The 115,343-nt window shown below is 52.4% G+C and carries 86 protein-coding genes, 1 tRNA gene and 1 pseudogene (1 of these 88 running past the window's edge); 38 read left to right on the forward strand and 50 right to left on the reverse strand.

Going from position 1 to position 115,343, the window contains the following annotated elements; all coding sequences use genetic code 11:
- Positions 1-960 (forward strand): glycoside hydrolase family 38 C-terminal domain-containing protein (locus HW115_RS14995; RefSeq protein ID WP_178933767.1); only part of this gene is annotated, 960 nt, incomplete at its 5' end.
- 864 nt (positions 961-1,824) lie between these two features.
- Here the strand turns inward: HW115_RS14995 and HW115_RS15000 are convergent.
- The 8 genes from HW115_RS15000 to HW115_RS15035 form a co-directional block, all read right to left on the reverse strand.
- Positions 1,825-2,475: a PEP-CTERM sorting domain-containing protein gene (locus tag HW115_RS15000; protein ID WP_178933768.1), complete on the reverse strand. Its 651-nt coding sequence runs from the start codon at positions 2,473-2,475 to the stop codon at positions 1,825-1,827.
- 147 nt (positions 2,476-2,622) lie between these two features.
- On the reverse strand, positions 2,623-4,617 hold the full coding sequence (locus HW115_RS15005) for a glycoside hydrolase family 20 protein (protein ID WP_178933769.1): 1,995 nt from the start codon (positions 4,615-4,617) through the stop codon (positions 2,623-2,625).
- 173 nt (positions 4,618-4,790) lie between these two features.
- Positions 4,791-9,200: a family 20 glycosylhydrolase gene (locus HW115_RS15010; protein ID WP_178933770.1), complete on the reverse strand. Its 4,410-nt coding sequence runs from the start codon at positions 9,198-9,200 to the stop codon at positions 4,791-4,793.
- A 252-nt stretch (positions 9,201-9,452) separates the two neighbouring features.
- Entirely contained in the window at positions 9,453-10,436 is a 984-nt protein-coding gene (gene nadA, locus HW115_RS15015; protein WP_484549412.1) for a quinolinate synthase NadA, read from the reverse strand.
- A gap of 80 nt (positions 10,437-10,516) precedes the next feature.
- A complete protein-coding gene (locus HW115_RS15020; RefSeq protein ID WP_319609352.1) occupies positions 10,517-11,290 on the reverse strand; it encodes a bactofilin family protein in 774 nt (257 codons plus the stop codon).
- A 78-nt stretch (positions 11,291-11,368) separates the two neighbouring features.
- Positions 11,369-12,196: a tetratricopeptide repeat protein gene (locus HW115_RS15025; protein ID WP_178933772.1), complete on the reverse strand. Its 828-nt coding sequence runs from the start codon at positions 12,194-12,196 to the stop codon at positions 11,369-11,371.
- A 106-nt stretch (positions 12,197-12,302) separates the two neighbouring features.
- Positions 12,303-13,340, reverse strand: a complete 1,038-nt coding sequence (locus HW115_RS15030; protein WP_178933773.1) for an Mrp/NBP35 family ATP-binding protein — start codon at positions 13,338-13,340, stop codon at positions 12,303-12,305.
- Between the two features lie 36 nt (positions 13,341-13,376).
- Complete coding sequence (locus tag HW115_RS15035) at positions 13,377-14,102, reverse strand: zinc ribbon domain-containing protein (protein ID WP_178933774.1); 726 nt, start codon at positions 14,100-14,102, stop codon at positions 13,377-13,379.
- 141 nt (positions 14,103-14,243) lie between these two features.
- On the opposite strand from HW115_RS15035, the gene HW115_RS15040 reads away from it, so the two are divergent.
- Together HW115_RS15040 and HW115_RS15045 are read left to right on the forward strand one after the other, a co-directional pair.
- Entirely contained in the window at positions 14,244-15,833 is a 1,590-nt protein-coding gene (locus HW115_RS15040) for a zinc ribbon domain-containing protein (protein WP_178933775.1), read from the forward strand.
- A gap of 52 nt (positions 15,834-15,885) precedes the next feature.
- Positions 15,886-15,971 (forward strand) — tRNA-Leu (locus HW115_RS15045).
- A 422-nt stretch (positions 15,972-16,393) separates the two neighbouring features.
- Here the strand turns inward: HW115_RS15045 and HW115_RS15050 are convergent.
- Positions 16,394-17,023 (reverse strand): hypothetical protein, encoded by a 630-nt coding sequence (locus HW115_RS15050; protein ID WP_178933776.1) that lies wholly within the window; start codon positions 17,021-17,023, stop codon positions 16,394-16,396.
- Between HW115_RS15050 and HW115_RS15055 the strand changes: the two genes are divergently transcribed.
- The 8 genes and pseudogenes from HW115_RS15055 to HW115_RS15090 all read left to right on the forward strand — a co-directional run bounded on the left by HW115_RS15055 (position 17,022) and on the right by HW115_RS15090 (position 26,745).
- Positions 17,022-17,336, forward strand: coding sequence for a hypothetical protein (locus HW115_RS15055; protein ID WP_178933777.1), 315 nt, complete (start codon positions 17,022-17,024; stop codon positions 17,334-17,336). The genes HW115_RS15050 and HW115_RS15055 overlap by 2 nt on opposite strands.
- A 1,484-nt stretch (positions 17,337-18,820) precedes the next feature.
- Complete coding sequence (locus HW115_RS15060) at positions 18,821-19,381, forward strand: sigma-70 family RNA polymerase sigma factor (RefSeq protein WP_178933778.1); 561 nt, start codon at positions 18,821-18,823, stop codon at positions 19,379-19,381.
- Positions 19,378-20,427 carry a hypothetical protein gene (locus HW115_RS15065; protein WP_178933779.1) on the forward strand — a complete coding sequence of 350 codons (1,050 nt, stop codon included), beginning with the start codon at positions 19,378-19,380 and terminating at the stop codon, positions 20,425-20,427. Before HW115_RS15060 ends, HW115_RS15065 begins: the two co-directional genes overlap by 4 nt.
- On the forward strand, positions 20,427-21,854 hold the full coding sequence (locus HW115_RS15070; protein ID WP_178933780.1) for a sulfatase: 1,428 nt from the start codon (positions 20,427-20,429) through the stop codon (positions 21,852-21,854). Before HW115_RS15065 ends, HW115_RS15070 begins: the two co-directional genes overlap by 1 nt.
- A gap of 2 nt (positions 21,855-21,856) precedes the next feature.
- A pseudogene (locus tag HW115_RS20200) lies at positions 21,857-22,510 on the forward strand (hypothetical protein); the annotation flags it as partial.
- A gap of 306 nt (positions 22,511-22,816) precedes the next feature.
- Positions 22,817-23,863, forward strand: a complete 1,047-nt coding sequence (locus HW115_RS20205) for a YHYH protein (protein WP_425498143.1) — start codon at positions 22,817-22,819, stop codon at positions 23,861-23,863.
- A 54-nt stretch (positions 23,864-23,917) separates the two neighbouring features.
- Positions 23,918-25,369, forward strand: coding sequence for a sulfatase (locus HW115_RS15085; protein ID WP_178933781.1), 1,452 nt, complete (start codon positions 23,918-23,920; stop codon positions 25,367-25,369).
- Between the two features lie 2 nt (positions 25,370-25,371).
- A complete protein-coding gene (locus HW115_RS15090) occupies positions 25,372-26,745 on the forward strand; it encodes a hypothetical protein (protein WP_178933782.1) in 1,374 nt (457 codons plus the stop codon).
- On the opposite strand, the gene HW115_RS15095 is transcribed toward HW115_RS15090, so the two are convergent.
- On the reverse strand, positions 26,746-26,988 hold the full coding sequence (locus HW115_RS15095) for a hypothetical protein (RefSeq protein ID WP_178933783.1): 243 nt from the start codon (positions 26,986-26,988) through the stop codon (positions 26,746-26,748).
- 423 nt (positions 26,989-27,411) lie between these two features.
- On the opposite strand from HW115_RS15095, the gene HW115_RS15100 reads away from it, so the two are divergent.
- Both HW115_RS15100 and HW115_RS15110 read left to right on the forward strand, forming a co-directional pair.
- A complete protein-coding gene (locus HW115_RS15100; RefSeq protein WP_178933784.1) occupies positions 27,412-27,747 on the forward strand; it encodes a sigma factor in 336 nt (111 codons plus the stop codon).
- A 721-nt stretch (positions 27,748-28,468) separates the two neighbouring features.
- Positions 28,469-28,651, forward strand: coding sequence for a hypothetical protein (locus HW115_RS15110; RefSeq protein WP_178933786.1), 183 nt, complete (start codon positions 28,469-28,471; stop codon positions 28,649-28,651).
- Positions 28,652-29,067: 416 nt separating this feature from the next.
- Here the strand turns inward: HW115_RS15110 and HW115_RS15115 are convergent, their stop codons facing one another.
- Positions 29,068-29,256, reverse strand: coding sequence for a hypothetical protein (locus HW115_RS15115; RefSeq protein WP_178933787.1), 189 nt, complete (start codon positions 29,254-29,256; stop codon positions 29,068-29,070).
- Between the two features lie 137 nt (positions 29,257-29,393).
- Between HW115_RS15115 and HW115_RS15120 the strand changes: the two genes are divergently transcribed.
- Both HW115_RS15120 and HW115_RS15125 read left to right on the forward strand, forming a co-directional pair.
- Positions 29,394-31,049, forward strand: a complete 1,656-nt coding sequence (locus HW115_RS15120; protein ID WP_178933788.1) for an ABC1 kinase family protein — start codon at positions 29,394-29,396, stop codon at positions 31,047-31,049.
- Between the two features lie 15 nt (positions 31,050-31,064).
- The gene (locus HW115_RS15125; protein ID WP_178933789.1) at positions 31,065-32,132 is read left to right on the forward strand and encodes an AI-2E family transporter; all 1,068 of its coding nucleotides are present in this window, start codon (positions 31,065-31,067) and stop codon (positions 32,130-32,132) included.
- A gap of 303 nt (positions 32,133-32,435) precedes the next feature.
- Here the strand turns inward: HW115_RS15125 and HW115_RS15130 are convergent, their stop codons facing one another.
- On the reverse strand, positions 32,436-33,176 hold the full coding sequence (locus tag HW115_RS15130) for a DUF932 domain-containing protein (protein ID WP_319609358.1): 741 nt from the start codon (positions 33,174-33,176) through the stop codon (positions 32,436-32,438).
- Between the two features lie 148 nt (positions 33,177-33,324).
- Here HW115_RS15130 and HW115_RS15135 point away from each other — a divergent pair, with 148 nt between their 5' ends.
- The gene (locus HW115_RS15135) at positions 33,325-34,422 is read left to right on the forward strand and encodes a sialate O-acetylesterase (RefSeq protein ID WP_178933790.1); all 1,098 of its coding nucleotides are present in this window, start codon (positions 33,325-33,327) and stop codon (positions 34,420-34,422) included.
- Positions 34,423-34,491: 69 nt separating this feature from the next.
- Here the strand turns inward: HW115_RS15135 and HW115_RS15140 are convergent, their stop codons facing one another.
- The 3 genes from HW115_RS15140 to HW115_RS15150 form a co-directional block, all read right to left on the reverse strand.
- The gene (locus tag HW115_RS15140) at positions 34,492-35,361 is read right to left on the reverse strand and encodes a fructosamine kinase family protein (protein WP_178933791.1); all 870 of its coding nucleotides are present in this window, start codon (positions 35,359-35,361) and stop codon (positions 34,492-34,494) included.
- Positions 35,362-35,383: 22 nt separating this feature from the next.
- The gene (locus HW115_RS15145; protein WP_178933792.1) at positions 35,384-35,926 is read right to left on the reverse strand and encodes a TFIIB-type zinc ribbon-containing protein; all 543 of its coding nucleotides are present in this window, start codon (positions 35,924-35,926) and stop codon (positions 35,384-35,386) included.
- 98 nt (positions 35,927-36,024) lie between these two features.
- Positions 36,025-36,528 (reverse strand): hypothetical protein, encoded by a 504-nt coding sequence (locus HW115_RS15150; RefSeq protein WP_178933793.1) that lies wholly within the window; start codon positions 36,526-36,528, stop codon positions 36,025-36,027.
- Positions 36,529-36,705: 177 nt separating this feature from the next.
- Between HW115_RS15150 and HW115_RS15155 the strand changes: the two genes are divergently transcribed.
- Positions 36,706-37,608 carry a ThuA domain-containing protein gene (locus tag HW115_RS15155; protein ID WP_227021573.1) on the forward strand — a complete coding sequence of 301 codons (903 nt, stop codon included), beginning with the start codon at positions 36,706-36,708 and terminating at the stop codon, positions 37,606-37,608.
- Between the two features lie 34 nt (positions 37,609-37,642).
- Entirely contained in the window at positions 37,643-38,632 is a 990-nt protein-coding gene (locus tag HW115_RS15160; protein ID WP_178933795.1) for a bile acid:sodium symporter family protein, read from the forward strand.
- Positions 38,633-38,657: 25 nt separating this feature from the next.
- On the opposite strand, the gene HW115_RS15165 is transcribed toward HW115_RS15160, so the two are convergent.
- From HW115_RS15165 to HW115_RS15220, 12 genes are all read right to left on the reverse strand, one after another.
- On the reverse strand, positions 38,658-39,722 hold the full coding sequence (locus HW115_RS15165) for a 3-deoxy-7-phosphoheptulonate synthase (protein ID WP_178933796.1): 1,065 nt from the start codon (positions 39,720-39,722) through the stop codon (positions 38,658-38,660).
- Positions 39,723-39,885: 163 nt separating this feature from the next.
- Complete coding sequence (locus HW115_RS15170) at positions 39,886-40,683, reverse strand: outer membrane beta-barrel protein (RefSeq protein WP_178933797.1); 798 nt, start codon at positions 40,681-40,683, stop codon at positions 39,886-39,888.
- Positions 40,684-40,889: 206 nt separating this feature from the next.
- Entirely contained in the window at positions 40,890-41,903 is a 1,014-nt protein-coding gene (locus tag HW115_RS15175) for a hypothetical protein (protein WP_178933798.1), read from the reverse strand.
- Positions 41,904-41,952: 49 nt separating this feature from the next.
- Positions 41,953-42,945: an HAD family hydrolase gene (locus tag HW115_RS15180; RefSeq protein WP_178933799.1), complete on the reverse strand. Its 993-nt coding sequence runs from the start codon at positions 42,943-42,945 to the stop codon at positions 41,953-41,955.
- 132 nt (positions 42,946-43,077) lie between these two features.
- A complete protein-coding gene (locus HW115_RS15185) occupies positions 43,078-44,646 on the reverse strand; it encodes an arylsulfatase (protein ID WP_178933800.1) in 1,569 nt (522 codons plus the stop codon).
- A 131-nt stretch (positions 44,647-44,777) separates the two neighbouring features.
- Positions 44,778-45,416 (reverse strand): response regulator, encoded by a 639-nt coding sequence (locus tag HW115_RS15190; protein WP_178933801.1) that lies wholly within the window; start codon positions 45,414-45,416, stop codon positions 44,778-44,780.
- Positions 45,413-46,981, reverse strand: coding sequence for a PAS domain-containing protein (locus tag HW115_RS15195; protein WP_178933802.1), 1,569 nt, complete (start codon positions 46,979-46,981; stop codon positions 45,413-45,415). Before HW115_RS15195 ends, HW115_RS15190 begins: the two co-directional genes overlap by 4 nt.
- Positions 46,982-47,007: 26 nt before the next feature.
- The gene (locus HW115_RS15200; RefSeq protein ID WP_178933803.1) at positions 47,008-47,349 is read right to left on the reverse strand and encodes a potassium channel family protein; all 342 of its coding nucleotides are present in this window, start codon (positions 47,347-47,349) and stop codon (positions 47,008-47,010) included.
- An 89-nt stretch (positions 47,350-47,438) separates the two neighbouring features.
- Complete coding sequence (locus tag HW115_RS15205; protein WP_178933804.1) at positions 47,439-49,112, reverse strand: aspartate:alanine exchanger family transporter; 1,674 nt, start codon at positions 49,110-49,112, stop codon at positions 47,439-47,441.
- A gap of 65 nt (positions 49,113-49,177) precedes the next feature.
- Complete coding sequence (locus HW115_RS15210) at positions 49,178-52,315, reverse strand: efflux RND transporter permease subunit (RefSeq protein WP_178933805.1); 3,138 nt, start codon at positions 52,313-52,315, stop codon at positions 49,178-49,180.
- A gap of 27 nt (positions 52,316-52,342) precedes the next feature.
- On the reverse strand, positions 52,343-53,401 hold the full coding sequence (locus HW115_RS15215) for an efflux RND transporter periplasmic adaptor subunit (protein WP_178933806.1): 1,059 nt from the start codon (positions 53,399-53,401) through the stop codon (positions 52,343-52,345).
- Positions 53,402-53,648: 247 nt separating this feature from the next.
- Positions 53,649-55,478: an esterase/lipase family protein gene (locus HW115_RS15220; protein ID WP_178933807.1), complete on the reverse strand. Its 1,830-nt coding sequence runs from the start codon at positions 55,476-55,478 to the stop codon at positions 53,649-53,651.
- Between the two features lie 496 nt (positions 55,479-55,974).
- Between HW115_RS15220 and HW115_RS15225 the strand changes: the two genes are divergently transcribed.
- Both HW115_RS15225 and HW115_RS15230 read left to right on the forward strand, forming a co-directional pair.
- On the forward strand, positions 55,975-57,456 hold the full coding sequence (locus HW115_RS15225) for a sulfatase family protein (protein ID WP_178933808.1): 1,482 nt from the start codon (positions 55,975-55,977) through the stop codon (positions 57,454-57,456).
- A 366-nt stretch (positions 57,457-57,822) separates the two neighbouring features.
- On the forward strand, positions 57,823-58,656 hold the full coding sequence (locus HW115_RS15230) for a hypothetical protein (protein ID WP_178933809.1): 834 nt from the start codon (positions 57,823-57,825) through the stop codon (positions 58,654-58,656).
- 257 nt (positions 58,657-58,913) lie between these two features.
- Here the strand turns inward: HW115_RS15230 and HW115_RS15235 are convergent, their stop codons facing one another.
- Together HW115_RS15235 and HW115_RS15240 are read right to left on the reverse strand one after the other, a co-directional pair.
- Positions 58,914-60,899: a Sip1-related alpha-galactosidase gene (locus HW115_RS15235; protein WP_178933810.1), complete on the reverse strand. Its 1,986-nt coding sequence runs from the start codon at positions 60,897-60,899 to the stop codon at positions 58,914-58,916.
- 191 nt (positions 60,900-61,090) lie between these two features.
- Complete coding sequence (locus HW115_RS15240) at positions 61,091-61,876, reverse strand: outer membrane protein (RefSeq protein WP_178933811.1); 786 nt, start codon at positions 61,874-61,876, stop codon at positions 61,091-61,093.
- Positions 61,877-62,151: 275 nt separating this feature from the next.
- Between HW115_RS15240 and HW115_RS15245 the strand changes: the two genes are divergently transcribed.
- Positions 62,152-63,843 (forward strand): sulfatase-like hydrolase/transferase, encoded by a 1,692-nt coding sequence (locus HW115_RS15245; RefSeq protein ID WP_227021565.1) that lies wholly within the window; start codon positions 62,152-62,154, stop codon positions 63,841-63,843.
- 35 nt (positions 63,844-63,878) lie between these two features.
- Positions 63,879-64,538 carry a DUF3313 domain-containing protein gene (locus HW115_RS15250; RefSeq protein ID WP_178933812.1) on the forward strand — a complete coding sequence of 220 codons (660 nt, stop codon included), beginning with the start codon at positions 63,879-63,881 and terminating at the stop codon, positions 64,536-64,538.
- A gap of 794 nt (positions 64,539-65,332) precedes the next feature.
- Here HW115_RS15250 and HW115_RS15255 read toward each other — a convergent pair.
- Positions 65,333-66,508, reverse strand: a complete 1,176-nt coding sequence (locus tag HW115_RS15255) for a DNA-binding transcriptional regulator (protein ID WP_227021566.1) — start codon at positions 66,506-66,508, stop codon at positions 65,333-65,335.
- 120 nt (positions 66,509-66,628) lie between these two features.
- Here HW115_RS15255 and HW115_RS15260 point away from each other — a divergent pair, with 120 nt between their 5' ends.
- The gene (locus tag HW115_RS15260; protein ID WP_178933814.1) at positions 66,629-67,291 is read left to right on the forward strand and encodes a PEP-CTERM sorting domain-containing protein; all 663 of its coding nucleotides are present in this window, start codon (positions 66,629-66,631) and stop codon (positions 67,289-67,291) included.
- 360 nt (positions 67,292-67,651) lie between these two features.
- Positions 67,652-70,690, forward strand: coding sequence for a LamG-like jellyroll fold domain-containing protein (locus tag HW115_RS15265; RefSeq protein ID WP_343219708.1), 3,039 nt, complete (start codon positions 67,652-67,654; stop codon positions 70,688-70,690).
- Between the two features lie 44 nt (positions 70,691-70,734).
- Here HW115_RS15265 and HW115_RS15270 read toward each other — a convergent pair whose 3' ends face one another.
- From HW115_RS15270 to HW115_RS15285, 4 genes are all read right to left on the reverse strand, one after another.
- The gene (locus HW115_RS15270; RefSeq protein WP_178933816.1) at positions 70,735-71,457 is read right to left on the reverse strand and encodes a metallophosphoesterase family protein; all 723 of its coding nucleotides are present in this window, start codon (positions 71,455-71,457) and stop codon (positions 70,735-70,737) included.
- Positions 71,458-71,615: 158 nt separating this feature from the next.
- The gene (locus tag HW115_RS15275) at positions 71,616-72,521 is read right to left on the reverse strand and encodes a hypothetical protein (RefSeq protein ID WP_178933817.1); all 906 of its coding nucleotides are present in this window, start codon (positions 72,519-72,521) and stop codon (positions 71,616-71,618) included.
- 15 nt (positions 72,522-72,536) lie between these two features.
- Positions 72,537-73,448: an ABC transporter permease gene (locus HW115_RS15280; RefSeq protein ID WP_178933818.1), complete on the reverse strand. Its 912-nt coding sequence runs from the start codon at positions 73,446-73,448 to the stop codon at positions 72,537-72,539.
- The gene (locus HW115_RS15285) at positions 73,441-74,349 is read right to left on the reverse strand and encodes an ABC transporter ATP-binding protein (protein WP_178933819.1); all 909 of its coding nucleotides are present in this window, start codon (positions 74,347-74,349) and stop codon (positions 73,441-73,443) included. The genes HW115_RS15280 and HW115_RS15285 overlap by 8 nt, the downstream gene beginning before the upstream one ends.
- 198 nt (positions 74,350-74,547) lie before the next feature.
- On the opposite strand from HW115_RS15285, the gene HW115_RS15290 reads away from it, so the two are divergent.
- Positions 74,548-75,360, forward strand: a complete 813-nt coding sequence (locus HW115_RS15290; RefSeq protein WP_227021567.1) for an outer membrane protein OmpK — start codon at positions 74,548-74,550, stop codon at positions 75,358-75,360.
- Positions 75,361-75,645: 285 nt separating this feature from the next.
- On the opposite strand, the gene mfd is transcribed toward HW115_RS15290, so the two are convergent.
- From mfd to HW115_RS15330, 8 genes are all read right to left on the reverse strand, one after another.
- A complete protein-coding gene (gene mfd, locus HW115_RS15295; protein ID WP_319609362.1) occupies positions 75,646-78,843 on the reverse strand; it encodes a transcription-repair coupling factor in 3,198 nt (1,065 codons plus the stop codon).
- A gap of 43 nt (positions 78,844-78,886) precedes the next feature.
- Entirely contained in the window at positions 78,887-80,269 is a 1,383-nt protein-coding gene (locus HW115_RS15300; RefSeq protein WP_178933820.1) for a MipA/OmpV family protein, read from the reverse strand.
- 49 nt (positions 80,270-80,318) lie between these two features.
- A complete protein-coding gene (locus HW115_RS15305) occupies positions 80,319-81,554 on the reverse strand; it encodes a BaiN/RdsA family NAD(P)/FAD-dependent oxidoreductase (protein WP_178933821.1) in 1,236 nt (411 codons plus the stop codon).
- Positions 81,555-81,559: 5 nt separating this feature from the next.
- Positions 81,560-83,458, reverse strand: coding sequence for a 1-deoxy-D-xylulose-5-phosphate synthase (gene dxs / locus HW115_RS15310; protein WP_178933822.1), 1,899 nt, complete (start codon positions 83,456-83,458; stop codon positions 81,560-81,562).
- Positions 83,433-83,726, reverse strand: a complete 294-nt coding sequence (xseB, locus tag HW115_RS15315) for an exodeoxyribonuclease VII small subunit (RefSeq protein WP_178933823.1) — start codon at positions 83,724-83,726, stop codon at positions 83,433-83,435. Before xseB ends, dxs begins: the two co-directional genes overlap by 26 nt.
- An 18-nt stretch (positions 83,727-83,744) precedes the next feature.
- The gene (locus HW115_RS15320; protein WP_178933824.1) at positions 83,745-85,559 is read right to left on the reverse strand and encodes an ArnT family glycosyltransferase; all 1,815 of its coding nucleotides are present in this window, start codon (positions 85,557-85,559) and stop codon (positions 83,745-83,747) included.
- Positions 85,560-85,652: 93 nt separating this feature from the next.
- Positions 85,653-87,068 carry a sigma-54-dependent transcriptional regulator gene (locus HW115_RS15325; protein WP_178933825.1) on the reverse strand — a complete coding sequence of 472 codons (1,416 nt, stop codon included), beginning with the start codon at positions 87,066-87,068 and terminating at the stop codon, positions 85,653-85,655.
- Complete coding sequence (locus tag HW115_RS15330; protein ID WP_178933826.1) at positions 87,065-88,264, reverse strand: sensor histidine kinase; 1,200 nt, start codon at positions 88,262-88,264, stop codon at positions 87,065-87,067. Before HW115_RS15330 ends, HW115_RS15325 begins: the two co-directional genes overlap by 4 nt.
- Positions 88,265-88,366: 102 nt before the next feature.
- On the opposite strand from HW115_RS15330, the gene cutA reads away from it, so the two are divergent.
- From cutA to HW115_RS15370, 8 genes are all read left to right on the forward strand, one after another.
- Complete coding sequence (gene cutA, locus HW115_RS15335; protein ID WP_227021568.1) at positions 88,367-88,675, forward strand: divalent-cation tolerance protein CutA; 309 nt, start codon at positions 88,367-88,369, stop codon at positions 88,673-88,675.
- Between the two features lie 349 nt (positions 88,676-89,024).
- Complete coding sequence (locus tag HW115_RS15340; RefSeq protein WP_178933828.1) at positions 89,025-92,600, forward strand: DEAD/DEAH box helicase; 3,576 nt, start codon at positions 89,025-89,027, stop codon at positions 92,598-92,600.
- 39 nt (positions 92,601-92,639) lie between these two features.
- Positions 92,640-93,038 carry a VanZ family protein gene (locus HW115_RS15345; RefSeq protein ID WP_178933829.1) on the forward strand — a complete coding sequence of 133 codons (399 nt, stop codon included), beginning with the start codon at positions 92,640-92,642 and terminating at the stop codon, positions 93,036-93,038.
- Positions 93,039-93,069: 31 nt separating this feature from the next.
- Positions 93,070-93,312, forward strand: coding sequence for a DUF1232 domain-containing protein (locus HW115_RS15350; protein ID WP_178933830.1), 243 nt, complete (start codon positions 93,070-93,072; stop codon positions 93,310-93,312).
- A gap of 260 nt (positions 93,313-93,572) precedes the next feature.
- Positions 93,573-94,025: an ExbD/TolR family protein gene (locus HW115_RS15355; RefSeq protein ID WP_178933831.1), complete on the forward strand. Its 453-nt coding sequence runs from the start codon at positions 93,573-93,575 to the stop codon at positions 94,023-94,025.
- Positions 94,026-94,160: 135 nt separating this feature from the next.
- Complete coding sequence (locus HW115_RS15360) at positions 94,161-94,871, forward strand: type II secretion system protein (protein WP_178933832.1); 711 nt, start codon at positions 94,161-94,163, stop codon at positions 94,869-94,871.
- 66 nt (positions 94,872-94,937) lie between these two features.
- Positions 94,938-95,732, forward strand: a complete 795-nt coding sequence (locus HW115_RS15365; RefSeq protein ID WP_178933833.1) for a type IV pilus modification PilV family protein — start codon at positions 94,938-94,940, stop codon at positions 95,730-95,732.
- A gap of 39 nt (positions 95,733-95,771) precedes the next feature.
- On the forward strand, positions 95,772-96,674 hold the full coding sequence (locus HW115_RS15370) for a PulJ/GspJ family protein (RefSeq protein WP_178933834.1): 903 nt from the start codon (positions 95,772-95,774) through the stop codon (positions 96,672-96,674).
- Positions 96,675-96,862: 188 nt separating this feature from the next.
- On the opposite strand, the gene HW115_RS15375 is transcribed toward HW115_RS15370, so the two are convergent.
- On the reverse strand, positions 96,863-98,467 hold the full coding sequence (locus HW115_RS15375; protein ID WP_178933835.1) for a S8 family peptidase: 1,605 nt from the start codon (positions 98,465-98,467) through the stop codon (positions 96,863-96,865).
- A 174-nt stretch (positions 98,468-98,641) separates the two neighbouring features.
- On the opposite strand from HW115_RS15375, the gene fmt reads away from it, so the two are divergent.
- Positions 98,642-99,613: a methionyl-tRNA formyltransferase gene (gene fmt / locus HW115_RS15380; RefSeq protein WP_227021569.1), complete on the forward strand. Its 972-nt coding sequence runs from the start codon at positions 98,642-98,644 to the stop codon at positions 99,611-99,613.
- 703 nt (positions 99,614-100,316) lie between these two features.
- Here fmt and HW115_RS15385 read toward each other — a convergent pair.
- Positions 100,317-101,054 (reverse strand): hypothetical protein, encoded by a 738-nt coding sequence (locus HW115_RS15385; RefSeq protein WP_178933836.1) that lies wholly within the window; start codon positions 101,052-101,054, stop codon positions 100,317-100,319.
- 359 nt (positions 101,055-101,413) lie between these two features.
- Positions 101,414-102,505, reverse strand: a complete 1,092-nt coding sequence (locus tag HW115_RS15390; RefSeq protein ID WP_178933837.1) for a coiled-coil domain-containing protein — start codon at positions 102,503-102,505, stop codon at positions 101,414-101,416.
- 150 nt (positions 102,506-102,655) lie between these two features.
- Here HW115_RS15390 and HW115_RS15395 point away from each other — a divergent pair, with 150 nt between their 5' ends.
- Entirely contained in the window at positions 102,656-105,019 is a 2,364-nt protein-coding gene (locus HW115_RS15395; protein ID WP_178933838.1) for an SLC13 family permease, read from the forward strand.
- A 225-nt stretch (positions 105,020-105,244) separates the two neighbouring features.
- Positions 105,245-108,319, forward strand: a complete 3,075-nt coding sequence (ppdK, locus tag HW115_RS15400; RefSeq protein WP_178933839.1) for a pyruvate, phosphate dikinase — start codon at positions 105,245-105,247, stop codon at positions 108,317-108,319.
- A 138-nt stretch (positions 108,320-108,457) separates the two neighbouring features.
- Here the strand turns inward: ppdK and HW115_RS15405 are convergent, their stop codons facing one another.
- Entirely contained in the window at positions 108,458-109,786 is a 1,329-nt protein-coding gene (locus tag HW115_RS15405; RefSeq protein WP_178933840.1) for an alpha/beta hydrolase family protein, read from the reverse strand.
- A gap of 230 nt (positions 109,787-110,016) precedes the next feature.
- Between HW115_RS15405 and HW115_RS15410 the strand changes: the two genes are divergently transcribed.
- Entirely contained in the window at positions 110,017-110,982 is a 966-nt protein-coding gene (locus HW115_RS15410) for an AEC family transporter (protein ID WP_178933841.1), read from the forward strand.
- 52 nt (positions 110,983-111,034) lie between these two features.
- Here HW115_RS15410 and HW115_RS15415 read toward each other — a convergent pair whose 3' ends face one another.
- The 3 genes from HW115_RS15415 to HW115_RS15425 all read right to left on the reverse strand — a co-directional run bounded on the left by HW115_RS15415 (position 111,035) and on the right by HW115_RS15425 (position 114,314).
- Complete coding sequence (locus HW115_RS15415; RefSeq protein ID WP_178933842.1) at positions 111,035-111,244, reverse strand: LapA family protein; 210 nt, start codon at positions 111,242-111,244, stop codon at positions 111,035-111,037.
- Positions 111,245-111,314: 70 nt separating this feature from the next.
- The gene (locus tag HW115_RS15420; RefSeq protein WP_178933843.1) at positions 111,315-112,874 is read right to left on the reverse strand and encodes a sulfatase family protein; all 1,560 of its coding nucleotides are present in this window, start codon (positions 112,872-112,874) and stop codon (positions 111,315-111,317) included.
- A 24-nt stretch (positions 112,875-112,898) separates the two neighbouring features.
- Positions 112,899-114,314 carry a sulfatase gene (locus tag HW115_RS15425; RefSeq protein ID WP_178933844.1) on the reverse strand — a complete coding sequence of 472 codons (1,416 nt, stop codon included), beginning with the start codon at positions 114,312-114,314 and terminating at the stop codon, positions 112,899-112,901.
- Between the two features lie 104 nt (positions 114,315-114,418).
- On the opposite strand from HW115_RS15425, the gene HW115_RS15430 reads away from it, so the two are divergent.
- Positions 114,419-114,718, forward strand: coding sequence for a Dabb family protein (locus tag HW115_RS15430; protein ID WP_178933845.1), 300 nt, complete (start codon positions 114,419-114,421; stop codon positions 114,716-114,718).
- A gap of 18 nt (positions 114,719-114,736) precedes the next feature.
- Here HW115_RS15430 and HW115_RS15435 read toward each other — a convergent pair whose 3' ends face one another.
- On the reverse strand, positions 114,737-115,343 hold the 3' portion of the coding sequence (locus tag HW115_RS15435; RefSeq protein WP_319609371.1) for a L,D-transpeptidase family protein. Its footprint extends 200 nt past the window's final position; the window shows 607 of its 807 coding nt (coding positions 201-807); its start codon lies off the right edge, out of view; it ends in the stop codon at positions 114,737-114,739.

The following is a 115,343-nucleotide window of genomic DNA, read 5'->3' on the forward strand; positions in this document are numbered from 1 at the left end:
CGTCAGGTCATTGCCGATGGCGGGCAGGGGAACCTGCTGCAGATTCACAAGGATTACCCGAACCGTTGGAACGCCTGGGACGTGGATGTATTTTACAAAGATCAGGTGGAAAACCTGGATGGACCGGCGGAGGTGGAAGTTCTCGAAGACGGACCACTTCGTTCGGTGTTGCGCGTGACCCGTAAGTTCGGCCACTCCTGCATGGTGCAGCGCATCGTGCTGAATGCCGGCAGCCGTCGCCTCGACTTCCATTGCGAAGCCGACTGGCAGGAACACGACCGCCTGCTCAAGGTGGCCTTCCCGGTGGGTGTCAGCAGCCTGCGGGCGAGCTACGAAATCCAGTATGGCCACGTCGAACGCTCGACCCACGACAATACCAGTTGGGACGTTGCCAAGTTCGAGGTGCCGGTGCACAAGTGGGCGGACCTTTCCGAGGGCGATTACGGAGTGGCGATGATCAACGACTGCAAGTATGCGGCAGATATCAGCGGAAATGTGATGCGCCTGACTCTGCTCAAGGCCGCGAATGCGCCTGACCCGACAGCTGACCGCGGCAAGCACAGCTTCAGTTATGCCATCCTGCCTCACGCGGGAAGCTTGCAGGAAGGAGGCGTGATCGAAGAAGCCTATGCCTTCAACGTGCCGATGCTGGCGGTGGATGCCGCGGCATCATCCGGGGAGCTTCCCACGGAGAAATCCTTCATCAGTGTGGATCGTCCGGGAGTGATTCTCGAGGCGGTGAAACCGGCCGAGAAATCGGATGCGGCCGTGGTGCGCTTCTACGAAGCCTACAACACCCGCGGACCGGTGACGTTGAGCACGGATGTGCTGGAGGGCAAGGTAGGCGAGGTTGATTTGTTGGAAAATGCTTACACGGGTGAAAGCCCGGTGGAGGTGTCTGACGGGGATGTGACCTTGCAGGTTAAGCCGTTTGAGATCCGCACACTGGCGTGGAAATAACACCGGTCGGCCGAACGGCTGAAACCGGTAACGGGTATTTGATAAGCTGCATCTGCTTCCTGAGGTGCAGCTTTTTTGATGTGGGGTGGGGTGTGTTAGAATTTATGTGTGGTGGGAGTCGGGGGGGGAGCGATTTCTAATCGGTCGGCTGGTAGGGTGTGTGTGCTTGGGATGTGTTTTCCCAAAGCTTGCCGACAGGTTGGGAAACCTGTCCTACTGCGGGCGTGCACAGAGGTGCACGGCTTGGCTGGGTGATGTGTGAGGGGGGTGGTTTTTTGTGTGGTGGGAGCCGGGGAAGAGTAGGACCGATTTCTAATCGGTCGGCTGGTAGGGGATGTGCGCTTGGGATGTGTTTTTCCAAAGCTTGTCGACAGGTTGGGAAACCTGTCCTACTGCGGGTGTGCGCAGAGGTGGGCGGCTTGGCTGGGTGATGTGTGAGGGGGTGGTTTTTTGTGTGGTGGGAGCCGGGGAAGAGTAGGACCGATTTTTAATCGGTCGGCTGGTAGGGTGTGTGTGCTTGGGATGTGTTTTCCAAAGCTTGTCGACAGGTTGGGAAACCTGTCCTACTGCGGGTGTGCGCAGAGGTGGGCGGCTTGGCTGGGTGATGTGTGAGGGGGTGGTTTTTTGTGTGGTGGGAGCCGGGGAAGAGTAGGACCGATTTCTAATCGGTCGGCTGGTAGGGGAGGTGTGCTTGGGATGTGTTTTCCCAAAGCTTGCCGACAGGTTGGGAAACCTGTCCTACTGCGGGTGCAAGTTATGCAGCGTAGCGTGGGTATAAGAAAAACCCCCATTCGATGCGAATGGGGGCTTGGAAAAATAGAGGGGTCGCTAACCCGTAATGTAGGCGGTGTTTCGCGGGGGGGATTACTTCCGTCTCCTAAGGATAAGGGCTAAACCCCCCAGCCCAAGAAGTGCACTTGAACTCGGTTCGGGGATGGTGGTGACGTCTAATTGGAGATCCGCCAGTTGTAGTCCCCTGTCTGAACCTCCTCCACTTTCGTAGAAGCGAAGTTCAATAGTGTCGCCGGCATCCGCAGCGATGAAGTCGAGGTTTTCGTTGTTAGCTGCCATTGTGTAGTTAGGATGGTTTACGGCTGCTTTTGCTCGCAGTGTTCGTGCATCTGTGATGTTGACGATCTCAAGGTCTCCTTCAAAGCCTCCGCTGCTTCCTCCTCCTATGCGTTGACCTGCTAGGAAGGTGAAGGTTCCGTCTTGGGTATCATCGAGGAGGGCGGGTAAGGTGATGCTGATGGTGACGGTGTTGGTTGTTGCTGCAGCAAGGACTTCGAGACCTCCCATGGGTGATGGCGGAACTCCGGAGTTGATACCCCTCACCGCGAATCCTCCATTTGCGTAGGCTTCAAAGGCTGCGGGATCGGTCTGAGACCACGTTGCTGTGGCGGTGTTGGCAGGAGCATTGCCATTGGTGAATTCTTCGTCAAGTAGAGTAACCACAGCAGCTTGGCTGGTGTAAGCCGCAGTCAAGGATGTGAGGAGTAAAATAGTGCCTTTCATGTGATTTTGGTGGTTAGATTATATGTGAATGATCGACACTAGAGGTAGTGGGGTAGAGTGTCAATGCAAAAAAATATGCAAGAGAGCGCAGAGAAGCCGTCACCGGAGGTCCGGTAGCGGCTTTAAAGGGTAAGGTGTTAGATTTGTCTATTTGCTGATTTCAACCTCGCGGATGATCAGCCAAGTTCCTTGGTTGCCAGTTGCTTTAATCCGGAGTGCGGTGCTTCCCTTGGGCAGGGTTCCGTTGAACATGCCACCTTTGAAAGCACCGAGGGATTTCCATTCGTTGTTTGAGCCCTTGGCTTCCAGTTCCCCATTTTCGAGGTGGTCCTTGCCTCCGTCGGTCTCACCGGTAAGCACTTTGACCTTGGCCGTGCTGCTGGTGGCTTTCGGGAAAGTCACGGTGAAATGATCTCCTTTTTTGGGTGGTTTGGACGACCAGAATCGAGTTTTCAGGTTGCCGTCGATGGCAAAGATTTTGTCGTTGCCGCCATGCGTTGGTAGTGAGGTTTCAGCCTTCATACCGTTTTTTGCTTTGATGACAGGAGGATTGAAGACATCAAAGGCATTGACGCCGGCTTTTTTGTAGCGGGCCATCATTGGCTTGAGTCGCTTCATGAAGTCTTCAAAGTTACGACTTTCCTGTGGGGACCAGGCAACCTCGGCGAGGGCCGCAATCCGGGGGAAGGCACGGTATTCAACTTTGTCCCAGGTCTTCATGTATTCGGTCCAGAGTTGGGCCTGGCATCCGAGCACGTGTTTGGCTTTTTCCTTGCCTTGGAACTCTTTGGGGATCGGGTTAAAGGAATAGACGCTTTCGATGGTGCGGTGTCCGCCGATGGCTTCGTATTCCGGTCCTTGGCTGAGAATGGCGGCGGGAGTGTGCTGGTAGTGGTCGAAGTAGGTGTGGGACCCCGGGGCCATGACGACATCGTGACCTTCGTTGATCGAGGCGACAGCGTGTCCCCATCCACGCCAGAGCATCATGGTGGCATTCGGTGAAAGCCCCCCTTCGCGGATCTCATCCCAGCCGATCAGTTTGCGGCCTTTGTTTTCGAGCATTTTTTCAACGCGCTTGATGAAATAAGATTGGAGTTCGTGTTCATCCTTGAGTCCTTCACGCTTGATCACCGACTGGGCAAACTTGGATTGTTTCCACTGCCCTTTGGGGGCTTCATCACCGCCGATGTGGATGTAGGATGAAGGAAAGAGTTCGCAGATTTCGGTCAGGACGTCATCGACCCACTGGAAGGTTTCTTCCTTGGGGGCCAGCACGTAGGGGTGAACTCCCCAGTGGCACTTGACTTCCGGGTTGTAGTTCGGGATGTCGTCGTTTCCAAGCTCGGGGTAGGCGGCGATGGCGGCAGCCATGTGGCCCGGCATGTCGATTTCAGGTACAATCGTGATGTGTCGTTGCTTGGCGTAAGCCACGATTTCCTTGATTTGTTCCTGGGTGTAGAACCCGCCGTAGCGTTTGCCGTCGGACCCTCCACGGTTACCGTAGGGAGGCGTTGACGCCCGGTAGGCACCGACGGTCGTGAGTTTTGGGTATTTCTTAATTTCTACCCGCCACCCCTGGTCTTCGGTGAGGTGCCAGTGGAAGGTGTTCAGCTTGTGGATGGCGAGCCAGTCGATGAATTTTTTGATATCTTCGGGAGCAAACATGTGGCGGCCGACGTCGAGGTGCATGCCGCGCCAACCGAAGCGGGGTTGGTCGGAGATGTTGCAACCGGGCACGGTCTTGTCCTCGTTGATGATCTGTAACAGCGATTGGACACCATAGAAGGCTCCCGCGGCATCGTTGCCTGTGATCTTGATCTGCTTGGGTGTGACGGTAAGTTGGTAGCCTTCTTTTGGTTCCTTTTTGTCGGAAAGGTCCAAGTAGATCTCGGATGGGAGCATGATCTTCAGCTCTTCCTTGACCAGTTTGGGTTTGGCTCCGGTGGTTTTTTTCAGAGCGGACGCGAGGAGTTCAGCCTCGCCGGAGAGTTTCGCGTCGTAGCGAATGGCGGTTTCTTTGCTGATGGCAAAACTAGCGTCAGTGACCTTACTTTGAACGGGTTTGGGAATAATCGGCAGTTCCTGGGCATAGGCGCAGGTGCTGATGGCTGTGCCGAGTATTACAGCTTGGATAGTATTCATAATGGTATCGAGATCGTGGGTGATCTGCAGAGCATTTTCAACTGGAGCCGCAGATGTGCAAGCGAGAATACCTTGTCTCTTTCAGAAACAGGTCGTGAGGCTGAGTCCCTGATTTTTTGTTCGGTCATTCGGGGGGGACTGCCGAGCGCCTTCCTCTGAAATCGAGGGTCCAATCAATGAATGACGGGGTCCTGAACCTTTAGCCAAGTGTTATTTTCTTTGCCCGTGGCTTTGATGCGAACGGCTTTGATGGGGTAGCTGAGTTTGCCGGTGGCTTTACCTTGTTTGAACTGAGAGAGCAGGACAAAGCTTTTGCCGTCTTTGGATATTTCCATCTGGCCACTTTTTAACCTGTCGCTGCTAGGATCATCCGGGGCACCGGTGGTGATGGTGATGGATCTGGCATCCACCGGACGCTGGAATGTCCAGGTGATGTGGTCGCCGTCTTTGGGGGCTCCTCGGCTCCAGAAGAAAGTTGAGTGTTTCCAGTCGGTGGTCATTTCCGGGGTGTGGGCACCGTAGGGCGTGAGGCTTGTAGTTACCTTGGTTGCGGGGCGTCGTGCTGATTTGTCGGCAAACGGGTCCACGGCCTTGACTGTTTGTTTGGTGCGGTTGGATCCGGTGTCTGGAGCGCACTGTTTCGAGTATTGGTCCAATGGCAGGGCCGGGTTGAGCTGAACGGTGGCAGAGCTATCACCCCAGAGTTGTTTGACATGGATGCGGAGCGTGATTTTCCCTTTCACGCTGGGCAACTTCAGAAGATACAGGCTGCTGGCATTGTGAAAAACCGAAGATTCGTAATCGTGCCAATCTTGGCCGGTGACTTTACCGTCATGGAGGAGTTCCATTCCGGTGAGTAAAAACTGACCTTCTCCGGGACCTTGACCGACAAAAATCTCTTGGAGTCCGGCTTGTGGGACTTTGCCACTGAGGTCGTATTGCATGATGCCCTTGTTCTTTTGAATATCGCCTGCATTCCAAGCTCCCACATTGATGGCGAGTGATTCCGGTTCCCAGAAGTAGGCGATGTCCATTGCCTCAAAGCGTTGACGCATCGGAGTGAGTCGGGCCAAGAAATGGTCCCAGTCCTTTTGTTCCGGCGCGGACCAGAGGGTTTCTCCGATCGCCCATGCGCGTGGGAACATCATGATGAACATGTGGTCGGCGCTTTTGATGCGCTCGGACCAGAGGCAGGCTTCACCACCGAGGATGTGATGTCGTTTATCCGCAGGGATAGCGGGCAGTCCAACGTTAAAATAGTAGCAGTGGTTGAGATAGGATGCATTGGCGCTGTAGGCAAAGGGGTTTTTCTTCGATCGGGTATTCGGGTGATCGAAATAAATTTGAGGTGTCGGGCTGAAGACCACATCGTGGCCGGCCTTGGCGGCGGCAATACCTGGGCGCATGCCTTTCCAGGAGAGAATCGTGAGATCCGGGTCAACCTTGGAGCTGAGAGCTTCGTTCCAGGCGAAGGGTTTGCGATGGTGCTTTTTGACAATCGCGCAGCACTTGTTGATAAAATAGGTGTAGAGCTCGTGTGTGCTGTGGAGCTTTTCACGTTTCATCAACTCCAGGCACTCGGGGTGGTTTTTCCAATTGCCGGTTCCTACCTCGTCGGCTCCGATGTGAATGTTCGGGCTGTTGGGGAACTGTTTACAAACATCGGCGATGACATCGTTGATAAATTTGTAGGTGGCTTCGGCTCCCGGGTTCATGGTTCCAGTGATTTTTCCATCGGCTTTGCGGGTGGCAATTTCTGGATAGGCCCGGCAGGCTGCAGAACTGTGCCCGGGCATGTCGATTTCAGGCATGATGGTGATGCCTAGTTTCTCTGCGTGATCGACGACTTCACGGATATCCTGACGTGTGTAGGAGACGTCCGGATTTGAGGTGAGTTTCGGGTAACCCGCAATCGGGAGACGCCAGCCTTGGTCATCGGTGAGATGCCAGTGGAAGACATTGAATTTACAGGCTGCCATACCATCGAGCAGTTTGATGATGGTGTCTTTGTTCTGAAAGCGCCGTGAGACATCCAGCATCAAGGCGCGCCAGGCATATTCTGGTGCATCGTTGATGGTGAGGCAGGGGAGGGTGATGTCTTTAAGCGTGCCTTTGCCATAGACCGATGGTGGCATCAGCTGGAGTAAACTTTCGGTGCCGCGCACGATTCCTTCTGCGCTGGCAGCGGTGATGATGATCCCTTTGTCATGGATTTGCAAGGTGTAGGCTTCCGGGGATCCCTTGCTGGCTACGATCTTGAGTTGGATGGTGCCTTGTTGGTTCGTTTGAACCTTCCACCCCGTCCCCTTGGCGAGCCTCTGGATGAAGTGCTTGCCAACAAGTTCGGTTCCTTGACCGAGTGATACCGTCGTCTCACGAGTGAGTGTGAACTTGTTTTTTGCCAATTGAATGGATTTGGGCATCGGGATCAGGTTGGCTGATTCCGTGCTGATCTTTTTTGGCTTGGCTGGAAGTTGGGGAGGGATCGCTTTGTTGTAGATGACGGCGTTGTGGATGGCTCCGTGGAAGGTGGTTCCCCACTTGGCGTCCCCGACACTTTTCAGCGGGCAGACCGCTTGAAGGTTAACGCGCTTGACCAGTTTGCCATCGGCGTAAAGCTCGGTGTATCCTTTATACCCGACAAAGGTGAGTTTGACCCGCTTGCCGATAGGCACTTGATAGCCAAAATCGATGACGTTATGGGTCAGGCTCGTCATCGGCATGGCCGCGGCTGAGCGTCCGGCACGGACGATGCAAACCCCCTTGCTTATGTTGGTTGGCAGTTTGGTTTTTTTGTCGATTTTACTGTAGTAATTGTAATCGAGGAAGAGTGTCGCGAGTTTCGAGTCCATCAGGGTTTCTTGCCCTTGAAGGATGGTGGATCCTCCAATGTGACTGTCCGTGTAGCGGGTCAGGTCAAACGATGCGGTCCATGGGTAGCTGATGTGATCCGGGGAGCTTTCGATTTCCGGCTTGATCGAATTCCACTGCATCAACTTGGTTTCTTTATCGAGCTTCCAGACGATGCCATCGGAGTCGGCTTTGATATGGCGCTTGAGGAAGGTGGTTCCGGGGAAATGCCCCAGCATTGGGTTCTTTACATCGTGGCGACTTTTGCTGCCGGGAGTGAATTCAAAGGCATCGTTTCCTGGTAGGACTGCGGCAGCTCGTTGTTGGAATGCGGTAAAGTCTTTTGAGCCTTTGCGTCCCCAGAGCTTTTCAGCGAAGGTCAAAAGCGATGGCATGGTAAGGCGCGCGACCTCGTTGTTGTTAAACCCGGCAAATTGGTATCCACGGTCGTTCCAGATGTGGAATTTTCCTCCGAGGAGGTTCGGGCTGTCTTTGGGGATGATGCCACCTGGTTTCGAGCTAAAGTAATTGGGTGACCATTTTTGATAGACGTTGGCGTTATTGATGCCGTAGTAGGGAGCGCATGGTACGATGTAGGTCCAGCCGTGGTTGGAGTTGATGAAGGTATAGCCTTCCTTGACCTTGGCGGCGGCATCGGCGGTGACCCACATGTCGATGACGACATCTTTGTCGGGTTGGGTTGTGCCGGGCATGTGTTCGTAGCCGGACCAGATGCGGGTGACTTTACCTTTTTTCTTCAGGTAGCTATTGAAGTGGTTGATGTAGCCACGGAAGAGTTCTCCCATTTCCTCTTTTTCTTTTTTGGAAAGTCCGCCGAGGCGAAGTTCGTCGGTGCCGATGTGGATGTGTTCGGATTCAAAGACGTCACAAATTTCATCGAGCACCTTTTCCATGAATGGGATGGTGGCGGGGTTGGTCAGGTCGAGGTTCTGGCTTGCCAGCTTCGGGTGCTGGAGGTCCGGGCGGTAGTAGGTAAAGGCGGAGGCGTGCGCCGGGGCGTCGATTTCGGGCACGATGGTAATCCCCCTGGCTTTGGCGAATGCCTGCAAGGCTTTCATTTCCTCCTGGGTGTAGTGACCGTCCTGGTTCGCTAGCCCGGGAAGTGACTTCATCTCAAGCCGGAAGCCTGGAGCAAATCCGATCGAGTCGTTGAGGTGCAGGTGGAGTTGGTTCATTTTGACGTAGCTCATCGCCCTGATCCAGTCCTTCATTTGATCGAAGGGGACAAATTTGCGACCGACATCCCACATCAATGAGCGAACCCGGTAGTCTGGCTGGTCGGTGATGGTTCCTCTGGGTAGATCTCCCTGAGCCATAAGCTGCAAGAGGGAGCGCGAGGCATAGAACAGGCCGGCAGGAGTCGAAGCCTTGAGAACTGCATGCTCGCCCATTTCCAGTTTGTAGCCTTCTTCATGAGGGCACTCATCGGAAATTTTCAGAATAATGCTACCACCACGAGATGGTTTCCCCTTGCTGATGACAAAATCATCGCCCGTGACGTCTTTGATGTCTTGTTTGAGTTGGCTGGCCAGCTTTGTCGCGGCGGGCCCCTCGGCAATGATGGTTTTTGCGCTCAATCGGCATGAGCCTTCGGCCCCTTGCCACTGCTGCACGGCTGGAATGATTTTGGGTTCGGCATTTTTTGCGAGACCAGGGGAGGTGACCGTGGCCATTGCCAGAACGGCCAATGGGATTCTGAATATTCGTTTCATCTTATCTTTGGCTGGTGTTCAGATGTCTGCAATGGCTCTGGATGAGCACGGGCTATCGTGGCCCTGTTGCAAAACATGGACATCTCTGGGAACTGCCAGTGAATGAAGCGTGGGTATGTTGAGCTGTCCACACTGATGTCGTGCCGAGTAGCCGTAAACATTCAGATATGGATGATACCCATGTCGTAAAGGGCATGGGTCGCTGGGAGGCTTTGGCTCCCAACTGGTTTTTGGGAGAGAAAGGATGTGGGGCTAGCCTTTGCTCTGCTCAAGCATGCGTAGCAGCGGGGCTGTGGCCTTTTCCCGGATGTCAGCTGGCATATCGATTTGCGGTTGCAGGGATTGCAGGCAGTCGCGCAGTTTTTCCAGGGTGTTCATTTTCATGAAGTGGCAGTCGTTGCAGGCGCAGCGTTCGGTGGGGCCGGCAATGAGATTTTTCCCCGGAGCTTCCTTTTGCAGTCGGTGCAGCATGCCGCTTTCGGTGACGACGATGATGTTGTCGACCGGTGCGTTCTGGCAGTAGGGGATCATTTTTTCTGTCGAGCAGACTTCGTCGGCGAGCAGGCGTACGGCCGTGGTGCATTCCGGGTGGGCGACAACGAGAGCGTCCGGGTGTTCTTCTTTGATCTTGTTGATCGACTCCCGGGTGAAATCCATGTGGACGTGGCAGGATCCGTTCCAGAGGTCCATTTTGCGTCCGGTTTGTTCCATGACCCAGGCGCCGAGGTTGGCGTCGGGGACGAAGAGGATCGGGCGGTCTGCCGGGGCTTGCTCAACAATTCTGACGGCATTGCCGGAGGTGCAGATGACATCACAGAGTGCCTTCACCCCGGCCGAGCAGTTGATGTAGGCGATGACGTAGTAATTTTTGTCAGCGTGTTGCTTGAGGTAGGATTTGAGGTCTTCTGCCGGGCACGATGCTTCGAGTGAACATCCGGCATCGAGGTCGGGCAGGACGACTGTTTTCCCTGGATTGACGATTTTGGCGGTTTCCGCCATGAAGTGGACCCCGCAGAAAGCGATGACGTCGGCGTCTGCTTCCTGGGCACGGTAGGCGAGCCCGAGGGAGTCGCCGACATAATCCGCCAGATCCTGGATATCACCAGTCTGGTAGTTGTGGGCGAGGATGACGGCGTTGCGCTCTTTTTTCAAACGAAGGATCTCGTCTCGGAGGTCGAGGGATGTGCTTGGCATGGGGAAAGAGTCAGGAAGCTGGTGAAAAGAGTCAAGAAACAAGCTCGAGGCAGACAAAGAAAAACCCACCATCCGTCGAAACGGAGGTGGGTGGATTCAAAAGAGGTGATTTCAGTCGTCGCTTAGCGCTTGTTCATCGACTGAGGTCCTTTGCCCATGGGTTTTCCCATTGGCTTGCCCATCGGCTTTTGGTTGGAAGATTTTTGCTCGGCTGGCTTTTTCATTCCAGAGAGTTCCTGCTGCGCATGTTTGGGTAGTTTGGGGTCGCTGCCCTTTGCTGCTTGCTGGCCTTGTGGTGTTGTTGGAGCAGCGGCTGGCTTGCTTGGCTCGGATGGTTTTGCTGGAGCAGGGCTGCTGGTTGCAGGTTGACTGCTGGCCGGTGCTGCCTTTGGCTGTGCGGTTGGAGTTCCAACGGTTGATTTACCGACGAAGATGGCTCCGGGCTCGATGGAAAGGGAGGCGGCTTTGATGTCGCCGACAAGTTCGCAGTTGGCTTTCAGCTCAACGTTGTGGCTGACTTCGATGTTGCCGTAGACTTTTCCGTAGATGACCACCGAACGGGTGCTGATTTCTGCCTGAATCCGTGCGTTCTCTCCTACAGTGAGTGATCCATCGGATTTGATTTCACCTTCGATCTTGCCATCGACAACGAGGTCGTTGGAGAATTTGATGCTGCCTTTGATTTCAACATCCGAGCTGAGCACGTTACGTCCACTTGGGCTGGGTGCAGCTGAAGGAGCGGAAGTGGTGGCTGGGGCCGGCTTACTTGGTTGGGATGCCGGTGATGGAGCGCTGGCTGCCGGGGCGCTGGTCGGCGGTTCTGCTGCCGGGCGCGTTGGGGCTTGGATTGGCTCTGGATTCGGTTGGGCTCCTTTGACTCTTTTAAATACGGACACGATTCTTAAATAATATGGTTGTTACGATGGGTAGGTATCAAATCACCCTTCTTTCTCAAGGGGAATCTTTGAAAATTTTTACGGAGCTTCAGAGGCTTCGCTTTCAGTTTTCTGCTTTTCTGCGGGATTGTTTTGTTCTGCCTCGCCTGGAGTAGGTGTTGGCGTAGCTGTTGGTTCCACAGGAGGCGTCACTGGTGCCGGTGGGGCGGGTGTGACCGCGGGCGCTGGTGGTGCCGGTGGGGCGACTGGTGCCGGTGGGGCTGGCTGAATTTTGGTGGGAGGTTCAGCATTCACAAGTGCCAAGCGGGCTGCGGCGGCTTGGCTGAAGGTGTTGCCCTGGGCTCCTTCGTCTGCCTGTGCTTTTTTATACCAGGTGGAGGCCTCTTCTTTTTTGCCTGCGGCCTTGGCGATGTCGCCCAAGGTGATGCAGGCGAGAGGGGCGATGTAGCTGTCGCTCTCGTTTTCGGCAATTTCGGTGAGTAGGGTGCTGGCATCCTCCGTTTTACCTTCCTCGAGCATGCGCAGGGCCAGGCTGACCTGGGCACTTGCTTTGGCCGGGTGGTTCGGGTTGTTGTCGATGAATTCGTTCAGTGTCTGGATGGCGTCGGTTGGCGAGTCTTCTCCTTGCAAGTCGGCCAGTAGGGGGAGTGCCGTGGAAGCCGCTTTGCTTTCGGGCCATTGAGAAATGACTTTTTGGTAATCCTCGGCGGATTCTGCGGTCAGCAGGGCGGCTCCAGCCTCCTCAGCTTTTCCTTTGGCAATGCCGGAATAAATGACATAGGCGATCATACCGAGGGCGAGCAGAATAGCGGCGATGATCAGTTTTTTCTGGTGGGCGTCGAGAAATTGATCGAGCTTGCTTGGGCCGTGGTCGATTTCTGCGAAGGGTGTGGGTGATTCAGCCATAGAATAGGTAAGTTGGGCGGGCGTGATAGCGGAGGTCGGAGGGCTTGGCAAGGGAATAGCTTTTAGAATCGTTTTTTCCCTTGGTGCGGGTTGCAGGGGGGCTCGACTAACCGAGAAGCAGCACGGATTTGGCGATGTCGGCAAATGCGGCGCTTGTCGGATTGGCCGAGGGATCCGAGAGGGCGATGGGCTGGCCGCTGTCACCTTGTTGTCGGGTCGGAATATTGATCGGGATTTGACCTAGCAGCGGGACTTTGAGTTTTTCCGCTTCACGGGCTCCTCCTCCTTCGCCAAAGATCGGGTAGCGGGTGCCGTGGTCACATTCAAACCAGGCCATGTTCTCGATCAGTCCGAGGATGGGAACGTTGACCTTGTCGAACATCGAGACCGCCTTTCTTGCATCGATCAGGGCCACTTCCTGCGGAGTGGTGACGATGATGGCCCCGGTCAGGGCGATGGTCTGGACGATGGTTAGTTGAATGTCTCCGGTTCCGGGGGGCAGGTCGAGAATGAGGTAGTCGAGATCTCCCCAAAGGACGTGGGTGAGAAATTGCTGGGTGTAGCGGGTTGCCAGTGGTCCGCGGACGATGACCGGGGAGTCATCTTCCAGCAGGAAGCCCATGGACATCAGCTTGACGTCGTGGGCGGTGATGGGGATGATTTGGTTGTCCTCGGTTGCCAGGGGGCGTTCGTTTTTCCCAAACATCAGGGTGATCGACGGACCGCAGAGATCGCAATCGCAGAGTCCTACCTTGGCTCCGGTCTTGGAGAGGGCCACGGCAAGGTTGGAGGCCACGGTGGATTTACCGACGCCTCCTTTGCCTGAGGCCACGGCGATGATTTTTTTGACTCCCGGGATGTTGCTTTTTTCCTGTCCCTCGGCTGAACCCGCTTGGGTGCTGGGTTCTTGGACGTCGATTTCAATCTTGGCATGCTTGATTTCCGGAACCGGATCGAGCACCGCATGGCAGTTATTGAAAATTTGTTCTGGAACCGTGGGGTCCTTGGTTTGGATGCTGATCAGGACCGTGACAATACCGGCGTCGATTTGCACATCCTTGACCAGGCCGAAGGAGACGATGTCACGGCTGAAGCCGGGGTAGGGAACTTGTTTGAGAAGCTCAAGTATGGATTCAGGATTCATGAAGAATGAGGAGTTTAGAAAGTAGAAGAAGGGGGCTTAGTGCTCTTCGTGGGTTGTTTGGCTCGATAGGTAGAGAATGCGTCCGCAGTTCTCACATTGGGTGATTTCTTTTTCCGCCTGAACATTGATCATGGTAGCGGCTACGAGTTTCATATGGCAGCCTTGGCATTGTCCGCGCTCAGCTGAAACAATGGCATCACCACCTTTGGATTTCATCAGCCGTTCATAAAGGGAGAGTTGGTCTTCATCGACGGCCGAAGCCAGAGAGTCACGATCAGACTGCACTTCCGTTTTTTGTTGTTGGCACTCTGCAGCTTTTTTGTCGAGCAGTTCGATTTCTTCATCGACCATACCCTGGGTGATGTCGAGAGCGGCCTGGGCCTTGTTCCGTATTTCTTGTAAGCCGTCGGCCTTTTCCATCAGTTCGAGCTCGGTTGTTTCCAGCGCATCGATTTCTTCCGTGTAGCGGGTGATTTCATTTCCGAGAGCCGTAAACTCTTCGTTTTTCTTGGTTTCATACTGCTGGACTTTCAGTTTTGTGAGGGTGTCTTTCCGCACGCCGATATCCAGTTCGACATTTTTGATGGCGATTTCGTTTTCCTGAATGGCGGATTTTGCCTGGGCTACGGTGTCGAGGTCGTTAGCCAGCCGTTCCTTGGCTCGTTGCTGATCATTGGGGATGCGTTTCAGCTCGTTGGTGAGTTTGAGGATACGTTGGTCCCGATCCTGGAGGATGAGTAAGGATTCGATTTCAGAAAGCATGCATGGGTTCTACCCCCTGATTGGCCCTGGGGCAAGTGTAGCCTGTGTCGAGAAAGATGATTTTTCTTGGTAGCCAAAATTGGCGTCATCGGATAGGGTCTGGCTGTCGTTTGCGATGAGTCGACAAAGCCAAACCGAAAAATGATGAAAATTGAGTGTCCAGAGTGTAGTCAACGATTTGATGTGACGGATGAGTTTATGGGAAAGACCGTGGAGTGCGGGTCCTGTGATGGTCGTTTCAAGGTGGATGATGAAGTGTTGGTGAAGGAGAAACAAAAATTTTATCCAGGTGAGAAACGGGGAGCGCATCTTGAGCGGTTTGCCAGCGCCAAGGCGAGCGCGGTTTCGGCCGCCCCGGAGGCGGTGCAAGTGGGCTTTCAGCAGGCACACTATCAGCCGGACCCTCATGCAGAGCTCGTGGGGCCACCTCGTCCCAGACGTACGGTGGCTGCGGTCCTTGGTGGTAGCTTGATGGTTTTGATTCTGATTGTCTTTTTACTGGCAGGAGGAAAAGAGGGACCGATGAGGGATATGGAAACGCAGAATCGGTTTATTCTCTGCGGATTTACGGCACTATTGGGCTGTGGCTTGTTATTCTATGGCATGGTGAAGAACCGGATGATGGGCGGATTGCTGTGTTTGCTTCTCGGTGGGGGCTTGATGGCGATGCCTGTGCTGTTTCCTGGAAACCCAACCAGCGCATCGGATGATTATGTCCCCGACCTGGTGGCAGAAAAAGAAGCGGAGGATGAGGCTGTGGCAGCCGATGATGAGGCGGATTATATGGACGAAATTGGCTACGAGCCCGTAGCCGAGTCCTTGCGGGTAGCTCCAGCTCACAGCATTGTGGCTATTTATTTGCGTAATGCCAACAAGGGGGTGCGGGAAAAAATCTCTGATTACCTCTACGAGGAAACAGGCAAGCTTGCCCGTGGGATTTCTTATGACCGGGGAGATTTTCGCGACAGTGGATTGTATGGTCTGATTCTGCTTCAGCAACAGACCAAAAGCATCGATGAGGTTGCCGTGCTGTGCAGTAAGTTCGGACGGATCAATAAAATTTACAAGAACCTACGGGTCGTGGATGTGACGGTTTCCAATTCCAAAATTGTGAAGCTCGACCCTGAATCGTCTCTGGATCCGAGCAGTTCGACGTATTACCGCGAACAGCTCAAGGCACTGCGTGGATTTGACCCCGAGCAAATTAAAAAGGCGGTCGCTCGACTGGGCGGGGTGGAGCCTAAAGCCCACCGGGATGATATTTCCAAGGAATTGCTGCGCTTGCTGGCGGAGAAGAAGGACAAGGAGCTCCGACTGGCTCTTTTTAAGGCGATTTCTGTCTGGTCTCAGCCGGGAGATGGTGCGGGTGTCGTGGTTCTTGCCGCTGTGAATGATTTATACAAGGTCGGGGAGTCCAGTAAAATAGCCATGGAGTTCCTTATTGATCGTCAAGTGGATGGTTCCCAATTGGTTCTGATGGAGTTATGGAGCAAAGACCCCGTTGAGTGGTCTCCCTTGTTTTTGAAACTCGGTGAGGGTGCCCAGGTCTTGCTGCTCCCCTCGCTGAATCAAATGGATACCGTGCATGTGGTGGCCGCAGCCGATATTCTTGGTAAAGTCGGCTCCAAGGCCTGTGTTCCCGAGCTTGAAAAAGCGGCTGAGCAGCAGACTGAGGAATTAAGTAAAAATTCTCTGAAAGCTGCCATTGACGAAATTGAAAAGCGCTCCTAGTCTGCACGCCGTCTCCCGGGAAACCTCGGTGAGATAAGGATCATTTCCCAATGCCGCCGTGGCGGAATTGGTAGACGCGACGGATTTAAAATCCGTTGATTGGTAACAATCGTGCCGGTTCGATCCCGGCCGGCGGTATGGGGAATCTCTTATGGAATAAAGGCTGTATCCGATTTTGGTGCAGCCTTTTTTTTGGGGTGTGCGAGTGTATTCGCTTCTGTTTTCTCCGATTTGCAGGAAAAAAGTGAGATAAATCGGAGACTGATAGATTCGATTTTCGGACCTAACTGACCACACATGCTGGATGTGATGCATTTGATCGAGCCTTCTCGGCAAGTGTTGGCGAGAATTCCCGATTCCAGGCGAGTGCCTACAGTCGTCAGCTTCCATAGTCTACGCTATACAGCCGTGACCATGCTCCATGACGCAGGCATCCCGGCAAGTTACCGTGGAAGAGTGGGTCGGCCATGACAGTGTCGAGGTCCACAAGGCTTATATAAAGATTGGCTGTGAGTCGTATCAGATGCTCTGCCAGAACTGTAGAAGTCTGCGGCTTCCCTCTATTCCCTCTCTGCCATCTGAACCGATACTCGGCAGAAGAGGGCTTTGCGGCCGCTCTTGGGGACTTGGATGGTCTTGAGGGTGCCGTCACCTTCTACGGTGTAGTCAGCGGGACCTGACATGTCTGTGAGTGTCTCGGTGATGTGCAGGTAGTAGATGCGTCCAGGCTGAGATTGCCAGCGGACGGTCATGCTGCCTTGTGGGGCGTCTTCGGACTCCAAGGTTTCGATCTTAAAGACGGATGAGGCGTCCCGGGGATTGAGGCCTGCGATGTATTCAGCGAGGTTGTCCTGCCCGTCATTGTCTTGGTCCTGGCTTGCTGACATCGCTGTGTTGTTGCCGGTGTGTTTACGCTCCCACCAGTTGGGGATGCCATCAATGTCGGCATCGATAAACTCACCGCCGGTATCGAGCAGGAAGAAGTTACCCTCTGCATTGATTACAAAGACAAAGTCGGACTGGCCGGGGTGTAGACCTCTGCGGTATTCTTCGACGTTACTGTAGGCATCGCCATCTGGATTCCCGGCAGCGTCATTCGCTGTGCGGGTCAGGCCGTATTTGTCCTCCCACGAGTCAAGCATGCCATCCTCAAGGTGTGGGGCGGAGTGCCCCTGCTGTAAGGGCACCATGCGCCCCGTCCGCACCTTCCTCCGGCACGAGGAAATCCAATTCTTCCTCTGGCTCCACGGCCTCTGGGAAGGAATCATCCATCTTCCCCGGCCACCGCCGCCGCCCTTCGACATCGAAACCATGGAGCCCATCGAGCCACCTTGGCAAGCCATCAAGGAATGGATACCCGACGACGAACCTAATCTCACTTGGTTCAATCAGGAAAGGAAACCAGCAGGGGATGATTCCAGACAGTATGACCAAAGCCTCGCTTGGCAACCAACCGAAATACCTCTCGGCGATGGCCGCACCCTGGTTCTCGATCCCACATAAACTCCATTGACAATATTTCAAAAATCAACCCCCTATCTCCTCCTCGCATGATGCTCTCGACCACCTTCCTCAAAAAGCAAATTCCTAGCAGTCCTGTTATATTGCAACCAAGCCCAAGATCAAAAGAGTGGTCGAGCAGGTTGTGAGTGCTCTTGAGTATTGGCCTGAGTTTGCCGAAAAGGCCAAGGTTGCGGAACAGCAGGCCCTGCAGATTGACCGTGTCATAGATCATCAACTCTCATTGAAATGATGGGTGCTTGCGTTTTTTATCGCTGACCGCGAAATAGGTGAATGGCCGCGAAAAAGAACCGTAGAAACGGTTTTATACCATTTGAGCATTCAGATTGTCGGAATGACGCAAGTCTTTTGGATTCTGGCAAGGAACAAGGAGGAAGCATAGCGATCTATGCGATCGACGCGAAACGCCGCTAGTCTTCAAAAGACACAGCGGCCCGCATCGCTCCAGCTTCGCTGGCAAAATAACAAAACCTAATATTTCCTCATTCCGACAATATGTCTGGGCGACTGTCGGACTTAAGATTGAAGTTAGATTATCACCCTTAAACTAGACACTTAACGCATCCAGTGTGAGCTGTAGCTACTTCAAAAAAGAGGCTATCCCCTCTAGGCCGCTCATAAAAGCTAAAATTTTTAAGTCCGACAGCCCCTCTGGGAGAATGGTATTGCTAGCGCTTTGCACAAGCGCATGGCTTCAATTGTCTGGCACGGATCACCGATCACAGCACACTGATCACCCTCCACCAGAACGGACTTCGGCGATTTCGGTCGATGGATTGCATGGAATCAAGTGATTTCGTGAATATACTTATGAGGCTTTTGAACGAACGAAGTTAACGGCTCTGAATAGGTTTTTGTGAGGCTGGAATTATTTGAATACACCTATGAAGAAAAAACTCCAGCTCGCGGAGGGGGGATGGGTTTTGGTATTTTGATGGTCTTGAACGCAAAATGGGGGCTGGTGCTGAATTTGAGCCAAAAACAATGCCTGAAGTGTTTTTGTATTATGACGTTAATGCCATTGTCTGAATTTCTATTAATGCGCGGAACGAAGTGTTGAAGATTCACTGAGAGTATCAGCGTGTTTGTTAGTTGTTTTGGTTTGTTGCTACGGCCCGATTGCCTCGAATTGTTGGGCCTCAGCGGCCATGGTCCATTTTGCATCGATAGCGTGTGAATCAATGTGTTCTTTGATTTTTAAGATGTTGACGCGGAAAAACTCTTTGCTGCGGTTTCCCTTGTTGACCCGTCCAGCTTCGAAAAATTTGTGGAGGATTAATTCAAAACTCGGAGCTTCTTTAGTGCAGATCCTAGCTTGAACTCGTTTAGGCAAAGGTGAGTAGTATTGTACTTATTTAGTAACTTATTATGAAACGTTATATCGATTGATTTGTTTAAAATGATGATTTTTTATTTCAAAGGTTTGTTTTTTGCCTCCTTTTAACAATACAGTATGAATGGTAGATATGAGCGATACGTTACAGCGCAGCAATGAGGGCGAGCCACAGCTTGCCTTTACGCGGTTGTTGATTGCTAACGAACGTGCGCTATACGGATTTTTGCTCTCTCTTGTGCATGATCGGTCAGCTGCTGACGACCTGCTCCAAGAGTTGGCTGGACGCTTGTGGAGGAAATTTGATGAGTACGATAGCTCGCGACCTTTTATTGCTTGGGGGATTGGTTTTGCTCGTCTGCTTGCCTTTGAGTGGCGCCGTAAACAGCAGAAACTGCCAATCCCGATGGACGATGAAATTCTCAATTCGCTGGCCGACGCCTCGGCAGAACATGCTGAGCAGTATGACGAACGTAGGTCGTACTTGTTGAAATGTATGAAAGGTCTAACTGAACGGCAAAGACAAGCACTACACGCACATTATTTTGACGAGCAACCTGTGAAAAAGATCGCCCGTCTTTGGCAACGCACTGAAATGGCTGTGTATAAAATTCTTAAGCGTGCTCACAAGGCTATGTTTGATTGTATGCGTGAGTCCATGGCAAATACTCTGGGGAAGGGGGGCGACTCATGAGCGATGTCACGCCAGCTCAAGCAAAGGTCTTTGATGAAACAGTGTGTCGTGTTTTGTTAGGTGAGGCTGAATGTGGAGACAGCGAATCACTCTGTTGCATGATCGATGATTCGGAAGAATTGCGTCAGCGTTTTCTGGATCACGTAGCCATACAAAGTTTCTTAGTTGATGAGGGCAGGGCTGGAGGTTTTTCTGAGAACCCGAAGAGGTTATTTGAAGCTCTTGAGGAAACAGAGACTTTGCCCAAGGTAACACAGCTATTATCGCGTGGTCTTTCGCGCTGGATATCAGCCGTGGCGGCTGTTGTTGTGATTGGGCTTATTCTTGTTTTCACCGTGCAGCTGCCAAATCGTGTGAATGCAGCGTCTCAATCACTCGACCAGATTATCGCCGCTTTTGGACGCATGGATGATCGGGCTTATGTAATTCATGTAATCAATCAACACTCGTCAAAATCTAAAAGCCCTCACCGAGGAAGCCAAAAGAGAGGTGGGGCAGGACGTTATCCTCCACCCGTCTATTTGGATAAAGCACAACTCTTTTTGCGTGGGGGTCGGCAGTTTGTTCTGAAACAAGAGCTACCGAACGGTGAACACCGCATCATGGGCGGCGATGGTGAAATTAGCTGGAGTTTCCGTGGTGACGGACCTGTGCGTATGAGTCATGACCCACAACGCTTCCGAGGTGGTTTGCCAGGGAGACAGCAAGATCTGGCATTCCTCGACCTTCGCACACAATTGAGCAATCTCAAAGATCTCTATCAGATCGAAATCATTAAGTCTAACTCGCAAACAGAAGTCGGGCTACAAGGACTGCGTGGATATCGTAATTCACGTGAGCAAGGAGGACCGAAGATCATAGAGATATGGTTCGATCCTAGCAATGGTATGATCCACCGGATGGTGCTCGAAGGGCTTCCTCGCCGCAATGAGCATCCAGGAGCTCTCAAGCTTGAGTTGGTGTCATCAGAAAGCCTGCCGACAGACTTTTTTTCTCACAATGCTCATCATGAACCAGGGCGAAGAATCGAAGCCGATAAAAAATAATGAAACGCACACTCATAATCTCGTCAGCCGTAATGTTAGCTTTCATCACAGGTGGTCACGCAGCCCAGAAGCCAAATATCATTTTCATGCTCTCTGATGATCAAAGCTGGAACGGCCTATCTGTAGCGATGCATCCGGAGTTTTCTGGATCAAAGAGCTCGCATGTTCGCACGCCCAACCTCGAGAAGCTCGCTGCGTCTGGCCTGCGATTTAGCTCGGCCTACGCACCTGCTTCCGTTTGCTCTCCTACGCGAATCGCTTTGCAAACAGGAAAGAGTCCCGCGCAACTTGGCTGGACGAAGGCAGCTCCTACGATGACCGCTGCTGATGGGTATAAAATGATCCCGCCAACCAACATCCGCTCGATATCAAAAGATGAGGTTACTGTGGCGGAACTACTCAAAACGGCTGGATATGCTACTGCGCATTACGGTAAATGGCACATCAATGGTGGTGGGCCGGAAGCACATGGCTACGACGAAAGCGACGGCGAAACCAGCAACAAAGACGCAGCGCCGTTCAAAGATCCTAATCCGGTTGATATCTTTGGTATGGCGAGTCGCGCGCAAGCGTTCATGGCTAAAAACCATAAACTCGGGAAGCCGTTCTTTATCCAAATGTCGTTCCACGCATTGCATTACCCTGAGAATGCACGGGCTGAAACCTTAGCGAACGTCCGCAAACGTAATGTTGGAGGGAACGAAAAAAATGTCTTAAGAATCGCAATTGCCGAAGACCTCGATGCTGGAGTCGGAAAAGTGTTAGCCGCAATCGACAAACTTGGAATCGCTGACAACACCTATGTCATCTACATGTCCGACAATGGTGGTGGAGGGGGCGGAGGTATGCGAGATGGTCTCAGCGGTGGAAAGGGCTCCGTCTGGGAAGGTGGCATCCGTGTGCCCCTAATCATCGCAGGCCCTGGGATTAAAGGGGGGGGCTTCAATCATCAGCGCGTTATAGGCCAGGATTTTTTGCCGACCTTTTGTGAACTCGCTGGGGTCAAGGCCCCGATGCCAAAGGGTGTCGAGGGGGGGAGTTTTGTCCATTTACTGCATGGTGAGAGACATCCCGTAAAGCGTTTGCATGAAGAACTGGTTTTCCATTTTCCCCATTACCAAAGCTCTGACGGGCCGCATACCGCGCTGATCCTTGGTGACATAAAATTGATCAAGTTTTACGAAACCGGGGAGCTGAAACTTTTCGATCTATCGAAAGATCTCGCTGAAAAAGTCGAACTCTCAGAGAAACATCCTGAGCAAACTGAAGCACTCAACAAACGACTTAATAATTACCTGAGGGATGTCGGAGCCCGGCTACCTGTCCCCAATCCCAATTATGATCCATCCAAGCCACCTCAACCACCCAAGAAAGGTAAAAAGGGCAAGGGTAGCAACAAGAAAAAAAACCTCAGAGAGAAACAGTAACGATGAAAACAACCTACCCTTTCGCACTGCTCGCAGCTACATTTCTAACCCTCGTAGAAGCGCACGAACTCGGGCGACATCAAGGCAGTGGTTCACGAATCACGAAGCCGCGTATAGAGGACACGATCAAGGCCAGCGTTTATGCCGACAACTGGTTTAAACTCTATATTAACGGTGAACTCGTAGCGATGGATTCGATCAAGTTTATTCCGCACAATGTAGTAACGGTAGATATACTCCCAAGTTATCCAATGACCATCGCGGTGATGGCGAAGGATAATGCCGATGCAAAGACGGGAATGGAATATAACAATACCCAGATCGGCGACGGTGGTTTCATCCTCAAGCTTGGTGATGGAACCGTTACCTCAGCGAAGTGGAAGGCAAAAAAAATCTTCTGGGGGCCGATTAACGGTGATACGAAGAATCTGCGGGTTGAAAAAATTCCGGTGCCAGAACATTGGTATGCTGTTGATTTCGATGATTCAGACTGGAAAAATGCTAGCGAGTTCACGCAAGAGGACGTTGACCCTAAGAAACCTTTTTTTGAGTATGACTTTAAAGGTGCGAAGTTTATTTGGAGTGCTGATCTTAAACTAGATAACACCGTGATCTTCCGCCATCGCGTCGAGAAAGCTCCGGATGGCAAAACCAAGTCTTGGGATATGTCAGCCCCCCCCTATGCGAATCCATCTACTCTGAAAACAACGCTGATACCGAAGGCTCAGACCACGGTCAATTCAAAGGGCAATCCTGCTCAGGCGATACCTTTTCTGAAGTTCTCTGACTCAGTAAAGCTGCGCTGGGATGACGCGTATTTCTACGTTGAGTCTAATGGTATGCCCGATCACTCGATGATGGTGGGGATCACAGCATGGCAACAGCAGATACCTCTACCTCAACCCTACATGGGTGACAACGCATGGCGAATTCCTTTGCATCCTATCCCAGCAAGAACACCGATGTCTGCGAAGAAGAACTTCTTTCGTGGTGCCATCGCCGTTGCTGCGAATGGAGTACCTATTTTCAACCCTATCAAAAATGATGGACGTACAGATACATTTTTGGCAGGGGAGCTCGACAAGTGGGGAGGTCATTGCGGTCGTGCGGATGATTACCACTACCACATAGCTCCGGTTCATCTTCAGCAGAGACTCGGCAAGGACAAACCTCTTGCCTATGCTCTCGATGGCTACCCGATCTATGGATATGAAGAGCCTGATGGATCTCCGGTGACCGGCCTGGACGAGTTTAACGGTCATAAGGATACCGCGGGGAACTATCACTATCACGCGACCAAAAGCTACCCCTACGTCAATGGAGGTTTCTACGGCAAGGTGACCGAGCGGAACGGTCAGGTCGATCCTCAACCGCGAGCACATGGAATGCGCCCTGCGTTGACTCCTCTGCGTGGAGCAAAGATTACAAAATTTCATTCTGAAGGAAGTCACTATCACCTTCATTATGATCTTGGTGGGCAAAGTTATGCGCTTAACTACGAAGTGCAGGATGACCGATCAGTCACGATTGAGCGTGTCGACCCCAGTGGCATATCTACCACTGAAACTCACAGCGGCAAACGTCAGGGTGGTGGTCCGGGCGGCAAGCAAAAGGATCGTAAATCTTGGATCAGTGCCCACAAAGAAGAGTTGGATAGGAACTCCGATGGTGACGTGACGCTAGTTGAAATGATGAACGAGGCGAAAAAAGTATTCAGAAGCTACGACGCTAACAACGACGGGGAAATCTCTGCTGAAGAGTCAAAAGGCCCAGGAGTCAAAAGTGCCATGGGAGGATTTGTTCGTGGACACTTCGAGGAAATAGATCGTAATAGCTCCGGAGCAATCTCTGCGAGAGAGCTAGCAGATAACGCAAAAAAAATGTTCTCCAAGGCCGATGCCAACAGCAATGGAAAAATCGAAGGCGAAGAATACAACCGCTCCGCCGGTGGAGGTAAGCGGAAGGGAGAAAAGGGGGGTGATGGAAGAAATAAGCGTGCCCAAAAATAATCATGGAAGGGTTTGGTTATTAGCGTCTCGAGACAATACCTTTTGTAAACCGATATGAAAACACTCCACATTATTTTGATCTGCCTCTGCCTGCTAAATCCGTCAACTAGCTTAACGTTAGGGGCGACAGAAAAGCCTAACTTATTGGTCATTCTTATCGATGATATGGGTTGGAGAGATGTAGGGTTTGCAGGCAACAAGTTGATTGATACACCACACATCGATCGGCTGGCAAATGCGGGAACGGTGTTCACCCAAGCCTACTCAAGCGCTCCCAACTGTGCCCCCACTCGTGCCTGCCTGATTACCGGACAATATCCGCCCAGGCATCAAGTTTTTACCGTGGTGGATGATCGGCATAAACCCGGCTCGGCACACCATCGACTCATCGCAGTAACAAGCCAATCCGAACTCGCTACCGAGTCTGTGACTATCGCAGAAGTTCTGAAGGAGGGAGGTTATGCCACAGCAATGATTGGTATGTGGAATCTTGGACGCGGCCGTAGAGGTCCCTGCACTCCTACTGGTCAAGGTTTTGATGTCAGCAAACAGGCCAAGGAGCTAGGATTTGAAAAAGATGCCTATCACGACGGCTCAGGTCGGTATTTAGCAGACGCTTTTGCTGAGGAGGCAGTGCAATTCATTAGACACAATAAGAGTAAACCATGGTTTCTTTACTTCGCCCCACACTCGGTGCACGCCCCCTTCGATCCGCCTCCTGCTCTGCTGGCCAAGTATCAGAAAAAAGCGCTATCCAACCGCGATTTTGATGCCGCCCATGCTGCAAGCGTTGAAGCTCTTGATGTGGCAATCGGGCGGATTTTAACATCATTGAAACAGCTCAATCTTGAAAAAAATACCCTTGTTGTTTTTACGTCGGACAACGGCGGTACACGCCAGTATGTGGCTCCGCTCCGGGGTGGTAAAGGTACAGTTTATGAGGGGGGGATTAGAGTGCCGATGGTGGTGCGAGGGCCGGGTGTGAAGGCTGGCGTGAGTAGCGATACTCCGGTGCTTTCCATGGATATTTATCCAACCTTAGCCGGCATAGCCCAAGTTAAACTGCCTAAAATCCACGTCGTCGACGGTGAGGATTTATCACCTGTTTTATCGGGCGAGGGAGATCTGAAGCGTGATAGTGTCTACTGGCACTTTCCTAGCTATGTCGGTCGCAATGGCCCGGCCAGTGTAATTCGGCGAGGAGATTTCAAGCTGATCGAACATTTTGAATCCAAGAGTATCGAATTGTATAATTTGGTGAAAGATCCGAGTGAGGCTCGTGACTTGTCCAAAGATCAGAAAAAGGTAGCTGACGATCTTCTGGCCCGTTTGCACGCTTGGCAAAAGCAAACCAAAGCCCCGCGTCCTACCACCGCTAATCCAGCCTTCGATCCTAATGCTGAGCGTCCACGTGGACGGAATCAGAGAGGAAAAGGGAAAGGGCAGGGGGAACGTCAAAAACAAGGTCAAGATCGGAAAAAGAAAGCCAACAACAACACCAATTAACCATGAAAACACCACATTCAAACAACACAAAGATGAAGCATCTTTTCAGGCTGATGATGATCCCAGCGATTGGATCATGGGTAATCTCCACAACTTACAGTTATGCACAACAATCCGACGGCGAACCAGGCAAACGACCGCGTGCCGACCGGAATCAGAATGAAACTGGAAAAAAAGGAAGTAAAAGAGAAGGTAGAAAGGGTGGGGGGCGAAAAGGTCAGGGGAAGCAAAAATATTCCATTGAGCAAGCAGTGTCTGATCGTGCTCAACTTCATACGATTGCCTTCAGCGGAGTGGCATTTTTAACGGGGGACTTTGGTTCCTCAACATTCATTCCGCCCGGTAAGGTGTGTGATTATTTTGGTTTCCAATACATGCGCGATATTGACGTGGCTGAAAAAGGTCATAACCCGATGTTTTTAAATCGGGTGGCAGGAAACATTCTGCACATTCTGAATGACGATCAGAAACAAATGTTCTCAGATCTTGCCGAAGAACAGGCGGATCAGTTAGAAGGTCTTGCACGCATGCGTCTGCCACTGATCAAGGCTTTTCACACCGAGCGGGATAGCAAGTCTGCGGGGCTCAAAAAAGCGGCTGTCGTCAAGTGTGTGGGTGACATTTTTGAACGCGATGCCGAGCTGAGTATCCGCCGTGCCGAGGTCATGGCGAAGGTCTATCTTTCACTAGATGAAAAACAGAAAGCCTACCTAGCTAAGATGAAGTTTGGCGATTTCAACACCTGGCCAGCACTCGATGAACGTGATAAATTGAAGAAACGTGGCAGGGGTCGATCCAAGCTGTTTAACGTCGCCTACATGACCTATGCGAGCGAGTTCTTCAGCTGGACGGCAGGTAGCGTCAAGGCCGATACTTATTTCTGCCCGGAACGTCACGGCACCTACTTCGGGGGGTTCTACATGAAGGATATGCCGGCGATGGGAAAACGTGACTTCGATATCAGCACATCAGTAACAGGCGAAAGCGGACGTATCCTCGTTGAGGAACTGCTCACGCGGAAACAGGCCGCATCGATCACCGCAATCCCTGATATTCAGAGAAAATTATTAATGGAAACAATCGACATCCGACGCGCTTTTTCTATCGAGTTGAGAAAACTACTTGATGGTAAAAAGCCTGACCGGAAAAAGCTCCTAGCACTCGGCCGCCGCTACGGTGAGTTGGACGGAGAGATGTCATGGTTTTACACAATGGCTTTTTCCAAAGTGAACCGCACACTGACTGATGAACAACGTGAGCAGCTTGTCAAACTGCGCAACTTACCCGGTTACCAAAGCGCTCCTTATTACATCTACTCACGTGGTCGAAATGACGATCTCAAACTCGGTGACATCGAAAAGAAATTTTTTAAGTAGTCACTTTCCGCTCGGAGTGCTTCGACCGCTGGATTTGTATTTCTCCAGCAGGGTGGTCAGTTCCTGAACAATTTCCGGGTGGGCTTGATAAACGTTTTTCGTTTCACGTACGTCCTTGCCCATATCGAAGAGCTGGATTTTATCTTTGATGGAATTGTCGATTTTGGTGCGGCCACCGGAGCCTCGGCCGACGATGAGTTTCCACTTACCTTTGCGGATAGCAAATCCGTTGATTGGTAACAATCGTGCCGGTTCGATCCCGGCCGGCGGTATGGGGAAATGCTTATAGAATAAAGGATTAAGGCTGCTTCGGTAGCCTTTTTACGTTTTGGGTTGTGCGTCCACATTCCGGGGCAGCACCAAAGTTAGGGGCGAGTATTTTGATATTGGATGAGCTAGTGCCTCATGGATGTGACGCACCCCTCTCGCATTCGCAATAGAGCTCACCTCTTTCGTGATGGCTCATTTCGATAGCATGGAAGCGAGGCTGTGTGGGGGGCTGTTACGGCCGGATTGGCCATGTTTCCTCTCATTGGGGGGGATGAGGGAAATGTATTGCCAATTGAGCGGTCATTGAGGGTATTTTACGCTGGGTCGTCGATTAATTGGCATGATCATTAAAAAATGTGTCACATTTTCTTTAAGTGGATATATATAAGAAGATCGATGTTGGATTACGGAGAAAAGGAGGAGAAGGAGTTTGTTCGGCTATTGGTGGCTCACCAATCGTTGATTCAATCTTTTGTGGTGTCATTGATTCCGGGTTCTTCGGAAACCGAGGATGTTTTGCAGAGTACCAACGAGGTTCTTTGGGCAAAGCGAAAGCAGTTTGAGCTGGGGACCAATTTTAAGGGTTGGGCGCTCACGACAGCGCGCCTTCAGGTGATGAGCCTTCAGCGGCGGCTAAAGCGTGAAAAACGTGTGTATTTTGATGATGAGGCTTGTGAGGCGATTTTTCAAGAGGCTCTGCAACAGGATGAAGGTGAGACGAGGGCTGCATAGTGCAGACAATGAGAAAGCATTAGGAACTCTTAACATCCGCAGTGGGCTCTGCCCCCGTGACGTCAAGGTTCTCAATGAGCGCTTAATCAATGAACCAGGAATGCGCGAAGGGCTAAAAAGAAGAGCAGGAACCGAAGCCAGAGTGAGTATCATTATACGAAACTTCATGGGAGCACCTGCCCGGGCGCAAGGGTTTGAACATCGAGAAATGATGGTTGGTTGGGCTGTATTGAGTCACAACCTATGGGTTCTTGCTCGGTTGGAGCAAGTCAGTCAGTCCGAAAAAATTGAACAAGAAATTCCTGAAGCCGCTTGAGGAAGCCTGTATCTTTCTGACCGATCCACTAACCTGCACTTATTCGATAAGTGAAGCAGACCCGTGCTTTTGAAAGGCCTTAAAAGCGGTGAAATTGAGAGAGAAAGCCCTAAACATGGGTGAGTCACCATGATTGAGCTGTGTGATGGTGTCACCCTGATCAATTCGACAGCCTCGTGATTTTCAAAAATCAAAAACTCTGTTTTTTGGGACAAGCTCTAGCTAAAAAAACGCCACACTAGGTCACTGGGCGGCACGAAATATGATCCATCGACCATCAGTGATACCTCAGGCCAAATTGTAAAACCTTCACTAAGTCTTTCTTGAATGAAATGGGAAGGAGGGTAATATCTTAAATCATCTAGTATTAATCGACCGTCTCGCCATTACTTTCATCCCTTCTCCATGAACGATTCATTCAATCAGCATCTTGTGCTCGGTCGGGTGGTTTCAATGGTGATGGTTTTAGCCCTCAGCGCATGTTCTTCTAAACCTTATTTTAAAGAGCGAAGCCTCCATGCAAGCTATAAAGACTCCCCCGCCACCAATATGTTGATTACCAAGAAGACGGTTTCCTATACGATTTGAACATTGGCGGCCCTGTTCTAGGAGCGGTTTACAAGTTCTAATCATTTTACTCCTTCTTTACATCTGGGGTTTTGCATCTTCGGATGCGGATCTTGGCATCAATCTGCGGTTAACATAATCACTTGTATTGAGCCAAATAGAATGACCCCCAGATGAAAGAGCTCTCTCGGTTCATGAGCATACAAAATTCATTCGAGTAAGGGCTCTGGGTAGAAGTTTTTGTGGGCTATATCAAATTGCTCGAAGTATCTCATGGGTCTAATGACGTTAAAAAATCAACAGCCTCGTCTATCGAGATTAGTTCTGACAAGTCGGGCGCAGAGGGGAATAAATTCAATAGCTGCCTTCTCCGTTATGGTAGATGTGACTGGGAATCTGGCTCACCCATAAGGTGCATCATCACGATCACAAATGGGTTACTTCACCTTTTCCACATCGCCGAGTGTCCCAGTTTTCTCAAACAGTGGCTTGTCCGGGCCATACAGGCGGAACAACAGGAAGAAGTCTTCACCGATAGCTATCCAGCTCAATTCCTGACCTTCAGGGTCGAAATACAGATCTACACGAGCAACATTTTTAAAATCGATCATTCCTGTGCCTGCCATCGCCCATCACACTGTTATTCTGGCGTTCATCGTGACGAGCCCCCCGGTCAGCCCTTCCTCATTACACGCTAAGAATGCGTGCTAAAACTCTTATAGAACTCGACTATTTTTAGTCCATTGATTAAATGGCGTTCATCATGAAAAACATTCGGAGTCACACCAACACCATTGCTAGCAAAGCAAAACGGCAGGCCGAAATCATCAAAGTTTTTAGTCACTACGGATTGGCCGATTGGTTTGCTAAAATCCCAGACGGGCGCATCAGTGATTTCCTCATAAAGCCTGAGCAAAAGACCATTGCCGAAAAAGCTCCTGCCGAACGGCTTCGCTTGGCACTCACCGCGCTCGGGCCAACGTTTATTAAGTTCGGCCAAGTTTTGAGCACGCGAGCGGACATGGTCGGCCCGGAGATTGCTGCGGAATTGCAGAAACTGCAATCTCACACCCCCGCCGACCCACCGGAGCAAGTCGAAGCGTTAATCATCGAAGAGTTTGGGAAAAACCCTAACGAACTTTTTTCTAGTTTTGACTCCGTCGCCTTTTCATCAGCATCCATCGGGCAGGTGCACCGGGCGAGGCTTAAGAGTGGCGATGATGTCGTCGTAAAAGTGCAGCACATAGGTATCGAACCTCAAATAAGGCTTGATCTGGATCTTCTAGGTGATTTCGCTAAACTCATCGAAAAACATGTGCCAGAGTCTGAGGCTTACCAGCCGGTGGCCACCACTCGGGAATTTGGCCGCAACTTATTAAAGGAGCTTGATTTCACCTCAGAGCGCAGGAATATGGAACGATTCACTCGTAATTTCCAAGGAGACGAAACCCTCCATGTGCCGGTTGTTTTTGCCGAAACATCCAGTCGCCGTGTTTTGACAATGGAGTTACTGGAGGGAATCTCTGGCTCTCAACCCGAAGACATTGCCTCCAGCGGCGCGGACCTCAGTACGTTTGCCAAGCGAGCCGCGAACATCTATCTGAACATGATTCTTCGAGATGGATTCTATCATGCAGACCCCCACCCGGGAAACTTCTACCTTCTCAACGGGGGTGTGTTGGGACTACTCGACAGCGGGATGGTTGGCAGGATCGATGATACGATGCGTGAGGAATTTGAAAATGTGCTTCTCGCACTGGTGCAAGCCGATGCAGAAGAGCTTTCCGAGTTACTACTCCGCTATGGATCGGCTCCACAGAATGTGGATAAAGTCGGATTTCGTACCGACATCGGTGACCTCTTGGACGACGCCATGAACAGCGGCATCGAAGACATTGATCTGGGTGATCTGCTAGCTCAAGTCGTTGTAATTATGCGACGATACAGCATCAGCATGTCCGCGCGTGTAGCTCTAATCATTAAGACGTTAGTGATGCTTGAAGGCACCTCTAAGCTGTTGAGTCCTCATTTTAGCCTTATTGAAGTGCTGGAGCCGTTTAGGCGAAAGATTATTAAAGAGCGTCTCAATCCTCGCCACTGGTGGAAAAAAATGCGCCGCCAGGTCGGTGACATTGATCGGGTAATCACGTCCTCGCCGCGCGCTTTGGCTGATTTGATTGATAGCTTTCAGTCGGGCCAGCTCAAAATGAAACATGAAGTGCCTCGCCTTGAAATCACAATCAACCGTGTGGTGGCAGGTGTATTAATCGCCTCCTTCTTTCTTGGGTCCAGTTTGTTACTCAGCTTTGGGGTGCCTCCAAAGATTTTTGGCCTATCAGCGCTCGGCACGCTCGGCTGTTTAAGCAGCTTGTTCATCGGCCTCCAACTTTTGTGGAGTATTCGCAACAATATTAGATAGCCTACCACATCAGGAATGACCGAACGATCGACACAACTCCGCGACACGGTATTGACCCTGGCTGGCATCGGCGTGCTGTTCGCGATACTTCGCCTGTCCGCCGAGATCGTGGTGCCCTTCCTGCTTTCGTTGTTCATCGCCACCGTCGCGGCTACGCCGCTGGCCTGGCTCAAGCGGCGTGGCCTTTCGACGATGCTTTCGGTCGTCGCCGTGCTGCTGGCGATCATCATCGTAATGGGGGGGATCTCGATGCTGTTGGCCGGAACGGCAACGGAATTTAATGACGCCCTGCCCGGATACCAGGAGCGTCTGAAAGAGGTGACGGGCAAGTCCTATGCGTGGCTTTCGAGCAAGGACTTGAACGTTGACGAGGTGGGGCTTTCCAAAATCATCGATCCTTCGGCGGTGTTTGGATTCGCCAACTCGATGTTTGCCGGGATTCGCGGCACCTTGAGCTATATACTGTTGATCATTTTCACCACGACCTTCATGCTTGCCGAGACTGCTGGCTTCCAGCGCAAACTGGCGGCGATCGATAGCAAAGAAGGCAGTGACGGCGACACGCTGCAGAGCATGGCGGCGATTGCTCGAAGCTTGAATCGCTACGTCGGAGCAAAAGCGATAGTTAGCCTAGCGACCGGTGTGCTGGTGTGGATTGCGCTCGAGTTGGTGGGGCTCGACTTCGCGCCGCTGTGGGGAGTGCTGGCTTTCCTGCTCAACTTCGTGCCCAATATTGGCTCGATCCTAGCAGCGGTTCCCGCGGTGCTGATCGCCGTCCTGCAACTACCGCCGCCAATGGTCGTCGTCGTCATTGCGATCTACCTGACGGTCAACCTCACCATTGGCAACGTCATTGAGCCGATGGTCATGGGGCAGCGGGTGGGGCTTTCCACCCTGACGGTTTTTCTTTCCCTAATATTCTGGGGCTGGATGTTCGGCGCGGTTGGCATGTTGCTGTCGGTGCCACTGAGCATGGTGGTGAAGTCGATCGCCGAGACCAATGCGCAGACTCACTGGTTCGCGGTGCTGATGGGGCCGGTTCCTCCGGTGGAGGAGGGGCGAGACGATGAAGCTGCGGAATGAAGAAAGGGGGCGTATTGAATCTGAATGTAAGAAAGGCGATGGACGCCTCCTCATCTTGCCCCTCTGCCCAGGGCGTCCTCCGTGCGATGTGACCCAGCATGCCTTCTCATTAGGAGGTTCGTCTTTATCGCTATGAGCCATGCGAGCCGCAGCCTCGATTTCCCCGGGTAACCCTAGTTAAAGTAGATGTGTTGCTTCCAACTGGTGGAGTATGATTCTGTCGATTAGTTGTGATTAAATAGGGGCATGTGATAGCTAAAAAAAACGCCTCACTGTTTATGGTGAGGCGTTTTTGTTATAGACTTAGCTTGCCAGTGCTACATGTGAATCGAACAGGCCATGGAGTGCCTGTCCGCGTTTAACTGCCGTCTGAGGATTAACCGTCTTGTAGACCTCACTGAAAGCATTGAACAAACTCCACCCGTTACGGGGTAGGAACTCTTCATGCTGGGGTTTGCGCCATTCTTGAAGCACTGCTGGCACCTGACTAGTGGTGATGGCTCTACAATCGACAGCTCGGATCACAAGATCGTGGGCTGAGCGGTCGGGCAGATACTTCTGCTTATACGTGACGATGCGGCGGTCGAGTTCGTGGAACTTATCACCGAGCTGTCCAACAGCCCGTGCTGTGAGTTGGCGCAAGTCTCTCTGAGCAAAGCGGGTATGCTTCCGAGACAGTTTCACTTCCCCGTTGAAAGCGAGGTTGTCACAGACGAATACCTGAGTGCCGGCGACGAGGCCAGCGGGTAGGCTTTTGTCGTGGCTGTTACGCAGACCTACAACCCAACCGAAGTCATCTTCGTTCCGGGTGGGCAGGCTGACTTGGATCACTCCGAAGTAACGTGCCCCATCATGGGTAAGAGCATGGCTTTCACCTTTAATGATGAAGCCGCTCTCCCTGAGTTGTGTCTCAACCTCGTGTAACAAATCCCGGTGAGGGATGGGATACCATGTGTCGGTGCCGTTGGGGGTGATGACCTCGAAGAGATCCTGACGATCCACTACTTGTGCTCCACAGTGCAGCAGCAATCCCTTAGGACGCACTTCAGTGTTTAGCTCTGGTGGGTATGATATTGCCGAAGTGGTGGTGTATGACCGTGTTCTCACTGATGTGGAGCTTGGGCAAGTGCACACCCACTTGAAAACCAAGTATACGTATCCAATCAGGGATACGTCGGTTCGGAGTTTGAGAGTGATCCTCCTCGGAGGAGGTGCGAATGCCGATGGTCGAGCGTTTCATTCTGAGCTGCCTACGACACCTGTCGATTTTCAATCACCCCAGAGTGATGTTGATGTTTATTATAAGGTTGAGGGTGCAGAACCAACTCTTACAAGCTTGCGACCTGGGCTTTCTGAAACAGGAGGATTTGGACCGGAAATATCCATTGGGCGCAAAATGGCCGATCTGTGGTCCGGTGAGGCAGATACTCGTGTGGCCCTTATTAAATATGCCAAGGGGGGAACCAATCTGCATGTTGATTGGAAAGCCGGGGGCGATAGCTCTACCCTTGGAGACGGTTCTGAATATGTTCTTTTTCAAGAAACCGTGAATCGTGGGCGCGTTGCCTTGGCTGCAGCCTACCCGAATGCTGTTCAGCAGATAGAGGGAATGTTATGGGCTCACGGCGAGGCCGATGCCGATTCCGCGGGAGCCCCGGGCTATCAGCATAACCTCACTCAATTGATTGATGATGTCCGTGCTACCTACGGTATGGATTTACCTTTTATGATCGCACGACTTTCCATGGCGCAGGCGGCTATCCAGTTTACGTACTTAAACCAGATTCGGGCATCCCAGGATGCAGTGGAAGACCTTGATCCAAGGACGGGTATTGTTGACACCGATCATTTTGGTATGAATGCTGACGGTCTGCACTTTGATGGCAACGGTCTGCTGTCAATGGGGGCTGCTTTTTCAGAGAAACTTGCATATCACGAGTGGATGCTAGCTGCGTTTACTTCTGTTGAAATTAATAATGGGAAGGCCGAGCCCGATGCGGACCCTGATGGCGACGGTAAAACCAACCATGCCGAATTTCTTGGCAATTCAGGACCTAAAGATGCTTCGTCCCATTTTAGATCATGGATCTTCTCAGAGGATGATAAGACAGCCAGGATTCATTATGATTCATCCCCATACAGAGAATATGCGATAGAGCGCTATGAGATGTTTTCAGGAACATGGCGCGAGATCTTACCTCGCGAAAAAGGGAATGGGGGAGTAAAAAGCCGCGTTGTTGATCTCGGCTCAACACCGGATTTATTTCGCGTTCGGAGCGAGCTTCCATAGGGGGGGGCGTCATCCACAGAAAGGGGGGCTTTCTGATGGCGTGAGGCAGGCTTCAGACAAAATGACTTTTTACCGGCAAAGGTTGAGGATCATTGTCTGCGCCTGATTGGCGTAAGACGCGCCAAAGAGAACGGTGTGGTTCAGGATGTGATAGAGGTTGTAGAGCTCGCGTCGGCGCTGGTATCCAGGGGGTAGAGGCCAGACTTCATCGACGCCCTTCCAGAAGGCGGGACCGAAACTACCGAAGAGTTCACTCATGGCGAGGTCCACTTCCCGGTCACCGAGATACACGGCCGGGTCAAAGAGCACGGGGGTCGAGCTTCCACTTGTTTTGTTGGTAGTGTAATCGGCGTTGCCTGTCCATAGGTCGCCGTGGACCAGTGAAGGGGCAGGATGATGATCGGCCAAAATGTCGGGGATGCGCTCGAGTAGTTGTTGGCTGCGCGGAAATTCAAAGCCTAGGTTGAGGCAGCGGTTGAGCATCGGTTCCAGACGTTGCTTTCTCCAAAAATCACTCCAGTTGGCGTTCCAACCATTGTTTTGTGGGGTGGATCCAATGAAGTTGTCCTGATGCCAACCGAAGGTTGGGCGAGCATGGTTGCGGGCTGTCTGCTGGTGCATGCGTGTCAGCTCTTTTCCAAGTTGTCTTGGATTGGGGGGAGCCCCCATATCGATGTGATCCAAGACAAGGTATGCTTGGGAGTCATATTCGCTGCAGAGGATGACCACGGGAGTCGTGACACATCGGGAGTCGGCTATGGCCATGAGCCCGTCGCTCTCTGCTCGGAACATGGCTGAGTGTGTGATGTGGTTGGTTTTGACAAAGTAGGGGCCCCAGTGGAAGGCTTTGGAGATACAACCCCCGCTGATCGGGGTCGGAGTGCCTAATGATCCGATGGCATCGTTGCTCAGCTGTTTCCGCAGATGATCCCAGATCATGGCTAGCCCAGGTCGTTGGTTCTTATTTGACGTTGTTGAGGTAGGCGAGGGCGAGGTCACGGTGCGGGTGGCTCTTGAGTTGCTCGCGCAGTGTTTGCAATTCTTCCAAGAGCGTCTCACCGAGGCGTTCGCTGAGCATGTTCCGGTGGACTTCCTGGGCCGCAGCCATCATCACTGCATTTTGCCATGGTGCGGTGAAGATCAGATGGATTTCATCGTGGAAGTTGCGTGAGCGCAGGGCTTCCCATTCGCCTGCATCGAACCACACTCCGCCGGTGATCGAGCGGTCGATGGAAAAAGAAAACCCGTGACCTACCTTGTAATGGATCATGATTGTGCCGGTTTCCGGGCAGATTTTGGCGCTTTTGGGTTCAGAAGCGTCGGGCGCGATGTCCGGTGGTTGGGGGAGATGCTCGAGCCGTTCCGGCTGTTTTTTGAGCCAGGACCAGTAGGCTTGTAAGGTGATGTAATGACCTGAAGATTCAGGACAGCGGAATGCAATGAGACCTTCTTCCAAGGTGACTTGCTGCATCGGGAGGTGTTGACCAAGCGGGCTTTTCATCATGAGTATGGAGAATCGATTGCTTGGACTCTAGCACCAATGTCGTGCTCGTGCAGGTCGAAATGTGGATTTTGCCATCAGGCTGGAAGTGCCCGCAGCCACTACAGGTGCATCTCAAGGTCGTGGGCTCTCGGTGACGGATCCCTCCAGATGAAAAAGCTACCGGAAATCCCTAGAAAAGAAAACAGCGTCAGGGCTGGATCGTAGAGGATTTGATAGGTTGCAGTGCGGAAGACTGAATCAAGGTCGGTAATCTGCAGGAGATGTGTGCTATCTCGATGGATAAAAATCAGGGTGATGAGGCATTCGGAACAAACGATCCCTATTAGGGTGAAACCTGTGGCGATCATTTGATAGATCAGCCCCCGACCACCTGAAAAATGTGAGGTGCAGAGTGCAATGACGCCACCGAAAACCAGAGCCAGCAATGGAATCCAAGATTGGGTGAGTGCGGCTAGGGCGATCCAGCAGATGGAAAGCAGCAGGCAGGAGGTGGCGGCCGCGAGAATGGCTATTTTCAGGGACCCCAGACTTTGACTGCAGAGGACGCACCGGCCGGGTTCGTTGTTATTCGCTGAGCAGGAGCGGCAGATGTAGTTAGTCATGATGGGGTAGTTGAAAGTTCAGCTTGTTGAAACGACCGAGGTGGAGCGTCATGGGCGCTTTTGCAGCTGCAGCTCATTGGTTGGCGCCGTTGTTCAAATCCGGAGATGCAATCGTATGATTTTAAATTTGGTTGTCAAACGTACTGGTTTTGGTAGGTCTGGACTATGAATTTGAACATGACGATATCGGGTTTGCTTACAGCGGCCGTGCTGACAACGCTTGGTGTGAATGAGGGATACGCGGGGGATAGGAAGGTTGAAATTGCTAAGGCACTGGAAGGACTGGAAGTCGAAAAGGCAAAGGCCCCGCGGAAGATGCTGGTGTTTACACTGACCCGTGGCTTCAAACATGCATCGATTAAGACCGGGGAGCTGATGATGCAGCTGATGGCAGAAAAATCCGGAGCCTTTGATGTGGTAGTCAGCAATGACCTGGCCAACTTTGAGCCTGAGAACCTTAAGCATTTTGACGCCGTGTGTTTTTTAAATACCACCTTGGAGGTGTTCAGTCCGGCCAAGGGAGCCTGGGCCAAGATGAGCGAGGATGACCGTAAGGTGTCCAAGGAGAATGAGTTGCGTTTGAAAAAGAGTTTAATGGACTTCATCAAAAGCGGGAAAGGATTTGTTGGGATTCATGCCGCGACGGATACTTTTTATGAGTGGCCGGAATATGGTGAAATGATTGGAGGCTATTTCAATGGCCATCCATGGAATGCAAAGACCCAGGTCAGCGTGAAAGTCGAGGACGGTCAGGAAAAGCATACCTGCTGTGCGCATTTGGATGGTAAGAACCTCGAATTCAAGGAGGAGATCTACCAGTTTAAGGCACCCTACGATCCTAAGAAGCTACATATCTTGTTGAGATTGGATCCTGAAAAAATGGACCTGAGCATCGGCAAACGGGCAGATAAGGATTATGCCGTGAGCTGGGTAAAGCACCATGGCAAGGGGCGTGTGTTTTACTGTTCGTTAGGCCATAATCACCACATTTACGAAAACCCGAAGGTTTTGCAGCATTACCTGAGGGGGATGCAATGGGCGATCGGAGATGTGGAAGCTGAAGTAAAGGTCGGCCAATAATTGGGGGCGCGTTGCTCCCTGTATGCCCTGCGACATGCAGTTGTTTTTCAACCGGGTGAATAACCTGTTTTGGCTCTGGACCATTTTGGGTTGTATCTGGGCTTGGTTTTTTCCTGCACATTTTATCTGGTTTATCCGGGATACCGTTCCCGGAACCGAGATCAAGCTGATCAACCTTGGTTTGGGTGTGATCATGCTCGGGATGGGCATGACCCTCGGGGTGGAGGATTTTAAGGCCGTTTTACGACGACCTTGGATGTTGGGCTTGGGCGTAGGTGCCCAGTTTCTGATCATGCCGATGTTGGGGTGGTCGGTGGCCGTGTTGTTTGATTTGCCCCCGATGTTGAAACTTGGGGTGATTTTGGTCAGTTGTTGTCCTGGCGGGACGGCATCCAATGTCATTTGCTATTTGGCCCGTGCGAATGTGGCCTTGAGTGTTTTGATGACGATGGCATCGACCTTGCTGGCTATTGGATTGACGCCGTGGCTAACCAAGGTGTATGCAAGTGCCATTCTGGATGTTGATGCCTGGGCGATGTTCCGTAGTATGGTGACGATTGTGCTTCTGCCGGTGCTTGGAGGCATACTTTTGAATCAGGTGTTTGGTCGTCGTTTGGATGCCTTGAGGAGGGTGTCACCTTTGGTTTCGATTCTGGTGATCGTCATGATTGTTGGTGGGGTGGTTGGGGCGACCCAATCTTATATCCTTCAATATGCCGGCTCCTTGCTGGTCGCGATATTCATTCTTCATGCCTTGGGCTTTTTCCTCGGTTATGGGGTAGGGCGCTTGGTGCGTTTGAAGGAAAGGGAGTGCCGAACCTTGTCGGTAGAGGTTGGGATGCAAAATTCGGGTTTGGGAAGTGCGCTGGCCAAACAACATTTTAGTTTATTGGCTGCCAGTCCCTGCGCCATTTCGGCTTTATACCATTGTTTGATCGGAAGTTTTTTGGCTGCTATCTGGAGCAGGCAGAGTAAGGATGGGAAACAAAACGAGCCAGCGGGAGGCTCCGCTGACTCGTTGTAAAATGAGATGGGTTTGAGATTGGAGCTTATCCCTTGCGGCGTGATTGTACGGCTTTGGCAAACTCGGCAAGCATGGCCTCGGTCGTTTCCCAGTTGACGCACTCGTCGGTGACGGATTGGCCGTAAGTGAGGTCAGAGAGGTTGCTTGAGAGCTTCTGGGCACCGGCAACGAGGTTGCTTTCGATCATGGTGGCGGTGATCGCCTTGTTGCCGTCGGCAATTTGGTCACAGATCGATTGGGCAACGGCGGGTTGGTTGCGGTAGTCCTTCAGGGAGTTGCCGTGAGAGCAATCGATCATGACGGTGGCAGGGAGGCCGGCACCTTCAAGTTGACCGGTGACGTCGGCTACACTTTCCTGATCGTAGTTCGGCCCTTTGGATGACCCGCGAAGAATGATGTGGCAGGCATCGTTTCCGGTGGTGGTGACGATGGCCGAGACCCCTTGTTTCGTAACGGAGAGAAAATGGTGGGGGCGGGCCGAGGCCTGAATGGCATCGAATGCGATTTGATTGGATCCTCCGGTTCCGTTTTTGAAGCCGACGGGCATGGAAAGTCCTGACGCGAGCTCACGGTGGATTTGGGATTCGGTGGTGCGGGCTCCGATAGCCCCCCAGGTGATTAGGTCGGCGTAGTACTGGGGAGAGATGGTATCGAGAAACTCGGTTCCTGCAGGCACTCCCATTTCAGCGAGTTCGAGCAGCAGTTCGCGGGCAACGCGTAATCCGCGGTTGATATCGAAGGAGTCGTCGAGGTGGGGGTCATTGATCAGACCTTTCCAGCCGACGGTGGTGCGAGGTTTTTCAAAATAGACCCGCATGACAACCATCAGGTCATCGCTGTAGCGCTCGGCGGCTTCCTTGATACGTGCCGCATACTCGATGGCTGCTCCGGTGTCATGGATGGAGCAGGGACCAACAACGACCAGTAGGCGGTCGTCCTTGCCTGCAAGGATGGCTTCTGATGCCTCACGGGCGGTGGCAACGGTTTCAGCTGCTTTGTCGCTGATGGGAAGGTAGTAGGATAGGACGGAGGGCGAAATCAGCGGCTTGACGGCGCTGATGCGGAGGTCGTCTGTCTGGAAATGGCTCATGTGGAGGCTTTTAGGCGCGATTCCCGAAAAACCAACCTCCAAATTGAGAAAAATCGGCGATGCCGGGGCAGCAAAGTGAGGTGGACAGAAAAAAAGCACTCCGGCGGTGTGCCGGAGTGCTGGTGGTGGTTTGAGCGTTTGATGTCTCCGTGACCGAGAATCTTTAGAAGGTGTAGACGGCTCCGAGAACCGGACCTCCGATATCGAGGTCATAGAGGAAGCCCCCGTCCGAGTAGTCGAGATACTGGTGACGATAGCCTCCAACGAGTCTCCAGCAGTCGTTGAGCTGATAGCCAATACCAGCAAGGACTTGCCACGTGCTGTCAGCGGAAACGCCGAATCCTCCTACTTGCCCTACGACGTGGGCGTTCCACTTTTCGTTGAACTGATGAGTCAGGGAGATTCCAATGGTCGGATCGATCCAGTCGGTGGATCCGTCGACGTCTTGAGTGAGCTTACCTTTGGTTTCCAGCTCGGTGTAGAAATAGGTGTATTGAAGGCCGGCCATGAGGCGGATCGTGGTTTTATCGTTGTGATAGATGCGGTATTTGGCTCCAAGTTCCATACGGAATTGTTCCAGGCCGATGTTGACTTTATTGATTAGAGGGCCTCCGGGACCCTCCTGTTCACCTTTCAATTTGATATATTGCATATCAGCATAATACCCCCAGTTGCCCTTATTGGCTTTGAATGAGAGGTATCCTGCAAAGTCGAGTAGGTCGATAATGTCATCCAGAGGTAGATCGATATCGGTAACGACGTTTTTGACTCCAGCCTGCCCTTCGATGCCTGAGAGCCAGAGGTAGGGGGCAATGTTGTATTCCCATGTATCCTCGGCCGCGACGGGGTCGGGGACGATGATGGAGGCGTTTTTGCTGTCGTCCTGTGCTTGAAGTGCACCGGCGGTGGAGATGAGGGATGAGATGACGCAGGTGGCAATCGTTTTATAAAACATGTTCATAAGGAATGGGTTAATATGATGCTACGCTTAATAATTAAATTCCTGGATTGGCGCAAGATAATTATGAGATGGTCAGGCATGCTGGTTTTCGATATGCGTGAGGATACATGAGCTTAAACAGAGAAAACGGCTCCAGCCAATAGAGGCGGGAACCGTTGGGGAGATGAAAGTGAGCGTGTGATCAGGCTTCTATCCTCAGTCTGTGATCAGTCTCCAAAGAGCCGGGGAATGATCGGGGTGAAAATGATACGGAAATTCCAATCGGCTCCGGCCCGATCCGGCTGATGCACGTAATACTGAGCTTCCATACCGACTCTGATTGGCACCTTGCCGATCTTGATCATATCGATGTAGCCCAAGCCGATGGGGACCGAGTAGCGATCGCTGCCGTCCTCCCTCCAGTTGACCCGGATATTGGGTGTCATGCCGATCAGTGCTGTGTGAGTGAGGCGATAGTTGATGAAATACTGAATGTCAGTTTGGCTGGTTTCGCTGCGGTCGTCATCACCGGCATAGGACCACCAGTGCTGGGCAAGCAGACCATAGTTAAAGCTTTTCCATCCTTGTCCAGGCTCTGGCGCGATATGGGCAAAAAGGAAGGCGGGGCCTGCCTGAAACTTGCCTTGTCCGAGAACGTCTTCTTGAGCTGTTGGGAAGATTTGGCTGGCTCCAATCCCCCAAATATTACCGTCCTCTTTATTGGGCCCAAGGAGAGTGAGCAGGATGGTGTCACCGAAGCCGGTGGTTGTGCCGAAGGGATCTGCAGCCAGCGAACTAAGCTCATCGCTATTGAAAATTTGTCCTTGGCTGGCTCCGAGCAGTTTTCCCGCGTCTTTATCGAGTGGAACAGAGTTGTATTGGAAAACGGGTCTGAGAATGAAGTTCCAGTCCCCTCCGATCACAGGGAAGGACATCACGGGTTGAAATTTATAACTGTACATCCACTCATCATCATCGAGCAGGTCACCTTTGAATTTGGTTGAATCAACCTGGTTCCAAAGTAGCCAGAGGTCAGAAATGGGGTTGGCGGTTTTTTTTGCCAGAAGAGCCATCTCGTCGGCACTTCCACCGGTCGACTCAATAGAGGCCGGTTCTGGGGCTTCTGATGCCTCGCTGGGGTGTGGGAGGCTGTCCCCGGCGTATGTTAAGGGGCTGGCTGTAATGGCTATCGCTAAATGCCTTATAGGGATCCAGCGAGTGAGGGTGTTGGTGATGTTCATGGTTGTTTATATGGGTTTGTTCCAGTTGAATCTGGTTTATGGTTTGAGGTTAGTTCGTTTTCTTTTCTGACTGATCTGGGAATATGGTTTTCCAATCTTTTTGCATACTAATGATTGTCCAGCCTCGTTGAGGTGCCTCAACGAGCCCTCGTTTCAGTTGGCCAATGTGGGAGGGGCTATCATATTGCCATTCGCGTTTGGCGTCGTCGTGATGGACATAAACGCCGAGGCGTAGGCCGCTTCCAGCGGTCGTCCATTCGAGCATTTCAAAGTCCCCATCGGAGTTTCCAAAGGCCGCTATGGGTCTTCGGCCGATGTGTTGATGGATGCCAACAGGTTTACCCGCTTTGTCGTCGATAAAGTTAAGCTCAGGAAGTTTCGTCAGAGTTGGTTTGCCATTACGAATCTCATAAACAGCCTTAATGCTGCTTCCCATGACTTGTTCTGGTGGAATGCCGTAGGTTTCTTCCGCAAACACGCGGATAAAGTCAATGCCGCCGCCGGAGACAATGAAGGTTTTGAATCCGTTTGCGCGTAAGTAAGTTAAAACTTCCAGCATGGGTTGATAGATCATTTCATGATAAGGGCGATTGGTTGTCGGATGGCGTGCTGTTGCCAACCAATCACGCACACTTTGATTAAACTCCTCGGTGGTCACCCCTGCATGAGTTGCCATGGCCATTTCCAGGATGGCTTTATGACCTCCGGATAGTGCGGTTTTGGTATCGCCTTTTAACACCGAGGCAAAGGGCTCCTTGTTTTTCCATTCAGGGTGTTGAGGAGCCAAGGCTTTGATCCGGTCAAAGATAAAAATGGCTTGAAAATACATCGGTTGCTCGCCCCAGAGTGTGCCGTCGTTATCAAACACCGCAATACGTTTGGCGGGCACGACATAATCTTTCGATCCCTCCGTCGTAGTCTTGTTGACAAAATCAATAATAGAATTTTTCGAGGCACTCTTATTCCAAGAGGGGAGAGGGTCGGCCTGGAGGTTGGGGCTGATGAAGATAGCCAGGGCTATCAAGGATGGCAGTGATTTCATGGAATCAGAATATGAGAACGTTGGAACCTTCTCTGGTTAGATGGCACAATTGCTCAATTGGAGGAGCTGAAAGATTGTAATGGGGCCCTTTTTCAAGAGCCCCATTACAAAGCGTTATGAGATAGGTCCGGGTTACTTGCCCTTGCTGCTAGCTGCGTCAGTCATTTTCTGCATGACTTGATCGATCGAGAAGCTGGCTGGTTTCATGCGTGGTGGGTATTCCTTGAATGTGCCCAAGAACTTACCAACATATTGCTGAGCGGGAACTAAGAGGAAAATGCGATCCATCATCCAATCATAGTAAGTGTTGGAGGTGAATTGAGCTCGCTCATAGGGGTCACGGCGGAGGTTAAAGATCAAAGGGACGCGAAGTTCTACCCATGGATCAATCCATACGCGTAGTCCACCTTTCGTCTTTTGCTCAAGGAAAACCATTTTCCAATCGGCGTAGCGTAAGGCTGTGAGTTCGCCGGTATCTGAGAAATAGAAAACTTCTTTACGGGGGCTATCCACATTATCGGGATCTTTAAGATGCTCAGTGATGTTGTATCCATCGAGGTGGATTTTGTAGTCACGGTTGAGTGCTGATGACTTGTAGCCATCGAGTAGATCTTCTTTGATGTCGGTCTTGCCTGCAGCAGCAAGGAAGGTAGGCATCATGTCCATGTGGTGAACCACTCCGTTGGATACTGAACCTGGCTGTACCACACCGGGCCAGCGAATCAGGCAAGGAACTCTCCATCCACCTTCGCCGTTACTATTTTTTTCATTCTCGAAAGGTGAAGATGCGGCATCGGGCCAAGAGTTCATATGAGGACCATTGTCGGTTGAATACATGACGATGGTATTGTCGGCGATTCCGAGATCGTCGAGTAGCTTCATGAACACCCCAATATGGATGTCATGTTCGATCATTCCCGCTTGGTATTCGTCCAGATGCTTGCCGGCAATTTCGTCGGCTTGCTTGCGCATTTCACTTTTGACATGGGTGCGGAAGTGCATCCGAGTACCGTTCCACCAGCAGAACCATGGCTTGCCTGATTTGTGTGAGCGTTGAATGAAGTCGACCGCTGCAGCGACAGTTTCATCATCGACTGTTTCCTGACGCTTTTTAGTCAGCGGACCAGTGTCTTGGATTTTTCCATCAGCTGAGGATTTGATGACACCGCGGGGGCCGAATTTCTTTTTGAATTCTGGGTCGCGAGGGTAGTCTTCATTCTCTGGCTCTTCTTCTGCATTGAGGTGGTAAAGGTTACCCAAAAATTCATCAAATCCATGATTGGTTGGAAGCATGTGATCCTGGTCACCGAAATGGTTTTTACCAAATTGACCGGTGACATAACCTTGGTCTTTCAAAAGTACTGCTATGGTAGGATCCAGAACATTGATTCCTTTGGGTGCTCCGGGTAGTCCCACTTTCGACAGGCCCGTTCTGTAAACGCTTTGGCCTAACATGAATGAAGCTCGTCCAGCGGTGCAGGACTGCTCTCCGTAATAGTCAGTGAAAAGGATTCCCTCCTTGGCTATCCGGTCAATGTTAGGGGTTTTATAGCCCATCATGCCGCGGGTATAAGCGCTTATGTTGGACTGACCGATGTCATCCCCCCAGATGACGAGGATGTTTGGTTTTTTCTCTGCAGCAACAGCACTTAAGCAAGTTATTAAGCCGGTTACCAGAGTTGTGCATAGTGTACGTTTCATGGTTCTAATTGTTGGGCCGGATTGAGTTTTTTTAATCCGGTATCAATGAGAATAGAGTGACAACGCAAAAATGTCTACTCGGGTAACTCCCAGTTCAGCACAGTACTTTTACTAGGGGTTGGTGGGGTTGCTTATAAGTCAAGGTTGGTCTCCGAGGGTTGATTTTTTTGAGCTGCAAAATGAATGAGCTCGGCTGACTTTGTTAGTCCCAGTTTTTTCATCGCCTGGTATTTGTGATATTCGACAGTGCGAGGTGAAATGTTCAGTTGGGCACCAATTTCTTTGGCTATCAGGCCTTGAGCAAGCAACTGGATGATTTCCCGTTGTCTTTCGGTGATACGGTTGGTCTCGTTCGTCTGGTCTGACCATTCGAGTATGTCTCGTGTTAATTCTGATGGGATGTAAACCTTCCCGTGGAGAACCTCGCCTAGTAATGTTAGTAGTTTTTCAGGGGCCGTGTGTTTCAGAATATAGGCAGAAGCTCCAGCCTTGATGGCTGCTGATGCATATTCGGGCTCCATGTGCATTGTGAGTAGGATGAATTTAGCCCGACACTGGCGATTGCGAAGTGTCCGTATTGCCGTAATCCCATTCGTCTTGGGCATGGATAGATCGGACACAACCAAATCAGGCTGATGTTTGAGGGCTAAATCGATCAGTTCGTTGCCGTCTGTTGCCCGGGCCACGATTGTATAATGGGGATCGAGCAGGCTGTGTAACCCATTCAGAAAGATTTGATGGTCATCCGCTATGATGATCGTTGGTTTCATTTCAGGTGAGGGTTGTGGCGCTTTGTGAGTGGGAGTTCGATTTTTAACATGGTCCCTTGAAGGGGTTTTGAATGAATATTCAGATGGCCATTACTCAAACGAACTCTCTCAGAGATACTGACTAATCCTAGCGACTCTTGGTTTTTTGCCGATTTCAGGTCAAAGCCGATGCCGTCATCTTTGATTGTTAGTGTTGCTGATCGATTGTTATAGATGAGTTCGATGTGAACTTTCGATGCTTCGGCGTGACGGTGAATGTTCGTGAGGGCTTCTTGCAGCACTCGGTATGCGCAAAGCGCTTGTTCCTGGTCGAGTTGATTGGAGCTTGGGTGGAGCAATAGATGGACAGGTATTCCCGTTCGCTTTTTAAAGCGTAAGCATTTGGATCGGATGGCGGAGTTAAGCCCGAGATCCTCAAGGATTTTGGGATGAAGCTGGCGGCTGAGTTCTTGAGTGTCTACAGCAAGTTCCCCGAGCTTTTGCCCGAGGCTCAGCAGTTCCCTTTTTGTTGCTTGTTGCGATAACGAGCTTTGTTGGGCTATCCTCTTAATATCAAGGGCCATGGCGGCCAGTCTTTGGGTGACATCATCATGGAGTTCGCGAGCCAGATAGCGTTTTTCGCTCTCACGTGTGTCGACGAGTTTTTTGCCGAGTCTTTCCAAATCTCGTTGGATTTGATGTCGCTGATCGGCTTCTTGTTTTAGCTGCTTATTGCGAGTGTGTAAAAGTGTTTCAGACTGTTTGCGTTGTGTGACATCTGAAATGATACCGACGAAATGGCTGAGTTCATGATGATCATCAAAGACGGGAGCAATTTGTAGATAGTTCCAGAAGGTGGAGCCATCTTTCCGATAGTTGAGAAGCTCGCCATGATAAGGTTTCGCGGCATTGACGGCCTGGCGGATCAGCAGTAGTTGTTCAAGGGAGGTTTCAGGGCCTTGGAGAAACCGACAATTTTTACCCACTGTATCTGGAGAGTCGTAGCCGGTAATGGTGGTGAACTGTTTATTGTGATAGAGGATGGGCATCCCCTTAGCCTTGGCATCGACGATGACACAGCCGTCTCTCATTGTTTCAATCGCCAGAGAGCGCAGGCGGTTGGATTCTTCGGTTCTACGCAGTTGGGTGATGTCCCGTGCGGTGCCCCACAATCGAATCAACTGGTTGTTTTCAATCAGAGGAATAAAATTGTTGAGCACTCGGATTTCCCGGCCGTCTTTATCTTGCTCGATGGTTTCAAAATCAACCACATCAAACTTTGCCCGGACCGCCCGAAGCAGCGTTGGCATCGTCGAGGGTAGTTCCTCGGGCATGATTTTTTCAAGCCGTTGGCCATTCATTTCAGCGACGCTAAGCCCGTAAAGTTTAGCAAAGGACTCATTCACGTCTGTGAGGTAGGCGTGCTTGAAGAGATGCCGAGCTTGCTCCATCTCGTCGGTGTCGAGCTGAAGTGGTTGATCAAGTTCTAGGCACCAAATTTGTTCGGTGCTGTTTTTAAGAAAGTAAGCGAGATCTTCTTCTGAATGGAGAAGGGAAGCTTTGATGTTTGATGTCGGTGAGTCCATGGCCTAGCTGGCAATGTGTTGGGTCTTCACTCATCCGAGGACGATTGAGGCGCCGTGGTTTGATCTTCGACATCCAGATGACGTAAGATGTTCGGATCTTCTTCGGAGAAGGATAGCTCCACGGCTTTAATCGCCATGGCAACAACAATGCCAGTCAGTAGAAGACCATTGATGCCAATGCAGATGGAGACGATGCGGGCTGGCCAGGTCTCGGGTGAGAGATCGCCATAGCCAACGGTCAATGATGTGATAAATGCCAGATATTGTCCTTCAATGATGGGAATGCTATCGAATAGTGAGATAAGTAAGCCCCCACCGATGATATTGGCCAGTAGGATCAAAAGAACATTCCGCGTTTCTTTCGCCATAAACCACAGGCAGCCGATGAGCCGGCGAGCACGGAGGTGATCGATGGGAGGGGTGACCTTTTTTGATGAGGGCATTGTGAGGAGGAGGGTTAAAGAGCCATGATAATCGTGCCGGCAAATGTGAGTAAGACATTGGCAAAGGTGTAGGTGCCGGCGTAGCCAAGGGCTGGGATTTCGCTTTTTGCGGCATCCGTGATGACGTTGAGTGAGGGGGTGCTGGTCATGGCTCCGGTGATGGAGCCGAGTAAGAGGGCGGGGTTCATGTTCAGGACCTTTTTGCCAAAGAAATACCCGACAAAGACGGGGAGCAAGGTGACAACCATTCCTCCTAAAAGAAGGGGGATGCCAGCCGACATTAAGCCCTCCACGATACCGCCGCCAGCATTAAGCCCGACTCCAGCCATGAACATGACCAGCCCGAACTCCATGAGGATATTGCGGGCTGCTGGTGGGACGCCACCAAAGGATGGGTTGATCGATCGGATAAACCCGAAAACAATGCCGAGCAGCAGAAGCCCTCCGGCGCTGCCCAGGCCGATGGATACCCCCCCAAGTTTAAGCATGATCATGCCGATGAGTAAGCCGCCACCGATGCCGAAGGCAAAACTTAGGAGATCGGTTTGGGTTTCCTCGGCTTCGATGCGTCCTATTTTTTCGGCAAGCGCTTCGAGTCTGCTTGATTCCCCGGTGATGTAGAGGCGGTCACCTTTGTTGGTGGTGATCATGTTGTCGACGGGTAGATCGATGGAGGCGCGTTTGATGCCTCGAACATAGCAGCCGAAATCTGCGGTGATTGCGAGTTCAGAGAGTGTTTTGCCAACGGCCTCCTGGCGGATGACAACGATTTCTTTGGTGATGATGTCGTAGTTGAGTAACTCTGGGTCGAGTACTTCAACACCCGCTTCCTCTTTCCGGCGTTCGTGTTCATAGAGGCTGCCTATCACAGAAACGACATCCCCTTTTTCAAGCACTGTGTCATCATGAATAGACAGAATTTTTCCTTGGCGGCGCATTTTCAGAGGCGTTGACTTTTTGCCAGCGGCAGCGCGGAGCACTTCGATGGTTTTTCCCTCCATGGCCTCGGGGATTTGATAGGCACGAATCAGTGGTACATGAGCGCTGTCATGCGCCAGCTTTTTCTTGGCGCTGAAGCCTCGTTCGTCGGCCAGTTTTTTTGCTTCTTCCGGCAGATCTATTTTTAAAATGAGTGGTAAATAGCGGATGAAAACGATCAGGCCGATGGTTCCAAAGATGTAGGTGATGGCATAACCCACTGAGACGTTTTGCAGTGCTTTTTCAGGGGTCATTCCCTCCGGTATATTGGCCAAGCCGCTGCGCACTGCATCCTGGGCTCCGACAAGTGTCGGGGTGCTGGTGAGCGATCCGGCCAAGAGTCCGGCATTCAGCCCGTAATCAAGACCGATGATACGGGCGATGATCATCGCTGCACCAAATGCACTGGCTGCAACGACAACAGCCAAGGCTATATACTTGGCTCCATCTATTTTGAAGACACTGAAGAAAGTGGGGCCAGCTTGCAGACCCACGGCAAAGATAAAAATAGTAAAGCCAAAGGTGCCGAGAATGGGTTGGGATTCGAACCCGAAATGACCGAAAAGCAGACCAACCAGAAGAACGCCTGTGGTTGATCCTAGTTCAATGCTTCCAATTTTGAGGCGACCGAGGAGTAGTCCGAATGCGACGACCGAAAAGATCATCAAGGTCATGTTTTTGTTAAATAACTCGTAGAAGTTGATTTCCATAATAGTAGTGATTTTTCTGAATAAAAAGAGCCTTTACCGTGGGTAAAGGCTCTTGAAATTTTAAGTTAGGCCTTTTCTTTTGCAGGAGGTTTAATCTTAAAGAAGATGGTGTAACCCACTGGGATGACGATCAAGGTGAAGAGTGTGCCGAGGGTGAGCCCGGCCATGATGGTGACCGACATCGCAACCCAGAAGATGTCTTGAAGTAGTGGTGCAACGCCCAGGATAGTGGTTGCGGCTCCTAACATGATGGGCATGGTCCGTGAGACGGCGGCTTCCACAACCGCCTTGTATGGGGGGAGTCCCTCGGCTTCGTTGGCCCGGATTTCATCGATCAAAACAATCGAGTTTTTAATCATCATTCCGGAGAGACTGATTGCCCCAATCAGAGCCATAAAGGAGAACGGGTTGTTCGTGATCAGTAATCCTCCAACAATGCCGATGATACCCAGTGGAACCACGATAAAGATCAGTGCGGGGATGCGAACCGAGTTAAACAAGGCAACCATCAGGAAGAGCATCAGGACGAGTGAGGCAATAATTCCGGGAATCAGAGATAACTGGGAATCGAGAGTGCCGAAATATTCACCACGCCATTCCAACTTGTAACCCGGAGGAAGGGGGATGGCTTCAAACTCTTCGCGGACGTCGCTGAGCAGGGTGGGGAAACTGACCCCATCTGGAGCGGCTTGAACGGTAATCGCCGGTCGGCGGTTCCATCGGACGCGGATCGGATCTTCCCATTCGAGCTTGATACCATTGGTGACGGAGTCGAGCGGTAGTGACTTGGTTGAGAGTGCAGGCCGGACCTGAAGGGTATCCAACGAGTCGCTCAGGCGCTGTCGCTCTTCGTCGACAAAACGAACCACCACAGGTTGCAGGCTATCGGCTTCGCGGTAGAGCCCGACTGGTAGTCCGTCGTGGGAGGCCCGAAGGGCGCTTGCGACGTTCACCCGGGAGACCACGGCCCAGCGCGCTTTTTCGTCGTCATATTGGGCAACCGCCTTTTGCACCGGTTGGCGCATGTCTGTTCTGACATCTTTCGCGTAAGCACTTTTGGCGAGGATTTTTTTCCCTTGCTCGGCAAGATCTTTGAGAACTTCGGGGTCGGCGTTGGCTGGTCCACTGAAGCGGGCTTCAAAGGGCCAGGTGAAGCCCGGTCCGGCAGAGAATTTACGGACGCGAACCATTGCTTGAGGTTGGGTTTCTCGGACCCACTTGGTCATTTCCTCGACCTGAGCCGTGACCGTTTTGAGGTCTTTGGTATTGACCACGATTTGGGCGTAGGACTGGTAAGGGAATTCAGGGTCAACGGGCAGGTAGAAGCGAGGTGGTCCACCTCCGATGTAGGTGCTGATATTGAGCACTCGGTCATCGGCCATGAGTTTGTCTTCGATCTCTTTGAGGTCGGAGGAGACGTTTTGAATGCGTGTTCCTTCCGGGGCCCAGTAATCGATCATAAACTGGGTACGGGTGGAATCCGTGAAGAATGCCTGATCGACTTTCTGGAAGCCGAGAACGGCGGTGACAAACAGAATGATGAGACCGAGCACGGTGATGGCACGTTTGCGGATGGCTGTTTCCAAGATCCGGCGGAACATGGTAAGAAAGCCGCTCTCGGATTGACTGGAGTCGGCATCGTCCTCCGTTTTTCCTCCCTTGGGGACTTTCAACATGGCCATGCATTGCAGGGGAGTCACTGTCATGGCGAGCACCCAGCTCAACATCAGGGAAATGCCGACCACGATGAACATGGTGCGGCCGTATTCACCACCATCGGTTTTGGAGGCAATACTGGGGTAGAAGGCGGCAACGGCAACCAGAGTGGCTCCCAACAAGGCGACGGCCGGTTTGGCGGTTGCTTGAATCGCGGCATCCCGTTTGTTCATGCCTTTTTTGAGGCGGGATGAGATCCCGTCGGCGATCACAATTGAGTTGTCTACCATCATGCCGAGAGCGATCACAAAGGCTCCGAGTGAGACGCGGTGAAGATCGACTCCGAGGATGTTGAGGAAAATCAGGGTGCCGAGGATGGTCAGGGCGAGGCCGGAACCAACGATCAGACCAACGCGCAGGCCCATACCGAGGGCGATGACGACCAGAACGATGAGTACGGATTCAAGCAGGTTGATGATGAACCCTCCGACCGCTTGTTCGACCAGGTCTCCTTGCCATGCCACCCGGTCGATTTCAATACCGACAGGGATCTCTTCCTTGAGTTCGTCGAGCCGTTCGGCGATGGCGTTGCCGGTGGCTGTGATGTCTCCGCCGGCGGTAGTTGCGACTGAAATAGCGATGGACGGGCGTCCTTGGAAGCGCATCTCAGTGAGTTGGGGCTCAAGGTATCCTCGGCGTACGGTAGCGACATCCTTGACTCGCAAGAGGTCCGTTCCTTTGCTGACCAGGCTTTGGCCAGTGAGTTGTTCACCAACATTGATGGAATTGTCGAGTAGGCTGGCCCGGACGGTGAGGTTTTCGATCTGTTCGACCGAGGTGAAGTCGCCGGTGACCTCGAAGCGGATGCGTTTGTTTTGAATGTCGATGGCACCAGGGTCGACCACGATGTTTTGGCTGGTGAGGTTCATCAGCAGGGCTTCGGTGGTTAATCCGAGTTCGGCCAGTTGCTGTTCCTTGACATCAATGTAGATGACCTTGGGCTGCTGCCCCCAGAGTTCGACTCGTGCGACACCCGGAACGAGGTTGAGTTCTTTGCGGATGTTTTTAACCTGCTCCTCGAGTTCAGCGTAGTTGTAACCATCTCCGGTGACGGCAATAACAAAGCCGTAAACGAAGCTGAAGTCATCCATGACCATGGGTTTGGCTACTCCAGGGGGTAGCGTGTCAGAGACGTCATTGACCTTTTTACGCATTTCATCCCACACCTGGGGAAGTCGGTCGGCCCAGTATTCGGGCTGGATTTCCACTTTGATCAGGGAGCTTCCGGCACGTGAATAGGAAGTCAGGAAGCGTAGCTGTGTCATTTCCTGGAGGGCTCCCTCCAGTTTATCCGTGACTTCTTCTTCCACTTCCTCCGGGCTGGCGCCGGGATACTGGGTCATGATGATCGCGGTTTTCACCGTGAAATCAGGATCTTCCAGTTTGCCCAGGGTAAAGTAGCTGGCGATGCCCCCTACGGCGAGCAGGGCGGCAAAGAAGTAGGTGAAGACCGGTCGGTCGATGGCGAGAGAAACAAGAGTTTTCATAGCGGGTAGGCTAGGGTTTCCAATGGGTTATTGCCCGAGAATGCGCACTTTTTGGCCTTCCGTGAGGGAGTGGGCTCCTGCCGTGGCGATCCATTGCCCGGGAGTGATGCCCTCGGTGATGACGACTCCGGATGGATTGATACGACTCACCGTGACCTTGGTTTTGGCAACCACTCCGGTATCAGGGTTGATGACCCAAACGTGGGAGTCTCCATTGGATGAGGCAACCGATGAAGGGAGCACGGTAATACCACCGGCAAACCGGTCGGCCGGAAGCTTGGCTGTTCCTATTGCCTCGCCTGCCATTCCGGGGAGAATTTGAATCCCCTTAGGCTGGTCCATGATCAGGGTGACCGGGTAAGTCCGGGTAAGTTCACTCGCTTCGGAACCGACCTGCTTGACCTTGGCCGGGATTTTCACATTGGGAAAGGCCGAGAAGGTGACATTGATGGTTTCGACGTAGGGGACGTTGGGGATCAATTTTTCAGGCACATTGACAACCATTTCAATCTTGCTGAGGTCGAGCAGGCGAAGCACCTTTTGTTTGGCGACCGTGTTTTCAAAGTTCTCCGCGTAAGTCGCTACGATTCGTCCGGAGAAGGGCGCCCGGATGGTGGTGTCGTCGGATTGTTTTTTAGCAATCCTCAAAGCCGCTTCAGCTGCTTTGGTCTGGGCTTCCGCATTGGTCACGGTCTGGGCGGATACCGCATTACCTTTGAAGGCTTTTTGGACTCGCTGCAGCATGGCGGCAGCACGCTCGACTTCCGCTTCGGCAACCGTGACGGCGTTTTGGTAGTCCCGTGGGTCGAGTTGGGCGAGAATGTCACCTTCTTTGACCTCGTCTCCAACCTCAGCGGCGAAGGTTACGATGCGACCTGACACTTCGAAGGCAATGTTCACTTCGCGAGTCGCTTTGGCTTTGCCGTTGAGAATGGTTTTGTCAATATTCGAAACGACGCCGACTTGCATGGCCTCGATCGGTCGCACGATTTCTTTTTTTTCTTTGTCCTTGGAGCATGCTGTTAAGAAAAGGCCGACACAGCCTAGGCATAGAGAGCTAATAAGTTGGGATTGTGTGTATTTCATCGTTTGGGCAGTGATTGTTTGTGCAGATGGGGGGAGGCATCGAGAATGCCGTGCATGCATGCTCAATTTAGATTAAGGTTAATAACCTATTCAAATTATTACGTGTTGTCGACTCTAGAGGGCCGCCCTAGTAATATTGCTAGGATTGGGTGTTTGTATCGTCTCAAGAAAGCGTGGCTTTGATGCGCGTCGGGGATTTTGTATTCATCGTCTGTGTTGTCGATTCGCTGCCGGCAGCTTCGTAAATTCAGGGTTTCACGTGTTTCTTTTTCGCTAGATGGAGATGTAAAATGCGGGTCATTTCACGATGCGCTTCCGGGTGCAACTGGGCATCGTGCAGTGATGGAACCAGTATTTCAGAGTCGGCCCCTTTCAGGTGGGAGCTCCAATACGGCACTACACCGTCAGAGGATTTTTGGGGGTGATTTTGGTGCAGGCCACGGTTGCCCATGATCGAATGGTAGGTAATCCGTTTGTTGAATGGTTGTTTGCTGATCAAGGTCAGGGCCGGATTGTGAGACTTGAGGTAATTGACGGAGTTGGGAGATTCGGCGTTGCCTACCAATGCCCGCCCAAATTCAGTCATATTGTCACTGAACACATCTAGTTGCAGACTGCTCATGCTTTGTGGAAGTTTCACCAACGATGATCCCACTTGCCCGATCCAGTTGTCTGCTATGCCGCTTCCAAGGTGAGGCGTGGCAACAAAAATCGTGCGTTCGATTTGTTTGAGTGTTGGATGTTCGATTAGGATCTTGGTTTGTCCGTAAGCCGAGTCCTTACTGTAGCCTGTTGGCTTTTCGATATAAAGCAGGTCGAGTAGTTTGTTATCGAAAGTGCGACTTTGCATCGAGGATAACAAGCCTCCCATGCTGTGCCCGATGAGGACGGTGCGATCTAGCTGGTTTCCAGGGTGGTGGTCCTGGTTTTGGTAAAAATCAATGAGGGTTCTTCGGAATTGAGCTCCGGAGATGATGGGGTTTTGGCCGGTTTGGTAGAGGTAGTAGTAGAACTGATAGTTCTCTCGAATGAGAGGATCGGCCATCAGGTGGTTGGTCGCAGTGGTCCAGGTGGAGGGTTGTGAGATCAGCCCGTGGACAAAAATAACCGGGATTTTGTTTGGATCCTGGAGTCCAATGGCAAATAACCCCATTTGAGCATTTGCTTGTTCGGGATTCAAGGCGAGGGATAACCCCATGAAGGATGATTCGGTTGAAGCAACGGCCGCAATCGGGGCCGAGTAGTCGGCAGAAAGCAATCTGCTTGTCCCGGTAATATGGGAGTATTGGGTCTGGAGTAAGTCCGTGATGGTCAGTCGAGGTTTTCCAGGGGCTGGAACATCAACGGTTATGTTGATCGGGGTGTCGAGACCGTTGGTCGGGATGTATGGATTCGATTGGAGCCGATGTGGGGTCCGGCTTTGGCGGCCAACGGCGGCGGCTCCTAGCCCCATTTGGCGATGATGGTATTTTCCGACATTGCCGTAGCTGAGGGTGTCCAAGGGTAAGATAGAATCAAACCGATCCGGGTGCAGGCTGTGCGGTGTAGATGTATTGATTTGAATTTGTTTATCTCCAACTTGGATAGGCGATGCCTTGTTTTGAGATTTTACGGCACGGCAGGCAAACATCGCGATTTGTCCGACCGAGTGGATGTAGAGTTGGTGGGCCAGAAGCTTGCGTTTGTGGCGTGAATCAAGATAACCGGATGCGGGGTAGGGCGTTGTTCGGATGACTGGCCAGAGAAACTCGACGGCTTGGAGGTAGTGGAGGGTGGATTGTTCAGGAGACTTGGTCCGTGATTTTTTAGCCAAATGAACCGCTTCTTCGGCCAGGGCAATATGCTCGGAGTCGCTTTGTGGTGTTTGGTCTTTACGTGCTCGGATGTGCCTGAGGGTTTGACGGGAGGTTCTCGATATCCAAGCACGGTTGAGTGTCGATCCCGAAGAATCATGATAAGCTTGGCTCCGTCCAGAGCTCTTAAAATACGGTTTTGGCACGCATGATTCCACCAGCAAGCAGAGGGGGAGAATGATGAGGGTCAGATGATAGATCGTTATTTTTCTGAGAGTAGCCATACGAAGTCGCGGTCCAAAATAGATCATGCCTCGTCTACCATTTGATGCAAGGGGATAAATGGGCCGGCTGCAGGGTTGTCCAGTTAGGAATGCCAGATCCTTGAAACCCGCCAGAGACACGCAACTCAGAACTTCGCTAATAAGAACGAACATGATACCCGCCATCGCTGAAGCTCTTCGCTTGCCGAGACTCTACTCGCAAAAAAAAAGCGTCTCCTCCGTGCCGGAGAGATACTGGGTATGAAACAAGTTGGATTCTGGTGCGCCTTCTGGCAGTTTGGGTTCCAAGTCGAAGGGGGCGCTTTTTCCATGCTACTGAAGCAATGACGCCGCTGAAGTGACGTAAGAAATACAAAAAGTAGCAAGATGACGAAGTGGCTGACGTAGATTGGCTGCGGCAGATGGTAATCAACGAGCTGTCAACCCGACGGATTAGATGAAAGGTTGGGTTCGAATGGTTGGATCCAGAACGTCATTGAACCCTAAAAAATGAACCATGAAATACAGCCTCTTTATTTTATTGATAAGTGCCACAGCTTTAGCGGCATCATGGAAACCCAATATCGTTTTCATTATGAGCGACGATCAAGGTTATGGCGATGTTTCTTGTTATGCCGAAGACGCCAAGATCAAAACTCCGGCGATTGACAGCCTGGCGGCAGAAGGTATGCGTTTTACTGACGCTCATAGTGCCTCCTCGGTCTGCACTCCAACACGATATGGAGTGCTGACAGGCCGTTACCCTTGGCGAACCCGCTTGCAAAGTTTCGTGCTTCAGACCAAAGAGACCAAACGGGCAGACGGCTCTCTGAAAGTCGGTACAGATCCTCTGATTGAGAAAGAGGTATTAACAGTGCCAGGATTTTTGAAACAGCATGGGTACAATACGGCCATGGTCGGCAAGTGGCATCTAGGTTTTCAATACCGCTTAGCGAAGGGTAAAAAAATTGATAAAAATCACCAGCTCAAGAATGCCGTGCCAGTCGGCACCAAGGTCATCGATGGCCCCATTGAACGTGGCTTCGATCATTTTTGGGGATTTCATCATGCGGGCGAAATGCGCACCTGGATTGAACAGGATGTGGTGACGGAGAATTTTGACCACCCGAGCCAGATGCTGAACCGCATTGCTGAGACCTCAGTCCAATACATCAAAAGCCAAACGAAGCAGGTGCCCTTTTTCCTGTATGTCCCCTTGAACTCACCACACGGCCCGACGGTTCCCAGCCAAGCATGGAAGGGTAAAAGTGATATCAACCCTTACGCTGATTTCGTGATGGAAACAGATGATGCGGTAGGCCGGATCCTTCAAGCTCTCGATGAAAAGGGAATGAAGGACAATACGATTGTTTTCTTTACCACGGATAACGGCTGTTCCCCCCATGCCAATATTCCGCAGTTGTTGAAGGCTGGTCACGATCCCTCCGCCGGGTTGCGCGGAACCAAAGCCGATATCTGGGAAGGTGGCCACCGTGTCCCTTATCTGGTCCGCTGGCCGGAGAATATTCAAGCAGGTGCCGTTTCCTCCGAGCCGATTTGCCATAACAACCTTCTAGCTACCTGTGCAGCTTTGCTTGACCAACCGTTACCAGTCGATGCAGGAGTCGATAGCTTTTCGATTTTGCCAGTGCTCAAGGGGGAAAAGCTGAGTGCCGCCACCCACCCGGTCATCATTCACGCTTCGGTCCAAGGCATGTTTGCCATCCGACAGGGAGATTGGAAATACATTGCCTGCAAGAACTCCGGCGGTTGGAGTCGCGGCGGCGACAACAAACCCGCTCAGCTTTATCACATGAAGAAAGCCGTCGATGAACAGGTGAACCTGATCGATTCGATGCCGGAAAAAGCCAAGGCGCTGCGGGCGCTGCTTGAGAAGTCGGTTGGCGACGGCTTCACGGTTCCCGGAAAAAAGGGCCGAAATGATGTCGAGGTGGTGATCGATAAAAAAACAAAAAAGAAGCGCAAGAAACAAAAGTAAGCGGGGCAGCTCGCCTTCTAGATCGACGTCGCTCTGCTTTCTCTTCCTCCAACAAGCAGGAAAAAACAAAAATGCCTTCCCGGATAGGGAGGGCATTGAAGTCGGTGGATATACGTGTCGTCAGAATGTGGCCTTATTTCAGTTTGATCACAATGCCCCTGCCATGTCAGTGGCTATCCTAGGTGCATCTCGTCGAGGGTGAGGTCCGCGGCTGGGGTGAGCGCGATGGTGTAGTAGGCTTCAAAGCTATACCACTCAACACGGAACGCGGTGGGCTTCATCTTTCCTAATAGGCAAGCAGCGAACAATGGCTTGCTTCCCATACTTGATTATGGCGTAGTAGGGCTTGATCGAATGAAATACATTATGAAAACTACAAAACGCTCCCTCGCCTCTCTAGCCACCATCGCTCTGGCGGCATGTCCTCTCAGTGCAAGTGCTGAAGTGGAGACCGCCATAGCTCCTGCGGATTCTGCTCCACTGGATGATGCCACCGCTGCAGCTCAAGCTAACAACCCCTTGGCCAATATGGTGGCCTTTAACATTCAAAACTATTACGTCGGTAGTTTGACCGAAACCGATGAAGAGGCAAATACAGTCTGGCTTCGCTACGCCCAGCCGTTCAGCATTGGAGAAAGTAACTGGTTGATGAGGGCATCACTGCCTATCAATACTTTTCCGACCTCTGCCAGCGGTGACCACAAATCCGGCTTGGGCGACTTTAATATCTTTGCAGCCTATTTGATTGATGTCGGTAACCCGGCGATCAGTTTTGGTATTGGACCCCAACTTACGGCTCCTACGGCCACCCGAAACAGTCTGGGATCTGAGCAATGGTCCGCAGGTTTGGCCAATGTGTATTTCAATGCCTCATCCAAAAAATTCCAATATGGCTACCTTCTCACTTGGCAGGGGAGTTTTGCCGGCAATGATGACCGCGCGGATGTCAATATTGGAGCATTTCAACCGTTTGCGATGTATCAACTGGGTGAAGGTTGGTACCTGCGTTCCGCTCCGATCTGGGTCTACAACTTTGACAACGATAATTATAGTATGCCGCTCGGACTCGGAGTTGGTAAGGTCATTCGCAAAAATGAAACCGTCTACAATATGTTTGTCGAACCTCAATTCTCTGTAGGTGATGACGGTCCCGGGCAGCCCGACTGGCAGATTTACATGGGGTTGAATATGCAGTTTTAACTGCCTTATTTGTTTAATCTTTCAGCAGATGGTCTCATTGAGGCTGTCTGCTTTTTTTATTGGGGGTTAGCGCGGGTTTGCAGCCTTTAACGCTACTTGGTTCTACGAAGGCTCCGTCTATCATGAGCCATACCTCGTATCGTTGACCACAGCGCCAATCGAATTGGGCAACTGCCATTCAGCGAGAAGGCTCTGAAGCGAGTTGTATCAGAACGGGGGCGGTTTCCTCGTCGCCCTGCATCATCCATACTTCTCAATTATCGTGAAATTTCAATGGTTGCCGGCTTGCCTGTCACGGGAAGTTCGGCAACAAACAAGCCGTTTCCTTTGGCTTGGAAGGTGACTCCCTCGGCTTGGGGCTTGCCGTGCTTCAACCAGACAGCGAAAGGACCGGCTTCCGTGAGTCGAATGGTCAGCTTGGAAGGTGTTCTCTCTTTCACTTCCCCGGCGGCGGCTGAGAGATACTTATCCGTTCTGCCGATAAAGGACCATCCATCATCAATCGGGCTGAGTTGAAAAAGGCGCCCACCAAACCCTTGGATCTCGACATCCAAGCCGTCGGTCCCGAATACTTGGGCCGACTTGCTTTGGTGATTATATACAATCAAGCCTTCTCCGGGAATCTCCCACTTGCCGGCATAAGGTTGGATCATACCTGATGCGGCTTGATAAATGTGAGGAGTTAGTTTGGTGGAATAACTCGGAGCTACTTTTTTTCCGTCGCCGTGAAAATTGTGAACCACGATGGCCACACTTCGATTGGCCAGTGGAGCCATCGCCCGGAATAATCCAGGGTCTTCTGATTCTCGGAAAATGTCTTCCGGGACCGGAGCACCTGGTGCCAGTGGTCGTAAGAGTTTTCCGTCTTGGTAGCACAGCGGCCAAACGACCTCGGGTACCAGGTGGCCAGGGTTATCCGAGAGATAGACGGGCCCTCCCGAAAGCGCCTTGGAAATAGCCATGACTCGCGCTGCCACAGGGTCGCCGGAATGAAACATGTCGTGGTCTCCCCACGCAACTTGCCCCAACCAAGGCATCGTGCCATAGGACATATGCAAATGCTCGCTCGCTTTTTCTACACTCAACTTGTAATCCGAGCTGCAGCGCCCGACAACGTTCTCGCCCGAATTAAAGATAAACTGTGGGGTATGCCAATTGCAGTTCAGAAGCCCATCGAAGTGCTTAGCGACCACTTCCTGATAAATGCGTGAATATTTGACCGTTGTCGCATGAGGGTTAGCGATCGCATTTTCATTGGATGCTGGAAATTGCGTCACCACCTTGCCTGATGCTGTACCAGCATAATACGCTAACAGAGTGCCGCAAAAATCAACCTTCAAAAAATCAACTCCGTCCTTCTCAGATCGACTCACCAAATATTCCATAAAAGCCCTGATGGACTGCTCATCGGGTTTAGGTAAAGCCCTGCCATTCGGTAGGGTCATCATCACCTCCGCAAGTTCGGGAGGTGTGCCCGGGTGCATGGCATTGGCATTTCCAGCAAGTGCATGCCACATGCCAATCCACTTGATGCCATCCTCATTGCGCAAGTTGGTGAGTGGCTTGTATCCTTGTGGAAATGTTGTCTTCAAAGGCATCAATGTTTGAGGAGAAAAATGCCCGTCATCGATCAACATGTAACGAATGGGTAATTCGTTTTGTTCAAGCGTTTGATGCATTTTGACCAATGCCTTTGAACTGATTTTTTTGCGGAACTCTTCCCACGAACACCACCCGAGGTAATGAAACATCCCGGGGTACGTTTTTTCCTCGCGCAACTTCATCCAGCCTTGGATCTGTTCAGTTTCGGAGGCCTTTTTCCATACTCGGTAGCATGCCTCGTATGGATTGTCAGCACGGGACCAAGCCACTACCGGTATGTTTCCCTTCACCCGGGCCTTCCCTCGGGTTCCCAATCGAAGCTCCAGTTGACCGTCCCTAGGAGCGAACCATGCATAGGCGTGCTCTCCGCAAAGAGGTAGAATCGCCAGGTATTCGCCGTTGTTGAGTTCCAGGATGGAGAAAAAACCACCTTCCTTCGAACTCTTGCTTAAACGCTCTCCCAGCCCTCGGTTGCCCCCGTATGGCCACCACGGCCCCCGGTAATACATCGCCTGTTTATAGCCGGGTAACTCGAGCTTGTAGCCGATGAGTGTGCCTGCTTTATCCGGACGTCCAGAGTATCCCTTCAATACCAAACTACCCTCCACCTCTTCCTTGAAATCGAGCACCTTCGACTCCATCGCTGAAACAGCAAATGCCGAACAGATTGTCAGTAAAATGATCAATACTCCCTTCGTTATCGGAATGCCTAAGGTTCAGAGTTTGGTATTATATGTAAGCCCACGTGCGAGTTTGGCAAGGGCCACGATAGAAAAAATCCCCATCTGGTAGCCAGATGGGGATGATGGTTAGATGGAGAGAAGTGTGAGCCCTAAAATTCATAGACAACACCAAGCATGGGGCCGCCGACGTTGATGTCGTAGAGGAAATCACCTTTTTCGTAGTCGATGTATTGATGACGGTAGCCGAGGATAGCCCGCCAGCAGTCGTTAATGGTGTATCCGACACCGCCCATGGCCATCCAGGCGCTATCTGATGCAACGCCAAACCCGCCGACTTGGCCGGTGAGGTGAAGGTTCCATTTTTCGTTGAATTTGTGAATCAGGGTGAGTCCAATGGTCGGATCGATCCAGTCTTCCGAGTCGCCGATGGACGCCGAGATTCTTCCTTTGGCTTTTGCGTCAACGGAGAAGTAGGTGTATTGAGCTCCTGCCATGATTTGGACCAACGTTTTATCCGTTTGGTAGAGGCTGTATTTGACCCCGGCCTCGCTGGTGAATTGTTCGAGGTCGACAGTTAATTTATCTGCTAAAAATCCGATAGGTGTGGCCTGGCTACCGCTGAGTTTGAGGTATTGGAAGTCTGCGTAGTATCCCCATTTTCCTTTCTGGGCTTTGAATGCAAGATACCCAGCGAAGTCGAGCATGTCGATGGCGTCATCCAAGGGTATATCCACATCCACCTCCTGGCCATGGATCCCCGATGTTCCGTCGATACCAGAAAGCCAGAGATAGGGGGAGATGCTGTATTCCCAGGTGTTTTCTTCGATTGGGGCGGGGATGACCACTTTGGCGCCCTTGCTATCTGATTGGGCCATACAAGGTGTCGCTATAAGAGCGGCGCAGATGATGCTGTGAATGTATTTGGAGCTATTCATGACGACTTCGATTCTGGGTTAAATGCATGGGATGACCAGAGAAAAAGTGGATGAATTTTAGTATATTTTTGCGGTTTTTTGATGTTTTAGATTTTTCTCGCCAAGCGTAGTGGGGTGCATTAGGTTTAAACCTCATTTAATTATATTAGTTTTTCAAATGAATCGACAGACGATTTGTTAATTTGGAGCCATGATCCAAATATATGATCCAAATATCGACCCCGCTATCTATACAACCCATACAACCTATTCAACCTATTCAACCTATTCAAACAATGAAACAGAAACCAATAAAAACATGGAGTCAACTTGGCCTTATGGCCCTGTTTGCTGGAACCTTACCTGCGACAGCAGCTGAATTAATTCACGATGCTGATCATTATATTCTCAAGGCTCAGCATGGTGAGCAGTGGGCGAAGGATGATGCCGCTGTGAATGCCAGGCTCGAGGAATTTAAAAAGAAAAACGGTGGGAAATCACCGAACATTCTTTATATTCTGATTGATGACATGGGCTATGGTGACATGGGCATCCCGGAACTGAATGGTCTGCGGGGTTATGAGACGCCTAATGTGAACAAGTTTTCGGACGAGTCGATGCGTCTCAACCGGATGTATACCGAGCCTTCCTGCACGCCTACTCGCTGTGCCTTTATGACCGGTCGTCAGCCTCATCGCTACAACATGGGGGATACGGCGGTCGATATTGCCGGCTTTGGACTTCCCGCCAAGGAAAAAACCTTGCCCGAGGTACTCTCAGAAGCGGGTTACAATACCACACACATTGGTAAATGGCATATGGGCGATATCAAAGAGTCTTGGCCTCACAACCAAGGCTTTGATTATGCTGCATTTCCGATTCACCAGCAAGGGCAGTTGACGGTTTTCAACGATGATGCCGCCAAGGAAGGTGTGGCTGTCTCAATTGGGCCAGGTCAGTATAATGATCGATTCACCAAGGACAAATGGTTCCGTCCTAATCCTGCTGCGATGGTGGTGGGCTGTGAAGCCACCAAAGGCGGTACCGTGCGCGAAGTGCACATGAAGCCGGGTGAACGCTGGACAGAAAAGAAATACGAGGAAATGAATCAACGCTATCAAGACCAGACGCTTGAACACCTGCGTAAGCTTGCCAAGCAGGATAAACCTTTCTTCTTGCAGTACTGGCCGCTGATTCCGCTCTCCAACCCTCGTGCCACCACGGATAACTACACCACTCCAAACGGCGGCACCTATGTTGAGAAAATGAAGAAGCTTGATGGTTGGATCGGTGATATCCTCGAGGAAGTCGATAAGCTTAAACTCGCTGAAAATACGATCGTTGTGATCATGGGTGACAATGGTCACTTTACTAAATACTCACCTGGGAGTGGCTACACGGCCATGATTTTCAAAGGTGGAAAAGCTGACACCACCGAAGGCGGTGTCCGTGTCGATGCCTTTGTCCGCTGGCCTGGCATGATTGAGAAAGATTCCATTGTGAATGACATTGTTCACGTGGCTGACCTTTACACCACACTTTCTGTGCTGGCAGGTGCCAAAGACAAGCTTCCTACCGATCGTTTGATCGATGGTGTTGACCAGTCTGCACTTCTGCTCGAAGGCGAAACCAAAGGGCGCCGTGACACGGTCTTTATTTATTCGGGACCCAAAATGGAAGCTGTGGTGAAAGAGCATATCAAACTCAAGGTTCCCGGACCGGGAGAAAACCCGATTGGTGCCAAGTTCTATGACTTGCAGCGTGATACCCGTGAGGAATATCCAGTGTCCACGGAGATCGGTGCTTGGGGTGGAGCCGAAATGGTGCGTGTGATTCAGCGTCACATGGTCATGAAGAAAAAGTATCCTGATACAGATGCTGACCGCGGTCTTCCTTATGATGGGATTGAAAACCTTCGCCCGGAAACCAAGGCTGCAGTGCAGGCCTTCCTGATTAAGAATAAGATACTGCTCGAGCAGAAGAAATAATGGCGAGATCGGAACCCCTTAGTCAACCTTATCTAATGAAATTGAAGAGCTTAACAAGTCTGGGGGCAGCAGCAATGGCCCTGCTCCTTTCGTCCTGTGGTAATCAGTCTCCATCCGGATTCTTGAGTAACTATAATCAACTGTCACCAGGAGGGAATGCCTATGGCGCCAAGATGTCGTATACCAAACCCAATATGGATTTTGCAAAATACGACAGTGTCATCATTGATCCTGTGACCTTCATTTTACCTACGGATAGTAAGTTGACCGAGGCTGATCGTCAGCGGTTGAGCTATGCCATGAGGCAGGCGATTACCCGTGAGCTATCGAAGGACTACAAGTTGGTCTCCACTCCCGGTCCTACCACCATGCGCTTTCGTGGTGCCGTCACGGAGTTGATTCCGGCCAACCGTCCGGCGAACGTGATTACGTCGGTCGTTCCCGTCTCCCGGGTTGTTGCAGAAGCCCAGCAAATGACGACGGGGATTTCGATGTTCTCGTCCCGTGGTTCAGGTGAAATGGAAATTCTGGACTCTGTGTCGGGAGAGCGATTGGTTGCTCTGGCTGATACGCGTTATGCTCGAAAAGCAGCAAGCTCCTCTGCCACCAGTTGGGGGCAGATCGAAGAGGCCATGGGAAATGCTGCCGCCGACGTGCGAAAGGGGTTGGCTAAGCTTCGTGCCCGAAAGCCATAGTCGATTACTATCTACGATCGGAATAGATATAATTGTACCAACGCCCTTGGCTGATAAAGTCAGGGGCGTTTTGTTAGTGATGTGGTAGCTGCGGAGAGTAGGGTAGGTTTTTAAACTGCCGGTGACTTTGGAGGTAGGGCAGAGGGGGGTAGCTTGTCGATGGAGTGGTTGATAGAAAATTATCGGGCAAGGGGGGGGTGGGTTGTCGACAGGTTGAAAACCTGTCCTACTTTGAAGTGCTGACCGTAGGATTCTCGCTTTCCGATGGAGTGGTTGATAGAAGATTATCGGGCAAGGGGGGGTAGCTCGGGTTGTCGACAGGTTGAAAACCTGTCCTACTTTGAAGTGCTGACCGTAGGATTCTCGCTTTCGATGGAGTGGTTGATAGAAGATTATCGGGCAAGGGGGGGTAGCTCGGGTTGTCGACAGGTTGAAAACCTGTCCTACTTTGAAGTGCTGACCGTAGGATTCTCGCTTTCGATGGAGTGGTTGATAGAAAATTATCGAGCAAGGGGGGCGGGTTGTCGACAGGTTGAAAACCTGTCCTACTTTGAAGTTTCCCAATCCGGCTCTGGGACTCGTCCTTTCCCGTTGCTCACTCTACGCAGAAACCATCGGTCAATAGAGAAACGAACTGACCGTTAAGACAAGCAGCGTGATCGGTGCTAGATCGAACAGTTTCAGCCATTCGATTGCATCATTTTTCATCATCCTGACGACTCTTGTTGTAGGAAACTCAAGCGGTCGCGGAAGAGATTCTGTGGCGGCTTTTTCTTATGCCAATAGAGATGGGGCTATTCGTTTCTGATTTGTCCTGGAGTTTTTCCTGTTTGCCTTTTGATATACCGACATATCTCGTCAGGTCCGGCAAAGGAGTGATCAATGGCGATGGTTTCCAGCGTATCCTCGCTTTCCCGTAGTTTTTTAATGACCGCTTGCGAGCGAAGGCGCTCGATTTCCTTTTTGGGGCTGTGTCCCAGTGTCTTGATGAAGCGGACCCTCAGACCTTCACGTGATATTCCCATCGTGGTGCACAGTTCTGAAACCGAGACGGGCCGCTTCGGCGTCTCTTGCCGCAGAAATTGAAGAGCGTTGGAAACCAGGGCGTCGTCGAGGTGCACATGGCGGGTTGATTCCCTGGCCACAACAGCTCCCGGAGCCAGGGTGATCCAATGGTCAGGCGGGACATTTTCACCACGCATTAATGCGTTTAACAGCTTGGCGGCTGCGAAGCCTATTTTGCGGCCGGGGTAGGGGATACTACTCAGGGGAGGAGTTGTGGTGTGGCAAAAAATGATATCGTCGGAAATGCCTAACAATGCGATTTCCTCCGGGCATTTGATGTTTAGTTTTTGTAGTAGTCTGGATGTCCAGACTCCGGCAATGTCATCCTTGAGGAAGAGCCCGCATGGTCTGGGGAGATTGAGGAGTTGTTCACGGATGCATTGGTCGATTTGTGTAGGGCGCGTTTTAATGGGGTAGCGGCTAACCGGGACCTTAATCACGCTAAAGTTGCCACCGTTTGATACGACGCTTTCCCGGAAACTCTCAAGCCGCATCCTGGAGTATTCTCGAGAGGATTCATGCATGTAGGCAAAATTTTTCAGGCCTAGATTGGCCAGATGCTCATAGGCGAGCTGTCCGAGTGCTTGGTTGTCAACGGTCACCCGGGGGAAAACAATCGAGTTCCTGGGCGTTTCTACACTCAGATTGACAACGTTGATGCCAGCCTTTTGCCAGGCCCTTGCCTCAGCCGCAGTATAGCGGTAGACAAGGAGACCGTCGCCCTTCCAGTTTTTTCCAATGGGATAGGGCGGGATGTCTCCACCCGTCGGTTGGTCAAAATGAAGCTTCATCGCTGAACCTGTGCGCTGAAAATCCAGAAAACCTTCAAATAACCTTGAAGCGTAGCCTGAAATCCAGTCGGGCAGACGCACACCGACCCTGAACCTTGTTGAAGTGGCTTCCATGGAGCCGTATTCTAAATGAATTTGTAAAAATGCCAATAAGTATTGTATTAATGCCATTGAAGTTTGAAGTAAGGACTGTGTATTCTTTGATCTCAGCAGTTCAAAAGTACAAACTAAAATATGAAAAATACAATTAATAGAGCTCTAATAGGGACGGCTACAGCCAGCATTTTTCTGTCAGCTTCAGCATCGGCAGCCTCATCGTTGATGTTCAACTACAGTCAGCAATCTGGTAATAACATCGGAGCGCCGGGTGACGTTGGCGTTGAAGCTCTCGTTAACGTTACAGGTAATGCTGGCACGCAAACAGGAAGCCTAGATGGTGTAGGTTACTCCATGACCCATGGTGATTATTGGCAACAAGGCTTTGGTGGCCTTGGTGACCCTTACATTGCTGTGCTAGAGAATAACGTTACTATTGCTTTCGATAGTCTAGATGGCTGGCTTCTTAGTAATAGTGCAACAGCTTATGAAGTTACCGTGTATTACTCAGGAAATCCAAATAATGGAGGGCAGGCTGCCTACATTGGAACACCTTCTTCTGTAAGTATTGGTGGAAATACTGAGACGATCACTGTAGTTACAGATGGTGGAGGCACTGAGCGTTGGAGTGGTCTTGGTGCGACCCATACGTTTTCATCAGACACATTGACGATTACAGATACGGCAACAGCCTATCAGGCAGGTATTTCTGCTATTCGCATTGTAGCCGTCCCCGAGCCTTCCAGTGCTGCGCTACTCGGATTGGGTGGGGTTTCATTGATGCTTCGCCGCCGTAAGTAAGGCTCTCTTCTCGCTTTTTATTTTCACCCCCTTTCCTCAAAGGGAAGGGGTTTTTTTGTGTCTGTTGTTCAATTTATTACTCAAGTTATTATGAAAAGATGTGCCCGAATTCTCTCACTGACATGGTTGTTATTTTCTGTTCCGATTCAGGTCGCCTTAGCTGAAACGCCATTTAAGTTTGTGATTTTCGGTGATACCCAGAATTATACAAGGGCGTCACAGGCGGGGGCACCTGATCTATTCACGATCCAAACAAAATGGGTGAAAAATAATGCCGTGAGTGAAAATATTGTATTTCTCACTCATGTGGGAGATGTCATTTTGAATAGCTCAAGTCTATGGCCACAAGCATCACAAGCGATGAATGAGATTGATGGTGTTGTCCCATATGGTGTGACTTTTGGGAACCATGACGGAGGCTCTCCTGGGGCATTTGGATCTTCTCGATACCAAGGCAAGGCATGGTATCTCGGCGCGAGTTCGAATGATTTGGCGCATGCCCAGAAGTTCACAGCAGAGGGCACAACCTATATCCATATCAACCTGCCACATAGCCCAAAGGCGACAGAGCTCACGTGGGCGCAGGGGATCATCGATGCTCATCCAGATAAACCAACGATCATCACCACACACGGGTACATGGCCGACAATGGGGTTGGTCGTGATGCAAACGGCAATACCATCTGGAATACCCTGATTGAGCCTAACGAAGAAGTGTTTATGGTCTTTTGTGGGCACGATTGGGTATCGCGGCATGAGATAGCCACCACGACTTCAGGGCGTAAAGTGCTGCAGGTGATGGTGAATTACCAGGAGATCATCAACGGGGGGCAGGGCTGGTTTCAGTGGGCGGAATTCGACCCCGACCAGGGAGAAATCCGTTTTAAAACCTATTCGCCGTTTTTAGATCTCTACCGCACGGATGTTTCGAGTCAATTTACGATCTCCGCAACGTTTGGGACTGGGACGATCGTGCTCAATGGCGAGACCGGCTACAGCAAAGCCTCTTGGAATGGAGGGGGGGGTGACGCCAACTGGCAAACCATCGCCAACTGGGAAGGACAAGCACCCGTCGCTGGTGAGGTGCTTGAATTTAAGGGCACCACCCAAAAAGTATCGGTCAACGATTTTCCGGCAGGGACGAGTTTTGGTGGTATTGTCTTCCCTCCTGGTAAATTTTCCGCCGGCTATCAGTTTAGTGGAAATGCCATCACGCTCACTGGCGATATTGTCAACATGGGAGGCTATGGGCCAGATATCCCTCAAACCGGCCCCACGGTGAACCTGCCGATCACGTTGGTAGGTGAACGGCAGGTGAATACCGGAGATTGGGATATGACCATCAATGGGGTTCTCAGTGGTTCAGGTTCACTCACCAAGACGCACGGGCGTGATTACATCCATGGAGCTTATGATGGAGGAGTCCACCTTGGTGATTTGTATTTAACGGCTCTGAACACCTACACGGGGGCGACCAGAGTAACTGGTGGTGCGCTGTTGCTTGTTGATGCTTCAAAGTCGAACCTGATTCCTGATTCTTCGGGGATTCACATCTACCACAATGCGGTTTTGCATGTAAAAGGCTTGAAGGATGAAACTTTGAAACTTGCAGCCGGGCAGACCTTGAGAGGAAGCGGTAAGGTTATGGGAAATACCCACGTACCTTCCGGGGCAAGTATTGCTCCGGGGCATGCTGCGCCCGGCACCTTGTTCCAGTTAGGTGATGTTACGATGGAGTCAGGCTCGGCATTGAATATTCGCTTTGGGGGCTCGGAGGTCGGTGACTATGATCAACTGAATGTTGCCGGCGCGTTAACTCTTGGTGGTGCCACACTCAACCTGAGCTCGCACGCCGCTTATACGGTGAGTGTGGGGGATACCTATATGCTGATTGAGAATGATGAGGTGGATGCTGTGACTCAACAAGTGGTGAGCGGGCTGGGGTCTCATTTGGCTGCTGGGACGACGCTGCCGGAAGGGGCCATTGTATCGAATGATTTTCTCGGAAGCGGGCTGTCGGCTCAGATTTCCTACGTGGGAGGATCTGGCAATGATCTTGTGCTGAAGATCTTACCGGCCCCTGGGCCTCCTGAGTTCACTGCGAACCCTCTTGTTCGGGCTGATGCCGTTGTCGAGGTTCCATATCATGGGACTTTGGCTGAGTCAGCCCTTGATGGTGACGGCGATCCCATCGTCTATAGCAAGGTGGCGGGACCGGAATGGCTAAATGTGAATCCAGGAGGCTCCATATCAGGGACTCCAACAGCTTCTGATATGGGAGTGAATGAATTTACGGTCAAGGCAAGGGACAGCCATGGGAATTCGGGGACTGCAACATTGAAGGTTTCGGTCGTGCCTAGTAAGTTGGTCGGAGTCTGGGAGTTTGAAAACCGTGAAGCCTTGGGAACCGCAACGGTAGGCAGCGATCTGTTACTCACCGGATCGATCGCGGCGATTGGTGGCCCTGGCGGAGCGGATGGGGGAGCTGCTGCTGTGGGGGTAGGTGAGTTTCTAACCGTGTTGAACCCTATTGGAGGCAACGGCACCGGAAACCGGACAAATGAATACACCTTGTTGCTGGATATTAAAATTCCGAGCCTCAGCCCTTGGATTGCCTTGTTCGATACCAGTGGTGGAGGTGATGCGGATTACTTTTATAGTTCCAGCCGCGGGCTTGGAGTCTCTTCCGAGGGGTATGTGGATGATCATGATCCTCCGAATTCGATTTTGGCGGATACATGGCACCGAATGGTGATCAGTGTGGATCAGGGAGGTAGGAGAAGCACTTACGTGGACGGTGTTCTAGTTGGCAATCACAATGTTGGCATTGTTGACGCTGATCGTTGGAGTTTGGCGTCTTCCTTTACCTTGTTTTCGGATAATGGAGGTGGTGAAGAGGCTGTGATCCATGTTTCAGGTGTTCGCTTGTTTAACCAAGCTTTGAATGCTGATGAAGTGGCTGGGCTGGGCGACATCAATGCGGCCGATACCGACGGCGACTGCATGATCGATACGATAGACACCGATGACGACAACGACGGCATGGAGGATAGCTGGGAGAACGCGCATTCGTTGAACCGTCTGGCTGATGATCGAGAGCTGGATGCCGATGGTGACGGTTTTTCCAACTGGCAGGAATACGTTGCCGCGACCGATCCTCAGAGCATCTCGTCCATCCCCTATGTGGAAGTCTTGCCCGGACTTGAGGTCAGCGAATTCAGGCTGCAGTTTCCGACGTCCTCCAGTCGTTATTACGCCATTGAGCACAGTGAAACCATGCTTGCTGATAGCTGGAATCTGGTGAGCCGCATCTTTTTAGGTTCGGGAGCTAAGGAGCTCATTCCCTTTTCGGTCCCCAGTGCCCGCGGTTTTTACCGGGTGGTTATTTTTTTGCCGTAACCGGTGTTGGGATTATGGCTCTTTGAGCCATTGGCCAAATGGGATCAGCGGCCGAAGGCAATGCGCTCGGCGAGGGACTCAGGTAGTCCGGCATCAAGAATTTTCTTCTGCGCAGTCTCGATATCGTATTCGAGTCTACGGAAGCTGACGAGGTTTTGATCCATGTCGTAGATGCAGTAGGATGCACGCCAGTCTCCGTCACGTGGTTGACCGACCGATCCGGTATTGATGAAATACTGGGTGTTTTCCTCGATGGCGATGGTTTCGGCCGGCACTTCCTGAATTTTGGAGGTTCTGGTGAAAATTCGAGGGACGTGGGTGTGGCCATAAAAGCAGACCGGAGTGATCTGGTAAGAAAAATTGGCCATGGCGTCGAACTTGTTGGTGACGTAGTTCCAGGAAATAGGTTGGTCGAGGGTCGAGTGAACGATGGTGAAGTTCTGGACCTGGCGGACCATGCGCAGGCGGGCGAGCCATTGGCGCTGGTCGGGTGAGAGTTGTTCGCGCGTCCAGAGCAGGGCTTCGGCTGCTACTGGGTTCATCATCTCGAGTGAGGTATCGTGGCCGCAGTCCTGGTCGTGGTTACCTTTGACGACCGGGCATCCCATGGCTTTGACCCGTTCGAGGCAGGCAGCCGGGTCGGCGTTGTATCCGACCACATCACCGAGGCAAATGTAACTGTCGGCACCTTGGGCTTCGGCATCTGCGAGCACCGCCTCGAGCGCTTCGAGGTTGGCGTGAATATCACTGAAGATGGCAATTTTCATGAAGAAGATCGAATGGAGAGATTGGGACCGATTGGTGTGCAGCACTCATGCCTTGTTGAGAGGCAAAGGAAAAGAAAAAAGTGACTCGTTCTCAGTTATTCATGAGAGGATGCCGTGCTTGTCGAGCTGTATGAAAGGTTGGTTGGTGTTGAGATGAGTCAAGGCGTGTCAAGTTCACGTTGAAGTGCATCAATTTTTGCTGCGACTCCGTGCATGGGTAAGTCCTGACCGGTGCGCCTCCAGTGGATTTTCAACCAGTGGAGCTGGGTTGCGGGATTTGGGTAGAGTTCGGAGTCGGGGATGCGTTGTTCTTCGGGCGTATCCAGAGCATTTTGCAGAATGAAAATGCCGTTGACCAGGCTGATGGTTCGGCTTTGGGGATAGGTTTTGAACAGGCGGACTCCCTCTTTCAGGGCTTCTGGATAGAGGTCCGGGATGCGGGTCATGGTGTAGAACCCGAGGCGTTCGAACAGTGGCCGTTTATAGTCGGGCAGGCTTTCGCAGTTGAGGGCACCATGGTAATGTTTGAGGGCTCGTTCGTAGTCCGGCAGTTTGTATTCGGAGCTCCAGAGCCAGGCCAGTTCTTGTTGCAGTCTCCAGTTGTCAGGGTTCTGGCGGATCCCTTCTTCGAGCAGGGCTGCGCCCTTGTCGATGTATTGTTTGTGGAGTGCGCTGCGGCGGAAGGAGCTGAGTGATTCTTTTTCTTGGTAATCGATGGCGGCGTTGGTGTGGAGGTGCCAGGCTCCGGTTTTCCAGTAGGAGGTGGTTCCTGGTTGGAGGGTGGTGATGATTCCGTAACTTTGCTCCAGCTTGATCCAGTCCCGGTTCTCAAAATCGTTGTAAGCCCGGAGGTTCCAGACGGCTGCCACCAGTGAACGAAGCCCACCGAGGGCGACCGCCGCACTGGTTTGGCCGAGCTGCAGGCTGGTGTCGCCCTTGAGAGGCGGTTGCAGCAGGCGTTCCTCGACCATGTCGCTGTGAAGCTTGTCTTCGAAGCTGAGTTTAGCCGCTCCGAAGGCCAGCAAGACGGCCAGAATGACAAGAGATTGGAGGAATGGGCGCATAGCGGAATGGCTGGATTAGAATTCCTTTTTGCGGAAGGTGAACCAGGAAAGCACGCTGTAGATGCCGGTGTAGAAGCAAGTCAGGACGAGCAGTCGAATGAAGATACTCGAGGTGACGGTTTTTCCTTCGATGGCGGCGTCGATGATGTTGTAGAGCTGGAAGTCCGGGAAGATCAGGGAAATGCCTTGGGACACCCATTTCATTTGGATGGAAACCGCCCCGTCTTGCTGGTGTAGCCAGTAATCCCGGGCGTCCGCAGTGAAGTGACCAATAAAGTAGATCACCACGGCGATGATGATGGTGAACAGCGTGGAGCTGGAGAAGGTGGATATCAACAGGGCGATGGCGGCCATGATCGCGGCTTTAAAAAAGACGGCCCCAATACCAGCCTGCAGACTCCAGGTCAGTCCTTGCTGGCTGATTTCCTGTTTCCTGAGATCCAGAGCTTCCTGCGGCCAGCCTTGGGTGGCACCCCGCGCCATTTCTTCCTCGATTAATCCGGAGGTTCGGAGGTGAAGGATGATGGAGAGTAAACCATCCATCAGCAGCAGGGTGACGGCGACCAACGCGAGCACTCCGGCCAGTTTTCCGAGCAGGTAGTCGAGCCGGGGGACCGGTTTGCAGAGGATGGTGTAGAGTGTGCGGTCTTCGAGGTCCTTGGGGATGAGCAGGGCGGTGGAGGCGATGGCAAAAATCATCGAGAACATGGCCATGGATCCCATGGCGGTGCTTTTAAGGATAATGAGTTCCTGCTCGGCGGTGTTTTCCGTGGTCCGGCTGTAGGGCATTTCGAACAGGCTGGCTGCGACCATCAGGACGGCAAAAACGGCGAGAAAATAGAAGACCTTCATCCTGACCAGATGAGTGAAGGTGTGGCTGGCGATGACCGCTATTCTGGCCGGGGAAAAAAACGGGTTTCTACGCATCGCTGGCTCCTTTCTCTGTTGGTTCCTTGGATGAGGTGTGGATGGATGATTGGGATTTTTCTGCTTCGTCGAGGAACAGCCGCTCCAGGGTGGTTCGGGGCTTGCCGATGTTCAGCAATTGCGCCGATCCTTGTTGTTCGATCATGCCGCGGATACGTTCCAAGGTCTCGGCATCGGCATTTTGGATCAGGATCTCGGTTTGATTTTCGATGGCGATCAGGTCGTTGAGTTTGCCTTCCTTGACGAGTTTGCCGTGGAAGATGATGCCTACCTGGTCGCAGACCTCCTGGACTTGCTCGAGCAGGTGGGAGCAGAGAAAGATGGTGACCCCTTGTTGTTTGAGGTCGACGATCAGGTCACGGATCATTCGGGAACCTATCGGATCGACTCCGGCGGTGGGTTCATCGAGAATGACGAGTCTGGGCTTGTGAATCAGCGCTTGGGCCAGACCGATGCGTTGGAGCATCCCTTTTGAATAGCCCCCGATGCGGCGGTGCCGGGCATCCTCGAGGGACACCATTTCGAGCATTTCATCGACCCGCTGGTGGAGTTGTTTGCCCCTCAGCCCGCAGAGTTTGGCATAGAACCGGAGAGTTTCCTCACCATTGAGGTGTTTGTAAAAGTAGGGGTTTTCGGGGAGAAAGCCGATGTCCTGACGGGAGTCGGTCTTGAGCGAATTTTTTCCAAAGACGAAGCAGGATCCGGCTGTCGGGGTCAGCAGTCCCAGCAGGGCTTTCATGGTGGTGGATTTTCCCGAGCCGTTTGGGCCGATCAGCCCGTAGACTTCTCCAGGCATGATATTCAGGGAGACGTCATTGACCGCCCGTACCTTTGATTTCCGAAAAGGAGAGGGGAACTCCTTGACGAGGTGATTGATTTGAACCGCTGGTGTTTCTTCCATGGTGAGACGTGTGGGCAGCATAACTGGCTGGCCTTCGGGTGCAATGGATTTTTCGTATCATGATTCAGCGGAGGGTGCCGTGATCGGCCCCTTGGCGTTCTTCTTTTCAGATTGGGGTTGCCTGCCGCCTGCTTGCTGTTTATTTCGGGGGCACTCCCGCTCATAGCATGGGCAGGAAATCACAACCATCACGATTCTATGACCACTAGACATTCCTTCGCCCGAGCTCTTACCGCAGCCACTTTGATGGCTTCCCCACTTTGTTTCGCAGGTGATGCGGCACCGGAAATGAAAGCAGAAGCTTCGGCTGATAGCTCGCTGATCCAGTGGCAGGACTTCAGTTTGAGCTACCTGTATGGTGATAACTTCAAGGTGGACCCGGAAGAGCAGCACACGCTGACCTTCGAGTATGTCGCCGGTCTGAGCTTCGGTGATGTGTTCACTTTTCTTGATTTAACCTACTTCCCGGGTAGTGACGAGTCGGATGGCTTGTATGGTGAGGTCACTCCCCGTTTTAGTTACAACAAGATTTTTGGTGATGACCTGTCGGTCGGTCCTGTGAGTGACTTTCTGCTGGCGACTTCGCTGGAATACGGATCAGGCCCGGTGGAAACGTTCCTTGCTGGTCCGGCGATTGATCTGGACATCCCCGGTTTTGATTTCTTCCAGCTCAACTTGTTTTACCGCGCCGGATTGAATAGCGACAATATTTCCGACGGATGGCAACTCACTCCGACCTGGTCGGTGACGGTTCCGGTGGGAAGTTCCGAGATCGTGTTCGACGGCTTCATCGATTGGGTGTTTGCCACGGATGATTCCAACTATGAGCAAAACCTGCACTTCAACCCGCAGCTGAAGTATAATTTGGGTAAAGCCATCATGGGAGAAGATGCCAAGTTGTTTGTCGGGGTCGAGTACAGTTACTGGTCGAACAAATACGGCATCAAGGACTCCAGTGATTTTCGCACAGATGACAGCGTGGTGAGTTTTCTGCTCAAATACCACTTCTAACCTCATTGGTATAATACCACTCCGTAAAACAGACGAGACGATTGATCATTGTTGAGGTATTTGGAAGAGCACTGCGTGATCCATGAGAGTTCCGGATGAATGACTCCTTTGGCTTTGTTTCTCCTTAGTCATGGTGCCCGCACCATTCCTTCGTCGCGCCTTACCAAAGAACTCATTCATCTCGGCTATCGTCCCGTCTGTTTACTACTTGGTATAAGCTGCGGTCCCGACGGCGGATTGAGGCCTCCGCCCTAACGGTGGCCATCTGATCCATGTGTGTTCTTGTTAAATCGACTCGATCATGGTGAGCGCCTCTTTGAGTTTGTCGGCAGGGCTGGCTGAACTGAGGCGCGGGTGTCGTTTGTGAGCAAGAAATATATATTCGCCGTTGCGGGTGAGCATCAGCCGTTGTTCTCGGATTTCGACCGTTGAGATGCTGGCTCGGTTGGCTGCCAGTTTGACTGCAGTGGCGGTGAGCAACTGTTGCACGGGGGCGGGCAGTGGTCCGAAGCGATCTCGCCAACGTGTGCGCAGTGCTTTGAGCTCTTTGTTGGAAACAAGTTCGGCCAACTCGCGGTAGGCGGATATTCTGAGTCGGGCTTCCGGCATGTAGTCGGCCGGGATGTAGGCTCCGAGGTTGGTGTCAGGGGCCAGTCCGGAGGCTTCGGATTCGTTAAAGACAAGGAAGTCGGCGCGCAGGGTGACGTCGACCCGTTGTTGGGTTTTGCCTCCTTTTAATCGGTCGATGGATTGCCTGAGTAGCTGGCAGTAAAGATCGAACCCGACGGCGGCGATGTGGCCGGATTGTTTGGTTCCGAGCAGGTTGCCTGCTCCCCGGATTTCGAGGTCGCGCATGGCGATATTGAAGCCCGAGCCAAGAGCCGTGTATTGTTTGATCGCGTTGATTCGTTTGCGGGCATCGCCATGGATGAGGTCGCGGGGAAGCAGGAGGATCGCATAGGCTTGACCTCCGGCACGACCGACCCGGCCCCGGAGCTGATAGAGATCGGCCAGGCCAAAGCGGTCGGCCCGGTCGATGATGATGGTGTTGGCATTCGGGATGTCGATGCCGCTTTCGATGATGGTGGTGGCGAGCAGGATGTCGGCCTTGCCTTCGACAAAGGTGCGCATAACGACTTCGAGTTCGTCTTTTTCCATTTGTCCGTGGCCGACAACGATGGAGGCTTCGGGGACGAGGTCGCGCAATTTTTTACGGACGAGATCGATGTCTTTCACCCGGTTATGGAGGAAGAAGATCTGGCCTCCGCGTTTGATTTCCCGTTGGATGGCATCGCGGATGATGCGTTCATCATAGCCGTGGATCGAGGTGTGGATGGGGACCTTACCCGGGATCGGGGTGTCGATGGTGGACATGTCTCTGGCACCCATCAACGAGAGGTAGAGGGTGCGGGGGATGGGAGTAGCGGACAGGGTCAGCACATCAATGTTGCGGAACAGCTCCTTGAAGCGCTCCTTGTGTTTGACGCCGAAGCGTTGTTCTTCATCGACGATGGCGACGCCGAGGTCTTTGTAGATAACATCTTGGGATATCAGACGGTGGGTGCCGATGACGATATCGACGGATCCGTCGGCCAGCCCCTTGAGGGTGGATTTTACTTCGCTGGCTTTACGAAAGCGGTTGAGGAGTTCGATACGCAGCGGGTAGTCGCTCATCCGTTCTCTGAAGGTGCGCCAGTGTTGTTCGGCGAGAACGGTGGTCGGACAGAGTAAGGCTGCCTGTTTTCCTCCGGTGACAGCCTTGAAGGCCGCCCTGATGGCTACCTCCGTTTTGCCGAATCCGACATCGCCACAGATCAACCGGTCCATGGGCTTGGAGGCTTCCATGTCAGCTTTCGTATCCTCGATCGCCTCACTTTGCCCGGAGGTGATGTTGTGGTGGAAGGAATTTTCAAACTCAAACATCCAGCGACTGTCGGCAGGGTGTTGGTAGCCAGGTGCGGTGTTTCTTTCGGCCTGCATCTGGAGCAGTTTGGCCGCGTAATCGAGGATTGATTTTTCGGCGGAGGTTCTGGCTTTGCTCCAGCTGCCGGTTCCCAGTCGGCTGAGGGATGGCTCCCGGCCACCGAGGCCAACGTATTTCGACAGCAGGTGGGAGTGGTCAAGTGGCACGCTGAGGGTGGCTCCATCCCGGTATTCGATATGGATTTCCTCGTGCCCTTCCTCATCGTGCTCGATGCCCTCGAATCTTCCGATACCATACTCGGCGTGGACCACGAGGTCGCCTTCCTGGATGTCTTCGAGTGCTGTTTGAGCCCGGGCTCGGGTCTGGTGGTCAATACGGGTGTTGCGGCGTCTGGTTTGTGGCGTTTGGTAGCGGCCAAAGAGTTCGGCGGACGAGAGGAAAGCCAGACGGGCGGCCGGAACCGTAAACCCTTGAACCAGCTCTCCGGATAAGGGGGTGACGACGCCTTGTTGAAAAAAATCGGAATCGACGAGTTCTTCGAAGCGCTCTCTTTCCCCACGGTTGGAGAAGGTCAAAAAGATCGAGTAGTTGTCTTGTTTCCATTCGGCAATTTGTTGGAAAAATCGGTGACGTCTGGCTTCGTTGAGGATGAAATCCCCGGCATCAAAAGAGCCTAGTGGACTGCCTAGGCAGGCAGTCGTCGCCCCCGCTGGGGCTTCGTCAGCTTCCTCTTCACGTAGCGAAGCGTGGGCCTTTTCAGTTGGGGTTCCTCCCGCTGCTAACAATCGGTCGTTAGCTTCGAGATAGTCCTGAAGGGGGATGGAAGGTTCGGTGTCGGCCAGGGAGATCTCACTTTGCTTGATTTTGCGCGTCGTGATTTGGGAGTCGATATCAAACTCACGCAGGGAATCGATTTCGGTATCAAAGAGTTCGATGCGAAGGGGGCAGGGGGCGTGCCAAGAGAAGAGGTCGATGATGCCACCACGTCTCGCCCATTGTCCGTGGGCATGTACCTGGGTGACCTCTTCGTAGCTGCCTTGGGCGGACAGGCGTTGTAGGAATGCTTCGAGGTCGATCTCGTCACCAATCCGGAGGTTGAAGGCTGAGGAGCGGAGGCTGTCAGCAGAAGGAACTTTATCGCTGAGTGAGTCCGGGCTGAGGATCAGGACCTGAGGTTTGTTCCCTTGCGGAGGGCTACTCAAGATATTGAGGATGGCCAGTCGATCTGCGAGGGTCTCGGGGGCTGCATGGATCTCTGAATCACTTGACTCTGGAAGGCTGGGGAGGAGCAGAGGGTGAATGTTCCAGAGGTCCAGCTCTGCCGCAATGCGGTCACGGGTGCGTGGGTTTGGATGGGTGATCCACAGCCTGGCATCGGGAGCGTGTTGTTTGAGTGCCTGAGCTGTTAGTGCCGTGATGAATGAGATTGCTGCCGAGTGGACCTCGTCGAAGTGAGCGTGGCTCGTTCCATCCAGCAGTCTTTCCAGCTGCAGCCTGAAGGATTTGCTGCTGAGGGTGTTTTTTATCCCCGGGCCGGGTGATGGAGGTTCATGTGCCACTGGGTGTTAGGGGGGCAAGTGGTGGGCGCTTGCCCGGGGAGGATTAAAATTTCCCTGACCACTGTAGGTAGAGTGTGTTGAAGTTACTTCCTCCGGAGACATTGCCAAAGGTGGGAGATGCTTCAAAAATGCCGGAGCGGTGATGAATACCGTAACCTAACCAGAGGTCCTCGATTTTATTTGCCCCAAAGACATCCCCTAGGTTGAGGTCGATGGTAAAGTCGAGGTAGTTGAGTAAGCGACTGGGGTCGTAACCTTTGTCGATCAGGCTGTTTTCTTCATAGTAGGTGTAGGAGTCGATATAGGAGACTCCCTCGGCAACGCCGAGGCGGACTCTCCATGGCGTCGGCACGGTGTAATACACTTTCAGCCCCATGACATACTCAGTGGCACTGCCTTGGACGTCGGACGACCAGTGGTGGATGAGTCCGGTCGTGAGATAGACCTCCAGGGGGAGGCCGAACAAGGTGTCTGAGAGTGGGTGGCCGTAGAAAATGGAAGTCATGTTGACGTCGGCTCCTTTGTCGGTGCGGATATCGCCTTCCAGGATTTGGGCTAGGGATGAATCGGTTCCCCATCCTTGGGCTACGCGGAAGTAAGGTTTGGCATTGAGGCTGCGTGCAGGTGATTTTGCGGAGTGGGGGTAGGGGGCTTCGTAAAACCCGAGACCGATCATGCCGGCGTATTCCATGGAATCTTCCACAAGGTCGCTGTCGGTTGTGTTTCCATCGAGCCAGCGGGCTTCGACGGATCCTTCAGCATAGAGGTTGCGCCAAATGTGATAGCGCGATTTTACACCGACTTTGACGTCGAACCCGGCATCGACATCATCCAGTCCGAGACCGTAGTAACGCGAGTTGAAGTTGGATGTTTTGAGTCGGGCCTCAACAAAGGGGTGGAACCACCAGCGGTCGTGGTAGTGGTCGGCTTCCCAGCGTGCCGCGCCATGGACCCGGCCATCGAAATCGGTGAGGATTTCGGCTGCAATGCGTGAGGACTCGTTGAGTCTCCAAGAGGCTCTCAATCCGGCATCGAAGGTGTCGTGGTCGAGGCTGTCTTCGTAGATTTCGGGGTAATCAAAAAAGCGGTATCTCAGAAAGGTGTCGATTTCAATCTGCTCGTTGTTCCAGAGGTGGGCACCACCTTCGACTCCGCGGAGGAAAAAGCGCTCGCCTTCGTAATAGAACAAGGGCACGACTCCGTCGACATTCTGGCTGCCAGCCTTGAAGGGGGTGTGGGCGTAGCGGTAGGACATTTGGACGCCCCATTTCGGAGGTTGAGGGACTTCCGGTGTTAGCTGAAGGGGGATGTCCGACGCGACGCTGGATTTCTCCGAAGCCTTGGCTGATGTTGCTTCCCCCGCAGTGCCGGGTAAGACGAGTAAGGTGCCGGCGAAGCACCCTAGGGCTGTTATTTTTGAAAGCATGGTGATGGTGGTAGGTGGTTGGGATAAGCTTGTCAAAGGACGATTTAAATTAGCTTTGTGATAGATAGTGGTGCGCCGATTTTGCAGCGTAGCGGCCGGTGGCAAAACACGCCTGCAGGAGATAGCCTCCGGTGGGGGCTTCCCAGTCGATCATTTCACCGGCCACAAAGACTCCTGGTAGCTTGGTGAGCATCAGCTGCTGGTCGAGTGCCTGCCAGCTGATGCCTCCAGCTGAGGAGATGGCTTCCTCAATCGGGCGGGGCCGCAGGAGGGGGATATGGCAGTGTTTAACCTCTCTGGCGAGTTGTTCCACGGATTGCCACGGTCCGCGGTCCGGTAGATGTTTGAGTAATGCACAGCTCGCAGGGTCGAGTTTCCAGCGGCGTTTGGCTTCGCGAACGAAGTTGCGTTTCACCTTTCCCATGCGGGTGGTGAGTTGTTCGATACTGGAGTCCGGTTTGAAGTCGATGACGAGTGCTGGTCGGGGGTGTTGGCGTAGCGCCGGGCCCAATCGGTAGATCGGCCCGCCTTCGAGTCCGTAGTGAGTGAGGACGAGTTCGCCTCTGTATCCTTGCTGAGTTGGTGTTGTGTTTGGTGGTGATTCAGCAGCGACCATCAGGTTTTTTATCGGGAGTCCGGCGGCTTCATCGATGAGCTCATCAGGCCAGGCGGCTTCCCAGCCGCAGTTTGCCGCTTCGAGCGGGGTGATGGTAATGCCCGCTTTTTCAAGCATGTGGGTCCACGCACCATCTGAGCCTGTGCGTGGCCAGGATGCCCCTCCCAGAGCGAGGATGATGGCGTCGTGGTTGCAGCTCACTTCACCCTTTGGGGTGCTGAAGCTGAGGGTGAGATCCGGTTGGACGCCGGTCCAGCGGTGGCGGGGGTGGATGCTGACTCCGAGGCTGCGCAGGCGTTGGATCCAGCGGCGCAACAGCGGGGCGGCTTTCATACCGAGCCGGTCAGGGCCGGGGAAGACTTTACCGCTGCTGGCAGCAAAGGTGTCAAGCCCCAGTCCTTGAACCCAGGACCTGAGATCCGAGTTGTCGAACTGATTGAGGATCTGTGCCCATTGCTCTGACGGAAGATGGGTTCCGGAGTAGTGCTCGAGAAAGTCGGGGAAAGGCGTGTTATTGGTGATGTTGAGTCCGCTTTTTCCGGCTACCAGAAATTTGCGTCCCAGTGAGGGCATGGCATCATAGAGTGCCACGCGAGCTCCCAGCATGGCTGCGGATTCCGCGGCCATGAGACCCGCTGGTCCACCACCGACGATACCGATGGTTTTCATGCTGGTTAGGACGATGCTTTGAGGTAAGGGGTGACCAGGCTGATTGCGTGGTCAGCGGTGAGTCCGTGTTGGATCCTCAGTTGTTCTTCTTTTCCGTGGTCGATGAATTCGTCGGGCCAGCCGATGCGTTTGACCGGGGTGGCGACATCGTGGTTGCTGAGGAGTTCGATCACGCTGGTTCCGAAACCGTTATTGAGCACGTGGTCTTCCATGGTGAGGACAACCTTGCATTTTCGGGCGTATTCGAGAATGAGTTCAGCATCCAAAGGCTTGATGAAGCGTGGATTGATGAGTGCGACCGAGTGGCCGAGCGCTTCAAGTTTTTCTACGGTTTCAAGAGCGGTTGCGTACATGTGGCCCAGGCTGATGATGGCAATGTCCTGACCGTCTTGCAGGACTTCACCTTTGCCGATTGCGAGTTGTTGAGGCTCGGCTTTGGGGGTGGTCCCTATACCGGCACCACGTGGGTAGCGGATGGCTGACGGGGAGTCATCGTGTAAGGCCATGGTCCAGAGCATGTCGATGAATTCGTCTTCATCTTTTGGTTGCATGTGGATCAGGTTCGGGACGCCGCGTAGATACGCGATATCAAAGATACCGTGGTGAGTCGGGCCGTCATCTCCGCTGAGTCCTCCACGGTCCATGCAGAGGCGGACCGGCAGGTTTTGCAGAGCCATGTCGTGCATGATCATGTCAATCGCCCGTTGCATGAAGGTGGAATAGATGGCGAGGAAGGGGCGGAGCCCGTGAGTGGCGTGACCGCAGGCAAAGAGGGCGGCGTGCTCCTCGGCGATGCCAACATCAAAGTAGCGATCCGGGATTTCCTCTTTGAAAATTTCGAGTTTGGTGCCGCCCGGCATGGCGGCGGTGATGGCGGTGATTTTCGGGTCTTTTTTAGCGAAGTCCGTGATGGCTCGGCCGAAGAGTTCTGAGTAGGTCGGAGTGGCTGCTGCTGCGGTGGAGCCGTCTTCGACTTTATAGGTGCCGAGGCCGTGAAATTTGCCGGGGTTGGAGGTGGCAGGTTTGTACCCTCGACCTTTTTCGGTGATGATGTGGAGGATGACGGGCTCGTCCTGCGTTTTGAGGTGTTCAAAGGTCCGGATCAGCAGTCCGAGGTCGTGGCCGTCGATCGGGCCGTAATAGCGGAGGCCGAACTTTTCGAACAGGACGTTGGGGAAGATCAGGTTCTTCGTATTGCGTTCCACCTTGTGGGCAAATTTGCGAACGCTTTCACCCCCGACTTTCCCCACAAACTCGGAGGCCTTGTGACGGATGGATGAAAAAGTCGGGTGGGTTTGCAGGGCGTTGAAATACTTAGCGAGGGCACCAACATTGCGATCAATCGACCATTCGTTGTCGTTGAGGACCACAATCAGTTTGTCGGTGGCTTCGGAGACGTTGTTCATCGCCTCAAGAGTGGGACCACAGGTGAAGGCCGCATCGCCAGCAACCGCGACGACATGGTTGTCATCGCCCTTGAGGTCTCGGGCCGAGGCCATTCCCAAGGCCGCGGAGAGGGCGGTTCCTGCGTGGCCGGCTCCGTAACAATCGTGTTCGGATTCGGTTCGGAGTAAAAAGCCGTTGAGTCCTCCCGGGGTCCGGATGGTGTGGATGGTGTCTGCCCGACCGGTGAGCATTTTATGCACATACCCTTGGTGAGAGACGTCGAAAAGGAACTTGTCTTCCGGAGTGTCGAACACCCGGTGCAGGGCCACGGTCAATTCGACGACTCCGAGGTTCGGCCCGAGGTGTCCTCCGGTTTGGGACAGGGCGTGGATCAAGGTGTGGCGGATTTCCTCGCAGAGGTCCGTGAGCTTCTCTTCTGGGAGTGCCTTGACATCTCCGGGTCCCTTGATTTGGGAGAGGAGTTCGGGGAGCTCAAAAGAGCCTGATTTCGTCGTCATCGTTGAAAGATTCGGCTGGAGTGGCCTTCGGGTTGGTTTCTTCGGCTGGATCGTTGTCCGAGGATGGTTTGAGAGTGAGGAGTTCGAGCCGTTTCCGGGCATCGTCGAGCACTTTTTCGCAGTGGGTGATGAGGGTGGCTCCCCGTTCGTAGTGGCTGATGAGTTGTTCCAGTGGCAGTTGCCCGGATTCCATGGTTTCGACCATGGTTTCCAACTCGTCGAGCGCTTGCTCGAAGCTGGGGTCTTTCTTTTTTTTGCTCGGAGGCATGGTTGGTGTGAGTATTGGTTAGTCTTCCGCTGCGACAACCGGGCGGTTGGAGTAATACATGATATAGCCGTAGCTGAACAGCGGTTGCTTGTATTCGTAACGCTGGGCGAGGGGCTTAAACTTCGGATTGATATCGATGAAGTTCAGGTTCTGGTTAGATCCGATGCGGGCGAAGGCATTGTAGACCAAGGGGTAGAGGTCACCATAGGCCCGACCCGGGGCTCCGGAACTCAGGATTCTGTCGGCGTTAAAGGAGTAAGGTGAGATCACGATGCCCTGGACGGGGGTCTGTTGATCAGATGCCATTTCTTCGATGGCTTCGATTTGGTCCAAGTTTTTGGGCAGCCAGACCGACATCCGGTCGGCGTACCAGGCAACCGCCCACGGGGTGTCACTGATGATGATATCCTGGGTGGTGGTATTGTCTGCGAGTGTCCGGTTGAAGGCGCTGGGGAAATATGGCGGGTAGTGGGGGAATCCGCCAAAGCCTTCGGCTCGGAGACCATTTTTGAGGTCCTTGGGCAAGTTGAGCAGCATGGGGCCGGCGCTGATGGCGACGATGAGCACGAGGTGGGCGTAGCGCAGCATGTGCATCGACGGTGGGATGTTGAGACGGCCCCAGAGGATGGAGACCATGGCCAGTCCGTAGGCTGTCATCAGCGGAGCGAAGAGGATATGGATCTGGTTGGGGTCCATGGACCCGCGGCGGATGCCATAAATGGACATGCCGATGCCGGCAAAGACCCACATCAGAAGAATCAACCAGCGGAAGGCTGCCAGGCTGTCCCGCTTGAACGGGTGCAGCAAAGCGAGGAAAAACAAGGGGGCTACCAGGATGGCTCCGAAGTTCTGATGGAGATCGGAGATCTGCAGCAGGGTGGAGCGCATGATGTTCATCAGGAGCCCTTGCAGGGCCAAATCCTCACCCGCGGGTGAGAGGTTGCGCATGATGGAGTCTTCTCCGCCACCGAGGCCGTTGTGGATGGCATAATAGGCGGTGCCGAACGGACTGCCGGTCGGGCCGACATAGAGGAAGTAAATCACAGGGATGACAAAAAGGGCGAGCAGGACGGAGAGTCCGGCGGCGATGATGCCCTTGGGTTTGAAATAGACGGCAGCAAAGATGACGAAGCCGATGTAGATCCAGACGGCAAGCCAGTGGGTGAGCACGAGCAGGCACATAAACACACCGGAAATCATTACAGGGGCGAGAGCTGATTTGTTTTCTTCCCGGTTTTCCACACCTCTCCAGAGGAAGAACATGGCGCAGGAAAAGAGCATGAGCATGAGCATTTGCGGGAGCCCGGACTGGGAGAGTTTCCACATTAACTCACAAAAGAGCATCAGGATCGCGGTGGTGGACGCAATGGTGGTGTCGAAAATCCGCGAAATGAGCAGGTAGTTCACCCCGATGGCGATGAGGAAGAAAATGGTGCAGGTGGCGGCAATTACGCGGTCGAGCTGGTAGATATTGGTGTCGCTGGGCATCCGCCAGCGTTGCTTGTCTCCGGCGTCGGTCATTTTAAGCACGGCGGCGTTCACGCAGGGGTTGAGTGGGGCGTGGTAGGTGTCCGGGAGGTTTTCGAGGTTGGGTTGCTCGCCATTGGCCTCTTTCATTTGTGAGATGGCAACCGGCCGGATGACCTTGGTTGAGTAGCCTTGTCCGCGTGCGATTTCACGTCCGATCTGGGCTTGTTCCATCCCCCGGGGAGCGGAGAGTCCTTTGAAGGTGATGAAAATCGAGGAAATGGCGAGTCCGGCAAGAATGACGAAAAAGAGGGCTCGGCGAATGAGTTTTGCTGGGTCGTAGGCAGGAGTGTTGGGTGTAGCCATGGAGTGATGTTGGGTAAGGGAGAAAAGAGGAGAAAAGGTCAGGCGTAATTTGAGAAGATGAAAAAGGGGCGGGAAAGCTGGGATTCTGCGGGATCAGGTAAGTTCTTTGAGTTTGCGTTGCAGGGTGCGGCGACTGATTCCCAGCAGGCGGGCGGCATCCGTCCGGTTGTCTCCGGTGTGTGCCAGTGCTCGGCGAATGGTGCGTATTTCGAGCGCATGCAAATTGAATTCTTCGTCGGAATCAAGCTGCATTTCGTTCTTTTCAGATATTTGCGTGACCGTTGGGCTGGTTTCGCGGCTGTCAGCTTCCAGTTCGGAGCTCAGAAAATATGGCAGATGACGGGGCTCGATCACAGGATCATTGCTCATGACGACGCCGTGTTCGATGGCTGTTCGTAGTTCGCGGACGTTCCCTGGCCAAGGGTAGGACCGCAGCATCCTCAGGGCATCGTCGGAGAGCGGCTTGAGCTCTTTGTTGTTTTCAAGAGAGAATTCGCGGAGAAATGCTTGGGCGAGCAGGATGATATCGTCTTGCCTTTCCCTCAGTGTTGGCATGAGCACCCGCACGACATTGAGTCGGAAAAAGAGGTCCTCGCGGAATTCTCCTTTGCTGGCGAGTTTGCGGAGGTCTTTGTTGGTAGCGGTGATGATCCGGACATCCACCGGGATGCTTTGGTTGGATCCGACCCGTTCAATGGTTCGTTCGCTCAAGGCTCGTAGGAGTTTGACCTGGGTCGAGGCGTCGATTTCTCCGATTTCATCCAGAAACAGGCTTCCGCCATTGGCTTGTTCGAAGCGACCGATGCGGCGTTGGCTTGCCCCGGTGAAGGCTCCTTTTTCGTGGCCGAAGAGCTCGCTTTCCAAGAGTTGGGGGGAGAGGGCTGCGCAGTTGACGACCAGCATTTTGTCCGCCGGGCGGCCACTGAGTTGGTGGATGGCGTGGGCGACGAGCTCCTTGCCGGTGCCACTTTCTCCTTCGATCAATACGGTCGCCCGGGTGGGCGCCACTTGTGTGACGAGGTCGCAGACCTGTTGCATGGCAGGTGACTGGCCAATCAGGTTTTCCAGCCCGCGTTTGCTGTCGCGGTTTTTTTTCCGGAGTTGTTGGTTTTCTTGCTCGAGCCGGGTGTTGCTTTTTTCCAGGCTGCGTGACCGGAGTGCTCTTTTGAGTAAGAGCTCCACTTCGTCGAGGTTGAGGGGTTTGGTGACGAAATTCCAAGCTCCGCGACGCATGGCTTCGACCGCGGTGTCGACCGAGCCGTAGGCGGTCATCATGATCGCTACAGGAGGGCGGGGCAGGGTGAGTGCCTGGTCGAGTAGGTCCATGCCATTGTCACCTGCGAGGCGGAGGTCGGTAAGCAGTAGGTCAATGGGGTCGGATTTAAGCAGGGTCATCGCTTCCTGGATGTCAGCGGCGACATAGCAATCAAAGCTATCCTCCAAGGCCATGCGCAAGCCGTCGCGCGTGGATTTTTCATCGTCAACAATGAGTAAGGTGGCGTCGGTCATGGTGTCGGGGTGATTTCGATGATCGAGGAATGGTGGTCTTCCAGAAGTCTGATGTTTTTGTTTTGGCGTGGGAAGAAGAGGGTTACCGTGGTTCCTTCCCCTTCCAGGCTTTCGATTTCAAATTCGCCGCCGTGTTCGCGAAGGATCCTCCGGACGATGAGCAGCCCGAGGCCACTGCCGGTTTTTTTTGTGCTGTGGAAGGGTTCGAAAAGGGAGCCCATCACTTCGGGAGGGATGCCTGATCCGTGGTCGCGGATGGTGAGTGTGACGTCGTAGTCACTGACTGCGGTGGTGATTTCGATTAGCCCTCCACTGGCTGGTAGCGCTTGGAAGGCATTTTTCAGAAGATTGTAGAGTGCTTGTTTGATTTGGTCTCCATCGAGGTTGAGACGTGGTGGGTTTTCGGCAAGATGGAGGGAGATTTGCACATTGCGCTCTTCCAATTCCGGTTCTAACACGCTGAGCGTGTCCCTGAGCAGATCGTGAAGTGGGAGAAGCTTGTAATCGTTTTTACCTGCTTGGCTTGGGCGGATGGCCTGAAGGAATTGTTTGAGGATGGTGTCGAGTCTTCGGATCTCTCCTTGGGCTGTATGCAGGTGATCGGATAGAGATGCTTGTTGGTCGGCGGGCAGTTTTTTGATTTTGCGGTCGAGTAGCTGCAGATGGATGTCGAGAGAGTTCAGCGGGTTGCCGATTTCATGGGCGACGCCGGCTGCCAGCAGTGTCAGGGCGTTGAGTTTCTCGCTTTCGACGAGTTCTTCTTCCTGAGCCCGCGTCCGGGTGATGTCGCGGACGATCAAGGCGTATCCGAGCAGGTGGTCGTCATTTTCGAATTCGCCGCGGATCGGGGAGAGGTAGAAGTTGAGTAGCCGTTTTTCGGGGTAGAAGATTTCCATGTCCCGGCTGACGATGCGGTCGGGGTCGGCGAGTTGTTTCCAGTCCAGTCCGCGGACGGTTTGGGAGAGTGGGTTGCCAATGCAGCGATTGGGGTCGATGCCGAAAATGCGCGAGGCCGCGAGGTTGACGAAGGTGATCTGGCTGTCGGGGTCGAGGATGAGGACTCCCTCCTTGAGGGCTTCAAAGACGCTTTCGAGGAAGCCTTTTTCCCGGACGAGTCGCATGACCAGGTTTTGGACTTCGCCGGGTTCCACCTGGTCGATGCGGGCGATGAGTTTGTCGAGGAAGCCTGGTTTCATGGTTCAATGTTAGCTGCCGAGGGCGGTCGTGAAGCTTGGGTGGGAAAGATTGCTTGGGTTGACGGGGTTATTTGCTAAGTTAGGTGCCTTATGACGGAAGCGATGATTGTACTGTGTGGGTTTCCTAACGAGGACGAGGCGCGACATATTGGCACACATCTGGTTGAAAGGCAATACGCGGCATGTGTTAATCTTTTACCTGGGGTTGAGTCGATTTACCGGTGGCAGGGCAAGTTGTGTCGGGAGCGCGAAATCATGGCGGTGATGAAGACCACGCGGGCCGGCTTTGCGGCATTGAGTCGTGAGTTGGTGGCGATGCATAGTTATGATGAACCGGAAGTGCTTGCTTTACCTGTCGCGGATGGTTCGCCGGGGTATCTGCAGTGGTTGATTGACGGGGTCCGAGGTTAGGCTCTTTGGGGACTCTGTTTGCCGAGTGCGTGTATTCCTTGCTTTTTTGTGGCTCTTTTACAGCTTTTTATTGCATGGAAAGCAAATTGGGGTAAAGAATACTCCCCCCAAGTTCCGGCTTGCCAGGCTCCGAAGAGATTCGGGGCCGTTGGTGTGTCCGGCTTTTTGCATGTAAGGGTTTCTGTCTTAGCTGTTGGCGAATGACGGGGCCGGCCATGTGAGTGGATAAGGTGGCTGGCATAGTGATGCGGGTTGTGGCTTTTGATGAAAAAGCTATCAAGCGGCGATCCCGATGTTGGACTTCATTTTATCCTATCCTTCCCATCCAACCATTAACCCATTCCAAGGAATGAATCCAGATAGAGCAACATTGAATTTTCTTAACGGCTTCCCCGAGGAGGCTCGCAATAGAGGCGAGTCCCTTCAGGAGGAAGGCGCCGTGACCCAGATATTCGGAAACCACTTGTTTATCCAAGGTCGAGTCGAGGATGCCTCAGGAACGCATCGAACCAGCCTGCGCTTGCAGGGGAACCGATGGTTCGGTAGTTGTACCGCTGAGGATGAAATCGTCGCCGGGGCATGTATGTATGCCACGATGATGGAGCGGATGTACCGCGGAGAGGATCTCCCGGAGAACCCGAACGAGTTTGACGACACCCCGATCATTGACGTGATCGAAGAAAAACTCGGGCGCGAGTTGGATGATAAAGAAGCGGATTTTGTCAACAAGGTGGAAAAACGTTACCGGCGTTATGTGATCGAAGGAGAAATCCACGACCATGATTTGGTGCGATTGAACCCTCGTTGGGAGATTGTCAGCTATGACCCGCTTGAGTTGTGGCCGATGCCTCCGGGGGATATTTTGGAATTTTGGAACTATATTGCGTATGCCTTCTATAAGAAGCGTTTGCCATATCCTGAGTTTTTGAATGCGGTGACCGATCTTGAGTCGGTTCAGAAGAAAATGCAGGAGTGGGAGCGGGAGCGCGAAGTTTCCGAGTGGTATGACCGGATTGAAAGTGTCAACGAGCGCCCTCCGATTGATCAGCCGCAGCATGTCGAATTCCGTTTGCTGTCGACGATTAACGAGGCCCGGGTGGAATTCCGCGAGCCGAAAGGTGAGTGGCTGCCACTACGTGAAAAGGCCGACATCGACCGCTTCGTTGTGTTGTTTGACGACTCGGCATTGCGGATGAACTCGCAAAGCCAGTTGATCTGGGAACAGTTCCTGACCTATTACAGCAAGGAGGGCGATGCTCGCTTTGACTTGGATCAGGAAGAAGCATGCCAGTTCATGAACCGGATTTTCCGGCAACCTGCTCTCAAAGGGTACGTTGTGAACTTGGATGAGCGTGATTTCAAGGTGGTGGATGATGCCTTGTGCTGGATTTGTGAGGATGACGTCTATGCTCCTGATAGCTTCGCCTTGCAGTTGGTAACGGCGAAAGGTGAGTATGTTTCTCACTCTGTCCGCTTGCTGCCAGGGCGTGAAGTCCTTTATCAATCTGACGAGACGGTCTTCCCTGGTCCTCCTCGCTGGTTGAGCGAAACCGATATCCAACCGCGCTATCATATCCCCAAGGATGTGATCGACAGCTTGGAGGGGGTTGAGTTTTTACGTAAAATCGGAGCCTCATTGCCAGAGTCCCTGCGTGCGAGGGTTACCGATTTGGACCTCTATCCACGCTTCAAGATGAAGATCGAACAAGGTCTGACGGCTGCCGAGACCGAGCACCTTGTGATCGATGTCCGCGCCCTGGAGAAAAAGGAGCGCCGGGAGGAAAAACGTATCAAGGATGAGTGGGAACTGGTATCCCAGCAGCCGGTCAAAGGCCGTCAGCTGCTTCGTTTTGCACGTGAAAAACTTTACCCCGTGCCGAATTTGCTCTCCCAAATGGGGCTGAGCTACGATGAGAAACTGGATGCGTTTAAGGCCCGGGTAACGAAGCTCTTCCCTGAGAAATTTGCCGAATGGGCCAAAGCATTGCCTGAGTCCGTCGTCGTCGAAATGGACGGCAAATTGCAGACCCTGATGGCTGACCCGGTAACGGCCGCGATCCGATTTGAGGTGGTGAACCAGGAAATTGACTGGTTTGACCTGCGGATCGTGATTGACGTTGAAGGGGTTACGTTGTCCAACGCCCAGATTCGTTCCCTGGTGGCTGCCCGTGGTGGCTACGTGCGGATGGATGACGGGGGCTGGATGCGACTTGAAATCAAGTTGGATGCTGACCAGCGTGATGCCGTGACCCGATTGGGACTGGATCCGTTCGATCTGACCGGAGAAACCCACAGGATGCACGCACTGCAGCTATCGGATCCGAAAGCTGCCGAAGTCTTCGATCCGAAGGCTTGGAAGCGAATCAAGGACCGCTCCCGCGAAATTCAAATCGAAGTCGACGCCGAAGTTCCGAAGAACCTCAACGCCACCCTGCGTCCATACCAGGTGGAAGGTTTCCGGTTCCTGGCTTATCTGGCAACCAACCGCTTTGGTGGATTGCTGGCTGATGACATGGGACTGGGTAAAACGATTCAGGCGATTACCTTCATGCTCTGGCTGCGTGAAAACTATGCTGCAGATAAAGGCAAGGGGGCAACGATCCCGCCATCTTTGGTGGTGTCTCCGAAGTCGGTGATCGATGTTTGGCAGTCGGAAGTTGAGAAATTTGCCCCGGGAACGAGAGTCAGGATCTTGCGGACACGTGACGATCTTGATTTGGATGCCTTGGGTAAGGACGTTGATTTGCTCGTTCTGAACTATGCCCAACTTCGTCTCTGCGGTGAGGAACTCAGCAAGGTGAAGTGGTTGGCGACGATTCTGGACGAAGGCCAGCAAATCAAGAACCCGGACTCCAAAGCTGCCAAGGCCGCCCGCGATCTCAACTCGATGAACCGTCTGGTTCTGACCGGTACTCCGATTGAGAACCGTTTGATGGATATGTGGTCGCTGATGTCCTTTGCCATGCCGGGGGTTCTCGGTAGTCGGGCATACTTCAAAAAACGTTTTGATAAACGCAAGGACCCGAGTGCTCAAAGCCGATTGGCCTCTCGCTTGCGCCCATTCCTTTTGCGCCGGACCAAGCTCCAGGTGGCCAAGGATCTTCCGCCTCGGACCGAGGAAGAGGTGTTCTGCGAAATGGAAGGCGTGCAGTCCGAGCTTTACAAGGCAGAGCTCAAGCGGATTCAGAAAGCGTTGCTTGGATTCGAGTCCGACGAGGCGGTGAAGAAGAACTCCTTTGCCATTCTGCAAGGCTTGATGCGTTTGCGTCAGATTTGCTGTCACCCGGGATTGATTGATCCTAAGTTCCTCAAGGAGGAGAGTGCCAAGATGAATGCGCTGTTCTACTTGCTCGATCAGTTGCGCGAGGAGGGGCACAAGGTGCTGGTCTTCTCCCAGTTTGTGTCGATGCTCGATATCATCAAGGCCCGCCTTGAGGTGGAGAGTCGCCCCTTCCACTACCTGACGGGGCAAACCAAGGACCGGAAGGGTGAAATTGAGAGTTTCCAAACAACCAAGCAGCCCTCGGTGTTTATGCTTTCGCTGAAAGCTGGAGGCTCCGGTCTGAACCTGACTTCGGCATCTTACGTGATTTTGTATGATCCATGGTGGAACCCAGCTGTGGAAAATCAGGCAATTGACCGGACACACCGGATTGGTCAGAAAAACAAGGTGATTGCTTATCGTTTGCTGACCCGTGAAACGGTGGAAGAAAAAATCCGCGTGCTTCAGCATCAGAAAACCCAGCTGGTGACGAACGTTCTCGGTGATGAAGGTTTTGCCACAAGCCTGGAAATGGAGGATCTCGCCTTTATTCTTGGATCCGGAGGCAACTTCGAAGAAGAGGATGAAAACGCGGCATCAAGAAAAACCGCGAAAAAAGCAGCGAAAAAAGCGGCTAAAAAGGCAGCGAAAAAATCCGAGTAAACCATTCAACAAAATGGCCAGCGCTGGCGAACCCGCTTCATGAAGATGCAACCCGGTTCGTTCAGTCGCTGGCTCTTTTTTGTTTATGGCGTTGGGATGCTCGGACTGGTGGCCTTGGCCGATTTGGCGGGTGGTTTGATTCAGTGGCCACTGATCCAACGGATTCCATGGGGAGACAAGCTTGGCCATGTCCTTCTATTTGGCGGACTGGGCTTTTGTTTGAACTTATGGGTGGCAAGTGTCGAGTGTTTGCGCGGTAAGCATCTTTTGGTGACGGTGGGATTGCTGCTTGTCGTCACCCTTGAGGAGTTATCGCAGCGCTACTTGGTTCATCGGAATTTTGATTGGTATGATTTGCTTGCCAATCTACTGGGAATCCTGCTGTTTTCATGGCTCGCTTGCCGGGTGACTGCCTGGCGCCGGGAAAGCGGGGATTGAAACTTGGCCGATCGGGTGTATCACTCATGCTATGAAGAGTTTTTTTGTGGCCTTGATGGCTCTGCTTTCAGCCTTGTACTTGCTGAATCCAACAGCAGGGGTGGATTTGATTCCTGATGTGCTTCCGATTATAGGAAATATTGATGAGGCGACGGCCATGGCGGTGTTTGTCGCTTGCTTGCGCTACTTCGGATATGATTTGTCCGGGTTCCTGGGCAAACGAAAGCAGTCCGGCGGGCAGAAGCATCGCGGGCAGACCGTTGATGTGGATTAAGGGTTCCTGCATTGGGGAGATGATCTCGGTGATGCCTGCGGCGCTGACAGAACGGTCAGGATTTATCTTTTTCAAAGATCAAGGGGTGCCCAAAACCTATCGCTTCCTTCTTAAAAAATCCTGTAAATCCTCCTCAATCATGTGACCCCTGTCAGTGTCACAGGCTGTTAGCCTCTTGGGTATTCGTCCTGGGAGACGGTGGGCTCGGTTGATCTTGTCTCTAAGGGATTCGTGGTCTGATGCGTTACCAAGTTGGAACCATGAAAAAGACATCCCTTAGCCAACTCGACGAATCCTTGACCTCCGACGAACCTTGCTTGGATATTTCTTCGCTCATTGACGTCTGCTTTTTACTGCTCATCTACTTTTTAGTGACCACCACCATTCAGCCGCGGGAACAGGATCTGAAGATGGCTTTGCCACCAGTGATAGGTGATGCAAAATATCCTCAGACACCTATGATCATTGAGCTCCGGCAAGGGGGAGAGGTGGTCGTCAATCCCGGCGATGCTGCCGAGTTGTTTGATTCGGATGTCCATAACCGTAGCTTGCCCCAGTTGAAAAATCGATTGAGCCTCTTGTGTTCGCTGGGCGGCAATGATTTTCCAAGTGTGATGCTCCAGGTGCATGATGAAGTGCAGCAGCAGCGCTACATCGATGTGATCAATTGCCTTGCTGGTGCCGGAGTTCAGCACATTTCACTCCGTGATTGATTTACATTTAAAAATGAATCTCGGGTATGTCACTTCAATGTAATGACATTGAGACTTGCTTGGGGTAAAAAAAAGGTTAAGGTTGAGAAAAGGAGCTTCCATCGTGTGGAATTTTCCGTAACTTGCATTTCAACCATGAATCGTAACCTGTCCCGATCTCCGTTTTCTCGTGTTCGTTCTTGTTTGCGGCCGTCAGGTGTGGTGCCGGCATTTACCTTGATTGAGATGCTGGTGGTGATTTCGATCATCGCAGTGCTCTTGACTGTCGGAGCCTTGGGCTTGAAGAACTTGTCGAGAGGTTCAGGCGTGAGCGCCGGACTTCCTGTCGCCGAAGCGGTTTTTGCCGAGGCCAGAGCCATCGCGATTGGTAAAGGGACCAATTCCATGGTGCTGGTGCATGCCCAGAATGACAAGGATGATGAGCTGCATCGGGACCGCTATTTGCGTTATCTGGTGATTGCTTTTGAGCAGCTCGATGATTCTGGAGAGCCAAATGGAACCTGGGAGATTGCATCCAGAGGGGTGAGCCTTCCCAAGGGAGTCTATTTCATGAAGGACTTGAGCGAACAAGGGGGGATGAACTTGAGTACCACAACGCTCCGCCTGCCCGGTAAGAGTGACTCCAAGTGCTATGTCTACCAGTTTAATGCCGAGGGCATGATGAGTGACCCCGAGCCTGATGAAAATGGAACCAACGTGCCTCGCTTTGTCATAGGTTCGGCTTCGTTACCACCTGGTGCTGAAGAACCCAGATTGGTGGGTAAAAACGTGGGTGGTTTTGTGGTTTGGCGCAGCGGGCGTACGTCCTTGTTTCGTCATCCCGAGCAAATCGATTCCAGCTTGTAATTTTATGCCCTATTCCGGCACTCTTCATTTTCCGATTTAGTCCAAACTACCACTGATTGACACACTATGAATAAACCAGTTTTAACGATGTCCCGTCGCAGCAACCATCAAGGTTTCACCTTGGTTGAGACGGTGATAGCCATGGGTATCATTACGATTATGATAACGGCGTTCATGGCGGCATTTGGCCCTGCTGTTAAAGGAATTCAGAAATCGATCTCTGCCAAAGAGGCAAATCGTTTGGCTACCACGCTGGAATATGAGCTTTCGATTCTACGTTTTGAGGAAGAAAATTCGGATGGCGCCGAGTATACCACAGCCTTTGAAAAGGCCTTTGAGTGGATCGAAGAGTCAGGAACCAATGACCGCGACAGCTATATTCTGCTTTACCAATATCGTGGTGACCCGGATAAGGTGCGCGATGATGGATCGCTTGAACCACAGGCGGATAAGAGTAAACAACTTCCCGGTAGCGATTACGTTTTGCAGTCAGTCGTGCGCCGTCTGGGGGATGACAAGGTGAGTGAAGAATTGCAGCCCGGCATTGTGGAAGGTCGCGTATTTTTTGTTCGCATGACCCAGCTGGTTTTCGACAATGGAGAGCTTAAGCTGGCCGGACAGGACGGCGTTCCCGGAGGTCTTGGGCAGATTATTGATCCTACGGAACCTCGCGATACCGTCACGGATCACACCGATTACCCTGAGGCCACCATTGCGTTTCAGGCTCAGTTTTATGTCTTGAAAAGCAGCGTTTACAGCTACGTAAACGGCACCTTTGACTTGGACGATGATAATAATGATGGTCACCCCGATGCCACGGGAAAACCTGCATTTGTTCGCAATATGGCGGTCCGCCGATAAGGCCACCCTTTTACCCGCATTAGTACCTAACAAACGATTATGAGAACCAAACGACTTCAGCCTGGTTTCACCTTGATTGAGCTTCTTGTGGCGATGTCTATCACTGTGATATTGCTCGGTGTGCTTGTTTATATGACCGGCATTTCCATGGATACCTATAAGGATAAGCGAAACGAGGTACGTGCATCCCGTCAGGCCAAGGAGGCGATTGAGGCCGTGGCCAAGGATTTGGAAAGTATGGTTTCCCGGCGGGACGGCAATACTTACGAGTGGTTGTATGCTGGCAAGGAGACCAACGCTCAGATGGGGCCAGCCCAAAAAGAGATTACCAATACGAGTCATCTGATTTTCTTCACCGGGGCCACAGACCGTTATAATGGAGAAATTGGGAAAGATGGCGTCGACAAAGGTGGGGATGTCTCTGCTGTGAGTTATCGTTTGGTCTATCGCGACCAGATAGGGGATACCGACGATGAGGAGTATGCTGTATTTTCCTTATACCGCAATCTGGTGGATCCAGATGAAGCTTTTGATATTCTGGCTGTCGATGACTTGCAGGCAGAGTACTCAACGCGCTTTAAAAGTTCGGATTTACAGGCATCCAATTTTTTGGTGGAGAACATCTATGAATTCACGGTTACTTTCCTTGTGGAATACACACCTGTGGGTGAAACCTCGACAAAGATCGAGCGGGTGACCATGCGGGAGAGTACGGGTGGCTACACTTCCGTTCGATTGAAGGGGAATGAGCTGGTCGCTACCAAAGGAGCAGGGCAGAACACGGATATTTTGAATGGTCAGATTGTGGGCGCTGAGGTCAGTATTACGGTGCTGACCGATCATGGCCTCACCTTGGCGAAACGTTCGGCCATGACTCGGGATGATTTGATTCGCAAGCACTCCTATCACTACACCAAGACCATCAACACTCCACGTCCGTAGAGCGGGGTATGATTTTTCCGGTCGTTTGACCAAAGTGGTCCTACCGGTTCAGTGCCGGGAGAAGTCCCGTGTTTTTTTACGGTGGAGGGCATTCGATGAATCGACTGGCCCCGTGGTTTCAGTGTGTTGTCTGCATAGGTCTGGAACTGAAAACTTCAAGCTCCTGAATGCGCTTCCGCGGATTCAGCTTATTCCAAACTGAAGCTTGCTGACTGGCTGTTGTTGGCAGGGTTGGAATCTGCTTCCTGGGTTCCTACACTGGAACTGACGGATGTTGACGCGCCATCGTAGGGGATGAGGACTGGGATTTTGAAGGTTTGGATGTCACCGGGTGGCAGGCTGCTGATGTTGAGGTTTTTGGTTCCTGATGAGGTGGTGATGCTTACCGGGCTGTTGATGAGGGTTTCGGTTCCACGGTTTTGAATGGTGACCCAAATTTCAGGAAGATTGGCAGGGCTGTTGGCTGGGATCAGTAGCTGGCTGCTGATTGCGGCATCATAGATTCCCGGGGTGTCGTGGTTCATGACCCGGCCAAGGTCGAGTGTTCCCTCTCCGTATTGAGCGTCAGGGCCGGGGTATCCGGCATCGTTGCTGAGCTGCGTAACCAAGTTTGCCGCATCCTGGGCGCTCATTTCCGGGTTTTCTGACAGGGTGGCCGCAATGGCTCCACTGATGAAGGGCGCACTGGCAGAGGTTCCCGAAAAGCGGGTTAATTGTTCGGTTCCCCAGGCGGCGTTCACTTCGTAACCCGGAGCCGTGATGTTCAGCTGATCATGGCTATTGGAAAAATCGAGATGGGCTCCTCCTTGTTCTACCGCCCCTACGGCGATGACTCCGGGATAGGCTGCTGGAAAGGCCAGGGTGTCGAGTCCTTCATTGCCTGCTGATGCCACAATCACAGCACCATGGTCCTGCGCATACTGCACCGCATCCGCCACCATGGAGCTGTCGCCATAGGATCCCATGGAAATGTTGATCACGCTCGCCCCGCCGTCGACGGCTTGAATGATTCCTTCTGCCAGGGTGAACGAATTGGAGGTCCCGGATTCGTCGGAAATACGAATGGAAAGGATATCTGATGCTGGCGCAACACCCGGGGTGAGAGGGTGGTCACCTGAAATGATCGAAGCCACTGCTGTTCCGTGGCCAAGCTGGCTGCTGCCTTCTGCCAAGGCAGAGAGTTCGATGTGAGTGACATTGCCCTGAAGGGCGATGTGTTGGTTTACTCCCGAGTCGAGGACGGCGACGGTCACCCCTTGGCCCCAGCTGCTGTTGTCAGCGGAAACGCCGAGCCAAGCCAGAGCATTGGCGCCAAAACCGGAAGCTCCTGGTTGAGCACTTGCCGATGGTGGCGGGGGGATGTTGACGACGTAGTTGTAGCCGCTTTCCGCTCCTTCGATGTCCCCTAAATGATCAAGATCACTGGTCCGAATGCGTATGGCTTTCAGGATGTCGGAGTGCCCAAGAATGGTCAGACCTTGTTGCTTCGCCTTGTTAAGGAATGCCTGGTAGGAGGCATCGTCTTTGAAGCGGAGGATTCGCTCGTTCCCAATGGCTCCAGGCGGAATGTCTTGCGTTGCACTCGCTTCGTGGCTGCGGGGATAGCCCCGACTCAAGGGTTTGGAGGCTGCCAGCGGGGATGCTTGGGGTTTGAGTGGTGGTTTTGTCTGGTCGCTCTTGATCTTGGCCTGGTTTTCATCGTTTCGGAGTTGCTGGTAAGCGACACCCGCCCCCAGCAGGGCAACAAGGCTCATGGCGAGGAATAGCGGGCGTTGACTCTTGGTTTTGGACATGCAGGCGGTGTGTTTGTTTCGTTGTATAGTCTATGAACGTTGGAAAATTGCAAATGATGCGAATTTTTTTTTGAAGAATCCTCTCCATGGGAGCGGCGGCGGGATGCTTCTTTTTTTACTTTGGTGTGTAGCCCGGGCTTGCATGCTTCGTCTTGCCTTTTAGAATGCCGCTTCATGTCCGATTTGCGTATTGTTTTTATGGGGACCGGGGATATTGCCATCCCCTCGTTTTTATCCTTGCTGCCAAGGCCACCACTAGCGCTGGTGACTCAGCCGGATAAACCTGTAGGTCGAAAGCAGGTGATGACTGCGCCTCGGATTAAAACCGTGGCGCTTGAACATGGGATTTGCGTTTTGCAGCCAGAGAAAGCCGGGGATCAAGCGTTTTTGGATGAACTTAAGGCTTTGAAACCTGATGTGATCGTCGTGATGGCCTATGGGCAGATTCTCAAACAAGCACTGCTGGATCTTCCACGGGTGGCGATTATCAATGTGCACGCTTCTCTTTTACCCAAGTACCGCGGAGCCGCTTGTATCCAGGCTGCCATCGATGCCGGGGATGCCACAACCGGCGTAACCGTTATGCATGTGGTTAAAGCTCTGGATGCCGGGGATGTGATCCTGCGTCGGGAAATTGAGATTGGAGCTGACGAAACCGGAGGAGTGCTTCATGACCGACTTGCTGACTTGTCGCCTATGGCGCTCGCAGAAGCACTTAAGCAAATCGCCGATGCTTCGGCGGGGAGGGAACCCCAGGATGAGAGTCAGGTTTCATATATCCCCAAGCTCATGCGGCAGGATGGCGAAATCGATTGGAACCAATCCGCTGCGAAGATTGAACGGCGGGTTCGCGCGTATGACCCTTGGCCGGGAACTTCGACCGCTTACATCGAAACCAAAGGTCGTCACCGAGGCCGGCTTCGTCGCTTGAAAGTGTACCCTCAGGTCAGGCTGGTCGAGGGGGCGGGAGCTCCGGGAGAGGTGTTGGAGTGTGAGGGTCGCTTGGTGGTTGCTTGTGGAGAGGGTGCCTTGGAAATTCAGGAGCTACAAGCCGATGGTTCGCGGCGAATGTCTGCAGCTGAATTTTTATTGGGAGGCGCATTGCAAGCCGGAGATGTTTTGCAATCAGGAGGGAGCCCAAAGTAGGGAAAAGGAGGGCAGCTTTTCAAGCTGCCGACAAGCTTGGAGACCTCATACCACTCCGCAAAACAGACGAGACGATTGATCGTTGTTGAGGTATTTGGAGCACTGTGGAATAGCACTGCGTGATCCATGAGAGTTCCGGATGAATGACTCCTTTGGCTTTGTTTCTCCTTAGTCATGGTGCCCGCACCATTCCTTCGTCGCGCCTTACCAAAGAACTCATTCCGGCTATCGTCCCGTCTGTTTTACTACTTGGTATCAGATACCGGCAGGGCGAATACGTTAGGGATTGACAGCCTGCGGCGCTGACAGGATTCACTTGATTGAAGAGGATTTACAGGATTCTTTTAGAAGGAATACCATTCTCCCGGTGATTTTATCGGAATGGACAAATAGTGAAGAGCTTGAGATGGAAGCTAGTCAGCGTAGCTGATGGGAATGGTAAGCGGTATTTCTTTGGCTTGATTTCGGCGTTTTTCCTCAGTCATGGAGCACGCACCATTCCTTCAACGTTCTTTGATAAAGAACAAAATCTACTCGAAAAATCTACCAATTACTCATTGCCTCATTGGTACAACCACTCAAATGGTCTCAGAGAGAAGCTTGCCCGTGGACGGCAGCTCATAGACGGCCTGATTCAGGCCAATCAGTGCTGCCGGCGATGATGTTGTAGTCGGCCAATGGCTGCAACGGCCAATATTTATCATCAGAGGCCCTCCGAGATTTTTTCCATTTGGATGGTTCCCTCGGTTTCAGTTTTGACCACTTCTCCGTCGATGATGAGCTCGATTTTGCAACCGACCATTTGATCTTTGCGTCGCCCTCCGGGTTTGTCGACATAGGGTTCGGTATAACTTTGCCCGTCGCGATTTTTTTTGGTTTTATATTTGATCACGGGTTCCAGTTTGCCGGAGACGATACCGATGGTTTCGGTTTTCAGGGTGACGGTTTCCCGTGAGGTGATTTCTTCGCAGGTGAGGGTGCCGCTCACTTGCTTCGGGGTGCGTTCGGGGCTGAGGTAGTCTTGGACCGTATAGTAGAGTGTGTAGTTCAGCGTGAGATTGGTAAAACTGGATTTGGATCGATTGTTCAGGCTGATGGTGTAGCCGCTTGGAGCGACTCTGTTTTCGATCCTGGGTTCGAGTTGTTTTTCCGACTTGTCTTGGAATTTCCGCAACGAGATGCTGATGCTTTCTCCGACTGCGAGGCGTTTGGCGTTTTCTTTGACGTAGGTTCTGTCGTCTTCGCTGAGGATCTCGATGGAGAACGACTGCTTGCGTCCGGCTTTGTTCCGCACCGTGACGCGTTTGGTTTTTTCATCGTAGCCGGTAAGCTCGGCATAAAAACTTTTGGTTTCATCCGCGTTTTGGAAGCGGCGCATTTCTGCCTGGCTTGGCAGGATGGCGAGAATGGTGCAGGCAAGGATTAATCGTTTGCTGAACATGACAAAGTCATTTAGAGCCGACAGCTCTTGCTTGTCAAAGCTGAATGGCCGTGGTGGAGCATGGAAGTTTTCCTAGGTATGACAAAAACGCCCTACGGGTTACCGCAGGGCGTTGGATGTGAGAATGAAGACTTGGGGAGTTATACCATTCTCCTGGTTATTTTATCGGAATGGACAAATAGTGAAGAGCTAGATCTGGAAGCGAGTCAGCGTAGCTGATGGGAATGAAAAGCGGTATTTCTTTGGCTTGATTTCGGCGTTTTTCCTCAGTCATGTAGCTCGCTACATTCCTTTGTCACGCCTTGAACTCCAGGCCAAAGGAACACCGCCATTCCGACAAACGAACCACTCAAATGGTATTACTTGGTTTTGTCCCCGTGTTGGCTTGCGTATTCAGCCAGCCATTTTTTGCGCGCTTCTAGATTGAGTTTGGTTTGGTTCAGAGATGCGGCCCGTTTTTTGAGTTCGTTGTAACTGCTGGTCATCGAGTTGTTGTCGCGACGGATGTCGTTGGCAATTTCACGGATCATCAATTCGGTGTCATGGGCCTGGTTTCGATTGACTGAATGAGTGGCGGTGGAGCCGCTACCAGGCTGCATCAGGCCGGCGAGTTGTTTGCTGCGGGCTTCGATGGTTTTGTCGTTACGGGCGATGTCTTCAGTGTAGAACTTACGGGTTTCTTCAGAAATACCCTTTTCCTTGGATTTGTTGCGCAGTGTGTTGTTGCGGCGTTCCAAGTCTTCGATGCTGTTTTTCAGAGCCTCGACCATTTTCTTTCGTTGTTTATCGGTGAATGTGGTTTCACGTCGGTTCTGTTTCCATTCTTCACTGACCCGTGAAGAGTCCCAACCCCAACCACCGCCATAGCCGTATCGGTCGGAGCTATCGTTTTCGTATTTTTTGTAGTCGACGTGTTCGGTGAATGATTTTGAAAGTTCGACCATTTGATCGACTCGAGTCTCGATTTTTTTATCGAATTTCTGGATTCCTTTGTTGGCTGCTGTATCGCCGACAGAGTTTTTCCCCGAACGGAGTTGTTCTTTGAGTTCGGCCCGGCGTCGGTTGTAATCCTCGATGGTCCGGTACAGGCCTTTCATGACATCTTGTTTCATTTGGGCGACTCTGGTTTTTGAATTTTGGGAGTCTTTCATTTTAGCCAGAGTGGAGACGATTTTACCGATACGTTTTTCAATACGTTCGTTGAGTCGTTCGATGTCGGCTACGATTACGTGGATCTGTTCCTCGCGATCTTTGATGCGCTCTTCGATCAGGGGGATGGAAGCTTTCCGGCTGGCCAACTCTTCCGCACTGAGGAGTTCGAGTTTTTTGTCCGGCGTTTTTTCACCGGTTTCAGCTGCGTTTTGCGCTGCGTTTTGCGCTTGGCTTAGCGTAAGGCTTGAGAGCAGTAGGGATCCGGATAGGATGGTTGTGGCGTAGGTGGAATGTTTCATGGTTATCGTATCGGTTGTTAATCGAGGAACTTAAACTAGCAAGGATTCAGAGTCCTGGTCAAGCGGACAATCGTCTTGATTTGCTAGATAAGATGTTTTTAAGCTTGCTCAGTGGTGGTGAGATTCGCTTATGATGACCCATTGATTACAATGACGTACGAGATTGCATATGTCTTGGTTCTGTTGGCGGTGGCTTTGGTGCTTTTTGTCACTGAAGTGGTGCGGATGGATTTGGTTGCCTTCCTTGTGTTGGTGGTTCTGGCTGTTGGTGGAATGGTTTCGCCCCAACAGGCTTTGGCGGGGTTCAGTAATCCTGCTGTGGTTACGGTGTGGGCGATGTTTATTCTGAGTGCCGGATTAAGCTCTACCGGGGTGGCTGATGTGATAGGAAAGCAGGTGCTACGGGTCGCGGGGAAGGGGGAGGTCAGGATCATCTTTACAGTGATGATGGCTGCAGGGGTGATGTCCGCATTCATGAATAACGTCGGAGTCGCAGCTTTGATGTTGCCGGTGGTGATGGATATTGCGCGCCGAACCGGGGTCTCACCTTCCAGGTTGCTGATGCCGATGGCTTATGCCTCGCTGCTTGGAGGATTGACAACCTTGGTAGGAACGCCCCCGAACCTGGTGGCTTCGGGAGCTCTTGAGCAGGCAGGATACGAACCGTTTCAGCTATTTGAGTTTGCTCCGATAGGTGTGCCCGCTTTGTTGATAGGTTCTCTGTTTGTTGCCTTGGTGGGAAGGCACTTGTTGCCGAAGGAGGTGCCTGAGCACTTTCAGGAAAGCATGCAGACAGCGGGGGCGATGTTGAAATTTGACTATGAAATCGATAAGCATCGCTTCCAGTTGAAGGTTGGTGAGGGTACCTCGGTGCCTGGGCAAACGCTTGAGTCTTTGGGTCTTGGCTCGGTGCTTGGGTTGAACGTCTATGCTGTCAGGCGAGGGGATGAAACCTTGACTGATATCGACGGAGGTTTTGTGCTGCGTGCTGGGGATTTATTGTTTCTTCAAGGGAGCGTTGAGCAGTTTCAGTATTTTCTTGGTTGGCGGGCTTTTGAAATGGCACGGGGGGCTGAGATATCGGAGCTGTTAGCATTACAGCATATTGCTTTTTTAGAGTTGAGCTTGGCGGACGGGTCTGAACTGCTCGGCCATTCGGTGGAGGAACTTGGTTTTTCTTCGCGGTTTCCAGGTTTTATCGTTTCGGTTTTAAGAGGGGGGCGTGAAATCCGTTCGGGTATTCCATTGCTGGTGTTGCAGTCTGGCGACTGCCTTCGTGTGGAGACGCGGGAAGAGAATGTTTCCGAGTATGTAAAATCTGGATGTTTTTCTCAGGTCACACGGATTGAAGGGGATGCGATGGATGTTTTTTATGAGGAGTCCCAGTCTCTGTTTCAGCTAGAGATTTCAGAGTGGTCACAATTTGCCGGTCGACGGATATCGGAAACCAGGGTGGGTGAGGTGTTGCATCTGAGGATCGTTGGGATCGCGCGAAAGAGCGGAGAAAACTATTTCCCGGTCGGGGATGATGTGTTTCAACCTGGAGATAAGTTATTGGTGCAGGGGAGTCGGCAGACGGAGGATATCTTACATGGCTTGCAGAGCTTGGAATTGAGTCAGGGGAATGAGCTTGGCGATTTGCACGACCTGGACGTTGGTTTGGCAGAGGTCACCTTGTCTCCGCAGAGTAGTCTGGCAGGAAAGAAGATTGCGGAGATGAATTTCCGGCGGCGTTATGGATTGCAGATTCAGGCAATTTGGCGTCGAGGGCAGGTGCTTGGTTATGGATTGTCCAATGAGTCGCTTGAGTTGGGAGATGCCATTCTATTGACTGGCCCCGGGCGGAGGATTGAGGACCTGGCAACGGATGCTGATTTTTTGGTGTTGTCGCGTCAGGATGTGGGGCAGCCTCAGAGCAAAGGTGGAGGGAAAGCATGGCTAGCAACGCTTGTTATGCTTGGCGTGATTGTGATGGTGTTGTTCGGGGTGTTGCCGATTGCGGTGGCTGCGATTGCCGGTGTGGTGGTGATGGTGATTGGACGATGTTTATCGATGGATGATGGATACCGGGCGATCGAATGGCAGTCGGTGTTTTTGATTGCCTGTATGATTCCGATGGGGACGGCGATGCAGGAGTCAGGTGCGGCCCAGTGGATTGCCGGAGGGGTGGCTTCGGTGGCAGAACCTTTTGGTGCGTGGGGGATGGTGATTGGGTTGTATGTTTTGACGTCCTTGGCGACGACCATTGTTCCGACCACGGCCTTGGTGTTGATTATGGCTCCGATTGCGATTGGTGCCGCGGTGCGTTTGGGGATATCACCTCATCTGATTATGATGGCTGTGGCGATGGCGGCTTCTGCCAGTTTTACCAGTCCGATTTCCCACCCGGCTAACGTTATGGTGATGGGACCCGGGGGGTATCGGTTTATTGATTATGTGAAGATGGGGGTGCTGCTTGCGGTTGTGGTGATGCTTACGGTGGTTCCGATTATTGCGATGATGGACTGGAGCTAGGGAGCGGGGGGATTTGCAAAAAAATCCGAGAGGGAATTGTTGGGAGGAAATGACTGTGGGGATAGGCGTGGGTGCTTGACGCTGAGTAAAAAAGAACACAACGGCGGCTTGACCTCTCGGCTTTGCCTGCTACGTTGCGCCTCCTCATTTATGAAAAGTAGCGGTCGTTGCATCGTTTTCTTTTTCTAACGAGGAAAAACCCCCAACCACTTAACCAATAGTAATATGCCTAAAGCACCACGCAAGAACGCTAAGAAGGCGGCTAAAAAGACAGCTAAGAAAGCTGTCAGCAAGACCGCTAAGAATGCCAAACGTAAACCAGCCGCCAAGAAGGCTGCTCGTAAGCCCGCAGCTAAAAAAGTAGCCAAGAAGGCTGCCAAGAAGGTTACAAAGAAAGTAGCTAAAAAAGCTACGAAGAAAGCTACTAAGAAAGTCGCCAAAAAGAAAGCCGCTCCTAAAGCAGCCAAGAAGGCCACGAAAAAGAAAGCCGCTCCTAAAGCTGCTAAGAAAGCAACTCGCAAGCCAGCCAAGAAAGCGACACGTAAGACCGCCGCTCGCCGGACCAAAAAAGTGAAAAATGTTTACTTCTTCGGTGGCGGAAAAGCTGACGGGGATGGATCCCAGAAAAACCTTCTCGGAGGTAAGGGCGCCAACCTGGCCGAGATGAACCGCATCGGACTTCCTGTTCCTGCCGGTTTGACTATCACCACAGAGGTTTGCACGTATTACTACGATAACGCGAAGAAATACCCTGCGACTCTTGATGCCGAGATCGATGCCAACATTGCCAAGATTGAAAAAGTCATGGGCAAGAAGTTTGGTGATCTTGAAAACCCACTTCTCCTTTCTGTTCGTTCCGGTGCTCGTGAGTCGATGCCCGGCATGATGGACACCATTCTTAACCTTGGTATCAACGACCAGGTTGTGGAAGCCCTCTCTGAGAAAACCGGCAACCCTAAATTTGCATGGGACAGCTACCGCCGTTTCCTCCAGATGTATGGTTCTGTTGTGATGGGTGTGGAAGCCGAAGAAGGTGAGCACCACGACCCATACGAAGTGATCCTGGACAAAGCCAAGTCCAACGCACAGGTCGAAATCGATTCCGAACTGAGCGAAGCCGACCTCCGTTGGGTGGTTGCCGAGTTCAAGCAGTTGATCAAGGACCGTAGTGGCAAGGACTTCCCTGAAGATCCTCGCGAGCAGCTCATGGGATCCGTGAATGCTGTGTTCAACTCATGGAACAACGACCGCGCCAAGGTTTACCGTCAGAAGTATGGTATCCCGGCTGAGTGGGGCACCGCTGTGAACGTTCAGGCCATGGTCTTTGGTAACACAGGTCCTGAGTCTGGAACTGGTGTTGCCTTTACCCGTGACCCTGCCACAGGTGAAAACGTCTTCTACGGTGAGTATCTCATCGACGCCCAGGGCGAGGACGTGGTTGCTGGAGTTCGTACTCCCAAGCCTATTGCCAATATGTCCAAAGATCTTCCTGAGTCCCACAAGGAGCTTCTCGAAATCCGCAAGGTGCTTGAGGCTCACTTCAAGGACGTTCAGGACATCGAGTTCACCATCGAAGAAGGAAAACTCTGGATGCTGCAAACCCGTAATGGTAAGCGCACCGGATTTGCCGCGGTTAACATCGCCCTCGACATGGTGAAGGAAAAACTCATCACCCAGGAAACTGCGATTCTGCGCATTCCTGCAGAAGACTTGAGCCACTTGCTTGCTCCTATCTTTGACGCTGCTGCTGAGAAGAAGGCCACCAACGTGGGCGCCGGTCTTCCTGCTGGCCCTGGTGCTGCATCCGGACAAATCTACTTCACTGCTGAAGCTGCTGTTGAAGCTGCTGAAAAAGGTCAGAAGGTGATCCTTACCCGTCAGGAGACCTCTCCTGAGGACTTGCGTGGAATGATTGCTGCGGAAGGTATCCTCACCACACGTGGTGGAGCTTCCTCACACGCTGCTCTTGTTGCCCGCCAGATGGGTAAAGTTTGTGTTTGCGGTGCTCACACCATGGACATCGACTACGATGCCAAGACGCTGACCGGAAACGGTGTTGTTCTCAAGGAGGGTGATTTCCTTTCCCTGAACGGCTTTGTCGGTAACGTCTACGCCGGTGAAATCGAATCTTCACCATCCCAGGTGATTCAAGGTTTGATCGAGAACAAGGCAGCTGCTAAGAAGAGCGCGACTTACACCAAGTTTGTGCAGCTCATGAAGTGGGCTGACCGCCTTCGTAAGCTCGATATCCGCACCAACTCCGACACTCCGGATCAGGTGAAGACCGCCGTTAAGTTCGGCGCACAGGGAATCGGACTTACCCGCACAGAGCACATGTTCTTCGAAGGTGACCGTATCGATGCCGTTCGTGAGATGATCCTTGCGGACTCTGACGAAGGTAAGGCAAAGGCGCTGAAGAAACTTCTTCCATACCAGAAGAAAGACTTCACCGGTATCTTCAAAGCTCTTGAAGGCCGCCCTGCTACGATCCGTCTTCTGGACCCACCATTGCACGAGTTCATCGGCACCATGACTCATCAGCAGATTGATGAGCTGGCCGGTAAGCTTGGCGTTGAGTCATCCTTCATCCACAGCCGTATCAACGCACTCCACGAAGAGAACCCAATGCTGGGTCACCGTGGTTGCCGTCTTGGAATCGTTTATCCTGAAATCACCAAGATGCAGGCTACCGCGATCCTTGAAGCTGCTGTTGAAGTGAAGAAGAAGGGCACCAAGGTGGCTCCTGAAATCATGGTTCCTCTCGTCAGTTACGCGAAGGAGTTCGAACTTCAGAAAGAAGTCATCGACGCCGCCGCAGCTGAGGTGCGTGAGAAGCACGGTCTCAAGAAGAACCAGCTTCGTTACACCGTTGGCACCATGATGGAGATTCCTCGCGCATGTTTGACCGCTGATGCAGTGGCCGAAACCGCTGAGTTCTTCAGCTTCGGAACCAACGACCTCACCCAGACCTGCCTTGGTCTGAGCCGTGACGACTCCAGCTCATTCCTTCCTGCCTACCAGGAAGCTGAGGTGGTTGACACCAACCCGTTCGCAAGCCTCGACCAGACAGGTGTTGGTCAGCTCGTTGAGACCGGTGTTGCCAAAGGTCGTAGCACCAACGAAAAGCTTAAGATCGGTATCTGTGGTGAACACGGTGGTGATCCTGAGTCTGTGAAGTTCTTCCACCGCACTGGTTTGAACTACGTTTCCTGCTCACCGTTCCGTATCCCGGTCGCTAAGCTTGCAGCTGCTCAGGCAGTGCTTGAAGAGCGCGGTATGGCCCGTGGTGAAGTCAGCTAACACACACTAAGCTAGGTATTTACAACACAAGCCCCCGGTGGATGTTCCACCGGGGGCTTTTTTCTGGGGAGGGGATGTCAATGCGCGTCGGCGGCATGCTATCCCATGTGGGCGGGGGAAATGAGAATGAGGGGGAGTCTAGAGTTGAAGCGTTACCTGAGCGGGAAAAACTTGTTTGGGGTCGCCCCGTTCAGCGGTACTTCGAATGATGGCTTCCATGCTGGGGCGGACCATCCCTTTGAAGGTTTGTTTGCCGTTGATGGCGATGGTGACTTCTTTATCGAGCTGGATGAGAGACGGTGGTAAATACACTCTGAGCTTAAGGTTTTTTGCTGCAACCAACTCTCCGTCACGTTTGGTGTGAGCGGTGATTTCGATCCGGTTATTATCTTTGGCCGAGGCGCTCAGGACGAGGGGAAGGTTTGTTTGATCATCATCCAAGGCAAGCCAATACATGCGATTGCGGTGGCGGTCGTGTTGTTTGATGACGGTCCAGTTGAATGCCTTGGGAACGGCATTGCGAGAATATTGAGCGATCCATTTGGGGCCGGGCTGGTAATTGATGCCGTGGCCTCTGCCTTTTTGTTCATCGAAAAAGAATTGGAAATCTTCCGGGGCGGTTTGTTTGAGTGCCTCCAATTGTTTGAAATAGGTGCGGGCCAGTCCGATGCGGTCGAACATGCTATCCTTTTCGCCGATGCCACAGCGGAAGGCAACATGCCTCATGTTTTCAGGTGGTGCGTTGTTCAAGGGTTCGGCAGCGGCCATAGCGCAGGACCCGGCCCAGCGGTCGGCCATCATGGAGCCCAGCCGGAAGGCGGTGTAGCCACCCTCGGAGATGCCCATAAGGTAGACCCGGTCCGGATTGACCTGGTTGAATAAGACCCCTTGTTGGATGGTTTGATCGAGGAACTGCTGGACGTAGCCGTAATACCAGCGGCCTTCGCGGTCGTCAGCCATGCGGGGGATGATGTAGAGGCCGGGAGCGTCCCACACCTTGGTGGTGAGTTTCATTTGGGCGAGCCATTCGCGGGTGTTGACGTTCCACGTATGAGGTCCCTGGGCTCTGGGGTTGGCACCTCCTCCGTGAAGACAGAAGAACATCGGCCAGCCTTCTTTTGGTTTTTGGCCACGGGTGAGGACAACATAAGGAAAGGTCTTGTCTCCGATTTTTGTAGTCAGGGGTGAGATCTTTCCGTCCTCCATCCACTCCTCCATGCTCTTGGATTTTGTGGGGATGGCCTGGTCCCAGTGCTTGCTTTTTGCGGCGGATTGATAATCGCTCCACACCTGTTTTTTTGCAGCGAGGATATCCGGTGGTGATTGAGGGGTGTTGGTGAGTGCGGCTTTGGGGATGGGGCCGCGATCGGAGGCGGGTTTTGCAAACCAGTCGGCCAGTGGGCTTGCTTGCAGTGTGGCAGACAGGGCGGTGAATAGGACTGGGATGGTGTAAAGTGGTGCTTTCATGGTGTTGACAAGGAAGCGAACATGCTGGGCCGATTTGTTTGTGCGCGATGATCAAAATCGGTCAAAGTGGCCTGCGAAAAAGACCATGATATAGTGCTCCCACAAATGTTGGATTGCCTCTAGGTTATGCATTATAGCTTGGCTGGAGCGATTGCCGTATCCTCGGTCGTTCCCTGAGCTTCAATGTGGATTAGGACACAGAAAACGAAGCGATGACTGTGAATGAGTGGATGAATATGTTTGTTTGGTCGGGCATGCAGGAGAGCCTATTGGTATTTGGCGCCGCTTTACCGGTGTATTTGATCGTTGCTGTGGGGCCGGTTTTGCGGCGGACTGGCGCCTTAACCCCCGATATGGATCGGGGGGTGATGAATATGGCGGTGCATCTGTTTTTCCCCTGTTTGATTCTTGATAAGCTCCTTGGCGCTGAAGTGTTGCGCAATGTCGGAGTGGTTGCCGAATCGATGGCGGTCGGCTTTTTTCTGATTCTAGCGGCCACCTTGCTCTGTTGGTTTTTCGGGCCGCTTTTGGGTCTGAAAAAGGGAAGCGGGAGACGCACCTTCGCTGTTGCAGGTGGATTGCAAAATTACGGTTACATTGCCATTCCTTTGGTTGCGTACCTTTTCCCGGGTAACAACTCCATGGCGGTGCTGTTTGTTCACAACCTGGGAGTGGAGTTTGCGATGTGGACGATCGGCCTGATGCTGCTATCCGGTAGTCCGAAGCCATCGCCGAAGGTTTTTCTCAAAGGCCCGATCATTGCCGTGGTCGTTGGCTTGTGCTTGGTTTTGAGCGGGGGAGATCGATATGTTCCCGATGTGATAAGTCGGGCGATGTCGATGCTCGGAGCTTGCGCCGTTCCTATTTCTCTCTTGCTTGTCGGAACGGTGATGTATGACCTGTTTGGTAAGCTGGAGTTCGATTGGAAGGTGGGCTTGGGCGGAGTCGTGGTTCGGCTCGGATTATTGACCGCCATGTTTTTGTGTGTTGCCAAGTACTTACCGATGTCGCTGGAGCTGCAGCAGGTGCTGGTCGTGCAGGCCGCGCTACCCTCGGCAATGTTCCCCATCGTGTTGTCACGACATTACGGGGGGAGGACAGACGTTGCGATTACGGTGGTGATCTCCACAACCTTGGTCAGTCTGGTGACCATGCCGATTGCGATCAGTCTTGGGAAAGCCTGGCTGGGGATTTAAGGATGACACCGTGCCTGATCGGTATCGATCCTGCCTGTTACCGCGGCTTTTTCTATTTGCGGGGTGAAGCGCGGAAGAGTTTGAACAGCCAGCCAAGGGTCAGGCCGATCGCGAAGGTGAGCAAGAGAAGGATCGCCAGGGGCATGGTGATGCTAGCCATGAGCACCTGGACGGTCACTTCCTGATAGTTTTGGAAAACGATCACTCCGAGCAGAAGAACGACGACCGCTGAAACGATGAGTTTGATCTTTTTGGCGTCCATATTCTGTAGCTTCGTGAATCAGTGAGCTAGAGTCAAGGATGAAGCTCTGAGCCGCTCCTGTTTCGGATCGTTAGTTTTTCAGCGCGGGGAGTTGTTGGATGACCTTTGTGGGGAATGCCGGGACCGGGGTGTCGTTGTTTTGGGGTTCTCCGGGAGTTGTTCTCCCTTGGTCGATGGCCTGGCGCAGAGACTTGGCAAGGGACTGAACCACTTCCGGGTGTTTGTCTTGCACATTGGTGGTTTCCGCAGGGTCGGCATCAAGATCGAAGAGTTGCACGGCCGGAGCGTTTGGATCTTTGCGGGCCTTGCCGGGGCGTGGCGCCGACCACCCTCCTGATCCCGGGCAGAGGCAGAGTTTCCATTTTCCTTGGCGGATGGCAAAGGACCCATTGATTGAGTGGTGAATGGTGAAGGGTCTCGACGTTTGTTGCTGGCCGGTGAGTGTAGGAAGGAAAGAAAAGGAATCTTCCGCTGCGGTGGCTGGGATGCTCTTTGTTTGTTTGATGGCGTCGGCAGCGGTAGCGAAGAAATCCGTGGTGCAGATCGTGCGTTGGCTGGTGCTGCCGGCTTTGGCTTTTCCTGGCCAGCGGACGATAAAGGGAACATTGTGTCCGCCTTCGTAGATGTCGGCTTTATGGCCACGTAGTTTTCCGTTCGGGTAGTGCCCCTGTTTGATTAAATTGCCGATGTTCGCGGCTGGGGAACAACCGTTGTCGGTGGTGAACACAATCAGGGTGTTATCAGCGGTTTTTGTTTCATCCAGAGCTTTGAGGACTTCGCCGACTACCCAGTCGGTTTCCATGACAAAATCACCGTACTTGCCAATGGGTGATTTACCTTTCCAGTCGGCGGAGGGCACGATGGGGGTGTGGGGGCTGGTCAGTGGCAGGTAGAGGAAGAACGGTTTGTCGGCATCCTTGGCTCGCTCTTGAATGTAGTTGACGGACTCCCGTGCGAAGTCTTTGAGGCATTGGTTGGCTTCAAAATCGGCAGCTCCAGCACCGGGGCGGTTGAAGGCTTTGACGTGGGTTGGAATGGAAAGCGCTTTATCGTCTTTGAGATAGACATAAGGTGCCATGTCCAGTGAGCCGGCGATGAAAAAAGACTGATCAAAACCGAGGGCGGTCGGGCCTCCCTCAACTTTTTTGCTGTAGTCGATGTCCCAGCCTTGGCCTGCCTTTTTATGTTTGCCCGAATGTTCAGGTTTGCGTGCTTTCTCGAGGTAATGCCATTGAAGTCCGAGGTGCCATTTGCCAACCAAAGCGGTGTGGTACCCGTGCTGTTTGAGAAACGATGCGACCGTTGGGCGGTCTTGTTGGATCATCGGTCCTCGCTTGTCTGGTGACCAGATGACGGCTGACTTCAACCAGGAACGCCAGTTGTAGCGCCCGGTGAGAATGCCGTAACGCGTGGGGGAGCAAACCGAGGACGAGGTGTGGGCATCGGTGAAGCGCATGCCTTCGGTTGCGAGGCGATCGAGGTGGGGGGTGGCCGCTTTGCCTGTGGTGTGGGAGACATCGCCGACCCCCATATCATCAGCGAGAATGAAAATGATGTTGGGTTTGCTTGCCGCGTTTGCTGTTAGTGCGCAGAGGCTGGCCGCAGCGAGTGTGAGAAGTGTTCGTTTCATGATGGAGTGACAGGTGGTGATTGCTTACGGGGTGGTGGATTTGATCCAGGTATTGAGCTCCTTGAGCAGGGCCTTCACTTTTTCCGGGTTTTTGCCGGAGACGTCGTTTTTCTCACCGAGATCCTGGTCGATCTTATAGAGCTCGTTGGTGTTGTCTGCGTCGAAGTGGATCAACTTCCAGTTGTTTTTCTGGATGGCGTGGGATGGTTTATGGCCTGACCCGTGCTTGTGTGGGTAGGTCCAGTAGAGTGCTCGCTTGCTGAGTGAGGGGGCGGTTTTCCCGAGCAGGTCGGACTTCATCGACTGTCCGTCGAGGTGCTGTTTGGGTTTGAGTGGGAGGCCGGCGAGGTCCAGTAGGGTGGGGTAGAGGTCCATGGAAATCGTCGGGGTGTCGGAGCTTGCGGCTTGGATGTTCCCTGGCCAGGAAATGATGGTGGGGATGCGTGTTCCGCCTTCGTAGGTCCAGCCTTTGCCGGATCGAAGTGGCAGGTTGCTGGTTGCTCCTGGTGATCCTTTGAGGTGGCAGTGACCTCCGTTGTCAGAAGTGAAAACGATGATCGTGTTATCCGTCAGCTTGAGGGATTCGAGGGTGTCGATGACGCGGCCCACGTTGGTGTCGAGGCTTTCGACCATGGCAGCGTAGGCCGGGTTGTCTTGTCGTCCCCGCGATACTGTGTTGTAGCGGTCTTTGAGGCGTTCGGTTTTGCTTTCGCCGTAGAGTTTTTCTCGTTTGTTTTTATATTTTTCGACGAGTTTGGCCGGTGCTTGGATCGGGGTGTGCACTGTGTAGTGGGCAAAATAGAGGAGGAATGGTTTGTCTTTGTTGGCTTCGATGAATTCCAAGGCTTTGTCGGTGGTGGCGTCGGTCAGGTAGTCACCCTCCTTGCCCTTTTCCAAATCCGGAACATCCCAGTAGTTGCCACGTTTGTTTTTACGTTTATAGGGGAAGAAGTAGCTGGCGGGTTGGCCGGCGCGGTTGACACACTGCATGTAGTTGAATCCGTTTGAGCTCGGTAGTTGGTCGTCTTTTTCACCGAGGTGCCATTTGCCGATGTAGCCGGTGGCGTATCCGGCGGTCTGGAAGGCTTCTCCCAGGGTGGTTTCTTCCGCAGGTAAGTGGAGGTCCGATGGTTGGTGGATCCACTGGGTGATCCCAAGCCGCTGTGGGGCTTTGCCGGTCATTAAGGCCGCTCGGGTGGGGGAACAAACGGGGTTGGCTGAGTAGGAGCGGGTATAGCGCACACCGGACTGGGCAAGTTTGTCGAGTCGTGGGGTTTCGTGGAAGGTGGAGCCGTAGCAGCCGAGATCCGCCCAGCCAAGGTCGTCGATAAGGAAGACCACGATGTTGGGTTTTTCCTGTTTGGCTGCCATGACACTGAATGGAATGATGCAGACAAGGGCGCTGATGAGCTTGATGCTGGAGCGTTTTGATTTTTTCATAAGTGGGATAAGTGTGTTTGCTGGCTCGGAATACGTTGGGAGAGTGACGATTTTTCCATAGAAATGTTCTTGGCAAGCCGGTGGGGATTCATGATCTTGCAGGCATGGAGCATCATGTATACTTTTGGTTGAAAGAAGAGCGTAAGAACGAAGCGGACCGGGTTGTGTTTGAAAAAGGCCTGGCTGATTTGTTTGGCATCGATGAGGTGGCTGGTGGAATGTGGGGAAGCCCTGCGGAAACCCCCGAGCGCCCGGTTACGGATAAGAGCTTTGATTATGCCTTATCGATGGAGTTCGATTCGATCGCAAATCACGATACCTATCAAGAGCATCCAGATCACGATGTGTTTGTCGATGCCTTCAAAGACTGGTGGGAAAAGGTGCTGGTCATGGATGTCGGTTAGTTCGCGGGGGACCGCTCATCACTCAGAGGCAGCTGAGAATTGGTAGACGTTGTTTCGAACCTGGACGTCCGGAGGCGTGCCGTGGGTTTCGAACCAGTCGTACCCTTGTTTGAGGTTTTCCCAAAATGCGAAGTGGGGGGATGCCTTTGCTTGTTCCATGCGTTCCGGAGTCATCCGGAAGGGAAAGCTATGCACTCGGAAAAAGGGCTGCCCGTTTCGTAGGGCGCTGGCGCAGAGCGTGTAGATTTCTTCGATCCCCGGGTCGGTCATGGCAAAACAGCCGAGGGATACCCGGTTACCGTGGACCATGAGAAAGTTGCCGGTCCGGCGGTGGACGCGGTCGTATGGGTTCGGGTAGCCCAGATTGAATGCCAGATGAAATCGGCTGTCCGGTTTCATCCGGGAGCGGGGGACAAAATAAAATCCCTCGGGTGCCTGGCGGTCACCTTCTTTGGTTTTGGGGCCAAGTTGGCCGGACATGGCAGCGATCTTCCAAGTTTTGAAGTGTTTGAATTTCTTCTCAGTGGGATCCTGTAGCCAGACTTCAAGTTTCCGGCTTTCCTTGAAGATCCGGATGAATACCGGGGCCCCTAATGCCAGCTTTTTCGATGCTAGCCTTTGCTTG

The organism is Oceaniferula marina (assembly GCF_013391475.1).
In the GTDB taxonomy this organism is placed as follows: domain Bacteria; phylum Verrucomicrobiota; class Verrucomicrobiia; order Verrucomicrobiales; family Akkermansiaceae; genus Oceaniferula; species Oceaniferula marina.

Excerpts from the sequence above, each read along its gene's own strand:
- HW115_RS15025 (WP_178933772.1), bottom strand. The coding sequence starts at position 12,196 with ATGGCTGAATCACCCACACCCTTCGCAGAAATCGACCACGGCCCAAGC.
- HW115_RS15035 (WP_178933774.1), bottom strand. The coding sequence starts at position 14,102 with ATGCTTTCTGAAATCGAATCCTTACTCATCCTCCAGGATCGGGACCAA.
- dxs (WP_178933822.1), bottom strand. The coding sequence starts at position 83,458 with ATGACGACGAAATCAGGCTCTTTTGAGCTCCCCGAACTCCTCTCCCAA.
- HW115_RS15305 (WP_178933821.1), bottom strand. The coding sequence starts at position 81,554 with ATGAAAACCATCGGTATCGTCGGTGGTGGACCAGCGGGTCTCATGGCC.
- HW115_RS15215 (WP_178933806.1), bottom strand. The coding sequence starts at position 53,401 with ATGAAATACACACAATCCCAACTTATTAGCTCTCTATGCCTAGGCTGT.
- HW115_RS15420 (WP_178933843.1), bottom strand. The coding sequence starts at position 112,874 with ATGAAACGAACACTTCTCACACTCGCTGCGGCCAGCCTCTGCGCACTA.
- HW115_RS15085 (WP_178933781.1), top strand. The coding sequence starts at position 23,918 with ATGAAAACACTCCACATTATTTTGATCTGCCTCTGCCTGCTAAATCCG.
- HW115_RS15155 (WP_227021573.1), top strand. The coding sequence starts at position 36,706 with ATGACGATATCGGGTTTGCTTACAGCGGCCGTGCTGACAACGCTTGGT.
- HW115_RS15430 (WP_178933845.1), top strand. The coding sequence starts at position 114,419 with ATGGAGCATCATGTATACTTTTGGTTGAAAGAAGAGCGTAAGAACGAA.
- HW115_RS15280 (WP_178933818.1), bottom strand. The coding sequence starts at position 73,448 with ATGCGTAGAAACCCGTTTTTTTCCCCGGCCAGAATAGCGGTCATCGCC.
- HW115_RS15170 (WP_178933797.1), bottom strand. The coding sequence starts at position 40,683 with ATGAACATGTTTTATAAAACGATTGCCACCTGCGTCATCTCATCCCTC.
- HW115_RS15250 (WP_178933812.1), top strand. The coding sequence starts at position 63,879 with ATGAAATTGAAGAGCTTAACAAGTCTGGGGGCAGCAGCAATGGCCCTG.
- HW115_RS15160 (WP_178933795.1), top strand. The coding sequence starts at position 37,643 with ATGCAGTTGTTTTTCAACCGGGTGAATAACCTGTTTTGGCTCTGGACC.
- HW115_RS15405 (WP_178933840.1), bottom strand. The coding sequence starts at position 109,786 with ATGAAAGCACCACTTTACACCATCCCAGTCCTATTCACCGCCCTGTCT.
- HW115_RS15270 (WP_178933816.1), bottom strand. The coding sequence starts at position 71,457 with ATGAAAATTGCCATCTTCAGTGATATTCACGCCAACCTCGAAGCGCTC.
- HW115_RS15230 (WP_178933809.1), top strand. The coding sequence starts at position 57,823 with ATGAAAACTACAAAACGCTCCCTCGCCTCTCTAGCCACCATCGCTCTG.
- HW115_RS15415 (WP_178933842.1), bottom strand. The coding sequence starts at position 111,244 with ATGGACGCCAAAAAGATCAAACTCATCGTTTCAGCGGTCGTCGTTCTT.
- HW115_RS20205 (WP_425498143.1), top strand. The coding sequence starts at position 22,817 with ATGTCTGCGAAGAAGAACTTCTTTCGTGGTGCCATCGCCGTTGCTGCG.
- HW115_RS15055 (WP_178933777.1), top strand. The coding sequence starts at position 17,022 with ATGCGCCCCGTCCGCACCTTCCTCCGGCACGAGGAAATCCAATTCTTC.
- HW115_RS15115 (WP_178933787.1), bottom strand. The coding sequence starts at position 29,256 with ATGGCAGGCACAGGAATGATCGATTTTAAAAATGTTGCTCGTGTAGAT.
- HW115_RS15165 (WP_178933796.1), bottom strand. The coding sequence starts at position 39,722 with ATGAGCCATTTCCAGACAGACGACCTCCGCATCAGCGCCGTCAAGCCG.
- HW115_RS15290 (WP_227021567.1), top strand. The coding sequence starts at position 74,548 with ATGACCACTAGACATTCCTTCGCCCGAGCTCTTACCGCAGCCACTTTG.
- HW115_RS15320 (WP_178933824.1), bottom strand. The coding sequence starts at position 85,559 with ATGGCTACACCCAACACTCCTGCCTACGACCCAGCAAAACTCATTCGC.
- HW115_RS15300 (WP_178933820.1), bottom strand. The coding sequence starts at position 80,269 with ATGCTTTCAAAAATAACAGCCCTAGGGTGCTTCGCCGGCACCTTACTC.
- HW115_RS15275 (WP_178933817.1), bottom strand. The coding sequence starts at position 72,521 with ATGCGCCCATTCCTCCAATCTCTTGTCATTCTGGCCGTCTTGCTGGCC.
- HW115_RS15220 (WP_178933807.1), bottom strand. The coding sequence starts at position 55,478 with ATGGCTACTCTCAGAAAAATAACGATCTATCATCTGACCCTCATCATT.
- HW115_RS15345 (WP_178933829.1), top strand. The coding sequence starts at position 92,640 with ATGAAGATGCAACCCGGTTCGTTCAGTCGCTGGCTCTTTTTTGTTTAT.
- HW115_RS15125 (WP_178933789.1), top strand. The coding sequence starts at position 31,065 with ATGACCGAACGATCGACACAACTCCGCGACACGGTATTGACCCTGGCT.
- HW115_RS15065 (WP_178933779.1), top strand. The coding sequence starts at position 19,378 with ATGAGCGATGTCACGCCAGCTCAAGCAAAGGTCTTTGATGAAACAGTG.
- ppdK (WP_178933839.1), top strand. The coding sequence starts at position 105,245 with ATGCCTAAAGCACCACGCAAGAACGCTAAGAAGGCGGCTAAAAAGACA.
- HW115_RS15030 (WP_178933773.1), bottom strand. The coding sequence starts at position 13,340 with ATGAATCCTGAATCCATACTTGAGCTTCTCAAACAAGTTCCCTACCCC.
- HW115_RS15340 (WP_178933828.1), top strand. The coding sequence starts at position 89,025 with ATGAATCCAGATAGAGCAACATTGAATTTTCTTAACGGCTTCCCCGAG.
- HW115_RS15255 (WP_227021566.1), bottom strand. The coding sequence starts at position 66,508 with ATGGAAGCCACTTCAACAAGGTTCAGGGTCGGTGTGCGTCTGCCCGAC.
- HW115_RS15390 (WP_178933837.1), bottom strand. The coding sequence starts at position 102,505 with ATGAAACATTCCACCTACGCCACAACCATCCTATCCGGATCCCTACTG.
- HW115_RS15180 (WP_178933799.1), bottom strand. The coding sequence starts at position 42,945 with ATGAAATCACTGCCATCCTTGATAGCCCTGGCTATCTTCATCAGCCCC.
- HW115_RS15260 (WP_178933814.1), top strand. The coding sequence starts at position 66,629 with ATGAAAAATACAATTAATAGAGCTCTAATAGGGACGGCTACAGCCAGC.
- HW115_RS15110 (WP_178933786.1), top strand. The coding sequence starts at position 28,469 with ATGAACGATTCATTCAATCAGCATCTTGTGCTCGGTCGGGTGGTTTCA.
- HW115_RS15370 (WP_178933834.1), top strand. The coding sequence starts at position 95,772 with ATGAGAACCAAACGACTTCAGCCTGGTTTCACCTTGATTGAGCTTCTT.
- HW115_RS15375 (WP_178933835.1), bottom strand. The coding sequence starts at position 98,467 with ATGTCCAAAACCAAGAGTCAACGCCCGCTATTCCTCGCCATGAGCCTT.
- HW115_RS15325 (WP_178933825.1), bottom strand. The coding sequence starts at position 87,068 with ATGACCGACGCCACCTTACTCATTGTTGACGATGAAAAATCCACGCGC.
- HW115_RS15175 (WP_178933798.1), bottom strand. The coding sequence starts at position 41,903 with ATGAACATCACCAACACCCTCACTCGCTGGATCCCTATAAGGCATTTA.
- HW115_RS15350 (WP_178933830.1), top strand. The coding sequence starts at position 93,070 with ATGAAGAGTTTTTTTGTGGCCTTGATGGCTCTGCTTTCAGCCTTGTAC.
- HW115_RS15200 (WP_178933803.1), bottom strand. The coding sequence starts at position 47,349 with ATGGCGAAAGAAACGCGGAATGTTCTTTTGATCCTACTGGCCAATATC.
- HW115_RS15235 (WP_178933810.1), bottom strand. The coding sequence starts at position 60,899 with ATGGAGTCGAAGGTGCTCGATTTCAAGGAAGAGGTGGAGGGTAGTTTG.
- HW115_RS15140 (WP_178933791.1), bottom strand. The coding sequence starts at position 35,361 with ATGATCTGGGATCATCTGCGGAAACAGCTGAGCAACGATGCCATCGGA.
- HW115_RS15285 (WP_178933819.1), bottom strand. The coding sequence starts at position 74,349 with ATGGAAGAAACACCAGCGGTTCAAATCAATCACCTCGTCAAGGAGTTC.
- HW115_RS15205 (WP_178933804.1), bottom strand. The coding sequence starts at position 49,112 with ATGGAAATCAACTTCTACGAGTTATTTAACAAAAACATGACCTTGATG.
- HW115_RS15425 (WP_178933844.1), bottom strand. The coding sequence starts at position 114,314 with ATGAAAAAATCAAAACGCTCCAGCATCAAGCTCATCAGCGCCCTTGTC.
- HW115_RS15090 (WP_178933782.1), top strand. The coding sequence starts at position 25,372 with ATGAAAACACCACATTCAAACAACACAAAGATGAAGCATCTTTTCAGG.
- HW115_RS15190 (WP_178933801.1), bottom strand. The coding sequence starts at position 45,416 with ATGAAACCAACGATCATCATAGCGGATGACCATCAAATCTTTCTGAAT.
- HW115_RS15060 (WP_178933778.1), top strand. The coding sequence starts at position 18,821 with ATGAGCGATACGTTACAGCGCAGCAATGAGGGCGAGCCACAGCTTGCC.
- HW115_RS15010 (WP_178933770.1), bottom strand. The coding sequence starts at position 9,200 with ATGAAACGAATATTCAGAATCCCATTGGCCGTTCTGGCAATGGCCACG.
- HW115_RS15365 (WP_178933833.1), top strand. The coding sequence starts at position 94,938 with ATGAATAAACCAGTTTTAACGATGTCCCGTCGCAGCAACCATCAAGGT.
- HW115_RS15050 (WP_178933776.1), bottom strand. The coding sequence starts at position 17,023 with ATGGTGCCCTTACAGCAGGGGCACTCCGCCCCACACCTTGAGGATGGC.
- HW115_RS15120 (WP_178933788.1), top strand. The coding sequence starts at position 29,394 with ATGAAAAACATTCGGAGTCACACCAACACCATTGCTAGCAAAGCAAAA.
- HW115_RS15145 (WP_178933792.1), bottom strand. The coding sequence starts at position 35,926 with ATGATGAAAAGCCCGCTTGGTCAACACCTCCCGATGCAGCAAGTCACC.
- HW115_RS15360 (WP_178933832.1), top strand. The coding sequence starts at position 94,161 with ATGAATCGTAACCTGTCCCGATCTCCGTTTTCTCGTGTTCGTTCTTGT.
- fmt (WP_227021569.1), top strand. The coding sequence starts at position 98,642 with ATGTCCGATTTGCGTATTGTTTTTATGGGGACCGGGGATATTGCCATC.
- HW115_RS15040 (WP_178933775.1), top strand. The coding sequence starts at position 14,244 with ATGATGAAAATTGAGTGTCCAGAGTGTAGTCAACGATTTGATGTGACG.
- HW115_RS15410 (WP_178933841.1), top strand. The coding sequence starts at position 110,017 with ATGAATATGTTTGTTTGGTCGGGCATGCAGGAGAGCCTATTGGTATTT.
- cutA (WP_227021568.1), top strand. The coding sequence starts at position 88,367 with ATGATTGTACTGTGTGGGTTTCCTAACGAGGACGAGGCGCGACATATT.
- HW115_RS15225 (WP_178933808.1), top strand. The coding sequence starts at position 55,975 with ATGAAATACAGCCTCTTTATTTTATTGATAAGTGCCACAGCTTTAGCG.
- HW115_RS15355 (WP_178933831.1), top strand. The coding sequence starts at position 93,573 with ATGAAAAAGACATCCCTTAGCCAACTCGACGAATCCTTGACCTCCGAC.
- xseB (WP_178933823.1), bottom strand. The coding sequence starts at position 83,726 with ATGCCTCCGAGCAAAAAAAAGAAAGACCCCAGCTTCGAGCAAGCGCTC.
- HW115_RS15385 (WP_178933836.1), bottom strand. The coding sequence starts at position 101,054 with ATGTTCAGCAAACGATTAATCCTTGCCTGCACCATTCTCGCCATCCTG.
- HW115_RS15070 (WP_178933780.1), top strand. The coding sequence starts at position 20,427 with ATGAAACGCACACTCATAATCTCGTCAGCCGTAATGTTAGCTTTCATC.
- HW115_RS15210 (WP_178933805.1), bottom strand. The coding sequence starts at position 52,315 with ATGAAAACTCTTGTTTCTCTCGCCATCGACCGACCGGTCTTCACCTAC.
- HW115_RS15395 (WP_178933838.1), top strand. The coding sequence starts at position 102,656 with ATGACGTACGAGATTGCATATGTCTTGGTTCTGTTGGCGGTGGCTTTG.
- HW115_RS15240 (WP_178933811.1), bottom strand. The coding sequence starts at position 61,876 with ATGAATAGCTCCAAATACATTCACAGCATCATCTGCGCCGCTCTTATA.
- HW115_RS15005 (WP_178933769.1), bottom strand. The coding sequence starts at position 4,617 with ATGAATACTATCCAAGCTGTAATACTCGGCACAGCCATCAGCACCTGC.
- HW115_RS15185 (WP_178933800.1), bottom strand. The coding sequence starts at position 44,646 with ATGAAACGTACACTATGCACAACTCTGGTAACCGGCTTAATAACTTGC.
- HW115_RS15330 (WP_178933826.1), bottom strand. The coding sequence starts at position 88,264 with ATGAAACCAGGCTTCCTCGACAAACTCATCGCCCGCATCGACCAGGTG.
- HW115_RS15150 (WP_178933793.1), bottom strand. The coding sequence starts at position 36,528 with ATGACTAACTACATCTGCCGCTCCTGCTCAGCGAATAACAACGAACCC.
- HW115_RS15265 (WP_343219708.1), top strand. The coding sequence starts at position 67,652 with ATGAATGAGATTGATGGTGTTGTCCCATATGGTGTGACTTTTGGGAAC.
- HW115_RS15245 (WP_227021565.1), top strand. The coding sequence starts at position 62,152 with ATGAAACAGAAACCAATAAAAACATGGAGTCAACTTGGCCTTATGGCC.
- HW115_RS15100 (WP_178933784.1), top strand. The coding sequence starts at position 27,412 with ATGTTGGATTACGGAGAAAAGGAGGAGAAGGAGTTTGTTCGGCTATTG.
- HW115_RS15195 (WP_178933802.1), bottom strand. The coding sequence starts at position 46,981 with ATGGACTCACCGACATCAAACATCAAAGCTTCCCTTCTCCATTCAGAA.
- HW115_RS15000 (WP_178933768.1), bottom strand. The coding sequence starts at position 2,475 with ATGAAAGGCACTATTTTACTCCTCACATCCTTGACTGCGGCTTACACC.